Raw genomic sequence first — 114079 nt, 5'->3', positions numbered from 1 at the left:
TACGCATCCGCGGCGAGAAGGGCATCCGCTGGGGCGGACGCCCTCTCAAGGCCGCAGCCTGACAAACCCGGCGAACCAATGCGGTCACGGCACTAGCGGCTACGCGAACTCGTCAACCAGGGCTGGTGTGACGCATCGTGGAGGACGGGCCGCCCACCCGGATCACCTATTGCTTGATCGGGCAGGGGCCGCCCTGCACACCGCTCCTGATCACAACGATGCTGGGCGGCCATGCACCGCCCTGTCCAAGCCTTCTGAGCTGGCCGCCCTCCCGGTTCCGGTTCCCCTCACGTGCCACCAAGGGCCGAACAACTCGATGCGACGCCCGCGGTTCACTTCTATATGGCGACGCGGGCCAACTCCAAGACCTCCCCCGGAGAGATCTCGCGATCCCACGGGGTGGCCATCTCGGTCAGGAAGCGCACCGCCGCCATCAGCGCGTACGGAGTCTCAGGGCGCCCTGCCGCGTGCAGGACCCGCCAGGGCGAGCGCACCGTTGTCCCGATCATCAGCTGTGGCTCGGCGCACGAATCGGTGTCGGTGCTTTGGGTTTGGGTCAGGATGCCCACGTGCTGCCAGAACGCCAGCAGATCCGCCATGGTCTCCACCTCCGGGTGGCCGCAAGCCTGGACCAGTGCGGAGAACCCGTTATCCCAGTGGGCCCAGCTGTGCTCGTCGCCGATCATTTGCAGCCGCAACGTGTAGATGCCGGGGTATTCGTCCAGCTCGGGCATCTCACCGGCTGCCGGTATGCAGTCCAGGGGCGGCTGGATGCCGTCCCAGACACACGAGGTCAGCCACTGCTCGCCGTCCTCCCATCGTCCAGGGGCCCGGGCCGCGGCATGTGCGGCGATCTCCTGCGCCGAGGCGCGCGGAGCGTCAAGGAAAGCTCTGATGATCTCACTGGCGCGGGGGCAGATCGTCAGCCAGCCGGTCGCGTACACCCTGATGACCGCATGCGGCGCATCCGCCGGTCGCGGGACGTCGGGGTGGGTGAGGGTGATCTGGTGCGGTTGCGAGGGCAGAGTGGGAAGTTCCACCCGGTGGGGGCGTCGGCCGTAGCGGTCGATCCAGTCGTGGGCCAAGGTCAGCCGCTGGCACTCGATGGCGTCTTCTTCGGCCTGGCGGACCTTGTCGCGGGCGGCGCGCAGCTGCTCGCGCCGCTGTTGTTCGGTGGTGGTCAGATGCACGTGGCAGTGTTCGGCGCCGATGCCGGTGAAGATGCGCTTGGCGCAGCGCGCGCCTTTCAGGTTGACGCCGGAGCACTGGGCGTGCGGGAAAAGGTCGGGGCGGGAGGCCTCGCTCAGCGCCTGCAGGTGTTCGGCGGGGATGTCGGGTTTGGCGGGGGCGTACATCTCCGGGATGACCGCCTGGGGGTCGCTGCCGGCTTCGCGGGCTTGGGCGAATACCGAGCGCGGACGCGGCACCCCGCTGCTCCAGGAGGGGGCCAAGGGGAGGCGGGCTTCGACGATGACGCCGGCGTGCGCGGCGTTGATCAGGGCTTGGGTCGCCTCGTGCTGGATGGAGAGCTCTTCGGTGAGGTTGAGGCGTGCGCCGTGGATGAGGGACAGGATGGAGGTGATCTCCCATGACAGCTGGGCGGCTTGGACCAGCAGCCAGGCGGGTGAGTGGCCACCGTGGTGGTTGCGGCGTGGTACGGCGATCGTGCGTGCGGGGCGACGCGACTCCGTTGTGATCATGGTTGCCTCTTCAGGTTTGCCGAGGTGAGCAAAGGGGTCGCCGTCAGCTTCGCGGCTGCGCCGGGGCGGGCGCTGATCACCCTCCGTGATATGTACCAAACTTGGTACAGACCTTTGAGGATCATGCACGCCACCGTGGGTAAGTGCCCGTCCCGATCACGCCACGCCTTGCTGAGCTGCGCAGACAGTTCGGTCTGCGGCTGCGTGATGTGCGGGAAGGTCAAGGACTCAGCCAGGAGCGACTCGGAGAACTCGCCGATGTCGACCGCAAGACCATCAATCGTATCGAGAACGGCATGTACAGCCCTCGGCTGGACAACATCTTCCAGATCGCCGACGCCCTCGACATCTCGATCAAGGAACTGTTCACCGCGCATAGCCCCTCACCCAACAAATGAAGGCGTGCGTCCTATGTGCGATTACGGTCGGCGCCATGCCATCGCATTGAGCAAGGAGCGAGCCTCCGCGAGGATCGCCGGTCACGGAAAGCAGGCTCGTACGAGGGTGCCCATCGGCACCCGCTGCGCTTCGAGGTGGCACGGAAGCAGGTAATCGACAGCCAGGCCGGGGCGCTAGTCAGGTGCAGGCCTCGCGGTCACTCGCGGCGTGGCTGATTCGTGACCGTGCCCTACCCGGCCGCGAGCCCGTCGCTTAGTCCGCTTTGACCGCTTGATCACAGGCGGCAGCTCCACCACCTCAGGCGGCAAGTCGGCGCTCACGAGTCCGCCTTGGCAGGTCATCGTCCGTACTGAGCTCCGCCGTGATGTCGATGGTAGCGAGCTACAACGACACGATGCGCATATCGCGTTCCTGGATTTGAAAGGATCTCGTTCCAGCGAGGCTTGCTTCGGATGAAACGCTACCAACCCCGATGAACGATTGTTGAATGAAGAACGACCCCGTAACCATGGAATGGAGCAGCCGAAGGTGACGATAGAGGATATTTCGGTCAGCAATGTGTCGCTCAAGAAGCTGTTCGAGGAGTCCTTCTACACCATCGACTTCTACCAGCGTGAGTACGCATGGGGCGAGGAGGAGGTGCGGACCCTCGTCACCGATCTTCGTGACGCCTTTCTCGAAGGAGTCGAGGCTGCCGGGACCCGCAGGAAGCCCGAACCGATGCCGCAGTACTTTCTAGGGCCGTTCGTGTACTACGAGCGCGGGGACAACGTCCGCTCGCTCGTCGACGGACAGCAACGCTTCACCACACTCCACCTGATCTTCATGACTCTACGATCCATCAGCATCCGCCTCAACGCCCAAGGGCACACCGAGATGCTCACCTCGGTGATCCGCAACTTCGACGAACGATCCAAGCCCCGCTACCGAATCGGCGACGAGGAACGTGCCAAAGTCCTGAACGCCATCTATGAAGATCGGCAGTACGAGGGGACACAAGCCGACTCCCTGTCCGTACGAAACCTCTGGCGCCGGAGCCAGGACATCGAGCCGATGCTTCGCGAGGTCCCGGCCGAGTCCTACACGCGGTTCATCGAGTGGCTCCTCAACCGTGTCGTGATGGTCGGCATTCGCGCCAGCGACAGCAACAACGCCTTCCGCATCTTCGAATCGATGAACGACCGCGGCGCACGACTCACCGCTGTCGACCTCCTGAAGAGCTACCTGCTGGCCAACGTGGGTGAAGACGAGGACAAGCTCAATCACCAGTGGCGGCACATGCTCGCGGAGCTCACCACCGTGCGCGACGACCGAAGCGCGCCGGGGCACTTCCTTAAGGCCGCGCTCCAGGCCCGATACGCACGTCTAGACGGCGAGCACGACGACATGGCCGGAATCGAAAGCGCCCTCAATCTATGGGTACGCAGGAACGAGGACCATCTAGGCCTGCGAGGACGACCGGATCGTTTCCATGCCTTCGTTGAGGAACTCCTGCGCCTGGCGACCTTCTACCGCACCTTCCTACATGCCAGCCGAACCCTCCAGGACGGGTTGGAGGCGCTCTACTTCAACGCCAGGAACGGTCTCGACTCGCAGATGATCGCCATCTTCGCCGCGGTCAGGGCGGATGACATCTTGGTAGAGGCAAAAGACAAGGCTCGCCGTATCGCGGCCTACATCGATCGCTGGTACATACTAAGAATCCTGAGTGACCTCCCTGTCCAACAAAGAGATCTCATGGAGGCGATAAGCGCTCTCCTGCCGGGACTTCGCCGGTGTCGAACCGCCGATGACGTCAGTACTGTGCTCGCCACTCACGTCCAAGGGGAAGAACGCGAGTATGCCGTCTTGGAGGGGTTCGGCCTCCGCGGCACCAACCGTGGCCAGGTGAAATACCTGCTGGCGAGGTTGACCGCTTTCGTTCAGCAAGGGTGCGGACAGCATGGTGAGGTTCCCGACTACCTCAGCGACACACGCCCGTACCAGATAGAGCATCTGTTCGCGAACAAGCCGGAGCGGCATCGAGACGAGATCCCGGACGCTCTTCGCTTCCGCTCCCTGCGCAACCAGCTCGGAGGGCTGGTCCTGCTGCCTGACAAGGACAACGCGAGTCTCGGTGCGATGCCGTATGACGAAAAGATCGAGCTCTACGGACGCCACAACGTCCTCGTCGGAGTGCTCGACCAGAGATACCACCGCCGGTTCCCGGGGCTGCGTGAGTTCGTCAAGGCACACAAGGTGGAAAGTTGCATGCGCTCTTTCGGGACCAAGACGCCCATGGCCACCATCGTTCAGACGCGGCAGGAGTTGTACCTCCGGTTGTGTTCCAAGATCTGGTCTTTCGATCACATGGGACTCAGCGCCGATGACCAGGCGAAGTTCTCCGATCCCTTCCTCAAGCCCGAAGCCGACGAGGTCGCGCCCCCTCCAAGAAAGATACGTCTGCGAACGGATGTCGCCCGTATGGTCGCGGCAGGTGTCATCCAACCGGGTACGCGCATCGTCTTCACCCATCTGGGCTTCAACCACTGGGCGCAGATCAACGACGAGGGACGGATCACGTTGGAGGGCACAGGCGGCATCTACAGCAAGATCGATGAGGCAGGAGCGTTCGTGCGCGAGACACGGACTTGCGACGGCATGGGAATGTGGTACGTCACCCGCGAGGACGGTGAGATGCTCTCGCTGAGAGCACTGCGTGATCAGGCCGTCGCCGCAGGCGTTTTGGCCGGTCGCCGGATGTAAAAGCTTTGCTCGATGGCTCCACAAGTCTGGCTCGGATCCAATGGAACGAGTGTGCACTGGTTGGAGATCGCGACCGCCGCCACTCTGTCGTAGCGGGTGGCGATGCCTTTAAAGTGCTTGAGCCGGTTGAAGCAGCGTTTGACGACGTTGCGCCGCTTGTAGCGGATCGGGTCGAAGGCATGGCGGCGGTGTCCGCGGCGGGCTCGTCCGGCCAGTTGGTCGGCGCGTTCGGGAATGGTCGTGCCGATCTTGCGTCGGCGCAGTTAGGTGCGGATGGCGCGGGAGCTGTAGCCCTTGTCGGCGATCACATGGTCGGGCCGGGTGCGCGGTCTGCCGGCGCCGGCGCGGGGCACGCGGATGGTCTCCATCACGGCGGTGAAATGGGTGCAGTCGTTGATGTTGCCGCCGGTGAGGACGAAGGCCAGGGCAGGCCGCGTCCGTCGACGGCCAGGTGGATCTTGGTGGTCAGTCCGCCGCGCGAGCGCCCGAGCGCCTGTCGGCCTTGATCGGTCTGAGCTGGTTGCTGCCCGGGGGTGCCGTGGTGGGTCCCCCTTTACGGGCACCGGCCGCGTGCTGGTGAGCGCGCACGATGGTGGAGTCCACACAGATGGCTGACCAGTCGACCTGGCCGATCGCGTCGTCGTAGAAGCGACAAGCACGGCGTGCCGGTCGCCCAGCCCGGGGTCAGCCTGGCTGACAGTTTCATCCGCGAGCTTCATACCGCGATCGTGGAGCGTGTCCGCCCCGTCCCGGGCTACACCATCAAGCCACTACCCGAAGAGCCCGGCAGTCTCGACAACCCCAAGCAAGGCCTGTTGCTGATCACTGTGCCGCCCAGCGTGAACGCGCCACACGCCGTCCTGGACCCGACGGCGAAGGGCATGTTGAAGTTCCCCATCCGGCACGAGTCGCAGAAGTTCTGGATGAGCGAGTTGCAGGTCGCCGCCGCTTACCGGGGCCGCTACACCATGGCGCTCGACAGCGCCCAACGCGCATCCCAGGTCGAATCTGAGGTACTGGCCCAGCTCGCCCGCGCCCTGGGACACTCCCCCTTTTCACAGCCGGTGCTGACGGTGTCCCTGACGCCGGAGATGCCGGGAGAACTGACCATCACCACAGCCGAGCTCGACCGGGTCCGCCAGGACCTAGCCCGCGACGAGCTGCTTTTAGGCCGCCCCCAGGGTTCGGCGTTCTTTACCTCCACCGGGGTCGGCAGCCGCCGGTTCATCGCTTCAGGCCCGTTTTACGGGCGGACGGCATGGAGTCATCTGCACGCCGACGGCGCCGCCAGCGCGGTGTTCCCGCTGGAGATCAACGGCGTCGAGGGCAATACCACTGCGGTGTCAGATACCCAGATCGTGCTCCTGATCGTGGCGGCGCTGCGGTTTCTCGGCCGCCACGCGGCTGAGCGCGTCGGCGCGACCGGTACCGTTCGCTTGAGCGCCCGCGTCCTGACCGACGTGCGCCTCGCCTCGGCGGCCGAGCGGCCGCTGGCTGAGGCCATCGACCGGCTGCTGAAGCAAAGCTCACAGTCCCAGCCCTACGACCCGCAGGCCGATCTCATGATCGTGAGGGCTGGCGGGGCGTGGGCGGGAAAGGAGAGGGCCCGTGACGCCTACGGAGAAAGCACGGTCTTCCTCGATGACCTCCTCATCGATACCCAGCCGCTGGCGGCCGCGGCCGGTGAGCTGGCCGGTGCCGTGGTGCAGGCATACGGAGTGCCCGAACCCCGGCAGATCCGCCCCGGCGGCATCCTGCTCCCCCGCGAGTGGGATGGGTATCAGCCAGCGGTAGCCGAGTGGGCCCAAAGGATGAACATCCCCACGGTGTAATGCCGCCTCCCTCGCATCGGTCCCGGTGCGAGGGAGCGCCGCCCGATTCGTCCAGCGCATGCTGCGTGATCGAGACGGGCTGGCCCCCACCGCCGACTAAGGCGGGCAGCAGCTCGTCTTGGACGTCGCAGGAGACGGGCTCGCGATCGGCCACTTCACCGACCCGGCGGGGTTCGTGATGCTGCGCTCCCAGCGCCGCCCAGCCACGACTCACCCCGGGCAGAGCACCGCACGCTCCACGACGCGATTTGATCCACGGCCCCTCGCCGACTTGCGCAGAGAGCGCGGCGGTGGCCTGATGCTCGCTGCCCTGCTGGTTGACGTCGTCGTCGACAGCCGGCGGACGCGGTGCGGCGACGGTTGGGGGCAAACGACCGTGCTGGAGACCTTGGACGGGCTGTCGTGGGCGGCGTGTGAGGTGACTGTCGACACCGATGCCTTCGAAGTCACCCAGAGCGGGCCACGCTGTCTGTGGGACGAACTCCAAGACGTCTACATCGAATGGCTCTACGCCGGGAAACCGGAGCGCAGCTGGTTCGGAATCAGGATCTTTCCCGGCGGCCAGAAGCTATGGCTCGACCACCCCAACCACACCATCACCTGGAGCGGGCCACGCGAGGGCAACCGCCGCAAGAAGGGCACACCTCACCGGCAGACACCTGAAGCATAGGTCTGCCGCGCCTGATGTGGTGAGCGCTCCGGGCCGCGTTGCCGATCAACGCGACCGCGTGCGGAGCCTCGTAGGGCCACTGCGGAACCTGGTCGGATCGAGGCGGTCCGCACCGACTGGGCGGCTACGCCCCGTCGGCGCTGCGGTGCAGGGTGTTGCTGACATGGAGCTGAATCCGTCGCATCAACCTCACCGCCCGGTCGGTCACCGCTACTGGCTTGGGACCTCACCGACCTGCAGGCCACCTGGCTCGAGCACGGCATCGACGCCCTCCTGCCCGCGCTGACGCACATCCGCAGACCTGCCGCTCCGCGTCTTTCGCCGTCAGATTAGGCGGTCCGGTCATGCGGCACCGAGAAGGCACCTGGTCATCACCAGTCGTTTGTCTCCTCAGTCTCGACGTCGAAAAGACCCCATCCGAGCGGGGCGTGCCAGGCGGCGGCTCGCACAAGCCAGTCGTAAGTGCGGATCTCGATCCTGGCGCGCCGGGAGTGAAGATCACGGATGTCGGCCGCACTGTCGGCGGCATTCTCACGGCCCATGATGATCAGAGCGCGTGCTTCTGCGGTGATCCCGGGAAGGCCCAAACCGTTGGAGGAACGAGGTCGACGGGCGAGGTCGAGGTTAACCGAGAGCCATCGACGCCAGTCTTCGATCTGGTCGACAGCGTGGCGAAGAGTTGGTGCGATACGGCCGTTGCCCGGATTCGTCAGTCGTTTAGTCGGGCTCTCCAGCTCAACAAGGGTCCAATGCAGACCCGCTGAAGTCCGGCGGGCGATGAGAAAGTCCGCCATGTAGTGGTTGGCGAACTGTACTTGTGGTAGTACCCAGGTTCCGTGATTGCCGAAGACCGTATGGGCCAGGATGGATGGGTGCTTTTCCAGCACGACCTGCATAGGTCGTTCTTCGGTGGCCGTTGCGAGGGCGTCTTCGAGCGCCTCACGGTCCGCGAGCGTTGGGAAGCGATCTACTTTCCATCGAGAAAGCCGTTCCAGATCGCCATTGGAGACCAATTCTGGATGAAGGACGCGGGCGGCTGTCTCCTCGCGTGCTTGGTGAAGCAGTCCGAAAAAATCATTACTTTGCGGTTTGATGATTTGCTCGACGAGGTGAGGCCAGCTGCCGCGGCCGCCACCTCCGCGAAAGTTCAGTCGGCCCGTGACGCTGATGGAGGTGATCTGGTTGTGTAGTTTCCCGGCGAGAGCTTCTGAGGTGATGGCGATATCGTCTACCTCGGGCTGTAGTCGTTCAAGATGAGTGATGGAGCGTCGTGCCCGGGCGACCCGTATCCACGCATCAAGTAGATCACGGCCCTCGATTTCCTCAGCGCGGGGAATCCTCAAGCCCGTACTGGATGCCAAATTCTCGAGATAACCGTACTCGGCTTCTCCGAAATGCCATGTCCTCGGTAACTCCAAAGAGGTGCGTAGATGGGCGCGCAGCAGGGCTGCCGCCACAGGGGCGGGCATTGAGGGATCAATCGGCACTGCCAAAGCGCTGGCGATGGCCAGTTGGTCCTCGGACGGCTCGGTGCACAGTTGTTTGAGATCGGCCACGACCTTGCGCCAGTCGGTCTCTGCCATTGGCTTCTCCTACTACAGCGATTCCACAAAACCACAGAGGCCCATGAGACTCACCGTCATTGGGCACGGATGGACAGCTGAGGCAAGATGAGCAGGCAGACATGAAGATCACCGTGGCGGTGGCGCCGCTGCTGCTCTGCCTAATTCGGGAGCATGTGCGCATACACCTCACCACGGATCGCTGATCCGACCATCAGCCTCCAGCCCGAACCGCAGCAGATCATTCCAGCTCCCGCCCTTAACAGCTTCCTCTGGCAACCGCATCCGAGATAAGAGAAGCATCACGTTGCTGTACCCAGCGTCAACCGCCTGCCACACCAATCGCTCAGCACCTGCTCGATCCCCCTCCTTCTCCAGCGACTTCACTCGCGCCGCCAATATCCCTACCTTGGGGCCATAATTGCCCTTCAGCCAAGGTATTCTCATATTCGTATAAGCGGTTATCGCCCTAGCAATCCCCATGTCGGTCCCAGGCGGTGGGCTTTCGTCCAGCGTCCGCAGCCATTCCAGATCCGGTAACGCGCTAGAGTCTCCAGTAACAGCCGCGGTCCGAAGCAGTTGCTCAGCATTCGCTTGATTTGTGACCGCTTCCCACAACTCGGCCAACTTTTGCGACGCGTCGACGTCTCCCGCATCAGCCGCCGCTTGATACAGGGCTGCGGCGTGCCGGTAGCGGATGCGATGCTCGGCGGCGTCAGCCAGGATGACGAGGTCGGTGGCGTGAGCAGTGGCGGCCTGCCAGAACTCGGCCGGAGGACACAGGGAGTGACGCTGCTGGGCGCCGTGCTGTTCCAGGTAGTCGGCCAGCCGGTAGCAGGGCTCGCCATCGTCCACGGTGGTCGAACCTGCCGAGCTGCCGAGGCGGGGGCGGATGCGGGTCAGTGGCGGACGGGCGCCTCGGCAGGACTGCGGATCGGTGAGGTAGGCGAACGCGTGCTCCAGCCAATTGTCTGGGAGCAGGTCCAACTGGTCGCCGGTCAGGTAGCCCTCGGCGGCCTGTTCCAGGAATCGGCGCGGTAGGGCTGGGCGGTGGCCCAGGCGGCGGGCGTCCATGGCCACCTCCACGATGGCCCTGGCGGCGGGTTCAGCGTTGTTGTAGCGATCGATCAGGGCCGGGCCGCCGGCGAGGTATTGGGTCAGATGCCCCGAGGTGGCTCGGCTGAGGGCTTCGGCAAGCCGCGGGTCCGCGCTTTGGTCGGCGCGGCGGATCGTGGTTTCGTAGTCGGTGTCGGTGAACGCTTCCGGCAGGCTGATGCTGGTTCCCTTGAGAAGTTCCCGGACCTGGGCATATGGGTCAGGTGGAAAGCTGGGCCGGGTTGTCAGGGTCTCCCAGTACTTGCGCCATAGCGTGCCGACCACCAGTACGGGGCCTCGCTCGGGGGTGCCCAGGAGCTCACGCAACTCTGCGGTGATCTGCTCGCCGATGGCCGGATCGGCGGTCATCAGGTAGTCCTGGGTCTCATTCAGCCACACCACCGTGTGCGGGCCGATGCGAGCCAGGTCGGCTGCGGCGGCCGCGGGTTTTCCCGGGTTGAGGGGGTGCCACAGCCGCCATGGCTCGCCCAGGTCGCGAACCGCTTCCCAGCAGGCACGGGTCTTGCCGGTCGAGGAGTTGCCGACCAGCACCACCAGCCGGCAGGCTCCGGCCCGGACCTCGTCCAGGATCGCGTCCAGGGCGTCGTCGTGGGCGCGGCGGATGTAGGCGGGCAGGACGTCGTCCTGGCCGGGCGCGATCGGCCCGGCGGTGATGGCGGGATGCACCTCCAGCAGCAGCGGTTTCAGGCCGGTGATCGGTTGTCCCAGCCGCTTGGGTGGCCGGGAGGCGGCCAGCTGTGCGGCGGTCCACAGGCCGCGGGCCCGGGCGGCGGCCTCAGCCTCGTCCCAGCGCGCTTGGCGGGCCAGCACCGTGACCACGGCTACTACGTCGGCCTGTTTCGGAGGGTGCTGCTCTGAGCCGATGATCCGGTTGATGCTGTCGCGCCCAGGGGCGCCCGGCAGATCATCATCAGCGGCGATGGCGGCGGCGACCTCGTCCAGGGATGGGCGATCGGCCTGGACGTACAGCTCGTACAGCAGAGCCTTTAGATCGGCCAATGCTCCCGGCGGCACGCTGGGGCGCGCGATCGGCCGTGGCCGACGCTTGCCGCTTTCGGTCCCATCGCGACTCATCGCTTCATCATCACCCCCGCTGACGCGGCCCGCAGCCTCACGTGCTCACAACCTGGCAACGGTGAGCCGTCTCGTCGCAACTCATCCCGGCATCTCGAGACGGCCGGAGGCTGGTCTCAGCTGGCCAGCCCGCCCTTTCCGAACTCACCATGCAGGAGCCGACCATGTATCACCACCTCCCCGAGTGGATTTCGTTGATCGTCAGTGCCATCAATCTGGCCGCCGCCATCATTCGGCTGATCACCGCGCGCCTGCAGCGCCGCGGTGCTTTTCCGGCCTCCAAAGCCACTGGCACCTCCCGGCCGGAGCCGGAGTCCTCCACCAACCCTGAAAGCCGGTAAGAGCGCCGAGCGGGGGCCGGAAGTTTCTCCCGGCCCCCGCCCACTGGTGCGCATCCGCGCCTTTGGAGTGGCTCTGCATGCCGCTTCACTCTTTTGTGCGGGCGTGTCGGGCGACGTGTTCAGGCGGCCGTCACCCCATACTGATCGAACATGTATTCGATATGGGATGCCCCAGGCCCGCTGCCGCACCGGGGAGGGCTCATGCCGGGGGACGAGTTCGTGCATCTGCATGTCGCGTCGGGGTTCTCCGCCCGCTACGGGGCCTGCCACCCGCAGGACCTGGTGCGCGGTGCGGCGGATCTCGGCATGGAGGCGCTCGCGCTGACCGACCGGGACACCGTGACCGGTGCCGTCCGTCATGCCAAAGCGTGCATGAAGGCCGGGGTGCGCCCGATCTTCGGCGTGGATCTCGCCGTCGGCGCTTTCACCCCTGCGCTGGCACGTCGGGCTCGGCCACCGGTGCGCGGTGACGCCCACGTTATGGAGCCGCCGCTGCGGATCACTGTGCTGGCCCGCTCGGCCGCTGGGTGGGGGCGGCTGTGCCGTCTGGTCTCGGCCGCGCACGCGAGCCCGGCCGACGGCTTACCCGTCGCCTCCTGAGAGGCTCTGCGCGAGTACCTGGGCGAGGGCTTGGCGGTGTTGCTCGGTCCGACTTCGGAGCCGGTGCGCGCGCTCACTGCAGGGCGGTGCGATATCGCCGAGATGAACCGCGCCGGGTTTTGTGGAGACTGGTCTGCCCCGGATCCGGGGCAGACCACCGACTCCACCGAACTCGGGGTACATCACCGGCGTTTGCCCTTCGTCAATCGGCGGGCCGTTCCGGTGGGGCGTTGCGTTCGGCGAGCAGGCGCTGGACGACCTTCTCGGCTGCGCGCTTCAGCCGCTGCTGAGCCTGCTCCTGACCTTCTTGCTGCTCACGTAGCCGGGCCTCGGCGGCCACGGCTACATCCCGCTGGTCGCAGGCCTGTTGCAGGAACTGCTGGTGAGATTGGCATTTGCCGGCGAAGTCCGCGCGTAGTTTGGCGATCTGCCCGTTGAGTTCCACCCGTATCCGGTCGGTTTCGGCGCGGGCGCCCTCGGCCCCCCAGCGCCTTGTTCCAGGCGGCCTCAGCTTGCTCGGTTCGGCCGATCCGGCGTGCAGGTCTTTTCCGGCCTGGGCGAGCTCGGTGGCGCGTTCGGCCAGCGTGCAGAACGGCAGGATCAGCTCGGCCGAGGTGGCCACGCTGAGCGCGCTGGCGGAAAAGCCGTTTCCGCCCTACGCCGAGTGACGGCCACCGGATGCGGTACCTGCACACCCCATCACTATTCGGCGTAGGGCGGCCGTACCCTCGCCACCAATCAGATCGGCATCGTCCTCCTCGCGCCCTGGGCGAACGCCTGGCGCAGTCACCATTCGGCCGAAGGGCCTTGATCGGTCTATGTCGTACCCTGGACGGTCACACTTCTCTATGGCGTAGGACGGGCTGGCGCATGCTCGATAGGTGGCTCACCGAACAAGGTCAGGGCGAGACATCCGGCATTTTGCACGTGCGACACCTCACCACCAACCATGAGATCGACCCGCAGGCCGCACAGGATTGGCTCGGCCACGAACTGCTGCGCAACTATGTGCCGACCGACGAGCTGAACGTGCTGGAGACGGTCTTTCGTGATCTAGCGCTGCCCGGGCTCGCCGATCACCTGATCAAGCACAAGTTCCCCTCCGATCCCAAGGTCCGCAGCGGCGATTTCGGTGAGGCGTTGAGCGGGGCGTTGTTTCGCCGTGTGCGGCGCTGGTGCGTGCCCATCTTGAAGCTGCGCTACAAGCACCGGCCCGACCAGCCGGTGCAGGGAGCCGACTTCCTGGCTTTCCGACTGCGGCAGGTCCCGCCGGTGGTGGCCTCTCCAGAGGTCAAGACGCGCCTGGACAAACGCTTGGAGGTGGGTCTGCAGGCGGCAAAGAGCCTGCAGGGCGTCATGGACGACCTGCCCTCCAGCATCACCTTCGTAGCGGCCCGCCTGTCTGATCGCGGGCTGGCCCTGGGCAGCCGCATCGGGCAGTTGCTGGTGTCGGAGTTCCGCGTGGAGCGGCACATCGTGCTGGTCCAAGACGAGCGGCACTGGGATAGGCGGGTGGTCGAGCGGCTGGAGCCGGAGCTGACCGAGCAGACGGAGGTGACAGTGATCGTCCTTCCCGAACTTCGGGAGCTGATCGGTGATGCGTACGCGTCGGCCGCCACGGCGCCAGCCCGAAGCGCCGCCCGTCGTCGCGAAGGCACCGACCACCAGACCTTTGACGCCGACCATGATCGGCGCAGGCCAGAGCCGGAAGTCGTTGATGCGTGACTACGACGGGCGGCTGGCGCGCCTGGCCGCCCGCGCCTTCGACACCGACCAGCGGCGCACCTGGCTACGTCAGCTGCGTTCAGCCACCTTGCTGGAGCAGGTCCGTCACCCGGACACGCCTCGGCCGGCCTTCACCTTCGACCCGGTGCACGTCGCTCAGGCCGCGGATCTGGTCCGGCTGGCCGAGCTGACCCGCACCGGCCGCGAGCGGCGCCGCGATCCCGGGCAGTTGCCGACGATCGCACAGGCCTACACCGACCTGGCCGCCGCCCACCCCGGCGGGACGCCGCGCCGCCTGGAGCTGCTGGCGGTGGCGGCCTCCACCTGGAGTCTGGCCGGCTACCAGGCCAACGCCGCCAAGCTCGCCAGCGACTATCTGGCCGAGATCGACCTCGCTGCGGGGACCGCGCCTGCGGCGGTTCCGGTCCTGGAGCAGGCCGCACCGGCGGCGATCGCGGTGCTGGTTGGCGTGATTTTGCGACGTGACCTCGGCGAGGTCACCCGGCTCGGCGCGCTGGCCGAGGAGACCTTGCCACGGTTGGGAACCCGGATGCTCGCCGCGGCCGGTTCCGAGCCGCTTGATCGCGCCGACGCCGCGGTGCTGGCCGCCTACGGGCTGCTGGGCCGCGCCGCCCGCGCGCTGGCCCGGTTCTGGCGACGTGGCGAGCGCGCCGCAGGCACGGCCGCGCTGACCGACCTGCGCCAGGCGGCGCAACTGGTGCTGCAGGCCAACATCGTGGACACCTGGGTGCTGCTGGACAACCTCGCGCATGTCGTGGAAGACGCGGTGGCCACCTCACCGTGGCGGCTGCTGCGACGAGCGCCGACCTGGAACGGGCGGTGGGAGCGATACCTGCGGGCCCGTGCCCTGGCCCAGCCGCCGGTGGTGCAGGTGTGGCCGTCTCAGCGGCAGGTGCTGGAGGCAGGTCTGCTGGATGCCGATCAGCCGCACCTCACCGTCACCATGCCGACCTCGGCGGGCAAGACCCACCTGGCCGAGTGGGCTATCCTGCACGCCCTGGCTGTTGCGGCCGCGCCCGGGCGGCTGCCCAAGCTGGCGGTCTACATCGTGCCCTCCCGCGCACTGGCCTCCGAGGTCGAACGGCACCTGGCGGCCAGTCTCGGCCCGCTCGCGCTGCGTGTGTCCGGCTTGTTCGGCGGCGCCGAACACGTCGGCTACGAACTGCAGCTGCTCGCCACCACCGACGTGCTGGTGGTCACCAGCGAGAAGTTCGACCTGCTGCTGCGCAATGACCCCGATCTCGCCGAGCGGCTCGCGCTCGTGGTCGTCGACGAAGGCCACCTGCTCGGTGAAGGTGAGCGCGGGCTGCGCCTGGAACTGGTCGTGACCCGGGTGCGGCAAATCTCATCGGCTGCTCGGCTGCTGATCTTGTCGGCGGTGCTGCCCAACGTCGACGACGTGGCCGCCTGGCTCGACCCGCAGCGCCCGCACCTGGCCGCGGTGAACTGGAGCCCCTCCCAGCTCAACATGGGCGTCTTCACCTGGAAGGGCCGCAAGGCCGATGGCCAGCAGGGGTTTGTGGAGTATCGCTCCAGCGACGCCGACCACGCCTTCTTCCTGCCGTATGTGCTGAGCCGGCACCAGCGCCGCACCAAGCTGTTTCCCGAGGAGACCAAGGACGTCGCCGCCGAGCTGGCGCTGCACTACCAGCAGCTGGGACTTGTCTTGATCGCCGTGCCCAAGAAGGCCTCCACTGCCACCGTGGCCCGTGCCGTCCGCGCGGCCGCCGACCGCGCCGACGTCGTGCTGGGCGCCGATGACAGCGGCCTGGTCCCCCCCGACCTACGCGCCCACCGCGACCGGGTTATCGAGGTCATCACCGAGTACGCCGGTGCCGACCATGAATTGGTCGCTCTGGTGGGCCACGGCATCGGCTACCACCACGCCGATATCCCCGAGGCGATCCGCCAGGAACTGGAAAAGGCCTACCGTGCTGGCGCCCTGCGTGTCCTGGCCGCCACCAGCACCTTGGGCCAAGGCGTCAACCTCCCCGCCAAGACCGTTATCGTCGCCGGTATCCACCGCGGTCGCGACGACCGGCTATCGGTACGCGACTTCCTCAACATCGCTGGCCGGGCCGCCCGCCCCTTCCGCGAAACCGAGGGCCATGTCATTCTCATCGCCAAGACCGAGGACGAGGCCCGCGCGCTCCGCCGACGCTACATCGACTCTCCTGAACTCGAGCCGATCTGGTCGACGCTGATCCGGCTGTATGTCACCCTGGTCCGGGCCCGCTTGGGGAGCAGTCTGCCGCAAGGGCGTGATGTTCCTGCTGACCTGGAACTCCTCGACCCTGACGATGGCACCGCAGCTGCCGAATGGGCCGCAATCGTGGATCTGCAGCTGCTGGCGCTCCTCGCCGAAGAGGTCGTCGGAACTGACGATGAGACGCTGCTCACCGCCGCCGTCGATCAAGCACTCGGTGCCACGCTGGCCGCCGTTCAGCTAGGGGATTACCCCCTAGCTCCGTTGACCCGTTTCGCTAGCCGCCGCATGCGCGCGCTAGCCGTCCGCATTCCCGACGGCACGCTGCGCGCCACCTACCTGCGCACCGGCCTGAGCCTGGACGGCTGCGCCAGCGCCCAAGCCGGTGCTCGCCACCTGGCCGCGCTGGTGGACCTCGATCCGGGCCTGCTGACCGAGGAACGCTGGCCTGAGCTGCGCACCCACCTGCTGCACCAGGCCCTCACCGTGGCCGAGCTGCAGCGCTCGGCGCTCCGGGAGAAACTCCCCGACCTGACCGTGCTCGTCGAGCTGGCCACCGACTGGATGGACGGCCTCGGCGTTGACGAGTTGCGCCACCGGCACGGCACCCGTCTGGCCCTGGCCGATCCGATGCGGTTCGCCAAGGTGCTGGATCGGCTCATCGTCCACGACCTGGCCTGGGTGCTCTCCGCCATGCTTCAGCTGTGGGAGCACGAACGCCCCGACCTTCCCCTCACCGGTCCGATCTCCGCATGCGCCGCCATGGCCAAATACGGCGTCAGTTCCGAGCCGGCCTGCTTTGCCGCCAGCATCGGGGTGCGCAACCGCCGCGACGCCGTCACCCTCGGCCAGCTGTACCCGGCCGCCCCCGGCCAGGGCTTCCCCCACTTCGTGACCTGGGCTGCGACCCTCACCTCCGATGCGGTCGCCCCCCTGGTCAGCGCACGCACCGCCCAGCTGTTCCTTCAGCGGGCCGCAGCCCTGATCACCCCACGCACGGCCCTTGATTTGGCCATCCAGGAGGCCGGCACAGTAATCGTCCCGGTCCGGGGCATCGCCGCGTTGCGCACCGCATCTTTCCTCGCTGTTGTCGATGACGGTGAGGAGGTGCTGCTGCGCCGCGAACGCGGCAACGCCGCTGACCCTCAAGCCATCGCCGTCTACCTGACCGCCGATGTCAAGATTGGCTACGTGGCGCGCGAGGTCGCCCAGGTCATCGCGCCGCTTTTGGACCTCGAAGACGGACCCGTCGCCCACGCCGCACTGGACCCGCTTCCTGGCCGCACGTCCGCGGACCTCGAACGCCGCGACGCAGTCACCATCCGCATCACGATCCGCTGAGTCGACCCCCGATAAATCCAGACGCTGCTCCGCGGCGGACAGCTGTTGTCGCCCCGCCTCGGACATCGGCTGCGGCAGTGTGCGAACGGAAACGGCCCAGCGGGCCGTAGCGCTCACGGCTCACTTACGCGGCCTAGAGCCTTGAGAAGATCCTTACAGGGTCGATGCGCTACGCGGATGCCAGCAAGGAAAGATCAAATACGCCTCATTCGGGTCACAGCGTAGGAGAGAACCGTGCTTAAGAAAATCGCAGTGCTGAGCCTTGCCAGCGGGGCAATGCTAGGAATGCTTGGCGTCACCTCGGCGTCCGCTTCCGTGGAAGAAGAAGCACGGCGCGTGGTGATTTCTGGGACCGTCTACATCATGGACGATGAAGCTGTCGGGGCCAACGTGCGTTGCCATGCCGGTGTGACGGACAACGACGTCGTCGTCACCAGCCAGCAAATGGTTATCAACCAGAGCTGGTCCTGCGGTGGGGGGTCCTCGCCGAACTGATCGGCTTCGTCGATCTGCTGCCGGGCAACGTCATTCGCTACCGGGGAGGTCATCATGCGTGAGGGTACCTGCGGCTGCCAATCAGACCCGATCCGCGCGCGAAAGGGCTTCAATCAGGTCATCATGCCGGGAACGCAGGCACGTGTGGCCACCGGGCGGATGGAATGGAGCGGTGGCGATGTCACCGACATCACCTTGCAGGTGCTTAACACCACCCCGTGACCCGCTGGTGAACAGCGGGAGGAGTATCGACCTAGGAAGACACGGGTCTTCAGATCTAGGCGAGCACTCCGACCCGCACATCTTCATGGGCAGACCTAACGCGGGGACTGGCCGATGCATCGGCTGACGGCGAACATAGGGGCGTGGACCAACGTGTCATGCTGCTCGCTCCTGACCACGTCTCCGATGAGCTCGGCGGAAGCTACCAGGATGCCTGCCAGGCGCTGGATCTGGAGCCGACTCCCGGCGGCTATGCCATCTATCTCATGGACACCATGAACCACCGGACCACTGTCATCTGTGCCAACACCGGTCCGGTCCGGCAGGCGAAACAGGACTACGAGTCCGGCGGGGAGGGCTCACTGGTCAATGCTCTGAACCTCGATGACATCCTCGACATCCGCATCGGCTGGCCCGAGGAATGCGGCGGCGGGCCACGCTGTCAGTTCTGCCGAAACCCCGACCCAACCTGGCTGTACGAAGGCGCCGACGTAGAGGTTCTCCTGGGGGCGCCGCCCTTCGATATCGGCTCGCCGCAAGTCATCGGTACGGACGTGGTGGGTTGCATGGACTGGTATGCCTGCGACGTCTGTCATGAGCTGATTCAGGCGGCTGACCAGCATTCCTGGCACCGGCTCTTGGACCAATACGGCTTCAGCCACGTGCCCATGCCAGTGCAGGCCGCCTGGTGCGAGTTCTGGCTCAACCACCGACGCCCCGAGCCCGCACCGCCACCGGCATGGACACCGGCGCGACGACGCGCCACGGCCAACCACCTCCGTCTGCACTGGGATGAATGGGCCGCGAGATATCCCCTGGACGACGTCGTTTTCACCAACGAGCCGGGAAGGCCCGAACTGGCCGGGGTCGATCGGGCCTTGGCCATCGCTCGCGCCTACCTCCACCAGCCGCCGCCGCCAGGCAGGATCCGCAGCTATCCCGCGGGCCCGGCCAGCATCGTCCGCGCCGACGGGAACGACTGGAGTCTGATTGGCCGTACCGACTCTCACGCGATCATCCTTCTCGACGATGTTCCTGAGGTCCTTCACCCACTCAAGGGCCCTCAGACCACGTCGCTGCTGCGCGGCTTGGAGGAGCTCATAGGCGCGCCATAATAGTTTGCCGAGAGCCCGATGTTGGTGGTCGGCCTCGGGGAACAATGGAGCAGCCCTCAGCGACCTCACAGACGAACAACGAGAGGAGATACGCACGCTGGTGCGCCAGATCGCCACAGAAGAGCCCTCCGGGAGACTGTAGAAAAACGGTGTAACTCCTGATCAAGGAATACACACCTGATGAGTATTGTGATCCAGGCATCCGAAGATATGGACCTGGAGAAGGCTGCGGTGGCGCGGCGAGACGATCGTGAAGCGTCGGATCAGGAACTGGTCGACCAGGCCCGCGCTGAAGGCCTGGAGTTGGTGGGTGAGAATGGGCTGCTGGGCCGACTGGCCAGGCTGGTGCTGGAGTCGGCGCTGGAAGGTGAGGTCCCGACCATCTCGGCTATGACAAGCACAATCCGGCCGGTCGCGGCAGTGGGAACGTCCGCAACGGCGTCCGATCCAAGACAGTGCTGACTGAGGTCGGGCCGGTGGAGATCACCATGCCGCGGGATCGGGATGCCAGCTTCGAGCCGAAGATCGTGCGTAAGCGTCAGCGGCGACTGTCGGGGGTTGATGAGATGGTCATCTCCCTTGTCGGTCAAGGGGCTGAGCACCGGGGAGATCTCCGCGCACCTGGCCGAGGTCTACGACGCGCAGGTGTCCAAGCAGACCATCTCCACCATCACCGACAAGGTACTGGAGGGTATAGCCGAGTGGCAGAACGATCGTTATCTGGGGTTGTCAAGCGAACCGGCTGGTCAGCCACTTGAAAGTCGTTCAGGCACATAAGGCAAATAGGTGGGCCGAAGCTGATCCGTCTGGTGTGAGGCTGCACCAACGATCGAAGATGCCTCCTTGTGCGGCCGGGGTATGGGCTGCTGAGGACTCTCACAGCAGAGCGTAGGGCGAGTGAGGGCAGCGCGCGCTGGCAGGCCGGGAGCGTGCCGCCCATCCGGCCTACATGTAGCGCCCGGCATGGGAGCTTTAATCCCTCTTCTGGCGAGGATAGGAGCTGGCAGTCGCTTGACTTGGGTTTTGATCGCGTTCAGGTCGGCAGGCAGCGGCACCCGAGTCACGCTCTTGCCGAGCTTGAACTACTTGTGGTGGCGTTGCCATCCTCGTGATCGTGGGTGTGTCAGTGGTAGGCGGCCACGGCGGCGAGGTAGAGGGCGAGGGTGGTGGCGGCCGCGCCCGCGCCGGTGAGGATCGCGTTCGCGGTGCCGGCTCCGGCGCTGCGGGCGATCAGCGCGGTGGTGATCGCGATGTTGAGGGTGACGGACAGGGCCAGCAGCAAGGACAAGATCTCTACCAGGCTCATCAGGGGCTCCCGGTGCGGTCGTGGTGGGCGCCCCCCAGGGGGCGGGGAGCGGAGGGCACAGCCGAGGCTTCCTGTCCAGGTGGCCGTCCAGCAGGAGATGCGTCGCAGGTTGGACACATCCAGGGGAAAGGCGCTGCTAGCCGCTTTAGGGTGCAGTGCACGGGAAGGGCCGTAGCGGCCCGGTGTCCAGGGGGTAGGTGGACACCATTGCCCGTGCGGTGAGCGAAAGGGCGCCAGGATGGTGGACGCTGCGACCAGAACACCGGAGCCGGACTTCCCTGCGATGCTCGCTCAGCTGGCCGCGTTCCGTAATGAGCAGCTGGGGCGACACCCCTCGGACCGTGCGCTTGCCGAGGCTGTGAAGGTCAGTCCGACCACGGTCGGGGACTGGTTGCGCGGGGACCGGTTTCCCCAGCGGCTCGACCAGCTACTCGCGCTGGTGCGGGCGGTGCGGGTGCGGGCCGAGCGCGCCAGGTTGGCCGAGCACGTCGCGGCGGCCGAGCTGCTGGACCTGGATCGGTGGCGTCTCGCCTACGCCGCCGAGGCCCGCCGGCGGGCGGGAGGGACCCGCGCCGCGGTGCTGGCCGAGCAGGGCCGCGCCGCACTGGAGTGGTTGTCCCCGGGCCGTCCGCTGAAGCAGGTGAGCGATCCGTTCCAGCTGGAGGTGCACCACGCCATCGACGCCGACAGCGGTGTCGACAGCGGGAGTGCGGGTCTGCCGGAACTGCCGGTGTACGTGCGACGCGACCATGATCAGGCGCTGGGGGCGGTGGTGGCGCAGGCTAGGGCCGGGGAGAGTCGGGTCGCGGTGCTGGTGGGCGGATCCTCCACCGGCAAGACCCGGGCCTGCTGGGAGGCGCTGCACCTCTTACGCAACCAGCCAGAGGAGTGGAGGTTATGGCATCCCATCGACCCAACTCGTGCTGATGCCGTGCTGGCCGATCTGGAGCGAATCGGGCCGCGCACTGTGGTGTGGCTGAACGAGGCCCAGTTCTACCTCGCCGACCCCGCCCTGGGAGAGCGCGTGGCCGCCGGGGTGCGGGAGCTGCTGCGCGATACCGAGCGGGGCCCGGTGCTGGTGCTGGCCACCTTGTGGCCGACCCACTGGGATGCTCTGACCACCCGTCCCAGCGCGGGCATGGTCGGCTCGGATCCGCATGCGCAAGCCCGGGAGCTGCTGGCGAGGCACAAGATCAAGATCCCGGACGCCTTCACCGGCCCTGACCTTGCCGCGCTGGCTGTTCAGGCCGCCCGCGACCCCCGGCTCACCGAGGCGGCCGAGCGCGCCCGAGACGGTCAGATCACTCAGTACCTGGCCGGGGTCCCGGTTCTGCTGGACCGCTACGCCGAAGCGCCGCTGGCGACTCGGGCGCTGATCCACGCCGCGGTGGATGCCCGCCGACTGGGATGCGGACCGCGTCTTCCGCTGGCGCTGCTGGCCGAGGCCGCTCCGGGCTATCTGACCGAGGCCCAATGGGAGCAGACCAGCGACGACTGGCTGCAGCGCACCCTGCAGTACGTGACCACCCCCTTCACCGGCATTCCGGGCATCCTCACCCCCATCAAGACCGGTGCACCCCGCAACCGCCGCGGCTCTGCGTCTGAAACCCAAGCCCGTGCGACGTCCGGGCCGCTGTACCGGCTGGCCGACTACCTCGACCAACATGGCCGCCGCCACCGCGCCGAGGAGATCCCGCCCATCGACTTTTGGACCGCAGTCGCAGCGCACGCTCATCCCAGCGACCTGACCGCCCTCGCGAATACCGCTCGGGCCCGTGGCCTGTACCAGGACGCCGCCCAGCTCTACAAAAATGCCACCACCTACGGTGATTCCCGGGCTGCGCCTGCCCTTGTCGACCATCTGCACGCCCTGCACCCCACCGACCACCGCCCCGCCCACTGGGCCGCCAATCACACTGCCCTTGATAACCCGTTCGCGGTGGGCTGGCTGCTGGACAAGTTACGAGAGATCGAAGCGCGTGATCAGATCGCCGTGCTGCTGGCCCGAGACCCCGCCACTCAGGCCCCTGTTGACAACCCACGCGCGGTGAGCATGCTGCTGGACAAGCTGTGGAAGGTCGGGGCACATGACCAGCTCACCGTGCTGGCCGGACGAGTCGCCAATCACATCTCTTTCGACAACTTACGCATGGTGAGCATGCTGCTGGACAAGCTGTGGAAGGTCGGGGCGTATGACCAAGTCACCGCGCTGCTGGCTCGAGATCCTGCCGCCCACACCCCTCTGGAGAACTCGCAGGAGGTGGGCAGGTTGCTGGCCAAGTTGCGGGAGGTCGGGGCGCACGATCAGGCCGCTGCGCTGGCCGAACGAGCCATCGCCCACGTTCCTCTCGATGACCCGCAAGAAGTGGGTTGGCTGCTGGCCAAATTGTGGGAGGTCGGGGCGCATGATCAGATCGCCGTGCTGCTGGCCCGAAACCCTGCCTCCCACGCCCCTTTGGGTGACCCGCAGGAGGTGGGATGGTTGCTGGCCAAGTTGCGGGAGGTCGGGGCGCATGATCAGATCGCCGTGCTGCTGGCCCGAGACCCCGCCTCCCACGCCTCTCTCGACGACCCGCGCGCGGTGGGCTGGTTGCTGGACGACCTACGGGAGAACGGGGCGCACGATCAGGCCGCTGCGCTGGCCGAACGAGCCATCGCCCACGCCCCTCTCGATGACCCGCAAGAAGTGGGCTGGTTGCTGGACAAGCTACAGAAGGTCGAAGCGCATGATCAGATCGCCTTGCTGTTGGCCCGAGACCCCGCCTCCCACGCCCCTCTGGAGGAACCACGTGCGGTGAGCATGCTGCTGGACAAGCTGCGGGAAGTTGAAGCGCATGATCAGATCGCCTTGCTGTTGGCCCGAGACCCCGCCTCCCACGCCCCTCTGGAAGAACCACGCACGGTGAGCATGCTGCTGGACAAGCTGCGGAAGGTCGGGGCACATGACCAAGTCACCGTGCTCGCCGAACGGGTCGCCACTCACGCTCCCCTCGACAACTCACGCACCGTGGGCGTGTTGCTGGACGGACTGCTAAGCGTTGGGGCACACGATCAGATCGCCATACTGGCCAAACGAGCCGCACCTCGTATTTTCCTCGACGACCCGAGCACGGTGAGCATGCTGCTGGCCAGGCTACGGAAAGTCGGAGCACATGATCAGATCGCCGTACTGGCTGAACGGCTGGTTGCCACAGGGCACTTCACCCAGTTCATCGCAGTTGTTAACCAGCACGAGCGGTTTCGGTTCGGGTGTGAACCTGACACGACTGCTGCTGCCCCGTGGACGTGGGATGACCTGGAGTGATCTGATAGGAGATCCAAGCCTTGAAGGGGCCGCTGGCAGAGGGGGAGCGGAGCGTTCGGCCTGACGGTGGGTGTGTTGAGCCTCGCATAGTCGAGCCTCGGCGGCTGCGGCGTTCCGATGTCACATGGCGAGTCCGTGAGCTGGGCATTCCTCTGAGTCCGCGCTCCATGTCACCTTGATCGTTCCAGGTTACGTGTCATTTCCCTAAGGGGGGTGCTGTTCTCCTGCAGCGCCGCCTCAGTTCCTCTTCGGATGCCTTCAGCGCCTCTCGCAACCGAGCACGTTCGGCTTCGACCTCCCGCAGTCGGGCTGTTCCCGCTTTGAGCCAGTCGCGTTCCGCGAGCAGGGTTCTGAGCTCGGCCGTGGCCAGTTCCAGGTCGGCCGCCAGCGCTTCGGCCGAGGTGCCCGAGCTCAGTTCGGCCTCGCGAACGGCCTGCCTTGTTTCTCGATCGCTTCCTCGATGTGCTCGCGCAGTTCCTCGGCGTATACCAGCCAATTCGAGACGCGGGCAGTGCGAGCGAGTTTGAGGAAGGTGATCTTCTCTCCGACCTCGGACACTCCTCGAGGGTCTTGAGTACTCGGCGCTTGATCTCGCTGTCGCGCGCTCAAGGCATGTTCCATCGAGGGCATGCCAGGTGTTTCGGCCGAGCCCGCGATACCGGTAGAGGTCCAGAACGGCGCAGAGGCTGGCAGCGAAGGCCCGTGCGGTAACCAACTCGTCGACGGGGAGGCGCTGACGCCTGCTGCGGCGCCGAGACGCCGCTGTCAGTGCCAGAAGCCTTGATGTGTGGAGGAAGATGGTCGCGCATCCGCCGTGATGGGCCGCCAGATCGTCAGCCTTCCGCCCACGCCCCCGGGAGAGATGCGATGACGAACAAGAACATGCCCCCGGGCGCCGGGTTCTGTTTCGGGATCGGCCTTGGCTTGGTCTTCGGGATTGCCTTGGACAACCTCGCCATCGGTGTCTCGCTGGGTGTTGCCCTGGGTGCAGCCTTCAGCGCACGGAAGAATGACGACGGCGAACGGTCAAGTACTTCGCCGTCAAGGCCAACTGGTAATTGAGCTTCCCTCCGCAGTTCGGACAGCAGCGGTGTGACATCAGGCTCCTGAGCCCGGCGGCTGATGACGCCGAATGACTTCCTAGACTGCTCAGTGGCCTTCTGCGCCATCCGCACCGCCCGCTCTTTCAACTCCAGCAGATACCGACGCTGGGCGGGGTACGACGAACCAGATCAACCTGACATGAGCTTCATCCTTTCCAACCGATGAAGTCTCCGGCAATCCCGGCGCGGTTCACAGCGACCTGAACGGCGGAGAAGTGGGCACCGCTCAGTCGAGCGCAGCAGCCTGAGAACGGCGCCCCCGGCGAGGCAGGCAGTCCACGATGTCATCACGGTGAGCGGACGCCCCCGTGAGCTGACCAGCCTGTAGTCGACGGTTATGGCCGCTGACCTGCGCTCCGCCCCCCGCTCCCATGGCTCCGGTCCCGATCAGATGAGGTCTCCGACGAGGTCGGCGAACTCCTCTGGGCCGACGATCCGCACGCCCAGGGTCTCGGCCTTGGCGCGCTTGGAGCCCGCGTTCTCCCCGGCCACCAGCAGGCTGGTCTTCTTCGAGACGCTTGAGGAGGACTTGCCGCCGGCGCGCTCGATCAGCTCGTTCATTTGGTTGCGGGTCAGTGCCTCCAGCGCTCCGCTCATGGAGCCGGTGACCACGACGGACATCCCGGCCAGCGGCAGCCCGGGGGTGCCGCCCGGCTCGGCATCGTCACCGGCACTGGTGTCGGAGCCGGGAGCGGGGGGCGGTGTCCAGCCGGGTTCGGTCATGGTGACCCCGGCCGCCACCAGCTTGTCGATCAGTGGGGCGAGCTCGACCAGCTCGGCCACCACTCCCGGGGCCTTCTTCGGGCCGAGGCCCTCGACGGCCTCGATCGCCTGGGCGTCGGCGGTGCGGATGGCGTCCATGCTGCCGAAGTGCTTGGCGATGCGGCGGCTCATGGAGCGGCCGGTGCCGCGCACGCCCAGCGCGCAGAACACCCTGCTCAGCGGCTGGGCCTTGGCCCGCTCGATGGCGGCGAGCAGGTTGTCGGTGCTGGTGGCGCCCATCCGCTCCAGGCCCAGCACCTGCTCGCGGGTCAGGTAGAACAGGTCGGCGAAGTCGGCGATCAGTCCGGCGTCGAGCATCTGCTGGATGCGGCTCTCGGCCAGGCCCTCGATGTCGAGCTGGTCGCGGCCGGCGGCGTAGCCGATGGAGGCGATCGCCCGGCAGGCGCGCCCGCGCACGCAGCGCCACCGCTCCTGGGAGGCGTCGATCTCGTCGCCGCACAGGGGGCAGACCTGTGGGATCGGGATCGGCTTCTCGTCGCCGGTGCGCAGGTGCACGACCGGGGCCTCGACCCGGGGGATCACGTCACCGGCCTTGTAGACGACCACGGAGTCGCCGAGCATCAGGCCCCGGCGGGTGATGTCGGCGACGTTGTGCAGGGTGGCGTAGGTGACGGTGCTGCCGTCGAGCACGACCGGCTCCAGCACGGCGCGCGGGGCGATGATGCCGCTGCGGCCGACGTTCCACTCCACGTCGAGCAGTTTGGTGATCTTCTCGGTGGCGGGCAGTTTGTAGGCGATCGCCCACCGGGGCGCGCGTGAGCCGAAGCCCGCCTGCGCCTGGTCGGCGGCGAGATCGCACTTGATCACGATGCCGTCGATACCGAAGGCCAGATCGGCCCGCTTGGCGGCGATCTCCTCGACCCGCTCCTGGATCCGCTCCAGGGTGGTGGCGACGATCCCGCCGACGTCGGTGACGGCCGGGGTCTGCGCCCCCTGCGCGGCGACCCACGCCATGACCTCGCTGTGCGGCAGCCCGCGCAGCGACGCTGCCTGCTCAGAAGCGTCGTCGGAGTGCAATAGCGCACTATAGCTAAAAAACGTCAGCTCACATACGTAAGGCCGATCTTGAGCGCGCAGTGCGCCAGCGGCGGCGCTACGCGGATTGGCGAACGTGGTGCCGTCGTGCGCCTGGCGCTTGGCGCACGCGTCCTCGAACTGCGAGGTGGTCATCATCACCTCGCCGCGCAACTCTACCGTGACCGGCTCGGCCAGCCTGGCGGGCAATCCTACTATGGTGCCGATCGCGTGGCTCACATCCTCACCCTTGGTGCCATCACCCCGGGTGACCAACTGCACCAGCCGCCCGCTGCGATAGCGTGCGGCGATCGCCAGCCCATCAAGCTTCGGCTCCACGCTCCATGCCGTAACTGGGCGCCCCAGCCTGCGCTCCAGCGATGCGGCCCACTCGACCAGCTTCTCCGCACTGAAGACGTTGTCCAGGCTCAGCATCGGCACCATGTGCGGCACATCGCCGACCACCGCACCACCAGCCACCTTGCCCGTCGGAGAGGTCGGCAGCACCTCATCAGGGTGCTCTGCTTCATACGCCTGAATGCCCCGGACCAGATGGTCGTAGGCGTCGTCGTCCAGAGAGGACGTGCCATCGCCGTAGTACGCCGCAGCGGCGTCCAGGGCGAGCTGAACGGCCTCGGCGTAGGCGCTCTGATCGGCCAAAAGGGTGCTGGGGGGTGCGTCAGTCATGATCCCATCATTGCGTTCGGCACCGACAATTTTCGGCCCGCGGAACGCGATCCCAAGCATCTCTAGCGCAGGCTGGACCAGCCCGCCGTCTCGGTCTGGCCGGATAGGGCGGCAGCCTTGGTCGTGGCATCCGGGCACAATTCTCAGCGGGAGAGCCACAATGGTGTCCAGTGAACCGCGCCAAGATTGCTGGAGGCTCTGATGTACCCCAGCTTTCGTGGAGTCACTTTGATCGACTTACATGCCTTCGCCCCTTCAGGAGAGGTCAGCATCTCGAGGAGATACCCCGAAGTTCCGCTGGAAGGTCCTGGATCTGTTGCAGGCTGGCCGGACCGCCTCACTCTTAACAGAGTGGGAAAGCCTTATGCTCCGCCTAGAAAAACCGCCATGCAAATGGGACGGAACCGGTCCGCCACCAACTGGGACGCGTGAAAACCAAGCTGGTCAAGGGATTGCTGCACGACATGGGAAACGGGACCCTACACGTGCGACTACGCGAGCTCCCGCACAGCGAGGTCATGGCATGGGTCACCGGCCAAGGCGTGCAGACCACCGCCGCCACCCCAGTGGCCGGAATCGTCGCCGAGACGCTGGTGCAGGTGCAGGGGCGCATCGAGCAGATCGCCACGGTGCGGCCGGAGCTGCCCTTTAACATCGATGGGATCGTGATTAAATGCGATCTGGTCGTCGACCAATCCCAGGCCGGTTTTAGCTCGCGCGCGCCCCGCTGGGCGATCGCCTACAAGCTGCCCGCCACCGAAAAGATCACCAAACTGCTCGGCGTGGAGTGGAACACCGGTCGCAGCGGCATCATCGCCCCACGCGCCGTGCTGGAGCCGGTCGAGCTCGACGGCAGCGTCGTCACCTACGCCACCTTGCACAACGTCGCCGACATCACCCGCCGGGGCCTGATGCTCGGTGACAGCGTGACGGTTTACAAGGCCGGCGACGTGATTCCCCGGGTCGAGGCACCGGTGGTGCACCTGCGCACCGGCGACGAGCGGCCGATCCCCATCCCGCAGGTCTGCCCGACCTGCGGTGACGCGATCGATGCCTCCCAGGAGCGGTGGCGGTGCGTGCGCGGGCGCGCCTGCCGGGTGATCGCCTCCATCGGTTATGCCGCCGGCCGCGACCAGCTCGACATCGAGGGCCTGGCCGAGAGCCGCATCCAGCAACTGCTGGACGCCGGACTGATCGCCGACTTCGCCGACCTGTTCTATCTGACCCGTGAGCAGGTGCTGGGTCTGGAGCGGATGGGCGCCACCAGCACCGACAATCTGCTGGCCGCCATCGAGCGGGCCAAGGCCCAACCGCTCAGCAGGGTGTTCTGTGCGCTGGGCGTGCGCGGCACCGGCCGGTCCATGAGCCGTCGCATCGCCCGGCACTTCGGCAGCATGGACGCCATCCGCGCGGCCGACGCCGAGGCGATCGAGGCGGTGGAGGGCATCGGCCCGAAGAAGGCGCCGGGGGTGGTGGCGGAGCTGGTCGAACTCGCCGACCTCATCGACAAGCTGGTCAAGGCCGGGGTCACCATGACCGAGCCGGGCTGGGCACCATCCGCGGCTCCTGACGCCGATGCCAGAGCCGACACCGACACGAGCGGCGCGTCCGAGCTGCCGCTGGCCGGGATGTCCGTCGTGGTCACCGGTGCGATGAGTGGGGCGCTGGAGGCGCTCACCCGCAACCAGATGAACGAGCTGATCGAACGCGCCGGAGGCAGATCCTCCTCCAGCGTCTCGGCGAAGACGTCACTGCTGGTGGCCGGGGAGAAGGCGGGCTCCAAGCGGACCAAGGCCGAGAGCCTGGGTGTGCGGATCGTCGGCCCGGAGGAGTTCGCCGGCCTCGTCGGCCTGTTCATCTGATCGACGAGCTCGAATCAGCCACGTGGCAATTGCCTCGTAGAGACCTATACGAGGCGATTGAACCGATCAGCGCATCGGCCTGGGCGCGGTGACGGTTCGATAGCCATCACCGGCCCGCCCATCACCCGCCAGATCCACCTCTGACAGGAACCATCGGCATGCACCTCTCCCCCCTCGCGCAGCGCCTGCACAATTTGATCACTGGGACCGCGAATGACCCCACATACTGGCCCGAGGCCTCCCAGTTGAGCGCCGGGCTGGGCGCGGCGGTCCGGACCGTCGACGGCAGCTTGATATCGGCACCGTACGTGGTCGACGAGCAGCGGCTGGCCGTGGCAGCCCGCGAGCTGGTCGGATACCTGCTGGACGAACACCGACGGTACGAATCCTTCTCCGTGATGGCGGCGGCGGGGCTGGCGGGCATGGACGCCGAAGTGAGCGCCCAGTTCGCGGAGAAGCGCGGGCCGATCGAGGTCGCCGAGATGGAGGTGGTGTTCGGCTGGGACGTGGAGCTGCGGGCGCTGCTCGCCGAGGCGATGGCCAAGGCAATGCGAGAACGGCCAGACCACGCCGCCCCGCTGCCCGCCGTCATCGAATGGCTCGGCGGCCTGCCCGGCTACCTGGACTTTGCCCGGACGGTTCTGGAGGCGGCCGAGGCCCGCGTCACGGCGATCCACGCCGGTGAGATTCCCTACAGAGCGGAGAAGGCGTTCGACGACGGAGAGAAGAGGACCATCGGCCGGGCCGTACGGCTGGCGCTCCTCCGGGACGAGCCCTGGCTGCCCGAGCTGCTGGACAGGCTGCTGCGCGGGATCGCGGTGGCTCCGACCCAGGCCAAGACCCTGCCGTCGCAGGGGTTGCTGTTCGAGATCGCCCGCGCGGTGGAAGAGCACCCGACGCCCGAGGCGATCTCCGCGCTACGCGCCGCCCGCCAGGCCACCCGGCATGCCGGGGTGCCCAAGCAACTGGACCGCATGTTCAAGCGCATCGAGGCCGCCCTGGCGAACCGGCTGGAGGTGGCGTTCCGGATACCCGACGGGCGGCTGCGGCAGGCTGTCGGCGAGCACACGGCGGTGATCTCAACCGACGGCAAGGTCGAGCTGTCGTGGTGGCATGGGGACAAGAAGCTGAAGGCGGTCCCGGCGGCGGTCAAACGGGAGCACCCCGATGAGGTCAAGCGGCTGCGCGAGCTGGCCAAGCAGACCGCGCAGCAGCAGGCCACCCTGGTCAGGGCGCTGGAGGCCGGATGCGCCGGCGAGACGGCTCCGCCGTACCGGCAGCTGGAGGGTCACCCGGTCACCGATCGGCTGATCTGGGAGTTCGAGGTCTCGCCCGGCGTGTGGCGCGCCGAGCTGGGGTTGAGCGTGCCGGACGTGCCGGTGCGGCTGTGGCATCCGGCCCGCGCGTCCCTGGAGGAGGTGCGCGCCTGGCGGGAGGTGGTGCAGGGCAAGGAGCTGCGCCAGCCGTACAAGCAGGCCTTCCGCGAGGTCTACCTGCTCACCCCCGCCGAGGAGGAGACGCGCGACCACTCGCGCCGCTTCTCCACCCACCTGCTCCGGTACGGCCAGGCCAAGACACTGCTCACCGACCGCGGCTGGACCGGCATGACGCTGGGCCACTGGGACTGGGCCGGAGGGTCCGGCGAGTGCACCGCCGCCAAAAAGCTGCCCGGTGGCCTGACCGTCACCTGGGACTTCCACCTGGACGAGGGGTCCGCCGAGCGGGACAACGTCGGCCCCGTCTCCATCTGCGTCAGCGGCGACATCCGTTTCCTCGCCGGCATCTCGCGGGTCCCGCTGGCCGAGGTTCCTCCGCTCATCCTGTCGGAGGCGCTGCGAGACGCCGACCTGGCCGTCGGTGTCACCTCCACCGGCCTGGACCCCAACGGCCACGGGGACTACTGGCAGTCCTACGGCTTCGGCGACCTGGCCGAGAGCGCCCAGGTCCGGCGCGACGCGCTGTCCCGACTGATCGGGCGTACCACCATCGCGGACCGGTGCACCATGACCGACCGCTTTCTGGTCGTTCGTGGCGATCTACGCACCTACAAGATCCATCTGGGGTCGGCGAACATCCTGATGGAACCCAACGACGCCTACCTGTGCATCGTCTCCGGACGCGACCCCCATGCCGGACTGTTCCTTCCCTTCGAGGAGGACGGCCGGTTGGCACTCATCCTCAGCAAGGCTTTCCTGCTGGCGAACGACACAGCCATCACCGACCCCTCCATCATCCGTCAGATCCGGGCTTGACGCACAAACGTGTGCGATTTATCCCGAGGTCGCCGGGCGGACCACGTCATGGCCCTTCCAATACCGGTTCGGTCCGGGAGCCAGCCTCCCAGTGCCCTCAGCTCTCGATGCCTGACCCCCTCCGACAGACACGACGGTGGATCACACGGATCCGCCGTCGTTTCCAGCCGCGTGGCCACTCCATGCCCGGCCCCGGGCGTCACGTCAGGCGACGGTAACCGATGACGTGCCGCTCGACCTGCTGGGCAACACTGGTTTCGGTAGTTCAGCAGTGCTTGCGAGGAACCTCGGGCCTTCAGGCCCGAGAGGAATCGCATACGGTGCCGCGCGTTTGACGAATCAACACTACAGTTCACAGTGTGAAATTCGTTGTGCAGGTGCGGCTGTTTCCCGCGCCCGCCCAGGAGGCGGCGCTGGCGGACACGCTGCGCCTGTGCAACGAAGCCGCCAACCTCGTCTCTCGCCTCGCGTGGGAGACGAAGACGTTCCGCAACTACGACCTGCGGGTGCACTCCTACGGCGACCTGAAGGCCATGGGCCTGTCGGCCCAGGCCGCCCAGCACGTCATCAAGAAGGTCTCCGACGCCTACACGACAGTGAAAGCCCAGGTAAGCGCGGAGCTTCGCAAGCCTCTGGCCAAGCCGATCGCCTTCCGCCCGGACGCCGCCCAGCCGTTCGACGATCGATGCCTGTCCTGGCAGGTCGAGGCCCGCACCGTGAGCATCTGGACCACCGGCGGCCGGATGAAGGGCGTCCGGTTCGCCTGCTCCGACGACCAAGCCCGCGCGCTGGCCGCCTACCGTAAGGGCGAATCCGACCTGATCCACCGAGACGGCATGTGGCTGCTCATCGCCACCTGTGACGTCCCCGATGTCGACGTCACCGAACCCGACGCCTTTCTCGGCGTCGACCTTGGCATCGCCAACATCGCCACCAGCAGCGACGGCGAACGGCACTCCGGCAGGCACCTGAACGCGGTCCGGCACCGCAACCGGGAACTGCGCCGCCGCCTGCAGGCCAAGCAGACCAAGTCCGCCAAGCGCCTGCTGAAGGCCCGCAGGCGCAAGGAGTCCCGGTTCGCCCGGGACGTCAACCACCGCATCTCCAAAAGCATCGTGGCCGAGGCGCAACGCACCGGGCGCGGCATCGCCCTGGAAGACCTCCAGGGCATCCGCGAGCGGGTACGGCTCCGCAAGCCCCAGCGGGTCACGCTGCACTCGTGGTCGTTTCACCAACTCGGTCGGTTCGTCGCCTACAAAGCCCGCCGCGCGGGTGTCGCCGTGGTCCACGTCGACCCCGCGTACACCTCCCAGGGGTGTTCGGCATGCGGCCACGTCGACAAACGCAACCGGCCGGACCAGGAAACCTTCGCCTGTACGTCGTGCGGCTTCGCTGAGCACGCCGACGTCAACGCAGCTCGTGACATCGCCTCACGCGGTGTCACAAGCTGGGCAGTGAGTCACGCCGCCTGACGCGGACCAAACCGTCGGAGCCACCGACGGCGAGGAGCTGCAAGCTCAGCCCTTCAGGGCTGAGAAGCTGACAGAAGCCACCTCGCACAACGTCGCCGGCCGTGACCAGCTCGACATCGAGGGCCTGGTCGAAAGCCGCATCCAGCAGATGCTGGACTGATCGCCGACTTCGCCGGCCTGTTCATCTGATCGGGCCTGCCCGAACTCGATGGCTGGACAATCGGCTCATCCTGGCGGGTCGTATCTCTGGGCGTTTCATCGATGAGCAGTACCTCGACACCACTCGGCCACTGCGGCCGCGTGGTTCGGAGCCCCGGGATGATCACTGTGCTCGGTCCTGGCGGTCGATCCAGTCCGCGATGCGGTGCAGCAGGACGGTGGCGACGGGAAGCGGGGTGGCCGACAGTACGGTGGCGTGGAAGGCGTGGGGCATGCCCTCGTAGATGTCGAGACAGACGTCTCCTCCGGCGGCGGAGACGGCTTCGGCGAAGCGCCGGGCGTCGTCGAGCATCACCTCTTTCGAGCCCACCGCGAGCAGTAGCGGCGGCAGCCCGTCGAGCTCGCCGTGGAGGGGGGACTGAGGTGCTCGGTCCGGCTGTGCCCCGGCCAGATACCGGGTGCGGACGTGGTCGAGTACGGCCCGGTTGACGAAGTCCTGGCCGTCGTTCGCGTCGATGGACGGGCTGGACAGGGTGAGGTCGGTCTGCAGGGAAACGGCCACCGCCGCCGCGGGGAGGGGGGCGCCCGCCTGCTTGAGCACGAGCAGCGCCGACAGCAGCAACGTGCCCCCGGCGGACTCACCCGCCAGGACGATCCGTGAGGCGGGCACGCCCTGGTCCAGCAGGCTTCGATAGGCGGCCACCAGGTCGTCGAGCGCGGCCGGATACGGGTGGGCGGGGGCGAGCCGATAGTCCACCGCCAGGACAGGGCGGCCGGTCGCTCGGGACAAGCGATAGGCCATGACCTGTTCCAGGTGGGGGTTTTTGTATTCGAATCCACCCCCGTGGAGGTAGATCGTGACCCCCGTCTCAGCCGCCGCCAGGCCCGCCGGGTGGCGGGGAGCGGTGACCCATTCACCGGGAATGCCGCCGGTGTGCGGCAGGACGGGCGTGAGGTCGGCATCAGCTGGCAGGACGGGGGGACGGGACTGCAGGGTCCCGAGCTCCGCCAGGGCCGCGGCGCTGTCCTCGGGCGTGGTGGGGATGTGTGTGACGTTCAAAACGTGATCCTTCCGCTGTGCAGGGTGGCTGAAGCTCGTTGATGGGACAGGTCCGGTGATGAGAGTGGTCACCAGAGGGCGTGCGGCCGGTCGGCTCTGGGGGAAGGCGCCGATGGCAGCGTGGTGGTGACCCGTTTCCCGCGGTCCGGTCGGCGCGTTCGGCAGGCGGCACGGTGCCACTGGAACGGCCGGCGTCGGCTGGTTCGGGTGGTCATCGCATTGAGGGACTTCGTAGGTCAGTCCGGGGCCGTCACCGGAATCAGAACCCGCGAAGGGAGTCCCCCTACGGCCCGGCGGGCGGCCCACCGTCGATGGGGTTCAGGGCGATGACAGGAATGATCCGCCTTGTCCTGGCCTGGTAGTCGGCCCATCCGGGATCCGACTCCACCGCACGGGCGAAGAGGCGGTCCCGTTCCTCGCCTTCCAGGACGACCGCCTGCGCCTGGTAGGTGAAGATCCCGTCCTCCACGGTAACGCGCGGGTCGGCGAGGAGGTTGTGGTACCAGGCCGGATGGTTCGGTGCGCCCCTGGCGGAGGCGGTGATCAGCTTGCGTGCGCCGTCCGGCAGGTAGCCGACCGGGGTGGTACGGCGCGCGCCGGTCCTGGCCCCGGTCGTCGTCAGAAGGAGTAACCGGCCTCCTTCGAAGGGGCCGCCGACCCGGCCGGCGTTGGCACGAAACTCTTCGATGATCCGCTGATTGAAGTCGCTGGACATGCTCTGCCTACTCCAGGCGTGGGTGAAGCGCGGTGGGGATGAACGGGAAGTACGAAGCCACCGCACGCCGGGTCGGTCGCGGGCATGGAGCCTCGATGGGTGCCCGGGGCAGTAGGCCGCCGGATTCGAGAAGAGCTCACATGCGAAGGCGGTGCTCAGCACCGCCGAATGCGGGAACGGCGCGCGGGCTCGATGCGGTCAGGCGCAGCCTGTGAAGTGAGAAGTCACGACATCATCCCTTGTTCCGGCGCCTCCATGCCACCGCCGTCCTCCCGGCCGGCGACACGCGACGTGGATCATTACAAGCTCTCACCGTGAACGTTGTCAAGGCGTGGATTCGAGGTCCGGCGTGGCATACTCGGCGGCATGCCGCGCCCTTTCCAGCAGGTCGACGTCTTCACCACCACTCCATACCGGGGTAATCCGGTCGCCGTCGTGCTCGACGCGAGAGGACTGACCACCGAGGAGATGTCGGAGTTCGCGCGCTGGACGAACCTGTCGGAGACCACCTTCGTGCTGCCGCCGAGCGCGCCCGGCGCGGACTACCGGGTGCGGATCTTCACACCGGTCTCGGAGCTGCCCTTCGCCGGGCACCCGACGCTGGGTACCTGCCACGCCTGGCTGGCGGCGGGCGGGATGCCGGGCGAGGCCGACGTGATCGTCCAGGAGTGCGGGGTGGGGCTGGTGCCGGTGCGCCGGACCGGAGACGGGCTGGCCTTCGCCGCGCCGCCGCTGCTCCGTTCGGGACCGGTCGAGGAACCGGTGGTGGAGCGCGTCGCGCGGATGCTGGGCATCGGCCGCGCCGAGATCCTGGACGCCGAGTGGGCGGACAACGGGCCCGGCTGGGTGGCCGTCCTGCTGGCGAGCGCGGACGAGGTGCTCGCGCTGCGGCCAGGGCTCGTGGACCTCGACGTGGGCGTGGTCGGCCCGTACCCCGAGGGGTCGCCGGAGGCGTTCGAGGTGCGGGCGTTCTTCCCCAAGGACGGCGCCACGGTCGAGGACCCGGTGACCGGGAGCCTGAACGCCTCGCTCGCGCAGTGGCTGCTCCGCACCGGCCGCGCCGAGGCGCCGTATGTGGCGAGTCAGGGGACGGTCCTCGGCCGCGCCGGGCGCGCCCACGTCTCCCGGGACGCCGACGGGACGATCTGGGTCGGTGGCGGCACGATCACCTGCGTCACGGGCGAGGTCGATTTCTAGACGTACCCGATCGCCTGCGAAGGCGCTCGCCGTACCGTTCCGGCGGGTGAGAACCACGGGATCGTCTGTCCGCCTCTCGGTGGTCGCTCAGCCGAAGTACTCCGCCACGATCCTGGTGTGCAGCGGGAACGCCAGTTCCCTCGGCCCGTCGATCAGCAGCCACTCCGTCGTCTCGGTCGTGGGTGTGACCGGCGGAAGGGCGGCCGAAAGGGTCCTCGGCCCCAGAGCGAAGATCAGTACGGTGCCGTCGGGGGCGCTGAGCACGTCGAGGAGGCGCACCTCGTCCGCGTCGACGACGATCCCCGTCTCCTCCCGGAGCTCCCGGACGGCTGCCTGTTGCCAGGACTCGCCCATGTCGACGTAGCCGCCGGGCAGGGCGAGCCCACCCCGGTGCGGTTCGACGTCACGGCGGATCACCAGCAGGCCGTCGTCGACCGGCAGCACCATCACCGCCACCGGAAGCGGGTTGAGGTAGGAGGTGTTCCGGCAGCCGGCACAGGTGCGCGGCCAGGACTGGCCGGGGGCGAAGGCCGCACCGCAGAAGGAACAGTGCGAGTTCCTGATCGTCACGATCGTGAGACTAGACCAGAATCGAGATCCTGACCTCGCCACCCGGTACGGAATGCCGCTTCCGCGCCCCGGGACCTCGCGTTCCCGGACCACGCCGTCAGGGAACGCGAGTCCCTATACGGCGCGGGCGACGGCGATCGTCGACCGGCTCCGCTGGCCGGCCTCGTAGAACATGTACTCCACGCCGCCGTCGGTGCCGAAGGAGGGCGCGGCGCTGCGGCCGTTGTCGGGAGCCCCGGCCAGGGGCCGGTGGAAGACGCCGAGATGGACCTCCCGGTCGAACGAGTTGCCCACCTCGGTGATGAACATGTTCCCGCTGTTGCCGTGGTAGACGACGTACGCCGTGCCGTTGCGCTTGACGAGGGTGGGCCCGGAGACGTCGCTCTGTCCGTCGGGGCCGGGCGAGACCAGCGGGGTCGGGTCGAACTGCCAGTTCTTGCCGGTGGACGACCAGGCCCAGAAGATCTTTCGGGTGCCGTTGGTGACACCCATGAAGATCATGACGTACTTGTTGCCGAGTCCGGGGACCGCGTGCTCGAAGACCCGCGCGTAGGACGTCTCCGTCGCCCCGGGGATGACTCCGGTGTGCAGCACCCTGCCGTGGTAGGTGAAGTGCACGCCGTCGGTGGACCAGGCCATCCGGGTGGTGGTGTTCTCGCCGTGGAAGTACAGGTAGAACTGCCGGTTGTCGGGGTTCCAGATGATGTGCGGCGAGGAGACGTGGCTGACCGAGTAGTGCGGTGACCAGTTGTTGGAGATGATCGGATTGTTCGGATACTCGGTGAACCGGCCGCCGAGCGAGTTGCCGTAGGCCAGGCAGATGCCGCCGGGCGCGTCGTGCGGGGCGTAGTAGAGGTAGTAGCGGGCAAGCGGGCTGGCGATCTTGTCGTACATGCCCCGGACGCAGGGGAAGATCAGCTCGTTGGTCGGGTTGTAGCGCAGGCTCGCCTTGGCGAACGGCGTGCCGATGTACTGGTAGGTGGGGAAACCGGCGGGTCCCGCCAGGGTGGCCGCGGACGTGTCCACGATCGACGCCGTGGCCGCCTGGGGCAGGGCGAGGCCGAGGCCGCCGGCCACACCGGCGCCGACCGCCGTGCGCAGCAGCCCGCGGCGGTCCAGGAGAGGTTCGGTCATCAACGATCCCTTCGCGACAACTTTCACTGTGAGTGATGGTGAGCAAATCTCTCTGATCGCAAAGGTTCGGCCAGAAGCGCTCGCACGTCAAGGCGCTAATACGAATTATCACGGGTGATATTTCCTTGGCACGGCCCCGGCTTCGTGCTCTTGACAGGAGGGGGCGGTCACTTGCAAAATGACGGCCCAACCTCGCTAATGCGCATTATCACCAGATGGGAAGCTACGGATCGTGACTGCTCCCGGTCGCCGACTCACCCAGCAGGACATCGCCCGCATCGCGGGGGTGAGCCAGACCACCGTGTCGCTGGTCCTTAACAACAGGACCGACGCCGAGGTACGCATCGCCCCGGAGACGCGTGAGCGGGTGCTGAGGGTGATCAGGGAGACCGGGTACGTCGCCGACCCGATCGCACGGAGACTCGCCGAGCGGCGCAACCGCATCCTGGGCGTCTTCACCTACGAGGCGGTCTTCCCGACCGCGAGCGCCGACTTCTACCACCCCTTCCTGCTCGGCATCGAGGAGTGCGCCGAGGAGATGGGCTGCGACCTGCTGCTGTTCACCAGCGCCAGAGCCGCGGGGGAGCGGCGCCGGATCTTCAACGAGGACAGCCGGGTACGGCTGGCCGACGGCTGCGTCCTCCTCGGGCGCACGGTCGACCGCGACGACCTGGCCCGGCTGCTGACGGAGGGCATACCTTTCGTCTCCATCGGCCGTCGCGACGACGCCGGTGCGCCGGTGCCGTACGTGGGCGCCGACTACCCGCCCGCGGTGCGCGCCCTGGTCGACCGGGCGGCGGGACTCGGCCATCGGCGGCTGGCCTACGTCGGCGCGGGAGCGGGCGCCGAGTCACCCGCCGACCGCATGCGCGGCTTCCGCGAGGCCGTGGCCGCGGTCGGAGCCGAGGGGGTGCATGTCCAGGTCACCGGCAGGACCCCCGGGGAACTGCTGGAGGAGCTGTCGGCGGCCCGGGTGACCGCGGCCTTCGTCGAGGAACCCGCCGACGCCGTGGCGATCACGCACGCGGCGCGCGAACGGGGTCTGGCGATCCCCGGGGACCTGTCGATCCTCGCGCTGGGCGCCCCGACCAGGCCCGTCCATGTCGATGTCGATCTCACCGGGTTCCGCATCCCGCGCCGCGAGATGGGGCGCAGGGCCGTCGAGCTGCTGGCGGAGCTGCTGGAGAGCGGTGGGGAGACACCGCAGGAACTGCTGGCCTGCGAGCTGGTCGAGGGATCCACGTTCGCACCGATTCCAAGCTGATCGAAGAACGATGGGAGAGAGCCCCGACGTGGTTGAGATATCGGCGGACGCGGTGGTCGTCGGCGGAGGGCTGGGCGGCGTCGCCGCCGCCCTGGCGCTGTTGCGAGCCGGGCGCACAGTGATCCTGACCGAGGAGTACGACTGGCTCGGCGGGCAGCTGACCAGCCAGGCGGTGCCGCCCGACGAGCACTCCTGGGTGGAGAGGTTCGGCGTGACGGCCTCCTATCGGGCGCTGCGCGAGGGTATCCGCCGCTACTACCGCGACCACTATCCGCTGACCGAGCGGTCGCGGGCCTGGCGGGAGCTGAATCCCGGAGCCGGACACGTGAGCCGGCTCTGTCACGAGCCGCGCGTCGCGGTCGCGGTGATCGAGGCCATGCTCGCGCCGTACCGGGGCTCGGGGCGGCTGCGCGTTCTGCAGCCGTATCGGCCGGTCGGCGCGGAGGTCGACGGCGACCGGGTGCGGGCGGTCCGTCTGGAGCACCGGGACGGGGGCGGAGAGGTCACCGTCGTCGCGCCGTACGTGTTGGACGCCACCGAGACGGGCGAACTGCTGCCGCTGACCGGTACCGAGTACGTGACGGGGTTCGAGTCGCAGGGCGACACCGGCGAGCCGAGCGCGCCCGCCGAGGCCCAGCCGACGAACATGCAGGCGGTCTCGGTCTGCTTCGCGATCGACCATGTCGACGGCGACCACACCATCGACAGACCCGGATCCTATGAGTTCTGGCGAGGCTACCAACCCGACTTCTGGGGTGACCGGCTGCTGTCCTGGCGATGCCCGCACCCCAGAACCCTGGAGATCGTGGAACGCTCCTTCACCCCCAACCCCGACGACGACCCGCTGCTCGTCGAGGCCGACCAGCGGCTCAATCCCGGCGACGCGAACCTGTGGACCTTCCGCAGGATCGCCGCGCGGCGTAACTTCACCGACGGCGCCTACGCCAGCGACATCACCCTGGTCAACTGGCCGATGATCGACTACCTGGAGGGCCCGGTCATCGACGTGCCGGACGCCGGCAGGCACCTGGCCGCGGCCCGCGAGCTCTCCCGCTCGGTGCTGTACTGGTTGCAGACCGAGGCGCCGCGCCCCGACGGAGGGACCGGGTTTCCCGGCCTGCGCCTGCGGGGCGACGTCACCGGCGGTGGCGACGACGGCCTGGCCCAGGCACCCTACATCCGCGAGTCGCGCCGCGTCCGTGCCCTGTACACCGTGGCCGAGCAGGACCTGTCGCTCGCGGTGCGCGGAGACAAGGGCGCGGTGAGCTACGCCGACTCGGTCGGCGTGGGGATGTACCGCATCGACCTGCACCCCTCCACCGGGGGCGACAACTACATAGACGTGGCCAGCTCGCCGTTCGAGATCCCCCTCGGCGCGCTCGTCCCGCAGCGGATGACCAACCTGCTGCCTGCCTCCAAGAACATCGGCACCACACACATCACCAACGGGGCCTACCGGCTGCACCCGGTGGAGTGGAACGTCGGCGAGGCCGCCGGCGCCCTCGCCGCCTTCTGTCTGGACAACGCCACCACCCCGCACGCCGTACGCGGTGACGAGGGCCTGCTCGCCGCCTTCCAGCACCGGCTCACCCGCGACGGCGTCGAGCTGCGCTGGCCGCAGGTGACCGGTTACTGACCGCGCACCCACCACGACCGTCGGGGGATTCCCAGCAAGGAGATCGGACCATGAGACCATTCGGAAAGCCCGCGGCCGTCGCGCTGGCGGCGCTGCTCACCCTGACGGCGTGCGGCGGGGCGAACGAGGCCACTCGCGCGGCGAAGGGCCCGCAACCGCTGCGCATGACGATCTGGACCTCGAACGAGGCACATCTGAAGCTGTTCAACGAGATCGCCGCCGAATACCGGAAGACCCACCCCGACATCGGCGAGATCACGTTCGACCCCATCCCCTTCGAGAACTACACCACCACCCTGACCACCCAGATCGCCGGCGGCAACGCCCCCGACCTGGCCTGGATCCTGGAGAACTCGGCGCCCGACTTCGTCTCCTCAGGCGCGCTGGCGCCGCTCGACGACACGCTGCGCAAGGCCGAGGGCTACGGTTTCGACGACCTCACCCCCTCGGCGGTCAAGCTCTGGCAGGCCGAGGGCAAGCTGTACGCCTACCCGTTCTCCACCTCGCCGTTCGGGGTGTTCGTCAACACCGACCTGCTCAAGAAGGCGGGTCAGAAGACCCCCGCTGAGATGATCAAGGCGGGTACGTGGACCTGGGAGAAGGTGGTGGCCCAGAACGCCGCGGTCGCCTCCGGCACCGGCAAGGCAGGTATGGTCGTCCGCGACTTCGACTACAAGAGCTGGGACAACCTCGCCTCGGTATGGGGCGGCTGGGGCGCCCAGGCCTGGAGCGAGGACGGCAGGACCTGCGGGTTCGACAGTCCCGAGATGGTCGAGGCGATGACGTTCCTGCACAGGGCGGTCTTCACGGACAAGGCGTTCCCCGGTCCGGGCACCACGGCGGACTTCTTCGCGGGCGACGCGGCGATGACCATCACCCAGATCTCCCGCGCCTCGCTCCTGCAGGACGCGAAGTTCGGCTGGGACCTCGTCCCGCTGCCCGCGGGTCCCAAGGGTGAGTACTCGGTGATCGGCCAGGCGGGCCTGGGCGTCTTCAAGAAGTCCGCGAACGCCGCGGCGGCCGTCGACTTCCTGGCCTTCTTCACCAACCCCGCCAACTCCGCCAGGCTCGCCGCCTACTTCCCGCCGCCCCGGGCCTCCCAGCTCACCGCGGACACCCTGGCCAAGAGCAACCCGCTGCTCAAGCCCGAGCAGCTCCAGCAGGTCGTGATCGGCGGCATCGAGAAGGGCGTGGTCAAGCCCAGCCACACCGGCCAGGCGGAACTCGCGCAGACCGTGCGGGCCGCGCTCGACCCGCTCTGGCAGCCCGGCGCCGACGTCAAGGCGGTGCTGGGCGGGGTGTGCGCCAGGATCCAGCCGATGCTGGGTACGTGACGTGGCCGTTTCACACCCGAGGTCCGCGGTGACCGGCCGGGCCGACGTCCGGCCGGTCACCAGGGGGAACGCCACCGGGCGCACCGGGGGCACGGGGAGCGGCCGGCCCCTCTGGACCGTGCGCCGCCGCGACAACCTGGTCGGATACCTGCTCATCACCCCGCAACTCCTGGGCAGCGTGCTGTTCGTGCTCCTGCCGCTCGGGCTCGTGCTCTGGTACAGCCTGCACGAGTGGAACGTGCTGGCCGGCACCTTCGAGTTCGTCGGCACGGAGAACTACGACCGGCTGCTCGCCGACGCCAACCTGCGCGAGGTGCTGGCCGGCACCGCGGTGTTCTCGGCCGGCCTGGTCGTCTTCAATCTCGCCCTGGCCCTGCTTCTGGCGATCCTGCTCAACCAGCGGCTGCGCGGGACCACGTTCTTCCGTACGGTCTTCTTCTCACCCGTGGTGGTCTCACTGGTCGCCTGGACGATCGTGTGGCAGTTCCTGCTGCAGGACGACGGCGGCGTCAACGGCCTGCTCGGCGCCGCCGGAGTCGACGGTCCGAACTGGCTGCGCGGCGAGGGCACGGCGATGTCGGCGGTGATCGTCGTTCAGGTCCTCAAGAACGTCGGACTCAACATGGTGCTCTTCCTGGCAGCCCTTCAGGGCGTGCCGGCCCAGCTCTACGAGGCCGCCGCGCTGGACGGCGCCGGGGCGTGGACCCGCTTCAGACGGATCACCGTCCCCCTGATCAGCCCGACCATCCTGCTCACCTCGATCATCACCGTGGTGGGGTCGCTGCAGGTGTTCGCGCAGATCGCGGTGCTCACCCAGGGCGGTCCCGGCATGTCGACGACGGTCCTCGTCTACTACCTGTACCAGCAGGCGTTCCAGTTCCATCACTTCGGATACGGCGCGACGCTGTCGGTCCTGCTGTTCGCGATCGTGGCACTGCTCACCGTCGTGCAGTGGCGGATGCGCAGGAAGTGGGTCATCGATGAGACATGAGACGCCGACGCGGCTGAAGACGCTCCTGTACGGCCTGCTGTGCCTGCTGTGCGTGCCGTTCGTCTTCCCGACCTGGTGGATGGTCACCTCGTCGTTCAAACCGGTCGGTGAGATCTTCGCCTTCCCGCCGAGGCTGCTTCCCGCGGACTGGGACGTCTCGGCCTACGGGCAGGTCTTCCGGCTGCAGCCCTTCGCGGGCCAGTATCTCAACAGTCTCTACATCGCCCTGGTCGTCACGGCGGGGACGATGGCGGTGGCGGCGATGGCCGGGTACGCCTTCGCACGCATCCGCTTCCCCGGCCAGAACGTCCTCTTCGTCGTCGTGCTGCTCGGGCTGCTCATCCCGAGCGAGGTCACGATCGTCCCGCTGTTCCAGATGTTTCACAGGCTGGGGCTCACCGACACCCACTGGCCGCTGATCCTGGTGCCGGTCCTCGGCGCGCCCAGCGTGCTGGCCACCTTCATCATGAGGCAGTTCTTCATCAGCCTCCCCGGCGAGTTGGAGGAGGCCGCCCGTGTCGACGGGCTCGGCAGGTTCGGCACCTTCTACCGGGTCGCGCTGCCGCTGGCCCGTCCGGCGCTCGGCGCTGTCGCGATCTTCACCTTCCTGCACAGCTGGAACCTCTATCTCGAACCCATCGTGTACCTCTCCTCGCCCGAGAGGTTCACCCTCCCGCAGGCACTGACCCAGTTCGTCGACGCCTACGGCGGGCCGATGTGGAACGTCCAGCTCGCCGCCGCCTCGATGACCGCGCTACCGGTGCTGGTGGTGTTCGTGCTCGCGCAGCGGCAGTTCATCGAGGGCCTGGCCCACACCGGCCTGAAGGGCTGAGCTCGACACGCTCGCGGGTCGGCAGCCGGTGAGGATCGACGTCCTTCCCTGCCTGAAGGCCGGGGCATCCTCCGGTCACTCGGTGACGGTACGGGCGCCTGGCCGTCGCATGGCGAATCCACGGTCCTTACCGGCCGGCGGGACCTGTGCCGGGATCGTCCCGGACGAGGCGGCCTCCCACCAGCACCGCCCGGACGGGCTCCGGGTCGGCGGGCGCGTCGGCGAGGCGAGTGCGCAGGACGACGAGGTCCGCGGGTGTGCCGCGACGGACGCGCCGGGCCGGACCGCCCGGCTCTTCGGGCGGGGCGAGATAGGCGCCGAGGGCCTGGGAGAAGGTGAGCCGCTCGCCCGGACCGGCGACCCGCCCGGATGGGGTGTGCCGCCGGGTCGCCGCGCCGATGACGGCCCAGGGATCGAGCGGGCCGTAGGGGGCGTCGCTGGACAGCGCGACGGGTACGCCCGTCCGGAGGAAGGTGGCACAGCGGTACAGGTCCCGGTGGTCCCGGGTGGGGAGGTCCCGCAGGAAGTCGTCACCCCGGTGCGCGAGGAAGCCGGGCTGGGTGACGACGCGCAGGCCGAGACGGGCCATCTCCGGGGCGAGCTCGGCCGGTACGAGCGCGGCGTGCTCGACCCGGTCGCCGGGCAGGGAACCGGCGTCGTCCAGCGCGACCAGCAGCAGGACCAGCGCCTCGCGGGTGACGCAGTGCACGGCGACCGCGCGCCCGGCGGTGTGCGCGGCCCGGATCCGGCCGGTGAGCTCGTCGAGTGTGGGCAGCCCGGAATCGGCGATCACGATCTTGTACGGTCCGACGGCCGGGCACGGTGCCCCCACCGGGTCATCGTGCCCGGCCGAGGTGTCCAGCGGGGCGCCGAGCAGGTGGACGCGCTGGGGCAGCGCCCCGCTCCGCATGGCCTCGGTGATCGCCGCGACGGCGCCGGCGTCGAGATCGGGGGTGGCGTCGGTGACGGCGGTGATGCCGAAGCGGGTGAGAGCGGCGCCCACCGGGGCGAGATCGGGCGGTCCGGCGGGCGGCAGCCGGGAGCGCAGCCAGCCGTCGGCGCGCCAGAGCCGTCCGGTGGGAGAGCCACGGTCGTCCCGCTCGACGCCGGGGTGGTCGGCCCCGGCCAGGCCGGTCACGGTCATGGCCGCGGTGTTGAGGGTCCACAGCGCGCCGCTTCGATGCTGGACGCGGACCGGGCGGTCGGGACGGAGGCGGTCCAGCGCGGCGGCGTCGAGGTCGCCGGCGACCGTCTCCGCGTATCCGACACCACGGATCCACCCGTGCTCGTCGGGGACGGCCGCGGCCAGCGCGGCGGCCAGCGCGGCGGGCCCGGTCACCTCGGGAGGGCCGCAGCGCACCGAGGTGCCCCAGGCGGCGAGCGCATGCAGGTGCAGATGGTGGTCGCAGAGCCCGGGCAGCAGCGCGCCGCCCCGGCAGTCGTACCAGGCCTCTCCCGGCCGGCGGCCGAGGGCGGTGCCCACCTCGACGACGTGGCCGTCCTCGACGCGGACGTCGACCCCGGTGCGCCCGTCGAGCTCGGCGTCGCGCAGCAGCAGACCGGTCACCGGGACACGACGCCCAGCTCACGCAGCACCTCGGCGGTGTGCTCCCCGCTCCGGGGCGCCCTTCCGGACGCCACCCGCCGCAGCGGGACGGCGACGTCGACCGGGCCAGAGGGGGCGTCGACGACCCAGCCGCCGTTCCGCGACCGGGCGGCCGGGCCCGGAGGCGTTGCCACGGCGGGATCCAGCGTGGCGGCGACCACGTCGGACATGGAGACGTCCCACAGCGCGCCCGTGCCGTCCGGCGCCGCCGTCGCGGCGAGGACGGCGGCGGTCAGGCCGGTGAGCGGGTCGGCGATCGCGTCGCCGCAGAACAGCGGGGTCCCGTCGGCGTCATGGGCGACCAGGCCGCTCGCCGCGGCGACGTCGTCACCGAATCCGACCCGGTCGCTCCCACGCCCGTACGCGGTGATCGAGATCCAGACGGTGCCGGCGGCGACCGCGGCCTCGGCGTCGAGCCCGAAACCGGCCAGCGCGCGGGGCCTGGACGCCTCGATGACGATGTCGGCGGCGTCGACCAGGGCGGCCATGGCATGCCGTCCGGAGGGGGTGCGGGGGTCGAGCACGACCGAGCGGTGCCCGGCGTGCAGCAGCCGGTAGAACGCGGCGTTCCCGCCCCGGGCGCCGTCCGGCCGCCACGGGGTCTCCACCTTGACGACCCGGGCGCCGGCCAGGCCGAGCAGGTGGGCGCAGAGCGGGCCCGCCCACAGCGCGCTGAAGTCCACGACCAGCAGACCCTCCGGCGGTCGGGGCCTCACCGGCGCGGATGGGGTGAGCGGGGTGGGCGGAACGGCCCGGTGCCGGACCGGGCCTGCGGCGACGCCGAGGAGCGCCGCCCGCTCGGCGAGCTCGGCACCGGTGTGCTCGCGCAGCCAGCCGGCGACCGCCGGCCACGGGTCGTCGCCCACTTCCGCGCAGACCAGCGCTCCCAGTAACGCCGGGTCATCGGGGCGGGCGCAGGAGACCGCCGCCCAGCCGTCGGCGGTGCGCAGCAGCCGGCACGCGCCTCCGGCCGACACGGCCCCACCTCGCCGGTGGCCGGTGAAGGCGGCACGCTCCGACAGCAACCGGGCACCGTCCACCAGCACCCCGGTGAACTCGGCGAAACGGTCGGCCAGCTCCCGCGCCACGGTGGCGGCACGACCCGGTGGCACCAGCGGAGGGCCGCTCTCGCGGCCGGTCAGCGTGACGACGCCACTGCGCGCCCAGTCGGCCGACGGGTCGGGGGGCATCACACCCTCTGATCGGACAAGTAGGCTGTGGCAGGCATAAAACGACAATACACTTCCAGGCTATAAAAGATCATATTTTGTCCGCACGGGTCTGCTGGAAGGCTCCGCTGGCGGGCCCGCGGCGTGGTTCCGGTGCCGGCCCAGCGGACGGCCCGCGGGCACGCCACCGCCCGATCGGAACGGCCAGGTCAGGCTCGTGGGTCGACGTGGATCTTGGGGCCGGGGCCGCAGCCCGCGGGGCGGGAACCGGCGAGAACCGCACCCACCTCCTCGAGGCCGACGACGGCCGCCACGAGCGGCCGGGGATCCACCGAGCCCGAGGCGTATTTCTCGATCGCCCCGGCCAGGCCGGGGGAGGCGCTCAGGATCCCGACGGCCGTGACATCCTTGAGCACCAGCACGCGGGTGTCGACGGCGCTGGACCTCGGCGCTATCCCGATGTAGACCACCCGCTTGCCCGGCTCCACCAGGTCGACGGCCAGGGCGGGCAGGCCGGGAGCGTTGGAGGCGTCGATGACCGCGTCGAACGGGAGCCGGGGAAGCCTGTCGGAGGTCCACGCCCCGTGCACGCCGAGACCTCGGGCGAACTCCAGCGACGGCTCCGACAGGCCCATGATGTGGACCTCCGCGCCGCTCGCCAGGGCGAACCGGGCGGCGAGCAGGCCGATCGTCCCCGGCCCCAGCACCAGCAGCCGGTCATCTGGTGCGAGGGCCGCGGCCTCGACGGCCCGCAGCGCGTTGCCGCCGGGCTCGACCATGGCCCCGGCCACCGCGTCGACCGCGTCCGGCAGCGCGTGCAGCGCCGTGACCGGCACCGGCAACTGTTCGGCCAGCGCGCCGGGCCACCCGCCGCGGATGCCGATCTCGAAGCGGTCCTCGCACACGTGTTGCAGCCCGCCCAGGCAGCGGCGGCACCGTCCGCAGCCGAGCATGGTGTCGCCGGTGACCCGGGTGCCGATCCAGCCGTCTTCGACGCCCTCGCCGACCGAGGAGACCCTCCCGCACCACTCGTGGCCGAGTCGGATGGGATAGCGGGCGTGGTCCTCGCTGAGGTAGGCCATCTCCCCGCTGAAGAACTCCATGTCGGTGCCGCACACCCCGGCCCGCTCCACGTCGACGACGACCTGCCCGGGGCCGGGGACCGGTGGCTCGACGTCCCACACGGAGAAGCGGCGAGGCCCGGTCACGACGAACGCTTTCACGGGTGAGACCTTCCAGACGGCGCCGCCGGACACGGCCGGAGGTACGGGGGCATCGGGCACGTAGGCTACCGTTCGCCGGACGGGGTCGAGAAGCCGCCCGGACCTGCCGCGTACGGGTCAGCGCTCCCTGCCGACGCCCAGCCCGGGTTCCGCATCGACGTGGAATCCGTCTATCCCGGTCAGCTGCCGGTATCGGGAGTAGGCGATCTCGTACGGCCCCCGTTCGCGGCCGGGTGGGAACGGCCGGGGCCGGAACGAGCGGCGGACCACCTCGCGCAGCTCGGTGAGGGAGCCGATGCGACCGTCGGCCATGGCCTGGATGAGCAGGTTTCCCACGGCGGTCGCCTCCACGGGACCGGCCAGCACCGGCCGTCCGGCGAAATCGGCGACGAGCCGGCACAGCGTCTCGCTGGAGGCCCCGGCCCCCACGAGGTGCACGGCCTCCACCCGCCGGTCACTGAGGAACTCGGCCTGCTCCAGTGCCCAGCGGTAAGAGCACGCGAGACTCTCCAGAACGCAGCGCACCGTCTCCGCGCGGCCGGCGGGCGGCGCCTGCCCGGTCGAGTGACAGTAGGCCGCGATCCTCGCCGGCATGTCGCCGGGTTCGAGGAACCACGGGTGGCCGGGGTCGATCAGCGATCCGAAGGCCGGCGCGGCGGCGGCCTCGGCGACCAGGTCCGCGTACGAGGTGCGCACGCCCCAGGATCTGCGGCACTCCTGGAGCAGCAGCAGGCCGTTGAGAGCGCGGGTGAACCGCACGGTCCCCATGACGCCGCCCTCGTTGCTGAAGCCCGCGAGCCTGGCCGCCCGGCTCGTGACCGGGGCGTCGAGCTCCAGTCCCGCCAGCGAGCGGGTACCGCAGGAGACGTAGCCGACAGAGCCGGACGAGACGGGAAGCGCCGCCGCGGTGGAGGCGGAGTCATGGCCTGCCACCGTGACCACCACGACCCCACCCGGGTCGTCCCCGCCCTTCTCACGCAGTGGCCCCACGACCGTGCCCGGCTCGGTGAGCCGGTGGGCGAACAGGTGGCGGGGCAGGCCCAGGCGGGTGACAAGGCTGCTCGCCCAGCGGCCGGTCCTGATGTCCAGCAGCTGGCTGGTGCTCGCGACCGTCCGCTCGGTGACCATCTCGCCGCTCAGCCAGAGGGTGAACAGGTCCGGCACCATCGCCAGGTGGTCGGCCGCCTCCAGAAGCGGCGATCCGGCGTGCGCCAGCAGCTGGCAGGCCGTGGTGCCGGGTTCGGGGCGGATGCCGGTCAGCTCGTAGTGGTCCTGCCAGGAGACGAGGCCCGCCAGGCCGGAGGTGTAGGGATCGAGGTGGTGGCGGGGGTTGGCCAGCAGCCGCCCGTCACGGTCGAGGAGGGCGAAGTCGCCGCCCCAGGCGTCCACGCCCACGCTGGTGACACGACCGCGGGCGGCGGCCAGCGCGATGCCTCCGCGTGTCTGTGTGAGCAGCCCGAGCACGTCCCAGTACAGGCCGTCGAGGACGCGGACCGGCCGGTTGGCGAAGCGGTGCACCTCCCGCACCGCGAGCCGTTCACCATCGAATTCGCCGGTCAGCACCCGGCCGCTCTCAGCTCCGAGATCCACGGCCACGTAGACGGGCACGGTTCAAGCGTAGCCGGAAAGCCCTTCCTGATATGGGTGATATGTCAGAGACATCAGGTGAAACAGCTGATGGAGTCGCCTTCCTCATCGAACCAGATGGTGAGTCGGACAGCTGATCAGACGGTGCCTCTTCTGCCCGGCGGCATGAGGTGGGCCTCCGTCGATCCGGACGGCGACCGGTCGCGGGCGTCGGAACGCGTCCCCCGCCGGGGCCGCGATCACCCGCCCTGCCGACCCGCGCTCGTGGGGCGGTCGGCACTGTCGCGGAGGCCACGCGAGCTACCGAAATGTTTAAAACGTGGCAACAAGATGGCGGTCCGGATGCTCGGCGGTGGAGAGCGGTGGGGCCTCGGAGGTGCGGCCCGGCCGGGACGCATGCCGGGTAACGCTAAGGAAACAGCGTGTTCGTGTGCCATTGACACCCCCGGAAACTTGGTTCTACTGTCCAGCCCCAACGTGTTAAATCGTTTTTTAGCAGAAGTCTGCCTATCCTGACGAACACCACCGGCACGACCCGCGCCCGGTGAGTCCGGACGCGAGCCGCATCCGAGAAGGGCGATCCCATGCAGCGTGTCTGCTTCCTGTTGAAGGTGAGGCCGGAACGCCTCCAGGAGTACCGCGAGCGCCATCATGCCGTCTGGCCCGAGATGCTCGACGCCCTGAGCGCCACCGGCTGGCACAACTACTCGCTCTTCCTGCGCGAGGACGGGCTGCTGGTCGGCTATCTGGAGACCGAGGACTTCGAGGCGGCCCGCGAGGCCATGGCCGCGACAGAGGTCAACGCCCGTTGGCAGGCCGAGATGGCGCCGTTCTTCGAGAGCCTCGACGGCCGCCCGGACGAGGGCATGGTCTCGCTCGAGGAGGTCTTCCACCTCAACTGATCGGAAAAGCGCAGATGATCGGGGCCTCCTCGTGGGCGTACGGTGCCCCGGGGATGCGGTTCAAGGTTGTTCACGCCAGAGGTGCCCGGGGACCCACCGGCACGTTGCCGCTCTGATCCGGGCTCGCCGAGCGGCCCACCGGCTCCCCACGCCAGGGCGGCTGGGGAGCCGGGGGCCGAATGAAGGCCGCCTCCAGCACCGATGTCGTCGTGCACATGTGCGTCGCGCCCACCGGCCCCTACCGGCTCGACCGCCGACCCCTGGGACGCTCGGCGCGGCCGAACGGGGGGAGGTCTTCCCCTCGTACCCCGAAGGTCTCGGCGCACCCGAAGGTCGACCCGCGGAAGAGCGGGAACTCCCGTGCGGGACCCCGGCCGCCGAGCTGTGCCGGGGAAATCACATGCGGTGTGTGCCCTGCGTAATGATGCGAGGTGTTGGATACTTCGCGTCATCGCATACTTACTGAGCGCGGAACTCGCCGGTCGTGGAAAATCCATACCGCGTGTGTGGGAATTAAGGGTGGCGGTCGTTTTATGGTCGACCGTATTCGTGAATCGCTCCCCTTGTCGGGCGCGGATCGTTCTCCACGCGGGAAATCAGCCGGTGGGATCGGGAAAATGGCAGGTGGGAGTCTGCGGTACCGGGTGTAGCGGGTCTCCCGCGGGGCCGAATCCCCGTAGCCCGTATGATCGTGGCCCGCTTTCCGGGGTGTCCTCGTGTTCATACCTGAGGCGGAATCCGCACCTTCCGCCGACGACGTGAAATTCATTCGGATTCACTCCGCGAAGAATCTTCAGGTGAAATCAGTGCCGACAGGTTGATCTTTGACCCATAATCACCGTCAAGAACATGCGAAACGTGAAAAGGGAGTGCTGCGTTGCTCGGCAGAACCTCTCCGCTGTTCATCGGCCGGAAGCGGGAGCTTGACTTCCTCGGGGAGGCGTGGGGAGCGGCCAGACGCCGCGACGCGCGGATCGTGGGTGTCCGGGGGACGGCGGGAGTCGGCAAGACCGAGCTGGTCGAGCGCTTCCTGCGGACCGTCCCCGGGGTGCGGATCGTGCGAGCCTTCGGCGACGAGGACGCGCTCACCCATCCCTGGGGAGTGCTGGAACAGATCGCCGAGCAACTGCCGACCCCGGCATTCGCCCGGACGCTGGCCGGCCAGGCCGAGGCCGCCTTCGTCGGTCAGGCCCTCGCGGCGGAGTTCGCCGCCACGGACACTCTGATCGTGGTCGTCGACGACGCGCACTGCGGCGACCGGCAGTCGATGGCCGCGCTCCGCCTGGCGGCCCGGCGCCTGCGCAACGCCCAGGTCATGCTGCTGGTCGTCCACCAGGCTCCCGGGTACGCGCCGGGAGCGGCCCCGGACGCGCCTCTGGAACTCCACGAGGGCTGGGAGCGCATCTTCGACTCGCCGCGGGGACGCCTGCTCCAGGTCGAGGGGCTCTCCGCCGACGATCTCGTACGGCTCGCCGTCGCGACAGGCCACGACGGCCTCACCCCTTCAGGCGCCAGGAGACTGCACGAGCACACCGGAGGCAACGCGCAGCATTCGATCCTCCTGCTGGACCAGGTGGAGATGCACTCGATCAACTTCGGCAACGGCCCGCTGCCCGCCCCCCGTGGCATGACGCAGGCCGTCGTGGCGCGGCTGGCGTCGTGTGCCCGCCGCACCCGCGAGGTGGTGGGTGCGGCGGCGGTGCTCGGCCGCCGCTTCCGCCTGGCCGACCTGCGTGCGCTCTCCGGCGTCGCCGACGTCACCGTGCCTCTCACGGAGGCCGTCGGTGCAGGGTTGGTCAAGGAGATCCCGGGAACGGCGGGGCAGGAGTTCGCCTTCACCACACTGCTGGTCTGGGACCGCATCTACTACGACTCCAGCGTCGAGCGCCGCCGTGCCATGCACCGCGACGCCGCCCTGCTGGGAGGTCCGGACGCGCTCTGGCACGGGATCGCCGCCTCCGGTGGCGGTACGGACGGTGAGCTCGCCGCGCTGGCCCAGGGCGAGGCCCAGGCCCAGCTGTCTCGGGGCAGGCTGCCGCTGGCGGCTGTCTACGCCCGCCACGCCGCGGAACTGACCCCTCCGGGGCCCGATCGGGTCGCCCGCGTACTGACGGCCGCCGAGACCCTGCTGGTCTGCGGTGACGCCACCGTCGCCAGGCGCTACGAGGGTGAGATCCTCGCCGCTCCGGCAGGTCCCTGGCGCGACTACGTCGCCGGTTACCAGGCTCTGATCTCCGGACGCGTCGCGGAGGCCAGGCTGCTGCTGGTCAAGGCACTGGGCGCGGCCGGGCACGACGGGGCGGAGAGCCCGCACGCGCCCGCGGACCTGCGGGCGCGCATCGCGGCCCAGCTGGCGATCATCGGCGTGGTCGAGATCTCCTACCCCGAGATGGTCGAGTACGGCACGGCGGCCGTCGCAGCGGGCAGCCGCGAGCCGTGGGTACGGGCGTTCGCCTGGTTCGCCCGGTCCCTGGGCTGGACCTTGGCCGGACGGGCCGAGGAGGCACTGTGGTCCCTGGCGGACGCCGACCTGCCAGGTTCGGCGGCCGGGTTGGACGGCCTGGTGGCCCGCGGCATGATCCGGTTGTGGACCGACGACCTCGACGGAGCCTTCAGCGACCTGCGTGACAGCGTCGCGCGGGCCACGCGCGGCGAGGCGCTGCGGGTGGGCCAGGCGCTCGGCTTCCTGGGCGAGGTCGAATACCGGCGGGGCAGGCTCGACGACGCCGTCAGGTTCACCCGGCTCGCCGTCGGCGACGCCGAGGAGAACGAGCGGGTCTGGGACTACGCCCTCCTGCACTCCCTGGCGTGCTACCCCCGCGCGGCCAGGGGAGAGTGGGGCCGGGCGGGGGAGCACGCCCGCCAGGCCGCGGAATGGGCGCCGATCGTCGAGAGCAGGGTGAGCCTCGCCTACGCGGCCGGCGCGCGGGCGGCGATCGCCCAGGCCAGGGGCGACGCCCAGCGGCTGCTCAGCGCGGCCGAGACCATCGAGCTCCACTATGACTCGCTGGAGCCCGGTACCCATCTGTTCGGCCCGGTCGGCGCCGACGCGCTCTCCCTGCTCGGCCGGCTCGACGAGGCGGACGTCGCCCTGGGCGCCTTCGCCGACAGGGCCGCCTCCAGCGGACGCCGCTCAACGCTGATGTCCATCGCCAGGGTGCGGGCCCAGATCGCCGCCGCCCGCGGTGACCACGCGCGTGCCGTACGGGACTGTGAGGAGGCCTTCGCCCTGGCCGGAGAGGTGGGTCTGCCAATCGAGGCCGGCCGGATCGACCTGGTGACGACACGCTCCCTGCACGCCCGGGGGCGGCACGCCGAGGCGGAGCGGTCGCTGCGGCGGGCGCTGGCCACCTTCAACCGCACCGGTGCCGCCGCCTACGCCGACCTCGCCCTGAAGACGGCGGGGGAGCTCAGGCTGTCGGTGGACGGTCCCAGCGCGGCCTTCGGCCGCCTCACCGGGGCCGAGCGCGAGGTCGTGGCGATGGTCCGCGAGGGCATGACCACCCGTCAGATCGCGCAGCGGCGCTCGGTGACGATCAGCACCGTGGAGACACAGCTGAACCGCGTCTACGCCAAGCTGAACGTCACCAGCAGGATCGAGCTCCGCGCCGTCCTGTCCGACCCCGGCGAGTAACCGGGGAGCGGCTCCGGACGGTGCCACTCCCCAGGCCGGCGTACCGAGAGGCAGGGCGTGTCGAAGCCCGCAGGGCGATTCGTAGGGGTACCACCTGGATGCCTTCCACGTCTGCCGCGACTACCGTGAGCGCCTGCCAGAGCGCCAGGAGAACGGCGCCGCCGACGGGAGGCCGGAATGCGGTTGACCATAGACGTCCAGAGGACCGCCACCGGTCACATCGCCGGAACCATCGAGGCCGAGGGGGCCGAGCAGTCTCTTCCCTTCCACGGGGTCATCGAGCTGGTCACCCTCCTGGAGAACCATCTGGACGGGTGATCGCCGCCGCACACCCTCCGCTGCCGGAGAGAGCCGTTCACAGCGCGTCATGCCAAGGGGAGAGCATCAGATGGGTTCCAGGTACAACCTCGGGAGGGGGCGCCGGCGACTTGGCCGGCCGGCGACGGGCCGCGCGGACCACCGGCCGCGGGGCGTGCCGGTGGCACCGGCCGGGCAGGCCTGGCCGGTTGGGACGGCCGGGTGAACGCCACTCTGACGGCCTTCGTACCGCCGACCGAGAACGGCCGTGACCTGCTGGACAACTGGGTACGGCCGATCTGCGCGAGGCTGGGGATCGGTCTGGTGGTCGCGCCTCCCGGTATCGGCGGGGCCGTCGCGCTCGCGGCGCGGCGAACGTCGGCCTTCGTCGTGTGGGACTGCTCGGTCGAGGGTTCCGAGGACGTCTACGCGGCCTTCGACACGCACGCCAAGCTCGACCCCGGCAGCATCGTCCTCAGCCGCAGCCCGTTGCCCCGCAACGTACTGACCCGCGCCAGCCACGCTCCCGTCCACGGCGAGACCCTGGAGAACCCGGCGCTGGGCGAGTGGCTGGAGCGGCACCTGCGCCGCGCGCTGGGGGTGGACCGGGCGCCGTCGCCGCGCTCGTCGGGGCACTACTGGATGTTCGACAACCCGGCCGACTACTTTCTCAGTTTCCACGACGGCGGGCGCCAGGAGGCGGAGGAGTGGCGTGCCACCTTCGAGAAGGCCCACGCGGTCACCGTGCGGATGGTGCCCCCCCGCGAGTACTCCTACCCGGCCGAGGTGGTCACCCGGCAGCAGATGTGGGAAGGCGTGGCGCGGCTGATGTACGAGATCATCACGACCGGCAGGGTCATCGTCCATCCCGCCCCCGACTACTTCACGTCGTTCTGGACGGTGAGCGAACTGCTGGCCACTCTGTGGTTGCTGCCACGCGGTTCCACGCCACCCATGATCACCTCCGCGCACGTCACCCGGCCCTCGGGCGCCATCCGGCGACTGGAGCACCTGACCGCCCGTACCCTCCTGGGCGTCCCCCGCCTGGGTGACGCCCACGCGGATCGCTTCGCCAGGCTCATCAACAACTCCGATCCGATCACCACCGCTCCGGAGGTCCGAGGGCGGACGACGGACGGCGGGAGGATCGTCGCCGGAACGGTCAGGCACGTCGGCAGGCGCGATCCGGAACTCGCCGGCCCGCGGTTCTGGGAGGAGATGCGGGTGCCCTGCCCGGTCTGCGCCCCGAAGGGCGGAGCCGCCGCGGAGGTCGACTGGGATCGGCACATGGATCTGGCCTGGGGCGGGCGAGGGGTGGACCACTACGGCTACTTCACCGCCCGGCGCGAGGACCTCGGCACCGGAAGGATCCGCTGCCCGGGGTGCCGAACCCTGCTGAGGCTCGTCAACAAGCATGGCGTCCGCACGCTCTGGACGCCGATCTCGGAGACGGAGCCGGAACGGGACCGGCCGGTCATCCGGCGTGATCCCATCTGGCAGGTGCTGCCGGACGACCGGCGGGGCGCCGAGTCACTCTCCAGGAAGAGGGCCAACCCCCTCCGCTGCCTCAAGGGCAGAGGATTCCCGGCCGAGGCGAGGTGGGTCCCGGCACACAGCTCCGCCTGACGGCGGAGAGACCCCGGACCCGTGGCGCACCCCGCGGGGCCCTCTCGATCCGACGCGGACTCGCCGCGGAGAGACCACGAGCCGATGACGGGATCGACGTCCCGCGCGGGGCGGGTGGCTCACGCGCGGGCAGGGGAGCGCGTCCGAACAGGCGGATTCACGAGGACAACCGAGATCTCGGAAGAGCCCTTCGTCAGGTGAAGCATCCCCCCACGCCCCGGCGCGCGCCCCGGTTGAAGGCGCTCAGGCGCTGGGAGGCGCTGCCGTGGTCGCTCACGTCGGTCCAGGGAGTGTCGTCGGCGTGCTGCCGCAGGGCCGCCGCGATCTCCTGGGTGTCGCCGGTCTCGAAGAACAGGATGCCGTCCTCGGCGGCTCCGAAGAGGGTCGCCCCGGCGAGGCAGTCGGCCTGGAGTTCGACTCGTCGTGACAGCAGCCTCCGTGGGATACGAGCCTGGACGGCGTGGCCCCATTCGTGCGCGATGATCAGATAGACCCAGGCGTCCCCCTGCCGGTATCCCATTCGCATCAGGTCGACATCCCACGCGATGAAGTCGTAGGGCGGCCAGCAGTACAGGGCGTTGTCATCGGGGAGAGGAGACCCCTGGCATTTCGGCGCGTTGCTCCGCGCGCCGTCGTACCCGCCGAGAACGCGCGGGGGTGAATACCAGCCGGGGAAGAACTCGGACCAGTGCGTCGCCCAGAAACGATTGACGACGTACTGGGCGCTGCGAATGTCCTGGTTGATGTCGTCGAGGTTTCTCGCGCTGGAGGCGTTCAGCGGGGCGTTCCCGCTCGCTGCGGCGGTCGTGGTCCCGGTGAGGCCCGCGACCAGAACGCCGGTGAGCAGCGAGGCGAGTGCGAGACGAGTGATTCTCCATCGTGAAGCGGCCATGGGCTTCTCCCCTGTCACTGGTGGCCACATACCGGATGTAAGGGTTTATTATTCGAGGGATTTTTGCGGCAGAGTCACCATATGAGAAAAGGTAATAGGGGAGAAGCGTTATCGCGAGATCGCATGAAATATCGGGGGAATTCGCCACAGGAGTTGGCGGGATTAGAGGCGCGTCGTAATCGACGTGAAGCGGGAGCGATGGCACGGTGCTCCCGTGGCGACACCCCGGAGGCGGCCGCGGCAGGCCGCCGGTGAAGTCGGTGAGACTCGCGCGCTAGCCCGCCGGGGGAGCGGAGCTCTCCCGGACGACGAGGTCGGTGGAGAGTTCGACCCGGCGGGGCTCGGGAGCCTCGCCGCGGGAGATGCCCAGTGCCATACGGGTGGCGAGGAAGGCCATCTCCTCCAGGGGCTGGCGGACCGTGGTGAGCGGTGGCCAGGCGGACCTGGAAAGGGGCAGGTCGTCGAAGCCGACGACGCTCAGATCGTCGGGGACGCGCAGTCCGCGCTGCCTGGCGGCCTCGAAGACACCAAAGGCCTGCAGATCGCTGCCGGCGAAGATGGCGGTCGGGCGGTCGGGCAGCGAGAGCAGGGCGTGACCGTGGTCGTGACCGGAGCCGACGAGGAAGTCGCCGTGCAGGATCAGTGCGGGATCGACCTCGACGCCCGCGGTCTCCAGCGCGGCACGGTAGCCGTCTATGCGGGCGCGGCTGCACAGCACGTCGGGTGGGCCGCCGATCATGCCGATCCTGCGGTGGCCGAGTTCCAGCAGGTGCCGGGTCGCGTTCAGGCCGCCCTGCCAGTTGGTCGCGCCCACCGACGCCACGCCGGGGGCGGGCTCGCCCTCGGGGTCGACGACCACGAAGGGGATCGAGCGGGTGTTGAGCTGGCCATATTGCTGCGCCGAGAGCCGGGAGCCAATGATGATCACGCCGTCGGTGCGGCGGGCCGCCAGCCGGTCGAGCCAGTCACGGCCGGGACCGGCGTGGGTGTGCAGGACGGAGATCACGATGCTGGCCTCGGCCTCCGCGGCCGCGCTCTCGGCCCCGCGGATGAGCTCCATCGCCCACGGGCTCTCCAACTCGGCGAAGATCAGGTCTACCAGGCCGACGGGGCCGTCGGCGCCGGCGGCGCGGCGGACGTAGCCGTGCTTGTGAAGGAGCCGTTCGACCCGCCTGCGGGTCTCCGGTGACACCTCGGACCTGCCGTTGATCACCTTGGAGACCGTGGGCGCGGAGACCCCGGCCTCCTGGGCGATGCGGGCGATCGTCACCCGAGGCTTACCTGACATGCTCGGCAGCATATCCGAAACCTTTCGGAGTGTCGCTCCACGCCCGGGGCATGCTCGTAGCCCTTTTGGTCGAACCTTCTTCCGGATGCGTCGCACACGTTTTGATATTCCGCACTCGGTTTGGGCATGGAAAATTTTTGTGATTGGCAGAAATATTCATGGCCCCGCGTCCAGGCGCGACGCGGAAGGCGCCGGGAGACCTCACGGCCGATCGTCGTCCGCTCCCGCCCCGTCGGCCCCTGCGCCGGTGCCGCCTTCGTCACCTTGGACAGCGATGCTCAAACCGTCAAGCGATATCCGCAAAGAAGGATGTCAAAAGAGGCCGATTCCGGGTAGGGCAGGCGCATGGCTGAATTCCTCACTGATATCAAGGAGATCCGGGCGCGGGCGCGTCAGGAGATCGACAAAGGGCCGATCACGGCCGCCTACGGTGCCGACCTGCCCAGGGTGATCCAGGTGTGCAACGAGGCCCTGGCGACCGAGCTGGTCTGCGTGCTCCGCTACAAGCGGCATTACTACACCGCCTCAGGCATCCACGCGGGGGTGGTGGCGGCGGAGTTCCTGGAGCACGCCGCGGAGGAGCAGGAACACGCGGACAGACTCGCCCAGCGTATCGTCCAGCTCGGGGGCGAGCCGGACTTCAACCCCGAGACGCTGACCGCGCGCTCACACGCCGAGTACGACGACAGTCTCGACCTGATCGAGATGGTCAAGGAGGACCTGGTCGCCGAGCGGATCGCGATCGCCTCCTACACCGAGATCGTCAACTGGCTCGGCAACGGAGACGTGACCACCCGGCGCGTCTTCGAGGATCTGCTGGCCCAGGAGGAGGAGCACGCCGACGACCTGAAGAGCCTGCTGGAGCGGCTTCCCGGCGCGTTGGACAGCCGGAACTGAGCGGCGGTTCAACGGGATCGGCCGCCGCGCGAGCCGGTTCCGCGCTGGGCGGTGCCGGTCCGCGTGTGGCGCTCCGCGGCGACACGCCACGCCCGCGTCCGCCGTACACGCCCGCGGCGCCGCACAGCTGTGCGGCGCCGCGGAGCCGGTCCCGGGTAGGGGGAAGCCGTACGGCCGGATGTGCGCGTCGGAACCCGGCCGTACGGCGATCGGGCCGGTCAGCCGGTCGTGCAGGACACCGCGGGGGCCGGGGAGCCCGTCCCCGAGGCGATGAAGCCGAAGGTCGCCGTCGCGCCGGGGTTCAGGGAGCCGTTCCAGGCGGCGTTCCGCGCCGAGACCGCGGTGCCCGACTGGGTCACCGTCGCGTTCCATGACTGGCTGACCTGCTGTCCGCCGAACGTCCACTGCGCGGTCCAGCCGGTGATGGCCGCCGTGCCGGTGTTCTTGACGGTCACCTCGCCCTGGAAGCCGCCCGGCCACTGGTTGGTGGTCTGGTAGGTGGCCGTGCAGCCGCCGTTCGGCGGGGGCGTGACGGTCGGCGTCGGGGTGGGGGTGATCGTCGGGGACGGCCCCGAGCCGAGCAGGGCGGCCAGGGCGGGGAACCACCGGTCGGACATCTTCTGGTCGCCCGAGGCGTTGGGGTGTACGCCGTCGTAGGTGTCGGCCGCGGTGCTGAAGCCCGTCCACTGGTCGACCACGACTATCGGTGACTGAGCGGTGGTCTTGCCCGCCGCCCAGCCGGGAATCGCCGCGTTGAGCGCGGAGACCCGCTGCGCGCACTCACCGCACGTGCTCGGGTTCATCGGGATGATCTGGGCGACGAGGATCTTCATGGTGGGATTGCTCGCCCGCATCTGGTCCACCAGCTTGCCGTACGCGGCCAGGATGGTGGCGGTCGCACGGTTGCTCCAGGCGTCGTTGGTGCCGAAGTGCATCAGCACGATGTCGGGCGTGGTCGCCGAGAGCCAGCCGGGGAGCTGGTTCTGGTCGGCGACGTTGGTGACCAGCGCCCCGCCGTGCCCCTCGTTGTCCCCGTCGTGTGCGACGCCGCAGCCCTGCGGGGGCAGGGTGCCGACGAAGTCGATGTTGGTGTGACCGGCGTTCGCGAGCCGGTTCCACAGGAGGGCCCGCCAGCATCCGGGGGAGCCGGTGATGGAGTCTCCGAGTGCCATGATCCTGGTGGCCGCCGCCTGCGCGGGCATCGCCGTGGCCGCCAGGAGGAGTCCCAGGGTCGCGACCGCAGTCACCGCGGCCGTCAGAACCGCCAGGATCGTGCCGCTTCCGCGCGTCTTTCGTCGCATTTTCCGCTCCCGCCTCGATGGGGCCCGATGCTAGGCGGCCCCGGGTGGGAGCGGGAAGCCGGCCGCCTGCCGGGAGCGCCCTGACCTGCGACGTGATCTGGGGCGAGGGTGTAACTTTCAGCCGCCCGCCGCAGGTGTCCTGTCACCCCGGCGTCCGGCCCTTCGGCGCTTTCGGGCCGCGTCGTTCCCGTTCCTCCGCCCGGGGATCAGGCATCCCCGGAGGAGTGATCGTCCGGCTCGCGAGGACGGCGTCGCGGAAGGGTAAACGGGGAATGAAGGAAAGCTCCAAAATGTTCCACGAAAGTGGAGTTTATTGACGCAACCGTCAAGGTGAACGTAAGGTCCGGACAACACCTGATACCTCCACACAGATGCCCTGACCTCGGAGAACACCCCACGGAGCGTTCATGAAGCGACTAGTAGCGGCAGCGGTCTCCCTCTGCTTCGCCGCCGTCACCGCGGCCTGCGGCGGTGGCGCGGACGGCGCCGACAGCTCCGCCTCCGTGGGGAGCGCCGTCTTCACCACGATCGACGCACTCAAGCCGGGCATCGACGCGAACGCGCCGATCAACCCGTACAACCCGAAGGGCAACACCTTCCGCGGGTACAACGCCGAGTGGCTCGGGTGGACCAAGAACCACCTGACGGACCCGGACCGGTTCTATCCGGGTGTCGCGAAGAGCTGGCAGATCGCCCCGGACCGATCCTCGATCACCATCAGGCTCCACCCGGACGGAAAGTGGTCCGACGGCAGGCCGATCACCGCGGAGGACGTGAAGTTCTCCATCGGCCTGGCCTACACCCAGGGCGGCACCGCCTACGCCCTCGACCCCTCCGCGGCCGGTACGGCCTCCAACATCAAGATCGTGGACGACAAGACGATCAAGATTACTCAGACGGCGGAGAACCCGAGTTCCGCCTTCGTCCGCGGCGTGATGGAGACCGTCATCGTCCCCAAGCACGTCTGGGGCAGTGTGCTGCCCGCCGACTTCTGGGAGAGGCTGAAGGTCGCGCAGAGCGACGCCCCCGGAGCCGAGGCGGCCCGGGCCGGGATCACCAGCCTCGCGGAGAAGGTCATCGCCTTCGCCCCGGCCCAGGACGTCTCCGCAGGGCCGTTCGTCCTGAAGCGGGTCAACCCGGGTGAGGCGTTGCTGGTCAAGAACAGGTACTTCCACAACGCGGCCAACGTCGCCGCCGACCAGGTGCGCATCCTCAACTACACGGGCAACGAGCAGGTCTGGAACTACCTGGTCGCCGGCAGGCTGGACAGCGCGCCGTTCACCGCGGTCCCGGCCGGGGTGATGAGGCGCATCGTCCAGACCCAGGGCAACGCCGTGGTCAGGGGTTACTCGCCGGTCAGCGAGGCGCTGGCGTTCAACCAGTCCAGGAGGCCCTACGACAACGTGCACGTCCGCCGGGCGCTGGCATACCTGATCGACCGCGAGCAGGTCACCAAGGTCGCCTCCCCCGAGGGCGGCACCGCCTCGGTCACCACCTCGGGCCTGCACCAGGAGGCCGCGAAGGCGTGGCTGGGTGACGGCTTCGCCGCACTGGAGCCGTACCGGACCGACCCGGCCAGGGCCGAGCGGGAGCTGCGGGCCGCGGGCATGAAGAAGAAGGACGGCAGGTGGACGATGCCGGACGGCAGCCCGTGGAAGATGACCATCAACGTGCCCGCGTCCTTCTCCGACTGGCTGGCCGGCGCGAAGGCCGTCACCAGTCAGCTCAACGACGCCGGCATCGAGGCCGAGGTCATCACCAGCGCCGACTACCCGCTCTACCTGGAGGAGATGGCGGCGGGCAAGTACGACCTCGGCTTCTGGCTGGTGGCACTCGGACCCGCCCCGTACAACATCTACCAGCGCCTGTACGGAGCCCAGAACGGCTGGCAGCTCTTCGGCGGCAAACTCACGCACGTCGCCCCCGGCACCAAGGGCAACTGGATGGGCGGTGCCGAGACCGTCGACCTCGCGGGCGAGGGCAGGATCAACCTCGGAGAGCTGACGGTCAAGCTGAACTCCGCACCCGAGGCGGAGCAGAAGAAGATCGTCTCAACCCTCGCCAGGGCCGCCAACCAGGATCTTCCGGTGATCCAGCTGTGGGACTACGTCAACACGCAGGTGGTGAACACCACGCGCTTCAGTGGATTCCCCGGTGACGACAGCGACGCGCTGCGCCTCACCTCGGGAGTCTGGCTCCAACTCGGCATGGTCAAGAGGAAGTAGCGACATATGACGGTCATCGCACGCCGCCTCGCGGGCCATCTCGCCCGGGGGTTCGCCATGATCCTGGTGGTCACCACGATCAGCTTCGTGATCATCAGAAGCATCCCCGGCGACCCCATGCGGGCTCGCTACGAGAAGCTGGTCGAGCAGGGCATGTCGCCCGACCAGGCCGAGCGCGCCACCGCCGCGTTGTACGGCTTCATGCCGAAGGGCACCCTGTGGGAGCAGTACGCCGACTACATGAGGGGACTGCTCCACCTCGACCTCGGCCAGTCGCTGAGCGTCCCCGGCGCGGAGGTCACCACACTGCTCGCCTCCGCGGCCACCTGGACGATCCTGCCGGTCCTCGTCGGCACCCTGCTCAGCTTCGCGGTCGGCATCATCATGGGCGTCTACGCGGCGATCAAGCGCTCCAGCAAGCTGGGGGACGTCCTGGCGGTCTCCGGCTCGCTCCTGCACGGCCTGCCGCAGTACGTCCTCGCGTTGCTGCTGAGCGCGGTCTTCACCACCCTGCTGCCGATCTTCCCCACCGGAGGCACGGCCGACGTCACACTGGAGCCGGGTCTCAACGCCGCCTACATCGGCTCGCTGATCCAGTACGCCACGATGCCGGTCCTGACCTACGCGCTGGCCGGCTACGGAGGCTGGATCCTGGCGATGAAGTCCAGCGTGGTCACCGTGCTGGGCGACGACTTCATCATGGCCGCCGAGCTGCGCGGTTTGAAGCGTGGCCTCATCTTCCGCTACGTGGCGCGCAACGCCATCCTGCCGCTCTTCACCATCCTGGCCCTCTCGCTGGGCCTGCTGTTCGGCGGTGCGATCTTCATCGAGCGGATCTTCACCTACCCGGGGCTGGGTCTGCTGCTGCTCAACAGCATCACCGACCGCGACTACACGTTGATGGGCGGGGCCTTCCTGCTGATCACCGTGGCGATCGTCATCGCCAACATCGTGGCCGACATGCTCTACACCGCGATCGACCCACGGGTCCGTTCCGGACAGGAGGCTTCATGAACCGGCGAATCACAACAGCCGACAGGCGCCGCGTCCGCGCCGGGCGGCCGGTAGGGGAGATCGCATGACCGCGCAGGTCATCGCCGGAGGCGACGCCCGCGCGACGCTGCGACGCAACTTCCGGCGCGGCGTCTGGCGGGTCCTGCGGCGCAAGCCCAGCCGGATGGTGGGTGTGGTCATCCTGGGCGTGTTCACCTTCATGGGCGTCTTCGGGCCGATGCTCTACCCCGAGCGGCTGCCGCGCGACGACAACGCGCTCTACGCCGCGCCCAGCTGGGCGCACCCCTTCGGCACCGACTTCGAGGGCACGGACGTGCTCGCCCTGGTGATCACCGGGGCCCGGTACGTCCTGCTGACGGCCCTGGTCACCGCGGTCATCACGGTCGCCCTGGGCACCGCCGTCGGGCTGTTCGCCGGGTTCAGGCGTGGGCGCTGGGACGCCGTGCTCATGCGGATCACCGACATGAAGCTGACCATCCCCGCGCTCCCGCTGCTGCTGGTCCTGTCGACGGTCTGGAAGTTCACCAGCGCGATCGAGATGGGCCTGGTGCTCGGGTTGCTCGGCTGGGGAGGGGTGGCGCGCGCCGTACGGGCGCAGACCCTCTCGCTGCGCGAGCGCGGCTTCGTCGAGGCGGCCAGGGGACTCGGCCTGTCCACCAGGCACATCATCGGCAGGGAACTGCTGCCCAGCATGGCCCCCTTCATCGCGATGAACACGCTCATCGCGGTGACCGGCGCGGTGTACGCGCAGGTGGGCCTGTTCTTCCTGGGAGTCCTGCCGTTCGACGCCAACAACTGGGGGGTCATGCTCAACCTCGCGGTGTTCGGCGGCGGCGCGCTGACGACGACCACCGCGCTGCCGTACATGCTGGCGCCGCTGCTGGCGATCCTGCTGCTCACCCTGGGCATCGTCCTCGTCGTCGACGCCATGGACGAGATCTTCAACCCCCGGCTGCGGGAGGAGTGACCGATGTTCGTACCTGCTGAGAAGGTGTCCATGACACTGGGCGAGCGGCTGTCCGCGGCCGTGGGCGTCCGGGGCGACCGGAGTGTCGAGGCCGCCCGGAACACCGGCGCCGCCGAGGGCACCCGTGACGCGCGGAGGAGCGGGCCGCCGGGAGTGCGGATCAGGGACCTGTCCGTCGTCTACCGGACGGCCGCGGGAGAGTTGCCCGCCGTATCCGGGATCGACCTGGATCTCCCACCCGGGACGATCACCGGGGTGGTCGGCGAGTCCGGGTCGGGCAAGTCCACCCTGGCGCTGTCACTGCTCAACGCGGTCCAGCCGCCCGGCAGGATCAGGTCGGGCAGCGTGGAGATCGACGGTCTCGGCGACGTCACCCGGTTGCGGGGTGAGAACCTGCGCAAGGCGAGGGGCCGGCACATCGGATACGTCTTCCAAGCCGCCCAGAACTCCCTCAACCCGCTCAAGACCGTCGGCAAGCAACTGCTCGACCTGGGGCGCTCGCACGAGATCCGGGACCTGCGAGGGCTGGTCAGGGACGCCAAGGACCTGCTCGGCCGGATGGGCATGGACGGCGCGCGCGTGCTCGACTCCCACCAGCACGAGCTGTCGGGAGGGATGCGCCAGCGGGTCGGCATCATGTTCGCGCTGGTCCTCAACGCCCACCTCGTCGTGCTGGACGAGCCCACCACCGCACTCGACATGATCACTCAGGCCACCATCCTGCGGATCGTCAGGGAGGTCCACGAGGAGCGCGGGCTCACCACGTTCATCATCACCCACGACCTCGGTGTGGTGGCCGAGATCGCGGACCGGCTGGCCATCATGTACGGCGGGCGGGTGGTGGAGCAGGGGCCGACCACCGAGGTGCTCGGCGCGCCTCGCCACCCCTACACCCAGGGCCTGATCCGGGCCATCCCCCGTCTGGTCGGCGACCTCGGGGAGGCCAGGGCACTACCCGGCCGCCCGCCGACGCTTGGGACCGTTCCCTCGCGGGGATGCGTCTTCAGGGAACGCTGCGACCTGCGCATGGACGTCTGTGAGACCGAGGAGCCGCCCGCCGTCCCGTACGGCGAGTGGATCGTGGCCTGCCACGCCGTCGCCGCCCGCGACGCGGAGACCAGGGAGGAGAAGGAGTGATCACGGGGCAGCACATCACGAAGACCTTCAGGCAACGAGGAAGCGTGCTCGCCGGACGGGAGGTGAAGGCGCTGCGCGGCGTCGACTTCGCCATCCCGAAGGGCGGGGCGGCGTCGTTCATCGGAGAGTCCGGTTGCGGCAAGACGACGCTCGGACGGATCATCGCCGGGCTGGAGAGTCACGACTCCGGAGAGATCATCATCGACGGCACGCCCATGTCGTCGCTGCGCCCGCGGCAGCGTGAGCCGTACTTCCGCCGCATCCAGCTCATCCACCAGGACCCGTACTCGGCGCTCAACCCGACCCGTACCGTGCACCAGACGCTGGACGCGCCGCTGTCGCTGCGGGCGGGGCAGACCGGCCGTTCCCGGTCATGGGTGGACGGGCGTGCCAGGGAACTGCTGGAACTGGTCGGTCTCGACCCCGGCTACGTGCTTCCCCGCTACCCCCACCAGCTCTCCGGCGGCATGCGCCAGCGGGTCGTCATCGCCAGGGCGCTCACCGTCGACCCCGAGATGCTCGTCGCCGACGAGGCCGTCTCCATGATCGACGTGTCACTGCGGCTCGGCATCCTCGCCCTGCTCAAGGACCTGCGCGAGAGCCTCGGGGTGAGCGTGCTCTTCATCACCCACGACGTGGCGACCGCCCGCTACATCGGCGACGACGGCGAGCTGTACGTCATCTACCGGGGGCAGGTCGTCGAGCGCGGCCATGTCGAGACGATCATCTCCGACCCCGTGCACCCGTACACCCAGTCGCTGCTGTCGGCCATCCCGGTGCTGCACGGTCTGGAACGGCCGGGCGAGCAGCGGGTGACGCCGGCCGGGGCGCTCGACGAGAGCCGCCACGACGCGGGCTGCCTGTTCGCCCGGCGCTGCCCGTTCAGCACCGGCCGTTGCGAGTCCGAGCAGCCGGTGCTCGGTCACGGTGGGGACACGCCCCAGGAGCACGCCTGCTTCCACCCCACCCCCCGCGACGTCGTCGCCATGCCGATCGGCCGGTCGTGAACCCGCTGGGGAGCGGTCGCGGGACGCACGAGGCGTCCGGGATTCGTGAGGCCGACGCGGCCGACGCGGCGGCGCTCGCCGGGATCGCCGAGTCCGCGCTCACCCTGGACGCCGGGGAGGCGGCGAGCCTGGTCGCCCGGCTCGCCGAGCCGCCCGGGTGCCGGCGCTGGACGGCGCTGGTGACGCGCGGCCTCGACGGCGTGGTGTTCGCCTCCATGTCGGCGCGTGACCCGTACGCGGGCCACGTCGACCTGCTCGCCGTGCGTCCCGAGGCCCGGGGGGCGGGGCTCGGCCGGGCGCTGGTCGCCGCGGCCGAAGACTGGCTGCGCGGCCAGGGGGCGACCGAGGCCCGCCTCGCGGGCAACCCGCCCGCCTACGCCTGGCCCGGCATCGACGTGCGCTACACCGAGGCGGCCTGCCTGGCCGAGAGCCTCGGCTACGAACGCTACAGCGTGGCCTGGAACATGACCGTCGACCTCGCCGGCGACCTGTCCGTCGACGCCGACCTCGCGCGGCTGGCGGACCTGGGGGTCACCGTGCACGCCGCCGCCCCCGGGAACCGCGCCGCGGTGTCGGCCTTCGCCAGGGAGCAGTGGAACGGCAACTGGGCGTGGGAGGCGGAGCAGGCCGCCGGCTGTCACTACGCCGTGGGGGAGGGGAGGCTCCTCGGTTTCGCGGCATGGGGGGCCAGGCCCACCTGGTTCGGTCCGATGGGCACCACGCCGGCCGCCCGGGGCCTGGGCGTCGGCCGCGTGCTCCTGCGCCGCTGCCTCGCCGAGCAGCGGGCCGCCGGCATGTCGAGTGCCCAGATCGGCTGGGTGGGGCCGCTGCACTTCTACGCCCGGGCGGTCGGTGCGCACGCCGAGCGGGTCTTCTGGCTTTACCGCCGTGGTCTGCGGTGACGGCCCCGGTCCGGCGTATGCCCACAACGCCCTCATTGTCAGAAGACCATTTATTTGACGGTAGCGAGACAGGAACTCCGATGACATTGGACGCCATGAGTGATCCGCTTTCCATGCTTTCCACCGAACAGAGCGATCCTCGCTACAACCGGATCGACCTGCTCTCGACCGAGCAGGTGGCCCGGTTGATGAACACCGCGGACAGCACGGTGCCCGCGGCGGTGGCCGCGTCGATCCCGGAGATCTCGGCCGCGATCGACGCGGTCGTCGCCCGGATGAAGGCCGGTGGCCGCCTGTTCTACGTGGGCGCGGGGACGTCGGGCCGACTGGCCGTGCTGGACGCCTCCGAGTGCCCGCCGACCTTCGGCACCGATCCCGAACTCGTACAGGGGGTCATCGCGGGTGGTTCCCCCGCGCTGACCCGTTCCGTCGAGGGCGCCGAGGACGACCAGCAGGGGGGAGCGGGCGCCATCGCCGAGAGGGGCGTGGGCGCGCTCGACTCGGTGGTGGGCATCTCCGCCAGCGGCCGCGCGCCCTTCGTGCTCGGCGCGCTCGCCGAGGCGAGCCGCCGCGGCGCGCTGACCGTGGGGCTGTCGTGCAACGTGGCGACCCCGCTGTCGGCGGCCGCGCTGCACCCCATCGAGGTGGTCGTCGGCCCGGAGGTGGTGACCGGTTCCACCAGGCTCAAGGCGGGGACCGCACAGAAGCTGGTCCTCAACATGATCTCCACGATCGCGATGGTCAGGCTGGGCCGTACCTACGGCAACACCATGATCGAAGTATCGGCGATGAACTCCAAACTGGCCGACCGTGCGGCCCGGATGGTCAGCGACATCACCGGGGCCGCCCTGCCGGTCTCCCGCTCCGCGCTGGAGGCGGCCGAGTGGCACGTGAAGGTCGCGGTGCTGATGATCGAGCACGGCCTTGACGCCGACGGCGCGCGGGTCCTGCTGGAGCGGCACGACGACCGGTTGGAGGCGGCACTGGAGGCGGCGGGGCGGATCCAGGGTGCCTGAGCCCCCGGCGGCCCCTCCCGACGAAGGGGGCGGGCTGGCCGAGATCCTGGGTGCGGCGGTGCCGCGCGTCTGCTCGGCGGCGGTGGCCGCGATCGCCGTCGGCGGTGTCACGGTGGCCGCCGCGGCCGTGGGGGAGACCGTACGCTACTCGTCGGCCTCGGAGGAACTCGCTACCGACCGGCCGCCCGCCAGGCACGACTCGATCTTCGACCTCGCCTCGGTCACCAAGCTCTTCACGACCGCCGTCATCCTGTCGCTGGTCGAGGAGGGCCGCCTCGGCCTGGACGAGCCCGTCACCGCCTGGCTGCCCGCCTGTTACGGCGGCGCCCCCGAGGTCACCCTGCGGCATCTGCTCACTCACACGGCGGGCCTGCCGCCGAGCCGCAGGGCCCACGAGGAGATTCCCGGCGACGGTCCCGAGGTCCACGCCAGGCGGATGGAGCGGATCCTCTCGACACCGCCGATCGGACCCGCGGGCGGGCGTTACCTCTACTCCGACGTTGGGCTGATCACGGCGGGCCGGGTGGCGGAGATCGCCGGGCGGGCACCCCTGGACGAGCTCACCCGCGCCCGGGTCACCGGTCCGCTGGGCCTGTCCGACACCGGCTACCGTCCGGCCGCGGCCCTGCTGCCCAGGGCCGTCGCCACCGAGCACAAACCGGAACGCCCGGGGCCGGGGTGCGTGCGCGGCGAGGTCCACGACGAGACCGCGCACGGCCTGGGCGGGGTCGCCGGGCACGCCGGGATCTTCTCCACCGCCGGTGATCTCCTGCGTTTCGCCGAGACGCTGCGCACCGGAGGCGTGCCGGTCCTGCGCCCCGCCACGGTCGCCGAGGTCACCCGCGACCACGGCGTCGAGGGCGCGGACTTCCGTCACGGCCTGGGCGTGCGCATCGGCGATCCCGCGATCGTCGGCCCGCTCACCGACGCCTACGGCCACTCCGGCTTCACCGGAACCTCGCTCGTCGTCGACCCCGGACGCGCTCTCACCGTCGTCCTGCTGACCAACAACGTTCATCCGTCACGCGGCCGCGCGGGCATCCGCGACCTGCGCCACGCCGTCGCCGCCGAGGCCCTGCGCCTGTCCTGAACCCGCGCCGCGTCCGCGATCGCGGCCGGCGCGGGGCCTCGCGTGATCTCGCCGGTGAGCGCGTCGAGCGGCCCGGCGTGCTACCTGCTCCGGCGGCGGTGGTCGGCTCTGAACCCGTCGATGGCGTCCCTGGTGGCCCGCAGCGCGGCGTCCGAGGTCTCGAAGGTGCGCTGCGCGATGCCGACGAAGATGCAGTCGACGATCAGGAGCTGGCTGATCCGGCTGGCCAGCGCCCCCGGGCGGAAGACCGTCTCCCGGCCGGCCGAGACCAGGACGTGGTCGGTGAGCTCGGCCAGGGAGGAGCGCGGGTTGTTGGTGATGGCCACCGTGGTCGCACCCGCCCGCTGCGCGACGCGCAGCGGCGCGAGCACGTCGGGGGTCTCGCCGGTGCAGCTCACCACCACCGCGACGTCGTCCGCCCGTCCCAGTGCCGCGCTGGTCAGCGCCAGGTGCGCGTCGGTGAAGGCGTGGGCGGGCAGGCCGATCCGCATCAGTTTCTGCGCCATGTCGGCCGCCACGAGCCCGGAGGCGCCCACCCCGTAGACGTCGATCTTGCGTGCTGCGATCAGTGCCTCCACCACCGCGCCCAGCCGGTCGGGGTTGAGCTGCGCCGCGGTGTCGGCCAGCGCCTCCGCCTCGGCCCTGGCCACCTTCGCGATCACGTCGGTCAGCGGGTCGTCCGGGCCGAGGTCGCCGGGGACCAGCCGTTCGGGCTGGTCCCTGGCCACCGCTGCGGCCAGCGCGAAGCGCAGCTGGGAGTATCCGGCGAAGCCCAGGGCCCTGGCGGTGCGCACGATCGTGGCCTCGCTCGTCCCGGAGACCGCGCTGAACTCGGTGATGGTGCTGCGGGCCACCATGCCGGGATCGTCGAGTATGAGGCGGGCGATGGCCTGGGCCGCCGGGGTGAGCGAGGGCAGGACGGCCCTCACCGTGGCCACCAGGTTCACGGGGGTGGGGCCGTCGAGGACGTTCATCAAATCTCCTTGAGCCTGGAGACCCCGAGCTCTGGTTCTGGGGAGGGAAGGTGGCGCGGTGCCGCATGGTTCCGTGGGGTGTTCGGCGGCGGCGATAACCAAGCTACCGAAGCATGACGTGTGGTGCTTTCGCCGTCGGATCGGCGGAGAGGTGGAACGCCGGTGGGGGAGACGCGGGAACCGGCCGGCTCAGGCAGGGCGGACGGTTGCCGGTGAGAGGCGGGATCTCCTGGTCGCGGTCGTGGGGAGGAGATCAATGAGCGCCTTCCGGGGCAGTGGTCAGCCAGTGGGCGACGGCGCGGGCCGAGGCTCGGGAGATGCCGTTGGTGGTCACGTACACGGCTCCGGCAGGCTCGCCGGGCACTCCGGTCTCGACCACGATGGCGTCGGGGCGCAGCGTGACGGCCCGTGCCAGCAGGTCCCTGACCCAGGGATGGCGCCAGGCGTCGTGTACCACCAGGACCAGCGGGCGCCCCCCGTCTCCGGAGCCGGACAGCTCGGGCAGCTCGGGTGTCTCCACGGTGACGATGTGCCCGGTGGTGCCCGGCATCAGCTCGGTGAAGGCGCCGATGAGGCCGGTGGGCGTACCCGGTTCGACCGCCTGGCTCAGCCGGGGAGCGATGTCGACGACCAGCGGTGGTCCGGAGAGCGCCGGTGGGGTGCCGATCACGCGCATGGCCGCGAGGGCCGTCCTCAGGCCGAGCTCCTCGTCTCCCGGGCCCTCCCCGTCCCGCGCCCGCGCGGCGCTCTGGGCCGCTCGAGCCGCCACGGCGCCGCTCGCGGCGTACCAGCCGGACAGGGCCAGCACGCGCGAGGCCGCTTCGGCCAGCCGCTCCTCGGGGAGCCTGCCTTCCCGTACGGCGTCCACGATGGCGTCGCGCAGCTCGTGGACGTTCTCACCGCCGGGGGCGGAGATGCCCGCGCAGATCGCGTCGGCCCCCGCCAGCAGGGCGCGGACCGCGATCTCTCCAGGCGGGTGCAGGGCGGCGACGGCGCGCATCTCGATGGCGTCGGTGACGATCATGCCGTCGAAGCCCATCTCCTCGCGGAGCAGCCCGGTCATGATCCGCCGGCTCAGCGTCGCGGGGTTGTCCGGATCGAGGGCGGGGACCAGCAGGTGCCCGCACATGATGGCCCGTACTCCGGCTGCCACCGCGGCCCGGAAGGGCGGCAGGTCGCGCTTGGCGAGGAGCTCCAGGGAGGCGTGCACGGTCGGCAGGGCATGGTGGGAGTCGGTGTGGGTGTCGCCGTGACCGGGGAAGTGCTTGGCGCAGGCGGCGACCCCGGCGTCCTGAAGTCCCAGGATCCAGGCCGCGGTGTGCCTGGAGACCAGCTCTGGGTCCGGGCCGAAGGAACGGACGCCGATCACCGGGTTGGCGGGGTTGGCGTTGACGTCGGCCACCGGGGCGTAGTCGAGGGTGATGTCGGCCGCGGCGAGGAGACGGCCGATCTCCTGGGCGACCAGCCGGGTCTGCTCGACGTCGTCGCCCACCCCCAGCGCCCGGTTACCCGGCCACGAACTGCCCCTCACGGCCTGCAGGCGGGTGACCGACCCGCCCTCCTCGTCCACCGCGACCACCACGGCGGGATTCTCCGCGCGCAGCCGGGCGACGAGCTCGGCCGTGTGGGCGGGGCCGGTGAGGTTCCTGGCGAACAGCACGGTCCCGCCGAGGCCCTCCTCGCCGAGCGCGCGGCGCAGCCAGTCGGGAGGCTCGGTGCCGTCGAAGCCCGGCTGGAGGACGGTCATGGCCAGCCGGGCCAGGTCGGGGCTGCGGTGGGGCATGAGGTCACCTTCTTGGTCGGGGAGGCGTCTTCGGACAGGTCGGCGGCGGGAGGCGTCCCAGAGCAGGTTACCCATTGATGACACTTTTCTTCATAACGAATGTCTTGAGAGTAATTTTTTATCATTCCCCTGATCGAGATCCGCGCTGCCGGATCCGCGGCCGTCGGGCACGCCTCGCCGGTGTGCGGGGCCACCAGATCCGATCAGTCGTTCGTGGCGCCACCGCGTCCGAAGGTCCGGGGAGAGAAGGGTGGCACACGACCGGGGCGGCTCGAACGGCAGGGTTCCTTGACGCGGCCAGGTTCCCCACGTACTCCGGTGATCCCCGGCTCGCTCTTGACCTCCATCGCGGTTGAGGTCCCATCCTGGGGTGAGGACTTCCGAGGAAAGAGGATCGCCGTGAGCGAGGATCTGGTCGACTTCTGGTTCGATCCCGGCTGCCCCTGGGCGTGGATCACCTCCCGCTGGATCGTAGAGGTGGGCAAGGTGCGTCCCATCACGGTCAGCTGGCGGGAGATGAGCCTGGCGGTGCTCAACGAGGAACAGGAGATGTCCGAGGAGTACCGCGAGATCGTCGAACTCGGCCGGGGCACCATCCGGGTCTTCGCCGCGACGCGCGAGGCGGCGGGGAACGTCGCCGTCGGTGACCTCTACACCGCGCTCGGCACCCGCTACCACGGTGCGGACGGCCTGTTCCGGCGGTCCCGCGAGGCCGTCGCCGACGGTGGCCTCACCGGCTGGCGGGCCGCGATGGAGGGGCTGGCGCCGGTGATCGCCGCCGCGCTGGCCGACGTCGGGTTGCCCGCCGGGCTTCTCGCCGCGAGAACCGACCCCGGTTGGGACGACGCGATCCACGCCTCGCACGCCCTGGTGCCGGCCGGGAAGCGGAACCAGTCGCTGATCGGCGTCCCGACCATCTCGGTGAACGGGCACGCCGGGCAGTTCGGCCCCGTCATCAGCGAGATCCCGGTCGGTGAGCGGGCCGGGCGGCTCTGGGACGCGTTCAAGGTGCTCGCCACCGAGGAGGCGTTCTTCGAGCTCAAGCGGGTCACGGACCGGGCGGATCCCCGCACCTTCCCGGAGGCCCCCTAGCGCGGGAGGGGGTCTCTCCCCCCGCGCCCTCGCCGCCCTTTGTGGAGAAATGGGCTGTTCTTTCGTGAACGACATACCTCATCGCGTTCGTTGCCCCTGCCTGCGGGCAGGCCCCCGAGTGTGATGGAACGTGAGGTTCGCCGGTGCCGCGCCGCCGAGGTGCGTGGCAGGCACGGCTTCGCCGGTCTCTCCGTCGTGGACGGTTCCCTTGGCAGGTCCCCCGTGTGAGCTCCACCTGAACGCTCCCCGCCGGGGCCTTGGAGCAGGCGGCCGGCGTGCGCTACGAAGGGATGGGGAGGGAGGCCACCGTGGGTAAATCCGGCCAGGAGGTGGCGCTGCGAGCCCTTGGCGCCGCGTTCGACCTGCACGCCCCGACGGCCCGCCACGGCGTCAGGGCGTTTCCCGAGGGCACGCCGTTCCTGTGGCTGATCGTTCCCGGCGCGGGCGGGGCGACCGTCTTCCTTGACGACCGCCAGTGGATCTGCCTGAGCGAACCCGAGCGGGGCGGGGTGACCGTCCAACTCGTCGCCGGCGGGATCGACGACGACCCCGCCCTCGTCGTGGGCCGGATCATGACCGTCATGGTGCCGGCGCCCCGTCGCAGGGGCCGCCTGTCGCGTGCGCTGGGGGCGGGGCTGCTCGGCATCGTGGGAGGCGCGGGTGTGGGGTTGCTGGCCGCGCTGCTCATGGCCGTCCTCGTCGCCGGCAACGGCTACGTCTCGGACGTGGCCATCAAAGTGGTGTACGTGCTGGCCGCGCTGTTCGGCGTCGGGGCCGGGTGCTGGGTGGCGCTGCGCTGCTGGCGACTGGGGGCGGGGCCGCGCGACCGGGGTCCCCGCAGGCGGGGACCTTAGGAAGGATCATCAGGAGGACCACGCGAAGGAGCGCCCCGGCCGGGCGGCCGACGAGTTCACGGGACGCACCCGGGACTCGGCCGCCCGGCACGTGTTCACCCCGTCATCGTTCGCTCAGGGACGCCGATACCAGGTCGCGTGCCTCCCGCTGGACCTGTGCCAGGTGCTCGGTTCCCCTGAAGGACTCGGCGTAGATCTTGTACACGTCCTCGGTGCCCGAGGGACGGGCGGCGAACCAGGCGTTCTCGGTGGAGACCTTGAGCCCGCCGATGGCGGCGCCGTTGCCGGGGGCGGAGGTGAGCACCTGCGTGATCGCCTCCCCGGCGAGGGTGTCGGCGGTGACCTGCTCGGCCGAGAGCCTGGCGAGCACCGCCTTCTCCTGCCGGGTCGCGGGGGCGTCGACGCGGGCGTAGGCGGGGTCGCCGAACCTGGCCACCAGGTCGGTGTAGTGCTCGCTCGGCGAACGGCCGGTGGTCGCGATGATCTCCGAGGCGAGCAGCGCCAGGATCAGACCGTCCTTGTCGGTGGTCCATACCTCGCCGTCGCGCCGCAGGAACGAGGCCCCGGCGCTCTCCTCACCGCCGAAGCCCAGCGAGCCGTCCAGCAGGCCCGGGACGAACCACTTGAACCCGACGGGGACCTCCACCAGCCGCCTGCCCTCCGCGGCGGCCACCAGGTCGATCATCCGGCTGCTCACCAGCGTCTTGCCGACTCCGGCGTCCGCGGGCCAGCCGGGCCGGTGGGAGTAGAGATAGGAGATGGCCACGGCGAGGTAGTGGTTGGGGTTCATCAGACCGGCGTCGGGGGTCACGATGCCGTGCCGGTCGGCGTCGGCGTCGTTGCCGGTGGAGACGTCGAAGGCGCCGCGACCGGTGATGAGCGAGGCCATCGCGTACGGTGACGAGCAGTCCATCCGGATCTTGCCGTCCCAGTCCAGCGTCATGAACCGCCACGTCGGATCGGTCTGCGGGTTGATCACCGTCAGGTCCAGCCGGTGCCGTTCGGCGATCTCCCCCCAGTAGGCGACGCTCGCCCCGCCCAGCGGGTCGGCGCCGATGCGCACCCCCGCCTCCCGGACGGCGTCAAGGTCGAGCACCGAGGGCAGGTCGTCCACGTAATGACCGAGGAAGTCGTAGCGGCCGGTCGTGTCGGCGGCCAGCGCCCTGATGTACGGGAGCCGCCTGACCTCTTTCATCCCTCCGGCGATCAGCGCGTTGGCCCGGTCCTGGATCCACGTGGTGGCGTCGGTGTCCGCCGGGCCGCCGTGCGGCGGGTTGTACTTGAAGCCGCCGTCGCCGGGCGGGTTGTGCGAGGGGGTCACCACCACGCCGTCGGCGCGGCCCGCGTTGCGTTTCCGGTTGTGGGTCAGGATCGCGTGGGAGACCGCCGGTGTCGGGGTGTAGCCGTCCCGGCTGTCGATCATGGCCGTCACCCCGTTGGCCGCGAAGACCTCCAATGCGGAGACCCTGGCCGGTTCCGACAGCGCGTGGCTGTCGGCACCGAGGAACAGCGGGCCGTCGACGCCCTGGGCGGCCCGGTACTCCACGATGGCCTGGCTGGTCGCGAGGATGTGGTCCTCGTTGAACGCGACGTTCAGCGAGGAGCCCCGGTGTCCCGACGTCCCGAACGCCACCCGCTGGCCGACCTCGCCCGGATCGGGGTGCAGCGCGTAGTAGGACGTCACCAGGCGCGCCACATCGACCAGATCGGACGGCTCAGCGGACTGACCCGCGCGTTCGTGCGTCATCACAGTCTCCTCATGTCACTCCTGAGCTAACCGTATCCACTTGTCAGCTTCTCGGCCGTAAACGACCGAGCTTGCAGTTCCTCGCCGTCGATGGCTTCGACGGTCCGGTCCGCGTCAGGCAGCGTGACTCACTGCCCAGCCCGTCTCACCGCGTGCGGCGATGTTACGGGCTGCGTTGACGTCCGCGTGCTCAGCGAAGCCGCACGACGTACACGAGAAAGAGGCTTGATCGAGCCGGTTCTTGCGGTCCACATGCCCACACGACGAGCACTGCTGGGAGGTGAAGGCCGGATTGACGTAGACGACAGCGACCCCGGCCCGGGCCGCCTTGTAGCCGAGGAAGCCACCCAGCTGGTGAAAGCTCCAGGAATGCAGCGTGACCCGCTGGGGCTTGCGAAGCCGTACCCGGTCCCGGATGCCCTGGAGGTCTTCCAGGGCGATGCCGGAGCCGGTGCGTTCTGCCTCGGTCACGATCTGCTTGGCGATGACATGATTGGTGTTGGCGGCGAACCGCGCTTCTTTGCGGCGGCGCTGCTTGAGCAACCGCTTGGCGGACTTGGTGCGCCTGGCCTGCAAGCGTCGGCGTAGCTCGCGCCGGCGGTGCCTGACCGCGTTCAAAGCCCTGCCACAATGACGGGCTCCGTCGCTGGTGGTGGCGATGTTGACGATGCCCAGATCCACTCCCAGGAAGGCCTCCGGGTCCTTGACACGGGGGGCGGGCATGTCGCAGGTCGCGATCAGGAACCACATGCCGTCCCGGTAGGCCAGATCGAACTCGCCCTTGCGGTGTGCCGACAGGGTCTTGAGCTGTTCGGCGGACGCGGTGAACCTCAGGTTCTTCAGCCTCCCGGCCACCGACCAGATCGACACCGTCCGCGCGTCGATCTGCCAGGACAGGCAGCGGTCGTCGAATGGCTGGGCGGCTTCGGCGCGGAAGACGATCGGCGTGGATTCGGCCCGTACCCGGCGGGCAGAGCCCGCCTTGCCCAGGTTCCCGGCTCGGATATTGGCATGCAGGGTGGCGTAGGCGTCGGCGACCTTCTTGATGACGTGCTGCGCGGCCTGGGCGGCCAGCCCGTACCCGCCCAAAGTGGCCCTGTCGGTCCTGGTCAACTCCCTCAAGGGCGTCTCGGCCCGGCTCCTGCGCAAAGAGTTCGGCCCGCACGTGCGTCAATACCTGTGGGGCGGGCACTTGTGGTCCCCGTCCTACTTCGCCGCCTCCTGCGGCGCCCCACTGTCGATCGTCAAGGAGTACATCGAAAACCAGAAACGGCCGGACTGATCCGCTCACATGAACCGGCCGTCACGGCACCGCTCGGGCCTGGAGGCCCTCACGCGCTGTCGTTTCCTCCCGGGCGTAAACGCCCGGGGTTCCACGCCAGATTCCGCTGAATCGGACAGTTTTCGCAAGCTGTCCGGCCGGTGTGCCGGGCCGGTGCCCCGTACTCCCCACGCATCGTTGACAACGTTGTCAGTGGCGTCGTACCTTCAGCCTGTTTGCCCGGCCATTGGGGGAACGTACTCTTTGTTCTATTGATCACCGGAGGATCCCCTTGTGTAGCCACGTGGTGCTCCCGGTGGCCACCTTCCGTCCCCCCGCGCACCGGCGTGCCCGCGAGGTCGGCCAGTGACCGCCCTCGCGATCGACATCGGCGGCACCAAGTTCGCCGCCGCGCTGGTCAGGCCGGACGGCACCATGGTCCGCAGGGTGGAACTGCCGGTCGGCCGCGACCCCGCCGCTACGCTGGCCTCGTTGGTCCGCGACGTCGGCGGCGGTACCGGCCCAGGGGGTCTGAGCGGGGTCGGCATCGGGTCCGCCGGCCCCCTTGACGCCGTGGCCGGCACGGTCAGCCCGGTGAACATCCCCTCCTGGCGTGACTTCCCGCTGGTCGGCACGGTGCGCGAACTCCTGCCAGGGCTCCCTGTCACGCTCGCCGGAGACGCGCAGTGCATGGCGCTGGGGGAGTGGTGGCGGGGCGGGCGCGGCTCGCGCTCCCGGGCACTGCTGGGCATCGTGGTCTCCACCGGGGTGGGCGGCGGGCTGGTTCTGGGCGGGGTGCCGTACCTGGGACCGACAGGAAACGCCGGGCACATCGGGCACATCTCCGTGGACCGGGGCGGTGAGCTCTGCCCCTGCGGGGCGACCGGCTGCCTGGAGACGATCGCCAGCGGTCCCGGCATGGTCCGCTGGGCGCTGGCGAACGGCTGGGGCGACCCCGGTATCCCGACGGACGCCCGCACGCTCTCGGCCGACGCCGCGCGCGGGGTCCCCATGGCCCAGCTGGCCTTCCAGCGGGCCGCCGACGCGCTCGCCGTGGCGATCCTCAGCACGGCGGCGCTCTTCGACATCGACGACGTCGTCATCGGGGGCGGCGTCTCCGGGGCGGGCGAGATCCTGCTCGCCCCGCTGCGCCAGGCGGTAGCCAAGCAGGCGGGCCTCGGCTTCCTGCACCGCCTGAACGTCGAGCGCACCCGTCTGGAACGCGACGCCGGCCTGTACGGCGCCGCGGCACTGGTCCTCAAGGAGAGCCGATGAGCCCAATCGCCGTCCAGTTGTACTCCGTGCGCGAACAGGCGGCCGTCGACCGCCGCGCCGTGCTGCGCCGCATCGCCGAGATGGGGTACGGCGCGGTCGAACCGTACGACGCGCATCTCGACCCGGATGGGCTCCGCGAGGAGCTGGAGGAGACCGGGCTCGCGGTGTGCAGTGTGCACGCCCCGCTGCTCGACGAGCGGCGCGCGACGGCGCTGGCCGCCGCCGCGGCCATCGGTGCCCCGATCGTCATCGTGCCCGCCGCCCCCGCCGAGTGGTTCGCCGGCAGACAGGAGCTGGAGCAGGCGGCCAGGACCATCGGCGAGGTGGCCAGGGAGGCGGCGGACCACGGCCTGCGGCTCGGCTACCACAACCACTGGTGGGAGCTGGAGCAGCGGGTGGAGGGCCGTCCCGCGCTGGAGGTGCTGGCCGACCTGCTGGACCCCTCGGTACTGCTGGAGGTCGATCTCTACTGGGCGGCGGCCGGCGGGGTCGACCCCTCGGGGCTGCTGGCCCGGCTGGGTGAGCGGGTGAGCCACCTGCACGTCAAGGACGGACCCGCCACCCTCCATGGCCCGATGACCGCGGTCGGCTCGGGCGAGGTGCCCATCGTGGACGCGCTGAACACCGCTCCGGGCGCGGTGCGGATCGTGGAGCTCGACCACTGTGCCACCGACATGCTCCAGGCGCTGGCCGACAGCCACGCCTACCTGACCGGTCTCGTCGCCGCCGGGCGGGTGAGCTCGTGACCGGACCGCTCGGAGTGGCGATCGTCGGCTGCGGGAACATCAGCCACCAGTACCTGGGCAACCTCGCCTCCTTCCCCGGCGTGCGGGTGGTGGCGTGCGCCGACCTCGACCGGGAACGTGCCGAAGAGATCGCGGCGCGCTACGGCGTGCCGGTGGCGGCCGCGCCGGAGGAAGCGATCTCGCACCCCGACGTGGAGTTGGTGATCAACCTCACGGTCCCGTCCGCGCACGCGGAGGTGGCGCTCGCCGCCGTTCTGGCCGGGAGGCACGTCTACAACGAGAAGCCGTTCACGGTGGACAGAGAGTCCGGGGCGGAACTGGTCGAGGCCGCCGCGTCGGCGGGGGTGCTCCTGGGCAGCGCCCCCGACACCTTTCTGGGCGCGGGGCTGCAGACCGCGGCCCGGCTCGTGGCCGAGGGGGTCATCGGCACGCCGCTCACCGCCCTGACCCTGTTCCAGAGTCCGGGTCCCGAGTCGTGGCATCCCAGCCCCGAGTTCTTCTTCCAGCCGGGAGCCGGGCCGCTGTTCGACATGGGCCCCTACTACCTGACGGCACTGGTGACCCTGTTCGGCCCGGCGGAGCGGGTGGCCGCCGTCGGCCGCAGGGCCAGGGACGAGCGGGTCATCGGCTCAGGTCCCAGGGCCGGCACACGTTTTCCCGCGGTGGTTCCCACCCACACGACCGCGCTGCTGGAGTTCGCCGCGGGACAGGCGGCCACGATGATCTTCAGCTTCGACTCGCCGCTCCGCCGCGCCGGGTTCATCGAGATCACCGGCACCGAGGCGACCATGCGGGTACCCGATCCCAACACGTTCGGCGGCGAGGTACGACTGCGCCGGACCGGCGACGAGGAATGGGTACCGGCTCCCACGACGGGCACCGAGGCCGGTCGTGGTCTGGGCGTGCTCGACATGGCCCAGGCCATCCGGGAGGGAAGGCCGCATCGCGCCACCGGCGAGCTGGGCCTGCACGTCCTCGACACGATGATCGCCGTCGCGGAGTCCGCGGAGCGGGCCGAGTTCGTGAAGATCGCCAGCACCTGCCCGGTGCCCGCACCGCTGCCCGAAGGGTGGGATCCGGCCGAGATCCGTTTCGGCTGATCTCCGGACGGCCGCGCCCGAACGGTCAGGGGTTGCGGTCGGCGGGGGTGACGGCCTCGGGGCCGTCCTCGGGCGACTCCGCCAGACGGGCACGGAGGCGGGTGCGGATCTCGTCGGGGGTGTAGGCCTGCCGTCGGCGCTCGGCTCGTACGATCACCACTCCCGTGGCCGCGACACCTGCGACACCTGCCAGACCGAGTACCTTCCACCATCGCATATGCCTACGCTAGCGGAATGTCCGGTAAGAGCATCAGCCTCGATGAGGCAGTCAACCTGACCCGCACCGGCGACGTATGGCTGTTCCGCGGCCGAACGGTGCCCGATCGAGCCATCCAGACCGTGACGAACAGCCCGGTGAACCACGTCGGAATGTCGGTGGTCATCGAGGACATGCCTCCCATGATGTGGCACGCCGAGTTGGGCCGGTCCCTGCCCGACCTGTGGTCGGGGACCAACCAGCGCGGCGTGCAGCTGCACGACCTGCAGGAGGCGGTCACGGTCTGGGCCACCAGATACGGCCAGCGTGGCTGGCTGAGGCAGCTGGAGCCGCAGGTCACCCGTGAGATGGAGGACGCCGTTCTGCGTACCGTCGCCCGGTTGGACGGCACGCCGTTCCCGTCGACGGCCAGGCTCGCCGGTCGCTGGGCGAAGGGGCGGGTGCCCAGGATCTTCAAGCGGGGCACCGGGGAGAGCGCCCTGGAGAGTGCCTACTGCGCCGAGGTCGTCGCGGTCACCTACGAGGCGATGGGGCTCCTGCCCGGCGGCCGCAGGCCGAACTGGTACGACCCCGGCCGGTTCTGGAGTGGTGACGACCTTGAGCTGACCGGTGGTTTCCGGCTCGGCGGAGAGATCACCGTGAATCTGGGGTAGGCCCGTGCCCGAAGGCCGCCAGGGTCCTGGACGCCGGCCGCCCTGGCCTCCGGCCGGCAGGATGGCCGGTGCCGTCCTGGCCGGCCCGGAACAATGCTCAGGCCAGCCGGGCGGGGAAGCCTCCCGTGGCGATCGGGCCCCAGCGCTCGGGGGTGAGACGCAGCAGCGACTTGCCCTGCCGGGTCATGGCCGCGCGGTAATCCTCCCAGTCGGGATGCTCGCCGGAGATCGACCGGTAGTAGTCGACCAGCGGTTCGAGGGCGTCGGGCAGGTCGAGGACCTCGGCCGCGCAGTCCACCTGCACCCAGGGGCCGTCGAAGTCGTCCGACAGGACCACGACGCTCACCCGGGGGTCGCGGCGGGCGTTCGAGGCCTTGGCGCGCTCGGGATAGGTGGACACCACGATGCGGCCCTCGGCGTCGACGCCGCAGGTCACCGGGGACGCCTGTGGCCTGCCGTCGCGCCGCGTCGTGATGACCAGCGCGCGATGGCGATCACGGAGGAAATCCAGAAGCCGGTCGTGTGAGACGACCTCGTTGGTCGCGGTCTTTGGGCTCATCCCTCCACTGTACGGGGATAGGGCGCGCCTGAATTAACGCTCTGCCGGGTGGAAAATGGCTCTCTTTCTCGGGAGATATGTGGTCAAGAGTCTTCTAATGGGGCATTTAGCATCAAATCTCAGGGAATTGATCTCCAATACAGCACATGAGTGGCTCGGGAACCGGCCGACGGACCCCGGTGGCTCATCCGCCCAATCAAGGAGATAACCGTGAAGCAGAAGTCTCTTCTGGCATCGGCTCTGACCGTGCTCGCCCTGTCCGCCGTCCCCGCCGCGCAGGCGGTCGCCGCCCCCGCGCGCATCACCTCTCCCACGCCGGTCCCGACGGACATGGCCTCCAGCCCGCCGATGGAGAGCGCCGCGCCCACGGAATCCATGATGCCCGGTGAGAGCGGATCGCCCGAGCCTTCGGGCGTGATGACGGAGCCGTTCGGCCCCGGCTGCGCGTCCCTGCCCACCAGCGGGGCGGGAAGTCCCAGCGAGATGGCGACACAGCCGGTCGCCACCGCCATCGCCTCCAGCCCCGACCTGTCCATGCTGTCCAAGGCGATCGAGCAGGCCGGTCTGACCGAGAAGCTCAACTCCGCCAAGGACATCACGGTGTTCGCGCCCACCAACGCCGCGTTCGACAAGATCCCGAAGGAGAAGCTCGACAAGCTCCTGGGCGACAAGGAGAAGCTGACCAAGCTCCTGGGCTACCACGTCGTCGAGGGGAAGAAGACTCCGCAGGACCTCGCGGAGGGCGAGCTGACCACGATGGAAGGGGGCACGCTGAAGGTCAAGGGTTCCGGTGAGGACTACACGGTCAACGACGCCAAGGTCGTCTGCGGCGACATCCAGACCTCCAACGCCGTCGTCTACCTCGTCGACGGGGTGCTCAAGCCCAAGTGACCTCAGTGGCCGAAAGGACCACGACCGACTCGCCAGGCCACGCCGTGATCCGGGGCCGACGGAGGGGGCGTCCGCGAGGGCGCCCCTCACCCGCCCCCTTCCGTTCCTCGGCTTCACCCGAGCTCGTCCCTCGTCTCACCGCTTTCCGCCTCGTACCCGCCCGCCGCTCACTCCGGGTCCGTCCCGTGCGTCTTTCGGCCATGCCCGCCTCGCGCCCACCTCGTGTGACTAGCACCCCGATCCTCGGGTAACTGGCGACCACACGGTGGGAAGGCGGAGGGCATGGGCATCAAGGACAGCTTCGGGCCGAGGGCGCGGAGGTTGCGGACGGTGGCCCGCAAGGTCTTCGGCTGGCGAGACCTGCGGCCGGGACAGCTTGAGGCCATGCGTCACCTGCTGGACGGCGGCGACGCACTCGTGGTCATGCCCACCGGCAGCGGCAAATCGGCCGTCTACCAGGTACCCGCACTGCTGCTCGACGGTCCCACCGTGGTCGTCTCACCGCTGATCGCCCTGCAGCGCGACCAGGTCGCCGGGCTGGCCGAGGCCGACGCGGGAGGGGCGGTCGCGGTCAACTCCACCCAGTCCGGCGGCGAGGCGTCCCTGGAGGCGGTACGCGCGGGCACCACCGAGTTCGTGTTCCTCTCACCCGAGCAACTCGCCAAACCGGAGACGGTCGAGCGGCTGCGCGCCGCGCGCCCCTCGCTGATCGCCGTCGACGAGGCGCACTGCGTGTCGGCCTGGGGCCACGACTTCCGGCCCGACTACCTGAGGCTGGGACAGGTCATCGAGCGGCTCGGTCACCCTCCGGTGGTGGCGCTGACCGCCACGGCCGCCCCGGCGGTGCGCGAGGAGATCGTCGCGGCCCTCGGGCTGAGGAACGTCCGCCAGGTCGTGCGAGGCTTCGACCGGCCCAACATCGACCTGGAGGTGCGCCGTTTCGTTACCCAGGAGGACCTGAGGCGGGCGCTGGTGGAGGACGCCGCGTCCCGCTCAGGGCTCGGGCTGGTCTACGTCGCCACCCGCCGCGCCGCCGAGGAGTACGCCACCGCGCTGCGCGAGGCCGGTCGCAGGGCCGAGCCGTACCACGCGGGGGTGAAGGCGGCCGAGCGTCACAGGATCCACGAGATGTTCCGTGACGACGAGCTGGACGTCGTCGTGGCGACCTCCGCGTTCGGCATGGGCATCGACAAGCCGGACGTGCGGTTCGTACTGCACGCCTCCCCGCCGGAGTCGCCGGACTCCTACTACCAGGAGATCGGCCGCGCCGGGCGGGACGGCGAGCGCGCCGCCGCGGTGCTGTTCTACCGTCCGGAGGATCTGGGGCTGCGTAGGTTCTTCGCCGGGGGGCGGGCCGACGAGGAACTCCTGCTGCGGGTCGCGACGCTGGTCCACGAGCACGGCGGCACCGTACCCGCCGGGGAACTGCGCGACCTTCTCGACATCGGCGCCACCCGGCTCACCCGGGTGGTCAACCTGCTGGAGCGGGCGAACGCGATCGAGGTCACCGGGGAGGGTGACCTGCGCCCGGCACCCGGCGGGCCCGCGCCCGAGGCGGCCACGGCGCGCGCCGTCGAGCTGGACGACACCCGCCGCCGCATCGACGACTCGCGGATCGACATGATGCGCGCGTACGCGGAGACCACGGGCTGCCGCCGCCGGTTCCTGCTGGAGTACTTCGGTGAGCCGCGCGAGCGCACCTGCGGGGCATGCGACACCTGCAGGGCCGGTGTCCCCGACGAGTCCGAGGCCAAGGCGGAGGGGCCCTTCGAGATGCACGCCAAGGTGCGGCACAGCGCCTGGGGTGCGGGGGTGGTGATGAGCAGGGAGAGCGACCGGATCACCGTACTGTTCGACGAGGTCGGCTACAAGACGCTCTCCCTGGAGGCCGTCGAGCGCGAGGACCTTCTGGCCACGGGCTGACTTCTGGCCGGGTGCTCCGATCGGCCCGGCCGCGTGGGTCATGACGGCCGACGACCGAGGGCGAAAGGCCGTTGGTGGGTCAGCCCTCGGTCTTGCGGGCCACCCCGCCCATCGTCCACGTCTTCTCCCGGCCCTGCGTCGCCAGCGGGTTGTCGGGGCGCCAGTGGCGGACGTAGACCAGGCCGGGCTCGACCAACTCCAGCCCGTCGAAGAAGCGCAGCACCTGGTCACTGCGCCGGGAGGCGTCCTCGCGGCGGCTGAGGACCTTCCGGTAGATGTCGACCAGCGGACCCGCCGCCTCCGGGCGCATGTCGAAGACGACGTGGCCGATGGCGAAGTGGCTGCCCGTGGGCACCGCGTCACGCAGGATCGCCACGTTCTTGTACGGGTCGTCCTCGTCGGGGATGAACTGCAGGGCCGACAGGATCAGGACCGCCACCGGCAGGTCCAGGTCGATCAGGCGCCGCAGCTCGGGATCGTTGAGCAATTCGCGGGGGTGCAGCACGTCACCCTCGACGATGGTGGTGTGGGAGTTGGTGGCCGACATGGCGCGGGCGTGGGAGAGCACGACCGGGTCGGTGGCGACGTAGACCACGCGGGTGTCCGGCGCGATCGCCTGGGCCACCTGGTGGACGTTGTTGCGGGTGGGCAGCCCGGAACCGAGGACGACGAACTGGGTCATGCCCTGCTCGATGAGATAGCTCGTCACCCGGCGGAGGAAGGCCTGAGCCTCCTGGGCCATGGTCCTGATCTCCGGAGCGATGGCGAGCACTTCCTCGGCGGCCCTACGGTCGGCGGCGAAGTTGTCCTTGCCCCCCAGGAAGTAGTCGTTCATCCTGGCGAGGTTGGGCACGCTCGTGTTCAGGCCGGCCGCCGGTCGCCGGTCGGCATCGCTCATCTGTAATCTCCTCTGCTGCCTCTGACGCCCTCTCCGGCCGAGTCCGGTGACACCCGACTGTCATGGGGTGGGTAACGATCGAGGGGCCAAGCTGTTTTTCCGGGGCAGTCTATTCCTTACGGCCTACTCCGCCGACGACCCAGACGGCGTCCGGCCGGTGGGGCGCCGCGCCCTCCGGCCGCCACTGGGGAATGTAGACGAGGCCCGGCTCGACGGGTTTCAACCCATCGAGGAAAGGCTCGACCTCGGCTATGGTCCGCAGGTTCGCGCGGCGGGGACCGGTGATCGACCCGCGGTCCTGAAAGAGGTCGGCGAGCTTCGCGGTTCTCTCGGGGCACAGGTCCGAGACAGCGTGGGAAATGGCCATGTAGCTGCCCGGGGCCATGGCCCTCCTCAGGGTGGCGGTGACCCGCGCGGCCTCGGCGTCGTCCGGGAAGTCGGTCAGGAACGAGAAGAGGAGGATCGCCACGGGCCGATCGAGGTCGATCACGCCGGTGAGGCCGGGATGGGCCAGCAGGCCTTCCGGGTCGCGGGCGTCGGCCTCGACGACCGTGGCCCGGCTGTCCTCCTTCAGGAGGGCCCGGGCGTGCACGACGACCATCGGGTCGTTGTCGACGTAGACGACCCGCGCGTCGGGAGCGATGCCGTGCAGGATCTGGTGCACGCTGCCCTGGGTCGGCAGTCCGCAGCCGATGTCGATGAACTGGCGTACGCCGGTCTCGGCGAGAAACCGCACGACGCGGCCGAGAAACCTGCGCCCCTCCACCGACATGGCGGGAAGTTCGGGGGCCAGTTCGAGTGCCACCCGAGCGGCGTCGCGGTCGGCGGCGAAGTTGTCCTTGCCACCCAGGAAGTAGTCGGCTATCCGGCCCGCGTTCGGGATCGTGGGGTCGAACCTGAGGCGCTCAGGTTGCGGCGACGCCATGATGTCCTCCGTCCGGCGGTGCGGCTTTCAGCGGACATTATCGGCCTTCAGGCCCCGAGATGATGGATTTCCGGTCAATAGTCCTTTCTGAGGACGCATCTTCCTGATGCTCGGCTTCCTGCGCTCCGGGTGGGCGCCGTTTCGCCGGTGACGGGCCGTGTCGCGCTCAGTGGCAGGCCTCCAAGTGGCGTCCCCCTCTTCCGGGGAGGGCGAAGGCCGCCCATACCGCCTTGCCGCGGGTCTCCAGCGGAGCCCAGCCCCACATTTCGCTGACACCGTCGACCATCTGTAGCCCCCGGCCGCTCTCCGCCTCGTAGTCGGGCTCGCGCAGGCAGGGCTCCTGGTCGCTGGGGTCGGTGACCGCGCACAGCATCGAGCGCTCGGTGTGGCAGAGGATCACCTTGACCTCGGGGCAGGTCCGGGAGTGCTGGATGTTCCGCGTGCCGTGGCGTACGGCGTTGGTCACGAGTTCGGAGACCACGACACCGGTGTCGTCGATCAGTTGCTCAAGCTCCCAGGCCCTCAGGGCGCCGGCGGTGAACTCACGGGCGGTCCGTGCGGCGTACGGATCGTGGCGAAAGCTGCGTACGGCCATCTGCAGTCGGTTGACGTGGCTCTCGCCGCCGACCCAGGGGGGCAGGCCGCTCGGAGGCAGTAGGCGATCGAGCATCGACAACCACCGTTCCCACCCTCCGATCTCAGCTCGGATGGGTGTGGCTTCATGTCTCTGGTAACCAGTCATCGACGACCTTGGGGGTGGGCGATCGTGCGGCAAGGGCGATCCGTCTAGTCATCTTGCACGCCGTAATGTGCATAGGCAAGTACAGATGCACGTGCATCTGCACAAAAAGCTCTATGCTCGTGGTGTTGTTTCCCTCCCTAATCGGTGAGAGGCGAGGATGAACCAGCTGTACAACGGCATGCCGGCAGCCCTGATGGGCGGCATCGTCTGGCGCAAGAGCCACTTCAGCAACCCCAGCGGCAACTGCGTGGAACTCGCGGAGCTCCCCGACGGCAGGGTCGCGATGCGCAACTCCCGCGATCCCGAAGGGCCCGCGCTGATCTACACGCGCCACGAGGCCGACGCCTTCGTCCGTGGAGTGAAGGGCGGGGAGTTCGACGACCTGATCACCTGACCGCCGGCGAGGAGTGGTTGAAGAATAAAATTCTCTATGGTCTGGGCTTGGTGGGCGGAGTACCGTGAAAGGTCGCGATCGCCGCAAGAAAGTCGGAACAGGCTCGCGTTTCGTGCCCAAAGGACTGTAGATGATCACACCTCACGCCGACGATCAGCCGGTCGCTCCAACCCCCTTGGCCGTGCCGAAGGGCAGTTCCACGGTGCTGCGGATCGTCCTGGGAGCGCAGCTCCGCCGGCTGCGTGATCACCGGGGCATCACCCTGGAGGAGGCGGGAAAAGCCATCCGGGCCTCGCACTCGAAGGTCAGCCGCATGGAGCTCGGCAGGGTCAGCTTCCGGATCAGGGACGTCGCAGACCTGCTCACCCTGTACGGCGTGACCAGCGAGGACGAGCGGGCGCCGCTGCTGTCCCTCGTCGAGAAGGCCAACCTCACCGGCTGGTGGCACAACTACAACGACGTGCTGCCCAACTGGTTCGAGACGTACGTGGGGCTGGAGGAGTCGGCCACCGGCATCCGCAACTACGAGGTCCAGTTCGTGCCGGGACTGCTGCAGAGCGAGGGTTACGCGCGAGCCGTCGTCCAACTGGGCTTCCCCTCGGCCTCCCGGGAGGAGCTGGACCGCCGGGTACGGCTGCGCATGGCGCGCCAGCGGCTGCTGCGCGGCTCCGCGCCGCCCCACCTGTGGGCGGTGCTGGACGAGGCCGTGCTGCGCCGCCCGCTTGGCGGGGTCCAGGTGATGTGCGAGCAGATCGACCACATCCTGACGGCGCTCGAACTGCCCAATGTGACGGTCCAGATCGTGCCCTTCAGCGTGGGCGGGCACGCCGCGGCCGGAGGGCCCTTCAGCATCCTGCGGTTCGCCCAGCCCGACCTGCCCGACGTGGTCTACCTGGAGCAGCTCACCAGCGCCGTCTACCTGGAGAAGCGCGACGACGTCGACAGCTACCTGGAGGTCATGGAGCGCCTGTGCATCGAGGCCGAGCCGGTCACCCGCACCCGCGAGATCCTGCTGGGAATCCGCGAGGAGCTGAGCAGGAAGCGGTAGCCGGAGGCGGGGGCGACCCCGCCACGTCGTCCACCCGGTGGTCTCTCCCCTGAGGAGAGGCTCTCGTCGCAACTGCGCTCCCGCACCGTGATCACGCGGACGCCGTCCCGATCTGAGCCGTCACCCTCCGTAGGGGGCCACCAGGACGTCGACGATGTCCCCGTACCCGATTCCCTTGTGCGCCAGCTGTCCGGCCACCGCGAGTTCCGCGAGGCCGTGGGCCGTCGAAAGCAGGGCCATCAGCTGGGCCTTGGGCACCGGCCCCTCCCCGGTGCCCGCCATGCCGAGCGCCGTCGTCACCTGGTCGATCGCCTCCTCCAGTTCCGGATGGTGGCCCGCGAGGAACTCCGAGGCGAACACCAGCCGGTACTCCTCACGGTGCGCCGTGGCGTACTTGACGTAGCTCAGATAGAAGGCCCGCAGCCGGTCGCGCCGGCCGGCTTCCTGTGAGATCGCTGCGGCGACGTGCGCGCTGAGGTCGGCGATGACCCGGACGGCGAGCGCGGCCAGCAGCGCGGTCTTGTCGGTGAAGTGCCGGTAGGGGGCCGTGCGGGACAGGCCGGTCAGGTCGCCGACGGCGCGCAGCGTCACGGCGTCGAGCCCCTCCTCGCGCAGCAGTCTCAGCGCGCTCTCGACCAGGCGGGTCCTGGTGTCGTCCATCATGCGCCCGAACCTTTCCCGGCAGCCTGTGTTGACAATGTCAACGTAGCTGGTTGACACTGTCAACGTGATGTTGACGACGTCAACTGGAGAGTTATGAAGATCACGGTGAACGGCGTCCCCGCCACGGTGGACGCAGGCTCCGACGACGCCGCCGTGGACGTGCTGCGCGACGGGCTCGGCCTCACCGGTGCCAAGGCCGCCTGCCGCACCGGGGTCTGTGGCGCCTGCACGGTCATGGTGGGCGGCACACCCCAGGCGAGCTGCCTGCTGCCCGCCGCCGTCCTGGAGGAACGCGAGATCGTCACCGCGGAGGGCCTCGACCACCCCGTCCAGCGAGCGTTCGCGGTCCACGACGGCATGCAGTGCGGTTACTGCACGCCAGGGTTCGTGGTGGAGGCCGCGGCCTTCGTCGACGCCTGGCGCGCCGAGCACGGCGATGTCGCTCCACCGCGCGAGCGGGTCGCCACCGCCATGGCGGGCCACCTGTGCAGGTGCGGAGCCTACGAGGGGATCCACGCGGCGATCGCCGCCGCCTGCCGGGGAGAACACGACGGCGCCGCGGGGACCCCCGCTCGCCTGGAGGCGATGGACAAGATCACCGGCCGAGCCCGCTACACCACCGACGTACGGCTGGACGGTCAGCTGGAAGGCGTGGTCATCCGCTCCACCAGGGCACACGCCCGCGTCACCTCGGTGACCGTCGGCACCGCACACGTCGTCGACCTGCTGCCGCCCGACCGTACCGTCCGTTACGCGGGCCAGCCCGTCGCCGCCGTCGCCGCTGCCACCCGCGGTGCGGCCCTGGCGATCGCGGAGGCCGCGAAGATCGGCTACGACCCGATGCCCGCCGCGCTCGACGACACGCCCGAGAGCCCGCCCGTCTACGACGAGTCCGAAAGGAAGCGCGCCCCCAGCTCCAGCGAGGGGCTGGAGCTGCCCGGCGACTGGCACGGCAACGTGCACGGCCCCTTCACCCGGGCGAGCTGGCGCGGTCGCACCGCCGTCAAACGGATCGAGACCGCGCGGCGCGACGCCGAACCCCGCCTGGTGAGCGGCACGTTCACCACCGCCGTGCAGGTCCACACCCCACTGGAACCGCACGCCTGTGTGGCCCGCTGGGACGGCGAGGGCGACCTCCACCTGCACCTGTCCACCCAGACCATCGGACTGACCACCGAAAAGGCCGCCAGGCGGTGGAACCTGCCCGTCGGCCGGGTCCACCTCGTCGCCGACCACGTCGGTGGCGGTTTCGGGGCCAAGGCCGGCCTCACCGTCGAGACGGTCGCGGCCGTCGAGCTCGCGCGGGCCTGCGGAGCGCCGGTGCGCGTGGTGTTCAGCCGCGCCGAGGAGCTCGGTGACGCGGGCAACCGCCCCGGCACCCGCACCACGCTCGAACTGCTCACCGACGACCGGGGCGACCTCGCCGCCCTCACCGTGGACGTCCACGGGCGCGGCGGCGTGGCCGTCGGATCGGCCGTCGCGGTGCTCGCCCGCCTCATGTACGGCACGGCTCCTCGCCGGCTCCGTGACTACGACGTGGTCACCAATGAGCCGCCCGGCGCGCCGTTCCGGGGGCCGGGGGCGCCGCCCCTGCTCTGGGCGCTCGAACAGGCGGTGGACGAGGCCGCACACCGCCGCGGCGAGGATCCCATCGCGCTGCGCCGCCGCTGGGACGGCAACCGCAAACGGCACGCCCTCTACGACAGGGCCCTCGCCCTGCCCCTGTGGGCCGACCGGCCGCGGACCGGCTCCCAGACGGGCCGCTTCCGCAAGGGCGTCGGGGTGGCCGCGGCCAACTGGGCCTACATACTCGACCCCGCCACCGAGGTGGAGTTGCGCGTCGAGGGCGACGTGGTCGTGGCCGCCACCTCCACCCAGGACATCGGAACCGGTATCCGCAGCGTCATCGCCGGCGTCCTGCGGGAGGAACTCGCACTGCCCGCCGAGCGCGTCCGCGTCGAGATCGGCAGGACGGGCACCGTGTACGGACCGCCCTCCATCGGCAGCCGCACCACGACCTCGGTCGCCCCGGCCGTACGCGACGCCGCGCGGCGCCTGCGGGAGCTGGGCCTGACCGACGGGGCCAGGGTCGTCGGCAGGCGACGCCGCGACCGGCACGGTTACCTGACCCCGATCGCGATGGCCGGTATGGCCCTCGGCCGGGGATTCAGCGGCGCCGTCCACGTCACCGAGGTCGAGGTCGACACCCGACTGGGAGCCGTCAGGCCGCTGCGGGTGTGGGCGGGAATCGCGGTGGGCCACATCTACGCCGAGCGGCTGGCGCGCAGTCAGTGCGAGGGCGGCGTCGTGCAGGGCATCGGCTACGCGCTGTACGAGGAACGCCTGGTCGACCCGGTGACGGGAATCGTGCTGACCGCCAACCTTGACGACTACCGCATTCCCGGCATCGGTGACACCCCCGAGATCACCGTGCATTTCCACCGCGACGGCTGGGAGCACGTCAACGGCCACGGTGTCGGGGTCGGCGAGATCTCCACGATCGGCGTGGCCGCCTCGGTGGGCAACGCCGTCCACAACGCCACCGGCTGGCGCCCTCACGACCTGCCCATCCGCCCCGACCGGCTCCTCGAAGGGATCTCCCGTTGACCTCCTCCCCGAAGCTCACCGATCTCGGCGACGCCGTGCGGCGCGGGGGCGAGTTCCGCGCCGGAGGCACCGACCTGATGGGCCGCCGCGCGGCCGGGCCGCACGTGGACCTGCGCGGCCTGCCCGACCTGTCCGACGTCACCTGGCGGCCGGACGGCTCGGTCCGGATCGGCGCGCTCACCACGGTCGCGCGGGTCGCCCGCGACGCGCGCCTCGGTGCCGCCCACCCCTGCCTGGCGCTGACGGCGGCGGGCCTGGCCACGCCCCAGATCCGGGAGGCGGCCACGGTCGGGGGCAACCTGCTGCAGCGCAACCGCTGCGCGTACTTCCGCAACCCGGCCTTCTCCTGTCACCAGAACGGCGGCGACCACTGCCCGGCCCGCGCCGGGCTCGCCCCGAACGCCGCGATCGTCGACACCGGGCCGTGCATAGCCCCGCACCCGTCGTCGCTGGCGGTGGCGCTGCTCGCCTGCGACGCCCTGGCCGAGGTCCACGGTGGTGCTCACGATGATGTCCGCGGTGGGTCCCCGTTCCCGGTCGTCGGCCTGTACGGGGACGGCTCCGACCCCACCCGCGACCACCTGCTGGGGCCGGGGGAGATCCTGCTGTCCGTCGTCCTGCCGCCGCCCGTGCCGGGCGAGCGGGCCGCCTACCACCGGGCGATCGGCAGGTCCGAGGCAGAGTGGCCGCTGGTGGAGGCGGCGGCACGGCTGGTCGTGGACGGAGACAGGATCACCTTCGCCAGGGTGGCCGCGGGCGGTGTCGCCCGCGTCCCGGTGCGCCTGCCCGAGGTCGAGGAGGCGCTCCTGGCCGGGGAACCTCTCGACCGGGCGGCCGGGCTGGCCACCGCCCGGTGCGCTCCGGCGGCTCGCAACCGTTACAAGCTCGCCCTGCTCTCCGGGACCGTCCTGGAGGTCCTGGAGCGCGCCACCGGAACCGCCGGGCACCGCTGACCGGCTCGCCCGTACCGCCCCGCGCGGCTCCTCGCCACGGCGAGGAGCCGCGAAACACACCTCAGCGGGACGGTCGCGCGGCCGCGACCAGCCCCGTCTCGTAGGCGACGATGACGAGCTGGGCCCGGTCGCGCGCGCCGAGCTTGCCGAGCAGCCGGCCCACGTGCGTCTTCACGGTCGCCAGGCTCAGGGTCAGGTGTTCGGCGATCTCGGTGTTGGACAGCCCCCGGGCGATGAGCGCCAGAACGTCGCGCTCCCGCCCGGTGATCCCCTCGAGCTCGCGGGCCACCGGGTGCGCCGGTTCCGGGAGCCGGGAGAACTCGGCGATGAGCCGGCGCGTCACCGTCGGGGCGAGCAACGCCTCGCCGGAGGCGACCACCCGGATCGCGGCCAGCAGATCGCCCGGCGGGGTGTCCTTCAGCAGGAAGCCACTGGCCCCGGCGCGTAGCGCCGCGTGGACGTACTCGTCCAGGTCGAACGTGGTGAGCATGAGCACGCGCACCCCCAGGACGCCCGTGGGACCGCAGATGCGCCGGGTCGCCTCGATGCCGTCCATCTCCGGCATCCGCACGTCCATGAGCACCACGTCCGGCGACTCGTCGCGGGCCAGCTCCACCGCCTCGGCACCCGTCCCGGCCTCGCCGACCGTCACCAGATCGGGGGCGCTGTCCACCAGCAGCCGGAAGCTTCCGCGCAGCAGCGCCTGGTCGTCCGCGACGAGCACCCGGATCACGGCGTCTCCCCGTACGGCATGCGCGCCGAGATCCCGAAACCGCCCTCGGGACGGCGCCCGGCTGTGAGGCTCCCGCCGTACACGGCCACCCTCTCGCGCATCCCGACCAACCCGTGCCCCGGGCCGCCGGGCAGCATCCGCTCCCCGGGCCCGTCGTCGGCGACCTCGACCCTGACCTCGCCCGCCGACGCCTCGACCGAGACCCGGCACCGGGCGGGGGCGGCGTGCCTGACGACGTTGGTCAGCGCCTCCTGGACGATCCGGTACACCGACAGCTCCACTCCTCCCGGCAGGCCGGTCGCCCGGACGTCCAGTTCGACGCGGACCCCGGCCATCGCCGCCTGCCCGGCCAGTACGGAGAGGTCCGTCAGACCGGGGGAGGGGGTGAGGTCGGGTGGCGCGTCGAGATCGGAGCGGAGCACGCCCAGCAGCCGGCGCATCTCGGTCAGCGCACCCCGGCTGGTGGCCTCGATGACGCGCAGCGCGTCCGCTGCCTCCTCGGGCCGGGCCGCGGCGACATGGTTGGCGATGCCCGCCTTGACGGCGATCAGGCTCATGCTGTGCGCCACCACGTCGTGCAGTTCGCGGGCGATCCGCAGCCGTTCCTCGGCCACCGCCCGGTCGGCGAGCTGCTCGGCCGACCGGATCGCGTACGCGCGCCGCTCGCGCGCGGCGCGACCGACGATCCAGGCGCCTCCCATGAACGTCATCCCTCCCAGCAGCACTCCGGGAAGCCGTGGGGCCGGCTCGGAGACACCCATCACGGACATCAGCAGGACGGCCAGCGCGCCACAGACGCCGATCGCGACGGTGGGCTCCCGTCGGGGCCTGGGGCGGGTGAGCGCCACCATGTAGATCGCGAAGGCCGCCGCGGCGAACCTGTCGTGCACCAGGCCGAGGAGGACGGAGGCCAGCGACATCGAGAGGACGATGCAGAAGACGGTGAGCGGCCACAGCCGCCGTACCGCGAGCGGCAGGGCGACCCCGGCCAGGACCACGCACTCCGCCCATGGGGGAACCGCCGCGTCCGGGTTCTCGGCCGAGAGCAGCAGGAGCGCGAGCGCGTATCCGACCGCGGCCAGGGCGTCGAGGCGGACGAGCCGGCCGCGGCTCCAGCGGCGCAGGAGGAGTGAGTCGTCCACGCTGGAACGGTATCCGTCGCCGGGCTCTCCTCGCCTCCCCCCGGGGGATGTCATCCCCGGGGACCATCCCCTCGTGCCGCGGCCGCCGCCGTCGGCCCCGGGGCTGAGCGTGAAGTGCCCGCCGTGGTCCGACGCGCCCGCACCCCGTGCGGGGAGAACCTCGACGGCATGATCGAAGTTGAGGAGCTGACCAAACGCTATGGCGCGACCACCGCGGTGGACGGCCTGTCATTCCAGGTGAAACCGGGGCTGGTCACCGGTTTTCTCGGTCCGAACGGTGCGGGGAAGTCGACCACCATGCGCGTCCTGCTCGGGCTGGACGTCCCGACCTCCGGCCGGGGACTCGTCAACGGGCGCCGCTACGCCACGATGCGGTACCCGATGTACGAGGTCGGCGCGCTGCTCGACGCGAACGCGGTGCACGGGGGCCGCAGTGCCTTCGACCATCTGCGCTGCCTGGCGCGTACCAACCGGATCGGGGTCTCCCGGGTAGCCGAGGTCCTGGAACGGGTGGGCCTGGCCGGGGTGGCGCGCAGGCAGGTCGGCGGTTTCTCGCTCGGCATGCGGCAACGGCTGGGAATCGCAGTGGCCCTGCTCGGAGACCCGGGTGTGCTGATGTTCGACGAACCGGTCAACGGGCTCGACCCGGAGGGCGTGTGGTGGATCCGCCACCTGATGCGCTCGCTGGCCGCCGAGGGACGCACCGTGCTGCTCTCCAGCCACCTGATGAGCGAGATGGAACTCACCGCCGACCGCCTCGTGGTCATCGGCCGGGGCCGGTTGGTCGCCGAGACCACCCCGAGGGAACTGGCCGCCCGCCACGACCGGGGTGTGCTGGTGCGCTCCCCGGGCGCCGCCCGGCTCACCGGCGTGCTGGAGGCCGCGGGCGCGACGGTCGAGACGGGGCCGGGAGGGGAACTGGTCGTCAGAGGGCTGGACGTCACCAGGATCGGTGACCTGGCGGCGGGCGCCGGCCTCGCCGTGCACGAGATCACCCCGCGCACCGCCTCCCTGGAGGAGGCGTACCTGGAGCTGACCGGCGACAGCACCGAGTACCGGGCGGGTGGGCGATGAGCGGGCAGGAGGGCGCCCGGGACGGGGACGCGCCCGGTGGCCGGACGGCGGTCGGTCTGCCCGGGGACGCGGGGTTCGGCGGCCCGGGCATCCGGCTGCTCGCCGATGTGCTGGCCGCGGAGTGGCTGAAGCTCCGCACGGTCCGCTCCACCTGGTACATCCTGGCGGTGGTCGCGGCCTTCGTCCTGCTCACCGCCGTGTACAGCCTCTACCTGGGCAGCCTCTGGGACGGGATGTCGCCCCGGCAGCGGGCCACCCTGAGCGCCTCGCGGCCCGAGCAGATCGTCGTGATGCCGGCGCAGATCTGCATGGCCGTGCTCGGGGTTCTCGCGTTCACCTCCGAGTACGTCACCGGCATGGCCCGCACCGGCTTCACGGTGATGCCCCGGCGCAAGACGGTGCTGGCCGCCAGGGCGGTGGTCGTGGCCGCCGTCGCGTTCGGGGTGGGGCAGGCGAGCGGGCTCGTGGCATTCGTGGCCGGTCGGCTGATCATCGGTGACCGCCCGATCCCGGACTTCGCCGGGCCGCTGTCGGAGGAGTTCCCCGAGATGTTCGTCGGCGGGCTTTCGGTGGTGGTGCTCGCCATGGTGGGACTCGGCGTGGGCGCCGTTCTGCGTTCCACCGCGGGGGCGATCACGGCTGTCGTCGTCTACCTGTATCTCCTCCCGCGGTTCGCGCTGTTGCTGCCCGAGCCGTGGAACGCCAGGATCGGCTCGGTGCTGCTGGAGGACCTGACCAATCAGGCGATGGGCAGGCCCCCCATGGCGGTCGACTTCGGTGAGGCCCCGGCCGGGATCGGGTTCTCCCCGCCGGCGGCCCTGGCGGTGATGTTCCTGTACGTCGTCGTCACGCTCGGCGCCGCCGCCGTCGCGCTCACCCGCAGGGACGTCCGATGAGCGGTGCCGCCGGTGCCGCCCCATCACACGGGGCCTGGCCTGGCGGGGTGGGGCGGCAGCGGAGAGAAAGGCCGCCCGGCTTCGGAGGCAGAGGAGGTTCTCGCCGCGCCGGTCCGATGGGGCGCGTGACGCGGAGGCGCGTGAGGTGAGGTGACGCCGGAGCGCCGACCAGTATATTACTTTGTAAAGGAGCTCGGGCCGGGAAATTCAGCCCGGTCTCATCTCAACGTGGAGACCAGGTGCCTCGCCAGGCCGTCGGAGGCGGCCTCCACCATCAGCAGCACCTCGGCGAAACCCTCACGGCCGCCGTAGTAGGGATCGGGCACCTCGGCGTCCGGCGGGGCGGCGAGGTCGAAGGAGCGGAACAGGCGCACGTCCGCGCCGTCCGGGGCAAGGCGGCGCAGGGCGCGCAGGTTGTCGGTGTCCATGGCCAGAACCAGGTCGATCCGGCCGTACCAGTCGCGCAGGAACTGCCGGGCCCGGTGCCGCGAGCCGTCGTAGCCGTGGTCGGCGAGCATCTCGGCGGCCCGCGCGTCCATCGGATCGCCCTGATGCCAGCCGCCGGTGCCCGCGCTGTCGACCGTGACGCGATCTCCAAGGCTGTGTTCGTCCAGGGTCTTTCTCAGCACGACCTCGGCCATCGGCGACCGGCAGATGTTTCCCATGCACACCACGCATATGCGATAACTCATGCCTACCAGGATGCCGTCCGTGAAGGGCGCGGCGACCGGGGCGCGGTCCTGCCGGGGAGGCGGCGTGGATTCCGCGCCGGGTCCGCCCGCGAAGCCGCGATGACCGCCGCCTTCCCGAACGCTGCCCGCCGAGGCGTGCCCGGTGCCGTGAATCGCCGGCGGTTTTCTCGGCGGAGGTGGAATCGATCACGTGCGAGCGATGTTCGACTGCCCTGTAGACATCGTCCATGAGGTGGAGGTTCCCGTGGGAAAACTGAGCGAAGACGCCAAGAGCCTGCTCAAGCAGCCGATTCATGCCTGGGTGACCACTGTCAGGCCGGATGGTTCGCTGCACAGCACGGTCGTGTGGGTTGACGTCGACGGAGACGACGTCGTCTTCAACACGGCCGTGGGCCGGGCCAAGGAGCGCCACCTGCGCGAGGACCCGCGCGTGTCGGTGAGTGTCCTGGATCCCAAGAACGACTATCACCTGGTCAGCGTCTCGGGGAAGGCCCGGCTGGAGCTGGAGGGTGCGGACGAGGTCATCGACGGCCTGGCGAACAAGTATCTCGGCGTGGAGTCCTATCCCTTCCGTAAGCCGGATGAGCAGCGCGTCACGGTGCGGATCACGCCCGATGACGTCATCTTCAACCCGGGGAGCTGAGTGGCGGCGAGTGGTCGCGGCGTGCCCGTGCCCATCCGCCACACCGGTGCACGGCTGACCGGCGCCGGGCCTGGTCGCGATCCGCGGCCGGACCCGGCGCCGGGCTAGCATGTCGCCCGGTGGAGCGGTAGAACGGCACCGGGAAGGGGTGGGTGATGTCTGACCTCGTCACCGTCGTCGGCATCGGAGCCGATGGCTGGGCCGGACTCTCCCAGGAGGCGCGGCGCGAGCTGCACGCCGCCGAGGTCCTGATGGGGAGCGCACGACAGCTGGGGCTTCTCCCCGAGCCCAGCGCCGAGCGCGTCGTCTGGCCCTCGCCGCTGCTTCCCGCCCTGCCCCAGCTGATCGCCCGCCACCGGGGCCGCCGGGTATGCGTGCTGGCCAGTGGCGATCCCATGTTCCACGGCATCGGCGCGACCCTGGTACGGCTGCTCGGCGCCGACCGGGTCCGAATCCTGCCGCACCCGTCGTCGGTCTCCCTGGCCTGTGCCAGGCTCGGCTGGGCGGTCGACCGGGTCGAGGTGGTCAGCCTCGTGGCGCGTCCCGTCGAGGTGTTGCATCCCGCCGTCCAGGACGGTCGCCGGATCCTGGTCCTCAGCGCCGGCGGCCACACTCCGGCCGGGGTCGCCGGGTTGCTCAGCGCCCGAGGTTACGGCGCGAGCGCGATGACGGTCCTGGAAAGGCTGGGGGGCGCCGAGGAGCGGGTGATCTCCGGTACGGCCGGTCAGTGGTCCCTGCCGGTGGCCCACGCTCTCAACGTCGTCGCCGTGGAGTGCCGTGCCGATGCCGGGACCGTTCCGCTGCCCCGGCTGCCCGGTCTGCCGGACGAGGTGTTCGGGCACAACGGGCGGCTCACCGGAAGCGAGGTGCGCGCGGTCGTCCTGTCCCGGCTGGCGCCCACCCCGGGCGAGCTGCTGTGGGACATCGGCGCTGGGGCGGGCGGCATCGGTGTCGAGTGGATGCGTGCCCATCCGGAGAACCGGGCCGTCGCGGTGGAGTCCCACCCCTCGCGGGCGGCCGTGATCGTCCGTAACGCCACGGCGCTGGGAGTTCCCGGTCTGGACGTGGTGACCGGTGTCGCCCCCGCCGCGCTCGCCGGGCTGAAGGCGCCGGGAGCCGTCTTCATCGGCGGTGGGGTGACCGTTCCGGGGGTGGTGGAGGGCTGCTGGGAGGCGCTGCGGCCGGGCGGCAGGCTGGTGGCCGGCGCGGCGACCGTCGAGTCGGAGGCGGCTCTGGCCTCCTGGCAGGGGGAACTCGGTGGGGACCTGGTCCGGCTGGCGGTCAGCAGGACCGTCCCGGCCGGTGGCTTCACCGGCTGGCGGCCGATGGCGCCCGTCACGATCTGGACCGTGGTCAAGCCACCGGTCCGGGAGGGTGCCCGCTGAGCGGCCCGGGCGTTCCTGGCGGTCCGGGCCTTGGCACCCGCCCGCCGTGGCCGGGGGATCAGCCCAGGGCGTGGTCGAGGTTGAAGGCGGCGCTGATCAGCGAGAGGTGGGTGAAGGCCTGCGGGAAGTTGCCGAGCTGATCGCCGGTCTGCCCGATCTCCTCGGCGTACAGGCCGAGGTGGTTGGCGTAGGTGAGCATCTTCTCGAACGCCAGCCGCGCCTCGTCCAGGCGCCCGGCGCGGGTGAGCGACTCGACGTACCAGAACGAGCAGATGGAGAACGTGCCGTCCTGCCCGTGTAGCCCGTCCGGGCTGGCCGAGGGGTCGTAGCGGTAGACCAGCGAGTCCGACACCAGGTTCGCGCCGAGCGCGTCGAGGGTGGACAGCCACTTGGGGTCGGTGGGGGAGATGAACTTGGTCAGTGGCATCATCAGCACCGAGGCGTCGAGGACGTCGTCGTCGAAGTGCTGGACGAACGCCCCCAGCCGCTCCGACCAGCCGCGCCGCATGATCTGCCGGTAGATCGCGTCGCGGGCCAGCTGCCAGCGCTGGGTGGCGGCGGGCAGGCCGCGGTGGGCGGCCATCCGCATGGCCCGTTCGATCGCCACCCAGCACATCAGCCGCGAGTAGACGAAGTTCTTGCGCCCGCCGCGGGTCTCCCACACGCCCTCGTCCGGCCGGTCCCAGTTGTCGCAGACCCAGTCCACCAGGAGGTGGACCTCCTCCCAGAGCTCACTGGAGATCGGCCGGTGCCACTTGTCGTAGAGGTAGATCGAATCGAGGAGAGCGCCGTAGATGTCCAGCTGGAGCTGGTCCACGGCGGCGTTTCCGACGCGGACCGGGGCCGAGCCCTGATAGCCCTCCAGGTGGGCCAGCTCGATCTCGGGCAGGTCGGTGCGCCCGTCGATGCCGTACATGATCTGCAGTGGCCCGGAGGGGCCGCCGCAGTCGTGGCTGACGTGCTTGGACAGGAAGTTCATGAACGCCTCGGCCTCCTCGCCGAAGCCCAGCCTGAGCAGTGCGTACACGCAGAACGCCGAGTCGCGGATCCAGACGTACCGGTAGTCCCAGTTGCGTTCTCCGCCGATCCGCTCGGGCAGGCTGGTCGTCGCGGCGGCCACGATCCCGCCGGTGGGCGCGTAGGTGAGGAGCTTCAGCGTGAGCGCGGAGCGGTGCACCATCTCCCGCCACCGGCCGCGGTAGCGCGACGCCGACAGCCAGCGGCGCCAGAACGCGACGGTGGCGGTGAACTGCTCCTCGGCCTCCTCGATCGGGCATGGGCGCGGGGCCAGGTCGTCGCTGAGCCTGTCCAGGGCGAACACCGCCCACTCGCCCTCGTTGAGCTTGAACTCCGAGCGTATGTCCTGGCCGTCCGCCTCCAGGGTCGTGCTGGAGGAGAGGGTCAGGCGGAGCGACGGTGACTCGAAGGTCGCCCGGCCGTCCCGCATGCTCAGGACGTGGGACTGTCTGCCGTAGTCGAACCTGGGAGCCACCCGTGCCCGGAACGGCAGTGATCCCCGTACACATCTCACCCGCCGGATCAGCCGGTGCCGGTCGCGCTCGCCGGAGTCGTCGACGACCGGCATGAAGTCCTGGATCTCGCCCACCCCGTCGGTCGCGGAGAACCGGGTGATCAGCACGTTGGTGTCCGGGAAGTAGAACTGCCTGGTTCTCGCGGGCACATCGGTGCCCAGCTCGAACGATCCGCCCCGGGTGGCGTCCAGTATCGAGCCGAACACGCTGGGCGCGTCGAAGCGCGGGCAGCAGTACCAGTCGATCGTGCCGCGGGTGTCCACCAGCGCCACGGTGCGCAGGTCGCCGATCAGTCCGTGGTCGGCGATGGGCAGGTATCCGGGGCTTCCCGCCGGGTCGTGAAGGTCGGGCCGTGCTGCTGTCATGTCGGCCCTCCCAGGCCGCGAGCCGGGCATCGTACGCCCTCAAGCTACGCGGCCCGGACACCCGGTCGGCTCCGTCCCGGGTCAAGGAGTCGGCAGGTTTTCGGGTACGGAACGGCAAAGGCCCCGCGGGGCCGCTGCCGCCGGGTTCAGGCGTTCTCCGCGCGTCCCAGCCGCCAGTAGCCCATGAAGGCCACCGAGGAGCGGTCGATTCCCGCCTCCCGTACCAGGTGGCGGCGGAGCAGCTTGACCATTCCCGCCTCGCCCGCCAGCCAGGCGTACAGGCCGCCGGTCGCGGAGGCGTCCGGGACCTCCCAAAGGATCTCCGTGTCCACGTCGACGTCCTCCAGCGGGGCGGTGGCATCGGGGGCGGTGCCCGCCGGTACGGTGAGTGCGCTCAGGGCGTCGCGGACGGCGGGAATGAGCAGGTCGCCGTGGCGGGCCCCCTCGCGGGGCAGCCAGCTGACCCGCACACCCGGGCGGACATCGAGGGCGAGCGCGTCGGCGGTCTCAGGGATCTCCAGCAGCACCGTGGCGGGTACGGAACCGGAGAGCGACTCGGCGATCGTGGTGATGGCGGGCACGGCCGTCTCGTCTCCGGCCAGCAGCAGGTGCGTCGCCCCGGGGGGCGGCGCCCACTCCTGGCCGCCGGTGGGGCCGGGGTAGGCGGCGTTGGGGCCGACCACCACGACCCGGTCTCCGGGGGTCACCTGGGTCGCCCACCGGGACGCGGGGCCGGTCGCACCGTGCAGGACGAAGTCGACGTCGAGCTCGCGCCGCTGCGGCCGGACGGCGCGGGCGGTGTAGGTGCGGATCGGGTTGCGCAGCTCCGGTGGGAGCGCACGCCAGCGCTGGTACCAGTCGTCCCCGTCGCCCAGGGGGGTGAGGCTGCCGTCCGGCAGCGGGAGGATCACCTTGATCCGCTGGTCGAAGCCCTTGTCGGCGAAGCCCGCCAGATCCTCGCCGCCGAAGGTGACCCGGACGAAGCTCGGGCTGAGCCGTGCCGTCCGCAGAACCTCCACGTGGTGGCCCCGGTAGGCCGGAACCCCCGCTGTCCGCTCCAGGGTCTGCTCGCCGCCCGCTGTCATCACGCCGCCTTTACTGGGAAGTGCCGTTCCCAGTAACTTAGCTTTGCCTAACCTTATTAATCAATCTGTGAGTCCGTGTTCGCCGGTCGGGAGGTCACGCGGCCCGGCGCGCCTCCACCTCGGGGGCCGGGGCCTCGGGGACGGGGGGCTCGGGGACAAGGCCGGTGACGGATCGTGGGCGATCCGCGCGGTACGGTTCGTGCGCCCAGCCCGGTCTGCTCACCCGGAGCGTCTCCGGACTGCCGGCCCGGTCCTGTTCGGACGCCCCGGCCTGGGGTGCTTCGCCGGTCCGCCGTTCCGCCCGCCGGCGAGGCTCCTGCCGCCCGTTCCTCCTGCGGTGCCGTCCCGCCGAGACGCGGGGACGCATCCGGGACAGGACGAACGACGTGCCGAGGACGAAGGTCAGCAGCGCCGCGACCATGGCGCTCTCCATGGAGACGGGGAGCGTACCCGAGGCGTCGGTCAGGGCGGTGGAGGCCGGGGCGAGTGCCGGGCGGACCTCGATCCGGCCGCTCTGCTGCGGGGCGGTGTCGTCCTTCCCCGCCAGGTGCTCCTTGACCTTGCGCGGCAGGCCGTAGCCCACGACCTTGCTCTGGTCGCGTGTCTTGCGCTTCAGCCAGACCCGGTCGACGTTCCCCTCGATGGTGTGGATCGTTCCACCCTCGACGCTCTCGACGACGCCGACGTGGTCGATCCCCTTGATGTCCTTGCCGCCCGACCAGTCGAAGAAGACCAGGGCGCCCGGCTCGGGTGTCCGCGACCAGGCGCCGTTCGTCTCGAACCAGCGGGCCTGCGACGGGGTCCAGGCGAACTGCCCGACGTACTGCTGTACGCCCGCCCGTTCCGCGGCCCAGGCGACGAACATCGCGCACCACGGGGCCGTCTCGTACTGCGGGTCCTGGACCACGTGGGCCGCGTACCACTCACCGAACTTGCTGTGCCTGCCGGGCCCCTCCCGGTACCCGATCTCGGGCCTGATGATTCTGAGCAGATCGTCACCGATCGGATCCATGGCCGTGAGCCACCCCGTCCACTCTCCTCCGCCCTTCCGCGAAGGGGGGCGCCGTCCGATAGAGCTGGACTGTAATCGCAGAAAAACCGAGAAGTGAGGCTATTAACGGAAAAAGCAGGCTTGCGGGGCTGTCGGATGCCGGATTCGGCAAAAGGGGTGAAACCCTGCCGTACACCCTTTAAGATCGTCCGGCGGCCGGGAGCGGGCACCGCGAGCGAGGGGGACACCGGGAGCCGCCCGTGCCCATCGGGTCGAATAGCATGTGATCGCACATGCGCGGCATGCGCGGATGCCGACACCGAGACCCGGTCTCCCGGTCCGGCGAGAACATCGGACGCGAAGGCGGAATGGGTTTCCATGTTCGACGACAAGACACAGGAGACCCTCCGCCGCCTCCTGGACCTCGCCGAGCACTCTGCGACCCCACAGGCCGAGCGTGCCCTGGCCGTCGCGCGGATCCGGGCCCTCATCATGGTGCCCGAGGGCGACGCCCGCCGGGCGCCGGTCACCCCGGCGATGGAGGCCGGGATCCTCAGCCGGGTCAGGCCGCTCGCCCACCGGGTCGAGGAGGACCTGGTGAACGCGGTGCACGGGGACCTCTACGCCTTCAGCACCCGCTACCGGGTGATCGGCGAACTCGCCGAGGAGATCGCCCTGCTGCTTGAGCGCTGGAGCGCCGCCGTACCGCAGAAGCGTCACCGGCACGAGGAGGCCGTCAGGCTCGCGGCCGCCAAGCTCGTCTACCTGCTGGAGCGGCGCGACCTGTTCCGCAAGCCCAGATGGGGCAACCGCCCGAGAACCAGGTAGACCTCTCAGCGGTCCGGGCGGTCGGCGAGCAGGGGAAGCAGCGGGTTCCACGCCGTACCGTCCTGGGCGTCGCGCCGCCGCCGGGCGATGGCGCTCAACGCCTCGAGAACCACGCGGTTGGCCAGCGCTGCGGTGATGTCCGCGTGGTCGTAGGGCGGGCTGACCTCCACCACGTCGACTCCGACGACCGGCAGCTCCAGGCAGATGCGCCGCACGGAGTCGAGGAGCTGGCGCGCGGTGATGCCGCCGGGCTCGGGCGTCCCGGTGCCCGGCGCGTGACCCGGGTCGCACACGTCGATGTCGACGGACAGGAAGACACCGTCGCACTCGTCGGTCGCGATGGCGAAGGCCTCGGTGAGGCACTCCGTCAGGCCGCGGTGCACGATCTCGGTCATCTCGTACGAGCGCATCGAGCGCTCCGCCATCCAGTCCAGCGTCTCCGGCGGCGGCCAGTAGCCGCGCAGGCCGATCTGCAGGAACCGGTCGCCGCGCAGCGCCCCCGACTCGATGAGCCTGCGCATCGGCTGCCCGTGCCCCCACAGCGAGCCGAACTCGATGTCGCCGGTGTCGGCGTGGGCATCGAAGTGGATCATCGAGATCCGGCCGTGCCCGAGGACGTTGGCCACGCCCTTGGCGTCGGGGAAGGCGATCGAGTGGTCACCGCCCAGGACCACCGGGATGGCTCCGGCTCGGGCCACCTTCTCGACGGCGGCCTCCAGCGCGGACAGCGAGGCCAGAATGTCGCCGGGCGGCATCTCGACGTCACCGGCGTCCAGGACGCGCAGGTCGCGCAGCCCGTCGGTGCGCAGTGCCAGGCTGGGACGCGCTCCGTCGTGCGGCAGGTAGTCGGTCATCCGGATCGCCTGCGGCCCGAAGCGCGCTCCCGGCCGGTGCGAGGTGCCGCCGTCGAACGGCGCCCCCACGATCACGATGTCGGCGCCCGCGTAGCTGGCGGGATCATCCAGTGAGCACCGGCCGACGCCGAGGAAGGTGATGTCGGGCCCGAACTGGGCCCCGTAGCGGTTCGTCAAGGACTCTCCGGCGCACGCGATGGGTGGTGGCCGTGGCCCAGGGAGACTTTCCGCCTCGGCGAGGTGTGACCTCGCGGGAGCCGGCGATTCTTCCCGGGGCCACGGCGTGTGAACTGGCGGATCCCGGCGTCCGGGGGGAAGGGCAGCCGGTCACCGTCTTGATGAGGTGGGACCCGCCAGAGCTCTCCGTCGACGCGCCGTACGGGGGTGTGACCCGCCGTTGCGGCGGTATCGCACAACCGTGACGGTAAGCAGCTCTGCCCGGTCGCCTCAATGATGTTGCAGGATGTTGCGCGGGATTCGCCGTCGTACTCGGGGGCACGGGCCGTTCCCTCGATCCGCGAAGTCCCGCGCAACCAGCCCTACCTGCCTGTCGGCTCGCCGACAGGGTCGTCGGCCTCGCTCTCCGGCGCGGTATCGTCACCGGCGCCCAACTCCTTACGCAACCGGTCAAGATCCATGCTGTGGCTGCTGTACTTCAGCTCGCGAGCAACCTTTGTCTGCTTCGCCTTGGCTCGGCCCCGTCCCATTGGCTGTACTCCCTCACGCAGGCCGTGCTCGGCCTCTCGTCACTGTCGCATCGCCGGCTGGCGCGCTCTGACGCCGCAGGTCAGCCCGCGGTAGCCGCACCAAGTATCCCGCTTGCCGGTCGATCCGTCATTGATCGGGCCCGACCGGCCGGGGACCTGTGGAAAACGGCTCCCGCCATCATAGCCAACGTCATTACGATTTGAAGAATTATGCAATTTGGCACATCATCAGGAATGGTGTACCGGTAAACCGGGCGCCGGGGGATGACCTGATCCACGGGAGGTGGGGGGCGTGAGCGAGTTCGCGGCGGAGTTAAGGGCGCGCATAGCCGATGTCGACGACGAGTTGGAGCTCATGCGCCAGGCCTCCGACGATCACGCGGTCGAGGTCCTGACCGGGCGCCTGGAGAACCTGCTGCGCATCGCCGCCCGGCACGGCGTCGATGTACGACCCCCCGGTGGCGGGCCAGTCGCCGGGGCCGCGTGATCATGCCGGTGCCACTGCACCAGGCCAAGGCCGAGCTCTTTCGCACCCTCGGCCATCCGGTCCGTGTCCGGGTGCTGGAGCTGCTGCAGGACGGCCCCCTGCCGGTGCGGGATCTGCTGAGCGCCATCGACGTCGAGGCGTCCAACCTCTCCCAGCAGCTGGCGGTGCTGCGCCGTGCCGGGCTCGTGACCGCCACCCGGGAGGGCGCCACCGTCGTGTACGCGCTCTCCACCCCGGATGTGGCCACCCTGATGTTCGCGGCGCGAGCCATCCTGACCGAGCTGCTCGCCGAGCAGGGTGAGCTGCTCGCCGAGTTGCGCGCCGAGGCTCGCGGGTGAGCGCGTCCACCGCCGCCGGGCGATGGTGGGCCCGCCTGTCGGACCTGCTGCCCACTCGCGCCGACTGGACACCCGCACGTCGCGATCCGCGGCGGGATCTGCTGGCCGGGCTGACCGTGGCGGTCGTGGCGCTGCCCCTCGCGCTGGCCTTCGGGGTCAGCTCGGGGATGGGGGCCCAGGCAGGCCTGGTCACCGCGATCGTCGCCGGGGCGCTCGCGGCGGTTTTCGGCGGAAGCAACCTGCAGGTCTCCGGGCCGACCGGCGCGATGACCGTGGTGCTGTTGCCGATCGTGCACCAGTTCGGCGCACCCGGTGTGCTGATGGTCGGACTGCTGGCCGGGGTGGTGCTGGTCGGGCTCGCGGTGGCCAGGGTCGGCCGCTACGTTCAGTTCATCCCCACCTCGGTCATCGAGGGGTTCACCGCCGGGATCGCCGTGGTGATCGCGCTACAGCAGGTGCCCGCCGCCCTCGGGGTCTCGGGAGTGGACGGGGAGCAGGTCTGGCGGGTGGCCGCCGAGGCCGTCGCCCGCTTCGCCGCCGCCCCCGACCCGGTGCCCGTGGTGATGGCCGTGGCGGTGGCCGCCCTCATGCTGGTCGGCACCCGTCTGCGGCCCGGCCTGCCCTTCTCGCTGATCGGTGTGGCGCTGGCGACGGTGGTCACCGTCTTCGCCGGCCTTGATGTCGCCCAGGTCGGAGCGCTTCCCACAGGTCTGCCCGCCCCCTCGCTGGGCTTCCTCGACACCGGCGCGATAGCCGCGCTGCTTCCCTCGGCGCTGGCCGTCGCCGCGCTGGCGGCCCTGGAAAGCCTGCTGTGCGCCTCCGTGGCCGACGGGATGAGCGTCAACGAGAGACACCACCCCGACCGCGAGCTTTTCGGCCAGGGCATCGCCAACCTGGCCGTGCCGCTGTTCGGCGGCATCCCGGCCACCGCCGCCATCGCACGCACCGCGGTCAACGTCCGCTCGGGCGCCCGCTCCCGGCTGGCCGCACTCAGCCACGCGGTGGTGCTGGCGGTGATCGTGCTCGCGGCCTCCGGAGTCGTCGGGCACATCCCGCTGGCGGCGCTGGCCGGTGTGCTGCTGGCCACGACGGTGCGGATGGTCGAGGTCGGCTCGCTGCGCGCCATCGCCCGCGCGACACGTGGTGACGGGCTCGTCATGCTGCTCACCTTCGTCGTCACGGTCGCCGTGGACCTGGTGACCGCGGTCGCCGTCGGCATCGGTACGGCGATCGTCCTGGCGCTGCGCGCCATCGTCAGGAACACGCAGGTGCAGCGGGTGCCGTTGGAGAGCGGTGACCACAGCGAGGAGGAGTACCGGCTGCTGCGGGAGCACATCGTCGCCTACCGGTTCGACGGGCCGCTGGTGTTCGCCGCCGCCCATCGGTTCCTGCTGGAGCTGTCGGAGGTCGCCGACACGCGCGTGGTGATCCTGCGCATGTCCCGGGTCTCCACTCTCGACGCGACCGGGGCGCGGGTGCTGGGAGAGGTGATCACCGATCTGGAACACCGCGGCGTCACCGTGCTGCTGTCCGGCATCCGGCCCGGTCACGATCAGGTGCTGGCCGCGCTCGGTGTGGCCGACCATCTGCGGCACGACGGCCTGATCTTTCCCGACACCCCCGCCGCCATCATGCACGCCCGTGACCTGCTCACCGCCGCCGAGAGGCAGCCGCCGCCGAGGGCGTCCACCGCGACGTCCACCGAGCCCCGGGACGAGGTCGCGGCCGGACCGTGAACGGCCGGGCGCGCCGCTGAGCGCCCCGGCCGCCCGGCGGAGGCTCCGACGCCGGGCCTGGGATGTACCGGAGCGTGCGTACCGGCCGCCTCAGCCAGCCGTGATCGTCTCTGGGTCGTGGCCGTAGAGCCAGGCGTTCTGCCGGAGCGGATCGCCGCCGGCGAAGGCCGCGTCGCGCTCCAGCTGGGCGGGCCCGTCGGGCAGGTGGTTCTGCACCTCGCGGCCTCGGCTCATCAGCTGCACCTGCGAGGCCCGGGGCCGGCGGATCTCCTCGTAGCGGACCAGCGCCTGCGCCACCGTCTCGCGGGTGGCGACGCGCAGGCAGCTCGCGAGGACCACCGCGTCCTCGACCGCCTGGGCGGCTCCCTGGCCGAAGAAGGGCAGCATCGAGTGGGCGGCGTCCCCCAGCAGGGCCACCCGCCCGGACGTCCAGCGCTCCAGGGGACTGCGGTCGTACAGGGCCCAGCGCCTGGTCTCGGTGGCCGAGGCGACCAGCTGCCTCAGCCGCGGGTCCCAGGTCTCGAACTCGCATGCCAGGTCCTCGATCCGTCCCTCGGCGGTCCACGACTCGACACGCCACTCGCCGGCGGGCACGATCGCGACGATGTTGATCAGCTTTCTGTCCCTGATGGGGTAGTGGACGAAGTGACGGCCCGGGCCCAGCCAGAGCGTCTGCACCCGGCGTAGCGCCAGCTCCGGCGCGTGCTCGGCCTCGACCAGGCACCGGTAGGCGCACAGCCCGGAGAAACGCGGCGGCTCCTTCTCGACGACCGCGGGCCGCACCACCGAGTGGATGCCGTCCGCGCCGATCACCCCGTCGGCGGTCACCGTCGTCTTCTCGCCCCGGCTGTCGGTGAAGACCAGCTCGACCTCGGGGCCGTCCTGGCGCAGGGTCTCCAGCCTCCGATCGGCCCTGACCGCGTCCGAGGGCAGTGCCTCCAGCAGCATCTGGAGCAGGTCGGCCCGGTGCGCGACGTAGCAGTCGGCGCCGTACAGCCGGCGGCACTCCTCGCCCATCGGCTGGGAGAACAGTACCCGGCCGTCCTGCCAGCGCCGGAACTCCCAGGCGGCCTCCAGCGGCACGGCGAAGGACGCCAGCCGCTCGCCGAGCCCGGCCCGCGCCAGGGGACGGACCATGTTGGGGCCCACCACGATCCCGGCGCCGACCTCACGCAGCTCGGCGGTCTGCTCGTACACGACCGCCTCGACACCCGCCTGCCGCAGCAGCAGGGCGGCGGCCAGCCCGCCGAGGCCTCCGCCGATGATGACGATTCTCACTCAGGGGTTCCTCTCCTCGAACGGCGTCTCGTTCCGGCGCACCGGCCGACACGCCCGCGACGTCGTCTCAGCTCTCCGGCCAGGCCACGATCGGGTTGCGCACCGAGCCCAGCCGGTCGATCTCCACCTCGACCACGTCACCGGGTCGCAGGAACCACGCCGGGGTGCGTGCGTGCCCCACCCCCGAGGGGGTGCCGGTCGCCACCAGGTCTCCGGGCAGCAGCGTCATCGTCCGGCTCAGGTGCGCCAGCACCTGCCCGACCGGGAAGATCATGTCCTTTGTGTTGCCGTCCTGGACGACCTCGCCGTTGACCCGGGTCACCAGCCGGAGGCCGCCAGCCGGGTCGCCCACCTCGTCGGCGGTCACGACGGGCCCGATCGGCCCGCTGTGGTCGGAGTTCTTGCCGAGCGTCCACTGCGCGGTCAGCCGCTGTGCCCGCCGGGCGCTCAGGTCGTTGAAGACCGCGTAGCCGAACACCCCGGCGAGCGCGGTCTCCGGGTCCACGCACCGCATGGCCGTACCGACCACCGCGACCAGTTCGACCTCCCAGTCCAGGCCCGCCTCGTCCGGCGGCACCGGCACAGGTGTCCCGTCGACCGCGAGCGACGTCGTCCACCGTCCGAAGATCGTCGGTGTCTCCGGGGTGGAGAAACCGCCTTCCGCGGCGTGTTCGCGGTAGTTCAACCCGACACACAGCACCCGTGCGGAACCGGTCACCGCCGGAGCCAGGCTCAGTTCGCCCAACGCCGGCTGACCCGTCGGCTCACCGGTGGTGAGCTCGCGCGCCCTGGCGGTCCAGCCGGGCAGGTCCTCGTAGAACTCGCTCACCTCGGCCAGCGGCACCACCTGGCCGGTGCCGGTCAGCACTCCCACCCGGACCTGACGACCATCCCGGAACCCGACAAATCTCATCGTTCACTCCCGACGTTCCCGCCGAGGGGAACCACCGCATCCTCGAACACCGCCACGGTGCCCTCGGCTCACCCTGGAGATCTTCGTACATTCCACCTCAATACGGTAATGGGACAGAAGATACAGATGATCACGGTGGTGTGGAGATCTCGGCTCCGGCCGGGTGCGGGTGAGGGCCGCTCGCCGCGGGCACCTTCCCGTTCGCGCCGCGGCACACGGGGGTGAACTACGTTTGCCGCGGTGCGGTTGGAACGCCTCCGTGGAGGAACTGTCGATGTATGGACGCACTCGCGCACGTCGACGCCTACTGGCGCGCGGCCAACTACCTGTCGGTCGGTCAGATCTACCTGCTGGCCAACCCGCTGCTGACCGAACCGTTGCGACCCGAGCACATCAAGCCCAGGCTGCTGGGGCACTGGGGGACCACGCCGGGGCTGAACTTCTGCTTCGCCCACCTCAACCGGATCATCACCGAACGCGACCAGGACATGATCTACGTCGCCGGTCCCGGTCACGGCGGTCCCGCGGCGGTGGCGCATGCCTGGCTGGAGGGCTCTTATACCGAGAAATATCCGGATGTGGGGCAGGATGCTCAGGGGATGCAGCGGCTGTTCCGGCAGTTCTCCTTTCCCGGCGGCATACCCAGCCATGTCGCGCCCGAGACACCGGGGTCGATCCACGAGGGCGGTGAGCTGGGCTATGCCCTGGCCCATGCCTACGGAGCCGCGTTCGACAACCCGGACCTGGTGGTGGCCTGCGTCATCGGCGACGGCGAGGCCGAGACCGGGCCGCTGGCGGGTAGTTGGCACTCCAACAAGTTCCTCGACCCCGCCTGCGACGGGGCGGTGCTGCCGATCCTGCATCTGAACGGTTACAAGATCGCCAACCCGACCGTGCTGGCCCGGATCCCCGAGGAGGAACTGGTCAAGCTGATGGAGGGGTACGGCTACCGTCCGCACTTCGTCTCCGGCGAGGACCCCGAGGTCATGCACGTGCTGATGGCCGAGACCCTGGAGCGGGTGTTCGACCAGATCGCCGACTACCGGCAGGGACGGGCCGACCGCCTGCCGATGATCGTCCTGCGGACGCCGAAGGGGTGGACGGGGCCGCGTGAGGTCGACGGCCTGCCGGTGGAGGGGACCTGGCGGGCGCATCAGGTGCCGTTGACCAGAGTGCGCGACAGTCCCGAGCACCTGGCGATGCTGGAGGAGTGGATGCGCTCCTACCGGCCGGAGGAGTTGTTCGACGGCCGAGGCCACCCGGTGGCGGAGGTCCTGGAGACGGTCCCCGAGGGGCCGCTGCGGATGAGCGCCAACCCGCACGCCAACGGCGGTGAGCTACTGCGGCCGCTGGTGCTGCCCGACTTCCGTGACTACGCGGTCGAGGTGAAGGCTCCCGCCCGGGTGTCGACGGAGCCCACCCGGGTGCTGGGGATGTTCCTGCGTGACGTGATCGCCGTCAACCCCGACAACTTCCGGTTGATGGGCCCCGACGAGACGGCGTCCAACCGGCTGTCGGCGGTCTTCGAGGTCACCGACCGGGCCTGGGACGCCGAGATCCTGCCCACCGACGAGAACCTCGCCAGGGGTGGGCGGGTGATGGAGGTGCTCAGCGAGCACCTGTGCCAGGGGTGGCTGGAGGGGTACCTGCTGACCGGCCGTCATGGGCTTTTCAACTGCTACGAGGCGTTCATCCATATCGTCGATGCGATGTTCAACCAGCATGCCAAATGGCTGGAGGCCTGCCGGAAGATCCACTGGCGGCGGCCGATCGCGTCGTTGAACTACCTGCTGTCGTCGCACGTGTGGCGTCAGGATCACAATGGTTTCAGCCATCAGGATCCGGGCTTCCTGGATGTGGTGGTGAACAAGAAGGCCGAGGTGGTGCGGGTCTACCTGCCGCCGGACGCCAACACGCTGCTGTCGACGGCGGATCACTGCCTGCGCTCGCGTGACTACGTCAACGTGATCGTGGCGGGTAAGCAGCCGGTGCTGGACCTGCTGCCGATGGACGAGGCGATCGCGCACTGCACCCGGGGCCTGGGCATCCTGGAATGGGCCAGCAGCGATGCCGGCACCGAGCCGGACGTGGTGCTGGTGTGCGCGGGGGACGTGCCCACGCTGGAGACGCTGGCGGCGGCGGCCCTGGTGCGCGAGTATCTGCCCGAACTGAGGGTGCGGGTGGTCAACGTGGTGGACCTGATGCGGTTGCAGCCGCCGAGTGAGCATCCGCACGGCATGTCGGACGCGGAGTTCGACACGGTCTTCACCGCCGACAAGCCGATCATCTTCAACTTCCACGGCTATCCGTGGCTGATCCACCGGCTGACCTACCGGCGCCACGGCCATGACAACATCCATGTGCGCGGCTACAAGGAGGAGGGGACCACCACCACCCCGTTCGACATGGCCATGCTCAACGACATCGACCGTTTCCACCTGGTCATGGATGTCATCGACCGGGTTCCGGGACTGGCGGAGCGGTCGGCGCATCTGCGTCAGCACATGATGGACCGCCGGCTGAGCGCTCGCGCCCACACCCGCGAGTACGGAGAGGATCCCGCCGAGATCCGGGACTGGACCTGGCCGTACTGACCACGACCCTGCCCGTGCCCTGCCCATGGAGGCCGCACCGGTTTCCCGGGCGGGGCACACCCCCAGCGGAGAACACCCAACTATGCTCAGCCCCTGACGAGGACGGCCGTGAGGGCGCTGGAACACGGACGTGCCCCCGGTCTCCTGAGGGGATCGGGGGCACGCGTGCCGGATTTACGGCGGATGGTCAGTGAGGCTGTTCGGTGACGAGAAACGCGACGCCGCCACCCTCGTCGACGTCGGCGTCCAGGGATTTGTCGTCCAGCATGTCCACGACCTGTGGGTCGAGGAAGATCCGTGCTCCTGCCGACTCCACCACCCTGTCGGCGGACTCGGGGTGTTCGGCGATCGAGAGCATGAGCGATCCGGTGCCGTCGCTCTGGGACGAGATGCGCACCCCGGTGTCGGGAGAGTCCGTCACCTGCGAGCTGAGATCCCGGATTACCTGGGCTGCGGTGTCCGTCAATGTGAGCATTGCTACTCCTTGTCGGTATCGGGACTTGGATTCTTCGCCCTTGCCCGCTCTCATCCGGCCCAACCATCCACCCGGATTTTCTTGTGGCCGCGGTGTCCTGGGCGTGCCGGCGGATCAGCCCTTCCTGCCCAGCCGCTCGATGTGCCCGGCCGCCTTGCGTGCGGCGATCAGGACGGGGTCCCACACGGGGGCGAACGGGGGAGCGTACGACAGGTCGAGGCCGGTGATCTCCTCCACGGTCATCTCGTGCCAGACGGCGATGGCCAGGGCGTCGATGCGCTTGGCCGCGCCCTCCTGGCCGACGATCTGGGCACCCAGCAGCCGGCCCGTCCCCCGGTCGGCGATCATCTTGATCTTCATCCGGCGGGCGCCGGGATAATAGCCGGCGCGCGTGGTTGACTCCATGA

Annotated in this window: 97 protein-coding genes and 3 pseudogenes (1 of these 100 cut by a window edge); 58 read left to right on the top strand and 42 right to left on the bottom strand. The window is 69.7% G+C overall.

Annotated features, from left to right (window positions below):
- Window positions 1-338 precede the first annotated feature (338 nt).
- Window positions 339-1700, bottom strand: a complete 1362-nt coding sequence (locus IG98_RS0114895; protein WP_030911671.1) for a hypothetical protein — start codon at window positions 1698-1700, stop codon at window positions 339-341.
- Window positions 1701-1843: 143 nt separating this feature from the next.
- Here IG98_RS0114895 and IG98_RS0114890 point away from each other — a divergent pair, with 143 nt between their 5' ends.
- Both IG98_RS0114890 and IG98_RS0114885 read left to right on the top strand, forming a co-directional pair.
- A complete protein-coding gene (locus IG98_RS0114890) occupies window positions 1844-2098 on the top strand; it encodes a helix-turn-helix transcriptional regulator (RefSeq protein ID WP_211263987.1) in 255 nt (84 codons plus the stop codon).
- A gap of 514 nt (window positions 2099-2612) precedes the next feature.
- Window positions 2613-4844 (top strand): GmrSD restriction endonuclease domain-containing protein, encoded by a 2232-nt coding sequence (locus tag IG98_RS0114885; protein WP_030911664.1) that lies wholly within the window; start codon window positions 2613-2615, stop codon window positions 4842-4844.
- Between the two features lie 263 nt (window positions 4845-5107).
- Here IG98_RS0114885 and IG98_RS54845 read toward each other — a convergent pair whose 3' ends face one another.
- Entirely contained in the window at window positions 5108-5242 is a 135-nt protein-coding gene (locus tag IG98_RS54845; RefSeq protein ID WP_425428036.1) for a hypothetical protein, read from the bottom strand.
- 26 nt (window positions 5243-5268) lie between these two features.
- Window positions 5269-5447: pseudogene (locus IG98_RS54840) on the bottom strand (IS5-like element ISMra2 family transposase); the annotation flags it as partial.
- 59 nt (window positions 5448-5506) lie between these two features.
- Here IG98_RS54840 and IG98_RS0114875 point away from each other — a divergent pair.
- Both IG98_RS0114875 and IG98_RS0114870 read left to right on the top strand, forming a co-directional pair.
- The gene (locus tag IG98_RS0114875; protein WP_030911661.1) at window positions 5507-6676 is read left to right on the top strand and encodes a hypothetical protein; all 1170 of its coding nucleotides are present in this window, start codon (window positions 5507-5509) and stop codon (window positions 6674-6676) included.
- A gap of 118 nt (window positions 6677-6794) precedes the next feature.
- On the top strand, window positions 6795-7346 hold the full coding sequence (locus tag IG98_RS0114870; RefSeq protein ID WP_030911659.1) for a hypothetical protein: 552 nt from the start codon (window positions 6795-6797) through the stop codon (window positions 7344-7346).
- A 371-nt stretch (window positions 7347-7717) separates the two neighbouring features.
- Here IG98_RS0114870 and IG98_RS0114865 read toward each other — a convergent pair whose 3' ends face one another.
- Together IG98_RS0114865 and IG98_RS44880 are read right to left on the bottom strand one after the other, a co-directional pair.
- Complete coding sequence (locus IG98_RS0114865; protein ID WP_030911656.1) at window positions 7718-8929, bottom strand: Shedu anti-phage system protein SduA domain-containing protein; 1212 nt, start codon at window positions 8927-8929, stop codon at window positions 7718-7720.
- Window positions 8930-9097: 168 nt separating this feature from the next.
- Window positions 9098-11098 (bottom strand): ATP-binding protein, encoded by a 2001-nt coding sequence (locus IG98_RS44880; RefSeq protein WP_157594333.1) that lies wholly within the window; start codon window positions 11096-11098, stop codon window positions 9098-9100.
- A 164-nt stretch (window positions 11099-11262) separates the two neighbouring features.
- Here IG98_RS44880 and IG98_RS50505 point away from each other — a divergent pair, with 164 nt between their 5' ends.
- Together IG98_RS50505 and IG98_RS52535 are read left to right on the top strand one after the other, a co-directional pair.
- A complete protein-coding gene (locus IG98_RS50505) occupies window positions 11263-11439 on the top strand; it encodes a hypothetical protein (RefSeq protein ID WP_157594332.1) in 177 nt (58 codons plus the stop codon).
- A gap of 150 nt (window positions 11440-11589) precedes the next feature.
- Entirely contained in the window at window positions 11590-12039 is a 450-nt protein-coding gene (locus IG98_RS52535) for a PHP domain-containing protein (RefSeq protein ID WP_211263986.1), read from the top strand.
- A gap of 202 nt (window positions 12040-12241) precedes the next feature.
- On the opposite strand, the gene IG98_RS52530 is transcribed toward IG98_RS52535, so the two are convergent.
- Window positions 12242-12661, bottom strand: coding sequence for a hypothetical protein (locus tag IG98_RS52530; protein ID WP_030911648.1), 420 nt, complete (start codon window positions 12659-12661; stop codon window positions 12242-12244).
- A 248-nt stretch (window positions 12662-12909) separates the two neighbouring features.
- Between IG98_RS52530 and IG98_RS51905 the strand changes: the two genes are divergently transcribed.
- The 6 genes and pseudogenes from IG98_RS51905 to IG98_RS53305 all read left to right on the top strand — a co-directional run.
- On the top strand, window positions 12910-13764 hold the full coding sequence (locus IG98_RS51905) for a Hachiman antiphage defense system protein HamA (protein WP_030911645.1): 855 nt from the start codon (window positions 12910-12912) through the stop codon (window positions 13762-13764).
- Window positions 13757-17332: a DEAD/DEAH box helicase gene (locus IG98_RS0114830; protein WP_030911642.1), complete on the top strand. Its 3576-nt coding sequence runs from the start codon at window positions 13757-13759 to the stop codon at window positions 17330-17332. The genes IG98_RS51905 and IG98_RS0114830 overlap by 8 nt, the downstream gene beginning before the upstream one ends.
- 234 nt (window positions 17333-17566) lie before the next feature.
- The gene (locus tag IG98_RS50500; protein WP_157594330.1) at window positions 17567-17827 is read left to right on the top strand and encodes a hypothetical protein; all 261 of its coding nucleotides are present in this window, start codon (window positions 17567-17569) and stop codon (window positions 17825-17827) included.
- 54 nt (window positions 17828-17881) lie between these two features.
- Window positions 17882-18049, top strand: a complete 168-nt coding sequence (locus IG98_RS50495) for a hypothetical protein (RefSeq protein ID WP_157594329.1) — start codon at window positions 17882-17884, stop codon at window positions 18047-18049.
- A 143-nt stretch (window positions 18050-18192) separates the two neighbouring features.
- Window positions 18193-19164 (top strand): hypothetical protein, encoded by a 972-nt coding sequence (locus tag IG98_RS46875; protein ID WP_157594328.1) that lies wholly within the window; start codon window positions 18193-18195, stop codon window positions 19162-19164.
- Window positions 19165-19374: 210 nt separating this feature from the next.
- A pseudogene (locus IG98_RS53305) lies at window positions 19375-19875 on the top strand (transposase); the annotation flags it as partial.
- A 412-nt stretch (window positions 19876-20287) separates the two neighbouring features.
- On the opposite strand, the gene IG98_RS0114805 reads toward IG98_RS53305, so the two are convergent.
- Window positions 20288-20470, bottom strand: coding sequence for a hypothetical protein (locus tag IG98_RS0114805; protein ID WP_030911635.1), 183 nt, complete (start codon window positions 20468-20470; stop codon window positions 20288-20290).
- 283 nt (window positions 20471-20753) lie between these two features.
- On the opposite strand from IG98_RS0114805, the gene IG98_RS46870 reads away from it, so the two are divergent.
- Complete coding sequence (locus IG98_RS46870; protein ID WP_157594327.1) at window positions 20754-23774, top strand: hypothetical protein; 3021 nt, start codon at window positions 20754-20756, stop codon at window positions 23772-23774.
- 411 nt (window positions 23775-24185) lie between these two features.
- On the opposite strand, the gene IG98_RS50490 is transcribed toward IG98_RS46870, so the two are convergent.
- Entirely contained in the window at window positions 24186-24332 is a 147-nt protein-coding gene (locus tag IG98_RS50490) for a hypothetical protein (RefSeq protein ID WP_157594326.1), read from the bottom strand.
- Window positions 24333-24641: 309 nt separating this feature from the next.
- Here IG98_RS50490 and IG98_RS50485 point away from each other — a divergent pair, with 309 nt between their 5' ends.
- Window positions 24642-24836: a glycine zipper domain-containing protein gene (locus IG98_RS50485; RefSeq protein ID WP_169750114.1), complete on the top strand. Its 195-nt coding sequence runs from the start codon at window positions 24642-24644 to the stop codon at window positions 24834-24836.
- 428 nt (window positions 24837-25264) lie between these two features.
- Here the strand turns inward: IG98_RS50485 and ligA (IG98_RS0114790) are convergent, their stop codons facing one another.
- Window positions 25265-27361, bottom strand: a complete 2097-nt coding sequence (ligA, locus tag IG98_RS0114790; protein ID WP_030911629.1) for an NAD-dependent DNA ligase LigA — start codon at window positions 27359-27361, stop codon at window positions 25265-25267.
- A 428-nt stretch (window positions 27362-27789) separates the two neighbouring features.
- Here ligA (IG98_RS0114790) and ligA (IG98_RS44870) point away from each other — a divergent pair, with 428 nt between their 5' ends.
- The 3 genes from ligA (IG98_RS44870) to IG98_RS0114775 all read left to right on the top strand — a co-directional run bounded on the left by ligA (IG98_RS44870) (window position 27790) and on the right by IG98_RS0114775 (window position 32947).
- Window positions 27790-29223, top strand: a complete 1434-nt coding sequence (gene ligA, locus IG98_RS44870) for an NAD-dependent DNA ligase LigA (protein WP_245651561.1) — start codon at window positions 27790-27792, stop codon at window positions 29221-29223.
- Window positions 29224-29381: 158 nt separating this feature from the next.
- Window positions 29382-31475 (top strand): DUF4132 domain-containing protein, encoded by a 2094-nt coding sequence (locus IG98_RS46865; RefSeq protein ID WP_051752092.1) that lies wholly within the window; start codon window positions 29382-29384, stop codon window positions 31473-31475.
- A gap of 359 nt (window positions 31476-31834) precedes the next feature.
- Window positions 31835-32947, top strand: a complete 1113-nt coding sequence (locus tag IG98_RS0114775) for an RNA-guided endonuclease InsQ/TnpB family protein (protein ID WP_030911624.1) — start codon at window positions 31835-31837, stop codon at window positions 32945-32947.
- Between the two features lie 322 nt (window positions 32948-33269).
- Here IG98_RS0114775 and IG98_RS44865 read toward each other — a convergent pair whose 3' ends face one another.
- Together IG98_RS44865 and IG98_RS0114765 are read right to left on the bottom strand one after the other, a co-directional pair.
- Entirely contained in the window at window positions 33270-34166 is an 897-nt protein-coding gene (locus tag IG98_RS44865) for an alpha/beta hydrolase fold domain-containing protein (RefSeq protein WP_245651560.1), read from the bottom strand.
- 283 nt (window positions 34167-34449) lie between these two features.
- Entirely contained in the window at window positions 34450-34881 is a 432-nt protein-coding gene (locus IG98_RS0114765; protein ID WP_030911618.1) for a nitroreductase family deazaflavin-dependent oxidoreductase, read from the bottom strand.
- Between the two features lie 366 nt (window positions 34882-35247).
- Here IG98_RS0114765 and IG98_RS0114760 point away from each other — a divergent pair, with 366 nt between their 5' ends.
- Entirely contained in the window at window positions 35248-36078 is an 831-nt protein-coding gene (locus IG98_RS0114760; protein WP_030911616.1) for a PhzF family phenazine biosynthesis protein, read from the top strand.
- A gap of 87 nt (window positions 36079-36165) precedes the next feature.
- Here IG98_RS0114760 and IG98_RS0114755 read toward each other — a convergent pair whose 3' ends face one another.
- Both IG98_RS0114755 and IG98_RS0114750 read right to left on the bottom strand, forming a co-directional pair.
- Window positions 36166-36648, bottom strand: a complete 483-nt coding sequence (locus IG98_RS0114755) for an NUDIX domain-containing protein (protein ID WP_084195356.1) — start codon at window positions 36646-36648, stop codon at window positions 36166-36168.
- A gap of 114 nt (window positions 36649-36762) precedes the next feature.
- Window positions 36763-37782, bottom strand: a complete 1020-nt coding sequence (locus tag IG98_RS0114750; RefSeq protein ID WP_030911609.1) for a glycoside hydrolase family protein — start codon at window positions 37780-37782, stop codon at window positions 36763-36765.
- A 232-nt stretch (window positions 37783-38014) separates the two neighbouring features.
- Here IG98_RS0114750 and IG98_RS0114745 point away from each other — a divergent pair, with 232 nt between their 5' ends.
- From IG98_RS0114745 to IG98_RS0114725, 5 genes are read left to right on the top strand one after another with little or no spacing between them, the layout of a single operon-like run.
- Window positions 38015-39046 (top strand): LacI family DNA-binding transcriptional regulator, encoded by a 1032-nt coding sequence (locus IG98_RS0114745; RefSeq protein ID WP_030911606.1) that lies wholly within the window; start codon window positions 38015-38017, stop codon window positions 39044-39046.
- 28 nt (window positions 39047-39074) lie between these two features.
- Window positions 39075-40682, top strand: coding sequence for an FAD-dependent oxidoreductase (locus tag IG98_RS0114740; protein WP_245651559.1), 1608 nt, complete (start codon window positions 39075-39077; stop codon window positions 40680-40682).
- Window positions 40683-40732: 50 nt separating this feature from the next.
- On the top strand, window positions 40733-42016 hold the full coding sequence (locus IG98_RS0114735; RefSeq protein ID WP_030911600.1) for an ABC transporter substrate-binding protein: 1284 nt from the start codon (window positions 40733-40735) through the stop codon (window positions 42014-42016).
- A gap of 1 nt (window position 42017) precedes the next feature.
- On the top strand, window positions 42018-43007 hold the full coding sequence (locus IG98_RS0114730; RefSeq protein ID WP_211263983.1) for a carbohydrate ABC transporter permease: 990 nt from the start codon (window positions 42018-42020) through the stop codon (window positions 43005-43007).
- Window positions 42997-43839, top strand: a complete 843-nt coding sequence (locus tag IG98_RS0114725; RefSeq protein ID WP_030911595.1) for a carbohydrate ABC transporter permease — start codon at window positions 42997-42999, stop codon at window positions 43837-43839. Before IG98_RS0114730 ends, IG98_RS0114725 begins: the two co-directional genes overlap by 11 nt.
- A gap of 127 nt (window positions 43840-43966) precedes the next feature.
- Here IG98_RS0114725 and IG98_RS0114720 read toward each other — a convergent pair whose 3' ends face one another.
- From IG98_RS0114720 to IG98_RS0114705, 4 genes are all read right to left on the bottom strand, one after another.
- Complete coding sequence (locus IG98_RS0114720; RefSeq protein WP_051752090.1) at window positions 43967-45406, bottom strand: amidohydrolase family protein; 1440 nt, start codon at window positions 45404-45406, stop codon at window positions 43967-43969.
- A complete protein-coding gene (locus tag IG98_RS0114715) occupies window positions 45403-46635 on the bottom strand; it encodes a CoA transferase (RefSeq protein WP_030911588.1) in 1233 nt (410 codons plus the stop codon). The genes IG98_RS0114720 and IG98_RS0114715 overlap by 4 nt, the downstream gene beginning before the upstream one ends.
- A gap of 188 nt (window positions 46636-46823) precedes the next feature.
- Window positions 46824-47837, bottom strand: a complete 1014-nt coding sequence (locus IG98_RS0114710) for a zinc-dependent alcohol dehydrogenase (RefSeq protein WP_030911585.1) — start codon at window positions 47835-47837, stop codon at window positions 46824-46826.
- 117 nt (window positions 47838-47954) lie between these two features.
- Complete coding sequence (locus IG98_RS0114705) at window positions 47955-49445, bottom strand: rhamnulokinase (protein WP_051752089.1); 1491 nt, start codon at window positions 49443-49445, stop codon at window positions 47955-47957.
- Between the two features lie 563 nt (window positions 49446-50008).
- On the opposite strand from IG98_RS0114705, the gene IG98_RS0114700 reads away from it, so the two are divergent.
- From IG98_RS0114700 to IG98_RS0114685, 4 genes are all read left to right on the top strand, one after another.
- Complete coding sequence (locus IG98_RS0114700) at window positions 50009-50326, top strand: L-rhamnose mutarotase (RefSeq protein ID WP_030911579.1); 318 nt, start codon at window positions 50009-50011, stop codon at window positions 50324-50326.
- Between the two features lie 877 nt (window positions 50327-51203).
- Window positions 51204-53960, top strand: a complete 2757-nt coding sequence (locus tag IG98_RS0114695) for a helix-turn-helix transcriptional regulator (RefSeq protein WP_030911576.1) — start codon at window positions 51204-51206, stop codon at window positions 53958-53960.
- A gap of 177 nt (window positions 53961-54137) precedes the next feature.
- Complete coding sequence (locus IG98_RS50480; protein WP_157594324.1) at window positions 54138-54278, top strand: hypothetical protein; 141 nt, start codon at window positions 54138-54140, stop codon at window positions 54276-54278.
- Between the two features lie 201 nt (window positions 54279-54479).
- Entirely contained in the window at window positions 54480-55883 is a 1404-nt protein-coding gene (locus IG98_RS0114685) for a hypothetical protein (protein WP_030911574.1), read from the top strand.
- A gap of 193 nt (window positions 55884-56076) precedes the next feature.
- Here the strand turns inward: IG98_RS0114685 and IG98_RS0114680 are convergent, their stop codons facing one another.
- Together IG98_RS0114680 and IG98_RS0114675 are read right to left on the bottom strand one after the other, a co-directional pair.
- The gene (locus IG98_RS0114680; RefSeq protein WP_051752087.1) at window positions 56077-56775 is read right to left on the bottom strand and encodes a neutral zinc metallopeptidase; all 699 of its coding nucleotides are present in this window, start codon (window positions 56773-56775) and stop codon (window positions 56077-56079) included.
- Window positions 56776-57049: 274 nt separating this feature from the next.
- Window positions 57050-58063, bottom strand: coding sequence for a LacI family DNA-binding transcriptional regulator (locus IG98_RS0114675; RefSeq protein ID WP_051752111.1), 1014 nt, complete (start codon window positions 58061-58063; stop codon window positions 57050-57052).
- Window positions 58064-58408: 345 nt separating this feature from the next.
- Between IG98_RS0114675 and IG98_RS0114670 the strand changes: the two genes are divergently transcribed.
- Window positions 58409-58960 (top strand): ferritin-like domain-containing protein, encoded by a 552-nt coding sequence (locus IG98_RS0114670; protein WP_030911565.1) that lies wholly within the window; start codon window positions 58409-58411, stop codon window positions 58958-58960.
- 218 nt (window positions 58961-59178) lie between these two features.
- On the opposite strand, the gene IG98_RS0114665 is transcribed toward IG98_RS0114670, so the two are convergent.
- Window positions 59179-60261: a cellulose binding domain-containing protein gene (locus IG98_RS0114665; protein ID WP_030911562.1), complete on the bottom strand. Its 1083-nt coding sequence runs from the start codon at window positions 60259-60261 to the stop codon at window positions 59179-59181.
- Between the two features lie 407 nt (window positions 60262-60668).
- Here IG98_RS0114665 and IG98_RS0114660 point away from each other — a divergent pair, with 407 nt between their 5' ends.
- From IG98_RS0114660 to IG98_RS0114625, 8 genes are all read left to right on the top strand, one after another.
- Window positions 60669-62486: an ABC transporter substrate-binding protein gene (locus tag IG98_RS0114660; protein WP_030911558.1), complete on the top strand. Its 1818-nt coding sequence runs from the start codon at window positions 60669-60671 to the stop codon at window positions 62484-62486.
- A 6-nt stretch (window positions 62487-62492) separates the two neighbouring features.
- Window positions 62493-63500, top strand: coding sequence for an ABC transporter permease (locus IG98_RS0114655; RefSeq protein ID WP_030911556.1), 1008 nt, complete (start codon window positions 62493-62495; stop codon window positions 63498-63500).
- 64 nt (window positions 63501-63564) lie between these two features.
- Window positions 63565-64467, top strand: coding sequence for an ABC transporter permease (locus IG98_RS0114650; protein WP_030911554.1), 903 nt, complete (start codon window positions 63565-63567; stop codon window positions 64465-64467).
- A gap of 3 nt (window positions 64468-64470) precedes the next feature.
- Window positions 64471-65604: an ABC transporter ATP-binding protein gene (locus tag IG98_RS0114645; RefSeq protein WP_245651558.1), complete on the top strand. Its 1134-nt coding sequence runs from the start codon at window positions 64471-64473 to the stop codon at window positions 65602-65604.
- Window positions 65601-66611, top strand: a complete 1011-nt coding sequence (locus tag IG98_RS0114640; RefSeq protein WP_030911550.1) for an ABC transporter ATP-binding protein — start codon at window positions 65601-65603, stop codon at window positions 66609-66611. The genes IG98_RS0114645 and IG98_RS0114640 overlap by 4 nt, the downstream gene beginning before the upstream one ends.
- Complete coding sequence (locus IG98_RS0114635) at window positions 66608-67513, top strand: GNAT family N-acetyltransferase (protein ID WP_245651557.1); 906 nt, start codon at window positions 66608-66610, stop codon at window positions 67511-67513. Before IG98_RS0114640 ends, IG98_RS0114635 begins: the two co-directional genes overlap by 4 nt.
- Window positions 67514-67608: 95 nt before the next feature.
- Entirely contained in the window at window positions 67609-68529 is a 921-nt protein-coding gene (murQ, locus tag IG98_RS0114630; protein ID WP_030911546.1) for an N-acetylmuramic acid 6-phosphate etherase, read from the top strand.
- Window positions 68522-69619: a serine hydrolase domain-containing protein gene (locus tag IG98_RS0114625; RefSeq protein ID WP_245651556.1), complete on the top strand. Its 1098-nt coding sequence runs from the start codon at window positions 68522-68524 to the stop codon at window positions 69617-69619. The genes murQ and IG98_RS0114625 overlap by 8 nt, the downstream gene beginning before the upstream one ends.
- Before the next feature lie 80 nt (window positions 69620-69699).
- Here the strand turns inward: IG98_RS0114625 and IG98_RS0114620 are convergent, their stop codons facing one another.
- Both IG98_RS0114620 and IG98_RS0114615 read right to left on the bottom strand, forming a co-directional pair.
- Window positions 69700-70593, bottom strand: coding sequence for a MurR/RpiR family transcriptional regulator (locus IG98_RS0114620; protein ID WP_030911542.1), 894 nt, complete (start codon window positions 70591-70593; stop codon window positions 69700-69702).
- A 253-nt stretch (window positions 70594-70846) separates the two neighbouring features.
- Window positions 70847-72376, bottom strand: a complete 1530-nt coding sequence (locus IG98_RS0114615; protein WP_030911539.1) for a glycoside hydrolase family 3 protein — start codon at window positions 72374-72376, stop codon at window positions 70847-70849.
- 399 nt (window positions 72377-72775) lie between these two features.
- Between IG98_RS0114615 and IG98_RS0114610 the strand changes: the two genes are divergently transcribed.
- Window positions 72776-73468, top strand: coding sequence for a mycothiol-dependent nitroreductase Rv2466c family protein (locus IG98_RS0114610; protein ID WP_030911536.1), 693 nt, complete (start codon window positions 72776-72778; stop codon window positions 73466-73468).
- A gap of 308 nt (window positions 73469-73776) precedes the next feature.
- On the top strand, window positions 73777-74322 hold the full coding sequence (locus IG98_RS0114605; RefSeq protein WP_157594323.1) for a hypothetical protein: 546 nt from the start codon (window positions 73777-73779) through the stop codon (window positions 74320-74322).
- A 103-nt stretch (window positions 74323-74425) separates the two neighbouring features.
- Here the strand turns inward: IG98_RS0114605 and pgm are convergent, their stop codons facing one another.
- On the bottom strand, window positions 74426-76069 hold the full coding sequence (pgm, locus tag IG98_RS0114600; protein WP_030911530.1) for a phosphoglucomutase (alpha-D-glucose-1,6-bisphosphate-dependent): 1644 nt from the start codon (window positions 76067-76069) through the stop codon (window positions 74426-74428).
- A gap of 114 nt (window positions 76070-76183) precedes the next feature.
- Window positions 76184-77182 carry an RNA-guided endonuclease InsQ/TnpB family protein gene (locus tag IG98_RS0114595; RefSeq protein ID WP_342666825.1) on the bottom strand — a complete coding sequence of 333 codons (999 nt, stop codon included), beginning with the start codon at window positions 77180-77182 and terminating at the stop codon, window positions 76184-76186.
- On the opposite strand from IG98_RS0114595, the pseudogene tnpA reads away from it, so the two are divergent.
- The 4 genes and pseudogenes from tnpA to IG98_RS0114575 form a co-directional block, all read left to right on the top strand.
- A pseudogene (gene tnpA, locus IG98_RS0114590) lies at window positions 77148-77351 on the top strand (IS200/IS605 family transposase); the annotation flags it as partial. The gene IG98_RS0114595 and the pseudogene tnpA overlap by 35 nt on opposite strands.
- Window positions 77352-77696: 345 nt before the next feature.
- On the top strand, window positions 77697-78605 hold the full coding sequence (locus IG98_RS0114585; RefSeq protein ID WP_030911525.1) for an ROK family protein: 909 nt from the start codon (window positions 77697-77699) through the stop codon (window positions 78603-78605).
- On the top strand, window positions 78602-79351 hold the full coding sequence (locus IG98_RS0114580) for a sugar phosphate isomerase/epimerase family protein (RefSeq protein WP_030911522.1): 750 nt from the start codon (window positions 78602-78604) through the stop codon (window positions 79349-79351). Before IG98_RS0114585 ends, IG98_RS0114580 begins: the two co-directional genes overlap by 4 nt.
- Window positions 79348-80451, top strand: coding sequence for a Gfo/Idh/MocA family protein (locus IG98_RS0114575; protein WP_030911519.1), 1104 nt, complete (start codon window positions 79348-79350; stop codon window positions 80449-80451). The genes IG98_RS0114580 and IG98_RS0114575 overlap by 4 nt, the downstream gene beginning before the upstream one ends.
- A 25-nt stretch (window positions 80452-80476) precedes the next feature.
- Here the strand turns inward: IG98_RS0114575 and IG98_RS0114570 are convergent, their stop codons facing one another.
- A complete protein-coding gene (locus IG98_RS0114570; RefSeq protein ID WP_030911517.1) occupies window positions 80477-80668 on the bottom strand; it encodes a hypothetical protein in 192 nt (63 codons plus the stop codon).
- Window positions 80669-80685: 17 nt separating this feature from the next.
- Between IG98_RS0114570 and IG98_RS0114565 the strand changes: the two genes are divergently transcribed.
- Window positions 80686-81321, top strand: a complete 636-nt coding sequence (locus IG98_RS0114565; protein ID WP_030911515.1) for a hypothetical protein — start codon at window positions 80686-80688, stop codon at window positions 81319-81321.
- Between the two features lie 97 nt (window positions 81322-81418).
- Here the strand turns inward: IG98_RS0114565 and IG98_RS0114560 are convergent, their stop codons facing one another.
- The gene (locus tag IG98_RS0114560) at window positions 81419-81880 is read right to left on the bottom strand and encodes a PPOX class F420-dependent oxidoreductase (protein WP_030911512.1); all 462 of its coding nucleotides are present in this window, start codon (window positions 81878-81880) and stop codon (window positions 81419-81421) included.
- Window positions 81881-82090: 210 nt separating this feature from the next.
- On the opposite strand from IG98_RS0114560, the gene IG98_RS0114555 reads away from it, so the two are divergent.
- Both IG98_RS0114555 and IG98_RS0114550 read left to right on the top strand, forming a co-directional pair.
- The gene (locus IG98_RS0114555; RefSeq protein ID WP_030911509.1) at window positions 82091-82771 is read left to right on the top strand and encodes a fasciclin domain-containing protein; all 681 of its coding nucleotides are present in this window, start codon (window positions 82091-82093) and stop codon (window positions 82769-82771) included.
- Between the two features lie 282 nt (window positions 82772-83053).
- On the top strand, window positions 83054-84694 hold the full coding sequence (locus tag IG98_RS0114550; RefSeq protein ID WP_030911506.1) for a RecQ family ATP-dependent DNA helicase: 1641 nt from the start codon (window positions 83054-83056) through the stop codon (window positions 84692-84694).
- A 79-nt stretch (window positions 84695-84773) separates the two neighbouring features.
- Here IG98_RS0114550 and IG98_RS0114545 read toward each other — a convergent pair whose 3' ends face one another.
- The 3 genes from IG98_RS0114545 to IG98_RS44860 all read right to left on the bottom strand — a co-directional run bounded on the left by IG98_RS0114545 (window position 84774) and on the right by IG98_RS44860 (window position 87187).
- A complete protein-coding gene (locus IG98_RS0114545) occupies window positions 84774-85592 on the bottom strand; it encodes an SAM-dependent methyltransferase (protein WP_030911503.1) in 819 nt (272 codons plus the stop codon).
- Between the two features lie 109 nt (window positions 85593-85701).
- Window positions 85702-86517 carry an SAM-dependent methyltransferase gene (locus tag IG98_RS0114540; protein ID WP_030911501.1) on the bottom strand — a complete coding sequence of 272 codons (816 nt, stop codon included), beginning with the start codon at window positions 86515-86517 and terminating at the stop codon, window positions 85702-85704.
- A gap of 166 nt (window positions 86518-86683) precedes the next feature.
- Window positions 86684-87187, bottom strand: coding sequence for an ATP-binding protein (locus IG98_RS44860; protein ID WP_051752083.1), 504 nt, complete (start codon window positions 87185-87187; stop codon window positions 86684-86686).
- Window positions 87188-87416: 229 nt separating this feature from the next.
- On the opposite strand from IG98_RS44860, the gene IG98_RS0114530 reads away from it, so the two are divergent.
- Entirely contained in the window at window positions 87417-87653 is a 237-nt protein-coding gene (locus tag IG98_RS0114530) for a DUF397 domain-containing protein (RefSeq protein ID WP_030911495.1), read from the top strand.
- Between the two features lie 130 nt (window positions 87654-87783).
- Window positions 87784-88701, top strand: a complete 918-nt coding sequence (locus IG98_RS0114525) for a helix-turn-helix domain-containing protein (protein WP_030911492.1) — start codon at window positions 87784-87786, stop codon at window positions 88699-88701.
- Window positions 88702-88821: 120 nt separating this feature from the next.
- On the opposite strand, the gene IG98_RS46860 is transcribed toward IG98_RS0114525, so the two are convergent.
- Complete coding sequence (locus IG98_RS46860; protein WP_051752081.1) at window positions 88822-89364, bottom strand: TetR/AcrR family transcriptional regulator; 543 nt, start codon at window positions 89362-89364, stop codon at window positions 88822-88824.
- A 93-nt stretch (window positions 89365-89457) separates the two neighbouring features.
- Here IG98_RS46860 and IG98_RS0114515 point away from each other — a divergent pair, with 93 nt between their 5' ends.
- Window positions 89458-91971: a molybdopterin-dependent oxidoreductase gene (locus tag IG98_RS0114515; RefSeq protein ID WP_030911487.1), complete on the top strand. Its 2514-nt coding sequence runs from the start codon at window positions 89458-89460 to the stop codon at window positions 91969-91971.
- Entirely contained in the window at window positions 91968-92924 is a 957-nt protein-coding gene (locus IG98_RS0114510) for an FAD binding domain-containing protein (protein WP_030911484.1), read from the top strand. The genes IG98_RS0114515 and IG98_RS0114510 overlap by 4 nt, the downstream gene beginning before the upstream one ends.
- Before the next feature lie 61 nt (window positions 92925-92985).
- On the opposite strand, the gene IG98_RS0114505 is transcribed toward IG98_RS0114510, so the two are convergent.
- On the bottom strand, window positions 92986-93657 hold the full coding sequence (locus IG98_RS0114505) for a response regulator (RefSeq protein WP_030911482.1): 672 nt from the start codon (window positions 93655-93657) through the stop codon (window positions 92986-92988).
- The gene (locus IG98_RS0114500; protein ID WP_037970283.1) at window positions 93654-94799 is read right to left on the bottom strand and encodes a sensor histidine kinase; all 1146 of its coding nucleotides are present in this window, start codon (window positions 94797-94799) and stop codon (window positions 93654-93656) included. The genes IG98_RS0114505 and IG98_RS0114500 overlap by 4 nt, the downstream gene beginning before the upstream one ends.
- 168 nt (window positions 94800-94967) lie before the next feature.
- Between IG98_RS0114500 and IG98_RS0114495 the strand changes: the two genes are divergently transcribed.
- Window positions 94968-95873 (top strand): ABC transporter ATP-binding protein, encoded by a 906-nt coding sequence (locus IG98_RS0114495; RefSeq protein WP_030911474.1) that lies wholly within the window; start codon window positions 94968-94970, stop codon window positions 95871-95873.
- Window positions 95870-96769: an ABC transporter permease gene (locus IG98_RS0114490; protein ID WP_051752079.1), complete on the top strand. Its 900-nt coding sequence runs from the start codon at window positions 95870-95872 to the stop codon at window positions 96767-96769. The genes IG98_RS0114495 and IG98_RS0114490 overlap by 4 nt, the downstream gene beginning before the upstream one ends.
- A 218-nt stretch (window positions 96770-96987) precedes the next feature.
- Here the strand turns inward: IG98_RS0114490 and IG98_RS0114485 are convergent, their stop codons facing one another.
- On the bottom strand, window positions 96988-97461 hold the full coding sequence (locus IG98_RS0114485; protein WP_030911469.1) for a low molecular weight protein-tyrosine-phosphatase: 474 nt from the start codon (window positions 97459-97461) through the stop codon (window positions 96988-96990).
- Window positions 97462-97705: 244 nt separating this feature from the next.
- On the opposite strand from IG98_RS0114485, the gene IG98_RS0114480 reads away from it, so the two are divergent.
- Both IG98_RS0114480 and IG98_RS0114475 read left to right on the top strand, forming a co-directional pair.
- Entirely contained in the window at window positions 97706-98104 is a 399-nt protein-coding gene (locus IG98_RS0114480; protein WP_030911467.1) for a TIGR03618 family F420-dependent PPOX class oxidoreductase, read from the top strand.
- Window positions 98105-98259: 155 nt separating this feature from the next.
- Window positions 98260-99489 (top strand): bifunctional cobalt-precorrin-7 (C(5))-methyltransferase/cobalt-precorrin-6B (C(15))-methyltransferase, encoded by a 1230-nt coding sequence (locus tag IG98_RS0114475; protein ID WP_030911464.1) that lies wholly within the window; start codon window positions 98260-98262, stop codon window positions 99487-99489.
- A gap of 58 nt (window positions 99490-99547) precedes the next feature.
- Here IG98_RS0114475 and IG98_RS0114470 read toward each other — a convergent pair whose 3' ends face one another.
- The 3 genes from IG98_RS0114470 to IG98_RS46855 form a co-directional block, all read right to left on the bottom strand.
- Window positions 99548-101386 (bottom strand): glycoside hydrolase family 15 protein, encoded by a 1839-nt coding sequence (locus IG98_RS0114470; protein ID WP_030911461.1) that lies wholly within the window; start codon window positions 101384-101386, stop codon window positions 99548-99550.
- 146 nt (window positions 101387-101532) lie between these two features.
- Window positions 101533-102471, bottom strand: a complete 939-nt coding sequence (locus tag IG98_RS0114465) for a siderophore-interacting protein (protein WP_051752078.1) — start codon at window positions 102469-102471, stop codon at window positions 101533-101535.
- A 94-nt stretch (window positions 102472-102565) separates the two neighbouring features.
- Entirely contained in the window at window positions 102566-103483 is a 918-nt protein-coding gene (locus IG98_RS46855; protein WP_051752076.1) for a CHAP domain-containing protein, read from the bottom strand.
- Between the two features lie 357 nt (window positions 103484-103840).
- On the opposite strand from IG98_RS46855, the gene IG98_RS0114455 reads away from it, so the two are divergent.
- Window positions 103841-104290: a hypothetical protein gene (locus tag IG98_RS0114455; RefSeq protein ID WP_030911451.1), complete on the top strand. Its 450-nt coding sequence runs from the start codon at window positions 103841-103843 to the stop codon at window positions 104288-104290.
- A 5-nt stretch (window positions 104291-104295) separates the two neighbouring features.
- Here IG98_RS0114455 and speB read toward each other — a convergent pair whose 3' ends face one another.
- On the bottom strand, window positions 104296-105321 hold the full coding sequence (speB, locus tag IG98_RS0114450) for an agmatinase (RefSeq protein ID WP_030911448.1): 1026 nt from the start codon (window positions 105319-105321) through the stop codon (window positions 104296-104298).
- A 362-nt stretch (window positions 105322-105683) separates the two neighbouring features.
- On the bottom strand, window positions 105684-105851 hold the full coding sequence (locus IG98_RS48660; RefSeq protein WP_084195352.1) for a DUF3073 domain-containing protein: 168 nt from the start codon (window positions 105849-105851) through the stop codon (window positions 105684-105686).
- A 292-nt stretch (window positions 105852-106143) separates the two neighbouring features.
- On the opposite strand from IG98_RS48660, the gene IG98_RS0114440 reads away from it, so the two are divergent.
- Genes IG98_RS0114440 through IG98_RS0114430 form a run of 3 tightly spaced genes read left to right on the top strand, consistent with a single transcriptional unit; the run spans window position 106144 to window position 108412 of the window.
- On the top strand, window positions 106144-106338 hold the full coding sequence (locus IG98_RS0114440) for a hypothetical protein (RefSeq protein ID WP_157594322.1): 195 nt from the start codon (window positions 106144-106146) through the stop codon (window positions 106336-106338).
- 2 nt (window positions 106339-106340) lie between these two features.
- Complete coding sequence (locus IG98_RS0114435) at window positions 106341-106676, top strand: ArsR/SmtB family transcription factor (protein WP_030911442.1); 336 nt, start codon at window positions 106341-106343, stop codon at window positions 106674-106676.
- Window positions 106673-108412: a SulP family inorganic anion transporter gene (locus IG98_RS0114430; RefSeq protein WP_084195351.1), complete on the top strand. Its 1740-nt coding sequence runs from the start codon at window positions 106673-106675 to the stop codon at window positions 108410-108412. The genes IG98_RS0114435 and IG98_RS0114430 overlap by 4 nt, the downstream gene beginning before the upstream one ends.
- Window positions 108413-108502: 90 nt before the next feature.
- On the opposite strand, the gene IG98_RS0114425 is transcribed toward IG98_RS0114430, so the two are convergent.
- Window positions 108503-109690: an FAD-dependent monooxygenase gene (locus IG98_RS0114425; protein WP_030911436.1), complete on the bottom strand. Its 1188-nt coding sequence runs from the start codon at window positions 109688-109690 to the stop codon at window positions 108503-108505.
- 67 nt (window positions 109691-109757) lie between these two features.
- Window positions 109758-110603 carry a fumarylacetoacetate hydrolase family protein gene (locus IG98_RS0114420; protein WP_030911433.1) on the bottom strand — a complete coding sequence of 282 codons (846 nt, stop codon included), beginning with the start codon at window positions 110601-110603 and terminating at the stop codon, window positions 109758-109760.
- 278 nt (window positions 110604-110881) lie between these two features.
- On the opposite strand from IG98_RS0114420, the gene IG98_RS0114415 reads away from it, so the two are divergent.
- On the top strand, window positions 110882-113197 hold the full coding sequence (locus IG98_RS0114415) for a phosphoketolase family protein (protein WP_030911429.1): 2316 nt from the start codon (window positions 110882-110884) through the stop codon (window positions 113195-113197).
- A gap of 187 nt (window positions 113198-113384) precedes the next feature.
- Here IG98_RS0114415 and IG98_RS0114410 read toward each other — a convergent pair whose 3' ends face one another.
- Window positions 113385-113672: a Fe-S cluster assembly protein HesB gene (locus IG98_RS0114410; RefSeq protein WP_030911426.1), complete on the bottom strand. Its 288-nt coding sequence runs from the start codon at window positions 113670-113672 to the stop codon at window positions 113385-113387.
- A gap of 114 nt (window positions 113673-113786) precedes the next feature.
- Window positions 113787-114079, bottom strand: the final stretch of a protein-coding gene (locus tag IG98_RS0114405) for an FAD-dependent oxidoreductase (RefSeq protein WP_030911423.1). 1081 nt of this gene lie beyond the right edge of the window; only the last 293 of its 1374 coding nucleotides appear in the window; the start codon falls outside the window, past its right edge; the stop codon is at window positions 113787-113789.

Origin of the sequence: Streptosporangium amethystogenes (genome assembly GCF_000721075.1) — a bacterium.
GTDB classification, from domain to species: Bacteria; Actinomycetota; Actinomycetes; order Streptosporangiales; family Streptosporangiaceae; genus Streptosporangium; species Streptosporangium amethystogenes.
This window is presented reverse-complemented; position numbering and strand designations above follow the sequence as displayed.

What these genes read in the sequence shown, in the direction of transcription:
- IG98_RS0114735 (WP_030911600.1), top strand. Translation starts at nt 40,733, where the DNA reads ATGAGACCATTCGGAAAGCCCGCGGCCGTCGCGCTGGCGGCGCTGCTC.
- IG98_RS44860 (WP_051752083.1), bottom strand. Translation starts at nt 87,187, where the DNA reads ATGCTCGATCGCCTACTGCCTCCGAGCGGCCTGCCCCCCTGGGTCGGC.
- IG98_RS0114805 (WP_030911635.1), bottom strand. Translation starts at nt 20,470, where the DNA reads ATGAGCCTGGTAGAGATCTTGTCCTTGCTGCTGGCCCTGTCCGTCACC.
- IG98_RS0114865 (WP_030911656.1), bottom strand. Translation starts at nt 8,929, where the DNA reads ATGGCAGAGACCGACTGGCGCAAGGTCGTGGCCGATCTCAAACAACTG.
- IG98_RS0114830 (WP_030911642.1), top strand. Translation starts at nt 13,757, where the DNA reads ATGCGTGACTACGACGGGCGGCTGGCGCGCCTGGCCGCCCGCGCCTTC.
- IG98_RS46870 (WP_157594327.1), top strand. Translation starts at nt 20,754, where the DNA reads ATGCTCGCTCAGCTGGCCGCGTTCCGTAATGAGCAGCTGGGGCGACAC.
- IG98_RS0114515 (WP_030911487.1), top strand. Translation starts at nt 89,458, where the DNA reads ATGAAGATCACGGTGAACGGCGTCCCCGCCACGGTGGACGCAGGCTCC.
- IG98_RS48660 (WP_084195352.1), bottom strand. Translation starts at nt 105,851, where the DNA reads ATGGGACGGGGCCGAGCCAAGGCGAAGCAGACAAAGGTTGCTCGCGAG.
- IG98_RS0114570 (WP_030911517.1), bottom strand. Translation starts at nt 80,668, where the DNA reads ATGCGATGGTGGAAGGTACTCGGTCTGGCAGGTGTCGCAGGTGTCGCG.
- IG98_RS0114490 (WP_051752079.1), top strand. Translation starts at nt 95,870, where the DNA reads ATGAGCGGGCAGGAGGGCGCCCGGGACGGGGACGCGCCCGGTGGCCGG.
- IG98_RS0114765 (WP_030911618.1), bottom strand. Translation starts at nt 34,881, where the DNA reads ATGTCCAGCGACTTCAATCAGCGGATCATCGAAGAGTTTCGTGCCAAC.
- IG98_RS0114675 (WP_051752111.1), bottom strand. Translation starts at nt 58,063, where the DNA reads ATGTCAGGTAAGCCTCGGGTGACGATCGCCCGCATCGCCCAGGAGGCC.
- IG98_RS50495 (WP_157594329.1), top strand. Translation starts at nt 17,882, where the DNA reads ATGCGTGAGGGTACCTGCGGCTGCCAATCAGACCCGATCCGCGCGCGA.
- IG98_RS46865 (WP_051752092.1), top strand. Translation starts at nt 29,382, where the DNA reads ATGCACCTCTCCCCCCTCGCGCAGCGCCTGCACAATTTGATCACTGGG.
- IG98_RS0114620 (WP_030911542.1), bottom strand. Translation starts at nt 70,593, where the DNA reads ATGAACGTCCTCGACGGCCCCACCCCCGTGAACCTGGTGGCCACGGTG.
- IG98_RS51905 (WP_030911645.1), top strand. Translation starts at nt 12,910, where the DNA reads ATGCTCGATAGGTGGCTCACCGAACAAGGTCAGGGCGAGACATCCGGC.
- IG98_RS46855 (WP_051752076.1), bottom strand. Translation starts at nt 103,483, where the DNA reads ATGGATCCGATCGGTGACGATCTGCTCAGAATCATCAGGCCCGAGATC.
- murQ (WP_030911546.1), top strand. Translation starts at nt 67,609, where the DNA reads ATGAGTGATCCGCTTTCCATGCTTTCCACCGAACAGAGCGATCCTCGC.
- IG98_RS0114410 (WP_030911426.1), bottom strand. Translation starts at nt 113,672, where the DNA reads ATGCTCACATTGACGGACACCGCAGCCCAGGTAATCCGGGATCTCAGC.
- IG98_RS0114700 (WP_030911579.1), top strand. Translation starts at nt 50,009, where the DNA reads ATGCAGCGTGTCTGCTTCCTGTTGAAGGTGAGGCCGGAACGCCTCCAG.
- IG98_RS0114545 (WP_030911503.1), bottom strand. Translation starts at nt 85,592, where the DNA reads ATGAGCGATGCCGACCGGCGACCGGCGGCCGGCCTGAACACGAGCGTG.
- IG98_RS0114650 (WP_030911554.1), top strand. Translation starts at nt 63,565, where the DNA reads ATGACCGCGCAGGTCATCGCCGGAGGCGACGCCCGCGCGACGCTGCGA.
- IG98_RS0114495 (WP_030911474.1), top strand. Translation starts at nt 94,968, where the DNA reads ATGATCGAAGTTGAGGAGCTGACCAAACGCTATGGCGCGACCACCGCG.
- IG98_RS0114665 (WP_030911562.1), bottom strand. Translation starts at nt 60,261, where the DNA reads ATGCGACGAAAGACGCGCGGAAGCGGCACGATCCTGGCGGTTCTGACG.
- IG98_RS0114455 (WP_030911451.1), top strand. Translation starts at nt 103,841, where the DNA reads ATGTTCGACGACAAGACACAGGAGACCCTCCGCCGCCTCCTGGACCTC.
- IG98_RS0114465 (WP_051752078.1), bottom strand. Translation starts at nt 102,471, where the DNA reads ATGACAGCGGGCGGCGAGCAGACCCTGGAGCGGACAGCGGGGGTTCCG.
- IG98_RS0114645 (WP_245651558.1), top strand. Translation starts at nt 64,471, where the DNA reads ATGTTCGTACCTGCTGAGAAGGTGTCCATGACACTGGGCGAGCGGCTG.
- IG98_RS0114750 (WP_030911609.1), bottom strand. Translation starts at nt 37,782, where the DNA reads ATGACCGAACCTCTCCTGGACCGCCGCGGGCTGCTGCGCACGGCGGTC.
- IG98_RS50505 (WP_157594332.1), top strand. Translation starts at nt 11,263, where the DNA reads ATGTATCACCACCTCCCCGAGTGGATTTCGTTGATCGTCAGTGCCATC.
- IG98_RS0114655 (WP_030911556.1), top strand. Translation starts at nt 62,493, where the DNA reads ATGACGGTCATCGCACGCCGCCTCGCGGGCCATCTCGCCCGGGGGTTC.
- IG98_RS0114470 (WP_030911461.1), bottom strand. Translation starts at nt 101,386, where the DNA reads ATGACAGCAGCACGGCCCGACCTTCACGACCCGGCGGGAAGCCCCGGA.
- IG98_RS0114540 (WP_030911501.1), bottom strand. Translation starts at nt 86,517, where the DNA reads ATGGCGTCGCCGCAACCTGAGCGCCTCAGGTTCGACCCCACGATCCCG.
- IG98_RS0114760 (WP_030911616.1), top strand. Translation starts at nt 35,248, where the DNA reads ATGCCGCGCCCTTTCCAGCAGGTCGACGTCTTCACCACCACTCCATAC.
- IG98_RS0114530 (WP_030911495.1), top strand. Translation starts at nt 87,417, where the DNA reads ATGAACCAGCTGTACAACGGCATGCCGGCAGCCCTGATGGGCGGCATC.
- IG98_RS0114680 (WP_051752087.1), bottom strand. Translation starts at nt 56,775, where the DNA reads ATGGCCGCTTCACGATGGAGAATCACTCGTCTCGCACTCGCCTCGCTG.
- pgm (WP_030911530.1), bottom strand. Translation starts at nt 76,069, where the DNA reads ATGACGCACGAACGCGCGGGTCAGTCCGCTGAGCCGTCCGATCTGGTC.
- IG98_RS0114420 (WP_030911433.1), bottom strand. Translation starts at nt 110,603, where the DNA reads ATGAGATTTGTCGGGTTCCGGGATGGTCGTCAGGTCCGGGTGGGAGTG.
- ligA (WP_030911629.1), bottom strand. Translation starts at nt 27,361, where the DNA reads ATGACTGACGCACCCCCCAGCACCCTTTTGGCCGATCAGAGCGCCTAC.
- IG98_RS0114725 (WP_030911595.1), top strand. Translation starts at nt 42,997, where the DNA reads ATGAGACATGAGACGCCGACGCGGCTGAAGACGCTCCTGTACGGCCTG.
- IG98_RS44880 (WP_157594333.1), bottom strand. Translation starts at nt 11,098, where the DNA reads ATGAGTCGCGATGGGACCGAAAGCGGCAAGCGTCGGCCACGGCCGATC.
- IG98_RS0114475 (WP_030911464.1), top strand. Translation starts at nt 98,260, where the DNA reads ATGTCTGACCTCGTCACCGTCGTCGGCATCGGAGCCGATGGCTGGGCC.
- IG98_RS0114895 (WP_030911671.1), bottom strand. Translation starts at nt 1,700, where the DNA reads ATGATCACAACGGAGTCGCGTCGCCCCGCACGCACGATCGCCGTACCA.
- IG98_RS0114580 (WP_030911522.1), top strand. Translation starts at nt 78,602, where the DNA reads ATGAGCCCAATCGCCGTCCAGTTGTACTCCGTGCGCGAACAGGCGGCC.
- IG98_RS0114415 (WP_030911429.1), top strand. Translation starts at nt 110,882, where the DNA reads ATGGACGCACTCGCGCACGTCGACGCCTACTGGCGCGCGGCCAACTAC.
- IG98_RS0114615 (WP_030911539.1), bottom strand. Translation starts at nt 72,376, where the DNA reads ATGCCCCACCGCAGCCCCGACCTGGCCCGGCTGGCCATGACCGTCCTC.
- IG98_RS0114660 (WP_030911558.1), top strand. Translation starts at nt 60,669, where the DNA reads ATGAAGCGACTAGTAGCGGCAGCGGTCTCCCTCTGCTTCGCCGCCGTC.
- IG98_RS0114525 (WP_030911492.1), top strand. Translation starts at nt 87,784, where the DNA reads ATGATCACACCTCACGCCGACGATCAGCCGGTCGCTCCAACCCCCTTG.
- IG98_RS0114550 (WP_030911506.1), top strand. Translation starts at nt 83,054, where the DNA reads ATGGGCATCAAGGACAGCTTCGGGCCGAGGGCGCGGAGGTTGCGGACG.
- IG98_RS0114715 (WP_030911588.1), bottom strand. Translation starts at nt 46,635, where the DNA reads ATGCCCCCCGACCCGTCGGCCGACTGGGCGCGCAGTGGCGTCGTCACG.
- IG98_RS0114485 (WP_030911469.1), bottom strand. Translation starts at nt 97,461, where the DNA reads ATGAGTTATCGCATATGCGTGGTGTGCATGGGAAACATCTGCCGGTCG.
- IG98_RS50485 (WP_169750114.1), top strand. Translation starts at nt 24,642, where the DNA reads ATGACGAACAAGAACATGCCCCCGGGCGCCGGGTTCTGTTTCGGGATC.
- IG98_RS0114560 (WP_030911512.1), bottom strand. Translation starts at nt 81,880, where the DNA reads ATGAGCCCAAAGACCGCGACCAACGAGGTCGTCTCACACGACCGGCTT.
- IG98_RS0114435 (WP_030911442.1), top strand. Translation starts at nt 106,341, where the DNA reads ATGCCGGTGCCACTGCACCAGGCCAAGGCCGAGCTCTTTCGCACCCTC.
- IG98_RS0114670 (WP_030911565.1), top strand. Translation starts at nt 58,409, where the DNA reads ATGGCTGAATTCCTCACTGATATCAAGGAGATCCGGGCGCGGGCGCGT.
- IG98_RS0114885 (WP_030911664.1), top strand. Translation starts at nt 2,613, where the DNA reads ATGGAGCAGCCGAAGGTGACGATAGAGGATATTTCGGTCAGCAATGTG.
- IG98_RS0114565 (WP_030911515.1), top strand. Translation starts at nt 80,686, where the DNA reads ATGTCCGGTAAGAGCATCAGCCTCGATGAGGCAGTCAACCTGACCCGC.
- IG98_RS46860 (WP_051752081.1), bottom strand. Translation starts at nt 89,364, where the DNA reads ATGATGGACGACACCAGGACCCGCCTGGTCGAGAGCGCGCTGAGACTG.
- IG98_RS50480 (WP_157594324.1), top strand. Translation starts at nt 54,138, where the DNA reads ATGCGGTTGACCATAGACGTCCAGAGGACCGCCACCGGTCACATCGCC.
- IG98_RS52535 (WP_211263986.1), top strand. Translation starts at nt 11,590, where the DNA reads ATGTATTCGATATGGGATGCCCCAGGCCCGCTGCCGCACCGGGGAGGG.